Annotated in this window: 98 protein-coding genes (2 of these 98 only partly in view); 39 read left to right on the top strand and 59 right to left on the bottom strand. The window is 70.5% G+C overall.

Annotated features, from left to right (window positions below):
* Nucleotides 1-825, top strand: partial view of a nitronate monooxygenase family protein gene (locus tag QZ749_RS13710; RefSeq protein ID WP_296947808.1) — the 3' portion only. 252 nt of this gene lie to the left of the window's left edge; only the last 825 of its 1077 coding nucleotides appear in the window; the start codon falls outside the window, past its left edge; its stop codon occupies nucleotides 823-825.
* A gap of 90 nt (nucleotides 826-915) precedes the next feature.
* Here QZ749_RS13710 and QZ749_RS13705 read toward each other — a convergent pair whose 3' ends face one another.
* The gene (locus tag QZ749_RS13705; protein ID WP_296947803.1) at nucleotides 916-1476 is read right to left on the bottom strand and encodes a TetR/AcrR family transcriptional regulator; all 561 of its coding nucleotides are present in this window, start codon (nucleotides 1474-1476) and stop codon (nucleotides 916-918) included.
* A 354-nt stretch (nucleotides 1477-1830) separates the two neighbouring features.
* Between QZ749_RS13705 and QZ749_RS13700 the strand changes: the two genes are divergently transcribed.
* Both QZ749_RS13700 and QZ749_RS13695 read left to right on the top strand, forming a co-directional pair.
* Nucleotides 1831-3039, top strand: a complete 1209-nt coding sequence (locus QZ749_RS13700) for a cation:proton antiporter (RefSeq protein ID WP_296947800.1) — start codon at nucleotides 1831-1833, stop codon at nucleotides 3037-3039.
* A 34-nt stretch (nucleotides 3040-3073) separates the two neighbouring features.
* Nucleotides 3074-3649: a DNA-binding protein gene (locus QZ749_RS13695; RefSeq protein WP_296947798.1), complete on the top strand. Its 576-nt coding sequence runs from the start codon at nucleotides 3074-3076 to the stop codon at nucleotides 3647-3649.
* Here QZ749_RS13695 and QZ749_RS13690 read toward each other — a convergent pair.
* The 7 genes from QZ749_RS13690 to QZ749_RS13660 form a co-directional block, all read right to left on the bottom strand.
* Nucleotides 3638-4861: a hypothetical protein gene (locus tag QZ749_RS13690; RefSeq protein ID WP_296947796.1), complete on the bottom strand. Its 1224-nt coding sequence runs from the start codon at nucleotides 4859-4861 to the stop codon at nucleotides 3638-3640. The two genes, QZ749_RS13695 and QZ749_RS13690, sit on opposite strands and share 12 nt — an antisense overlap.
* A gap of 87 nt (nucleotides 4862-4948) precedes the next feature.
* Nucleotides 4949-6853 (bottom strand): bifunctional diguanylate cyclase/phosphodiesterase, encoded by a 1905-nt coding sequence (locus QZ749_RS13685; RefSeq protein WP_296947793.1) that lies wholly within the window; start codon nucleotides 6851-6853, stop codon nucleotides 4949-4951.
* Nucleotides 6854-7269: 416 nt separating this feature from the next.
* Nucleotides 7270-8013 (bottom strand): SDR family oxidoreductase, encoded by a 744-nt coding sequence (locus tag QZ749_RS13680; protein WP_296947792.1) that lies wholly within the window; start codon nucleotides 8011-8013, stop codon nucleotides 7270-7272.
* A gap of 117 nt (nucleotides 8014-8130) precedes the next feature.
* Nucleotides 8131-8514: a response regulator transcription factor gene (locus QZ749_RS13675; protein ID WP_296947790.1), complete on the bottom strand. Its 384-nt coding sequence runs from the start codon at nucleotides 8512-8514 to the stop codon at nucleotides 8131-8133.
* Between the two features lie 89 nt (nucleotides 8515-8603).
* Nucleotides 8604-9239 carry a response regulator transcription factor gene (locus QZ749_RS13670; protein ID WP_296947787.1) on the bottom strand — a complete coding sequence of 212 codons (636 nt, stop codon included), beginning with the start codon at nucleotides 9237-9239 and terminating at the stop codon, nucleotides 8604-8606.
* Nucleotides 9236-10690, bottom strand: coding sequence for a sensor histidine kinase (locus tag QZ749_RS13665; RefSeq protein ID WP_296947785.1), 1455 nt, complete (start codon nucleotides 10688-10690; stop codon nucleotides 9236-9238). Before QZ749_RS13665 ends, QZ749_RS13670 begins: the two co-directional genes overlap by 4 nt.
* Nucleotides 10691-10930: 240 nt before the next feature.
* Entirely contained in the window at nucleotides 10931-13666 is a 2736-nt protein-coding gene (locus QZ749_RS13660; RefSeq protein WP_296947782.1) for a bifunctional diguanylate cyclase/phosphodiesterase, read from the bottom strand.
* Between the two features lie 179 nt (nucleotides 13667-13845).
* On the opposite strand from QZ749_RS13660, the gene QZ749_RS13655 reads away from it, so the two are divergent.
* A complete protein-coding gene (locus QZ749_RS13655) occupies nucleotides 13846-14574 on the top strand; it encodes an SDR family oxidoreductase (protein WP_296947778.1) in 729 nt (242 codons plus the stop codon).
* 28 nt (nucleotides 14575-14602) lie between these two features.
* Here QZ749_RS13655 and QZ749_RS13650 read toward each other — a convergent pair whose 3' ends face one another.
* Nucleotides 14603-15304 (bottom strand): glutathione binding-like protein, encoded by a 702-nt coding sequence (locus tag QZ749_RS13650; protein WP_296947775.1) that lies wholly within the window; start codon nucleotides 15302-15304, stop codon nucleotides 14603-14605.
* Nucleotides 15305-15464: 160 nt separating this feature from the next.
* Between QZ749_RS13650 and tssF the strand changes: the two genes are divergently transcribed.
* The 3 genes from tssF (at nucleotide 15465) to QZ749_RS13635 (ending at nucleotide 20991) form a co-directional block, all read left to right on the top strand.
* A complete protein-coding gene (gene tssF / locus QZ749_RS13645; protein WP_296947772.1) occupies nucleotides 15465-17351 on the top strand; it encodes a type VI secretion system baseplate subunit TssF in 1887 nt (628 codons plus the stop codon).
* Nucleotides 17342-18388 carry a type VI secretion system baseplate subunit TssG gene (gene tssG, locus QZ749_RS13640; protein ID WP_296947771.1) on the top strand — a complete coding sequence of 349 codons (1047 nt, stop codon included), beginning with the start codon at nucleotides 17342-17344 and terminating at the stop codon, nucleotides 18386-18388. The genes tssF and tssG overlap by 10 nt, the downstream gene beginning before the upstream one ends.
* Nucleotides 18389-18462: 74 nt before the next feature.
* The gene (locus tag QZ749_RS13635; RefSeq protein ID WP_296947768.1) at nucleotides 18463-20991 is read left to right on the top strand and encodes a heavy metal translocating P-type ATPase; all 2529 of its coding nucleotides are present in this window, start codon (nucleotides 18463-18465) and stop codon (nucleotides 20989-20991) included.
* 56 nt (nucleotides 20992-21047) lie between these two features.
* Here QZ749_RS13635 and QZ749_RS13630 read toward each other — a convergent pair whose 3' ends face one another.
* The 15 genes from QZ749_RS13630 to QZ749_RS13560 form a co-directional block, all read right to left on the bottom strand.
* The gene (locus tag QZ749_RS13630; RefSeq protein ID WP_296947766.1) at nucleotides 21048-21575 is read right to left on the bottom strand and encodes a porin family protein; all 528 of its coding nucleotides are present in this window, start codon (nucleotides 21573-21575) and stop codon (nucleotides 21048-21050) included.
* A gap of 311 nt (nucleotides 21576-21886) precedes the next feature.
* Nucleotides 21887-23266 (bottom strand): multicopper oxidase family protein, encoded by a 1380-nt coding sequence (locus tag QZ749_RS13625; RefSeq protein WP_296947763.1) that lies wholly within the window; start codon nucleotides 23264-23266, stop codon nucleotides 21887-21889.
* The gene (locus tag QZ749_RS13620; RefSeq protein ID WP_296947760.1) at nucleotides 23263-24642 is read right to left on the bottom strand and encodes a TolC family protein; all 1380 of its coding nucleotides are present in this window, start codon (nucleotides 24640-24642) and stop codon (nucleotides 23263-23265) included. The genes QZ749_RS13625 and QZ749_RS13620 overlap by 4 nt, the downstream gene beginning before the upstream one ends.
* Nucleotides 24639-25016 (bottom strand): hypothetical protein, encoded by a 378-nt coding sequence (locus QZ749_RS13615; RefSeq protein ID WP_296947758.1) that lies wholly within the window; start codon nucleotides 25014-25016, stop codon nucleotides 24639-24641. The genes QZ749_RS13620 and QZ749_RS13615 overlap by 4 nt, the downstream gene beginning before the upstream one ends.
* A gap of 62 nt (nucleotides 25017-25078) precedes the next feature.
* Nucleotides 25079-25522, bottom strand: a complete 444-nt coding sequence (locus tag QZ749_RS13610) for a hypothetical protein (protein ID WP_296947756.1) — start codon at nucleotides 25520-25522, stop codon at nucleotides 25079-25081.
* A gap of 72 nt (nucleotides 25523-25594) precedes the next feature.
* Nucleotides 25595-26404, bottom strand: coding sequence for a phage tail protein (locus QZ749_RS13605; protein WP_296947752.1), 810 nt, complete (start codon nucleotides 26402-26404; stop codon nucleotides 25595-25597).
* Nucleotides 26405-26527: 123 nt separating this feature from the next.
* Complete coding sequence (locus QZ749_RS13600; protein WP_296947750.1) at nucleotides 26528-27433, bottom strand: phage tail protein; 906 nt, start codon at nucleotides 27431-27433, stop codon at nucleotides 26528-26530.
* Nucleotides 27430-28242 (bottom strand): phage tail protein, encoded by an 813-nt coding sequence (locus QZ749_RS13595; protein WP_296947747.1) that lies wholly within the window; start codon nucleotides 28240-28242, stop codon nucleotides 27430-27432. Before QZ749_RS13595 ends, QZ749_RS13600 begins: the two co-directional genes overlap by 4 nt.
* A gap of 213 nt (nucleotides 28243-28455) precedes the next feature.
* Nucleotides 28456-29304, bottom strand: a complete 849-nt coding sequence (locus QZ749_RS13590) for a phage tail protein (protein ID WP_296947743.1) — start codon at nucleotides 29302-29304, stop codon at nucleotides 28456-28458.
* A 71-nt stretch (nucleotides 29305-29375) separates the two neighbouring features.
* Nucleotides 29376-30188: a phage tail protein gene (locus tag QZ749_RS13585; protein WP_296947740.1), complete on the bottom strand. Its 813-nt coding sequence runs from the start codon at nucleotides 30186-30188 to the stop codon at nucleotides 29376-29378.
* A gap of 34 nt (nucleotides 30189-30222) precedes the next feature.
* On the bottom strand, nucleotides 30223-31068 hold the full coding sequence (locus QZ749_RS13580) for a phage tail protein (protein WP_296947735.1): 846 nt from the start codon (nucleotides 31066-31068) through the stop codon (nucleotides 30223-30225).
* A gap of 56 nt (nucleotides 31069-31124) precedes the next feature.
* Nucleotides 31125-31988, bottom strand: a complete 864-nt coding sequence (locus QZ749_RS13575; RefSeq protein WP_296947732.1) for a phage tail protein — start codon at nucleotides 31986-31988, stop codon at nucleotides 31125-31127.
* Nucleotides 31989-31991: 3 nt separating this feature from the next.
* Complete coding sequence (locus tag QZ749_RS13570; RefSeq protein ID WP_296947729.1) at nucleotides 31992-32846, bottom strand: phage tail protein; 855 nt, start codon at nucleotides 32844-32846, stop codon at nucleotides 31992-31994.
* Entirely contained in the window at nucleotides 32815-33660 is an 846-nt protein-coding gene (locus QZ749_RS13565; RefSeq protein ID WP_296947726.1) for a phage tail protein, read from the bottom strand. The genes QZ749_RS13570 and QZ749_RS13565 overlap by 32 nt, the downstream gene beginning before the upstream one ends.
* 98 nt (nucleotides 33661-33758) lie before the next feature.
* Nucleotides 33759-34715, bottom strand: coding sequence for a cation diffusion facilitator family transporter (locus QZ749_RS13560; protein ID WP_296947723.1), 957 nt, complete (start codon nucleotides 34713-34715; stop codon nucleotides 33759-33761).
* Between the two features lie 113 nt (nucleotides 34716-34828).
* Between QZ749_RS13560 and QZ749_RS13555 the strand changes: the two genes are divergently transcribed.
* Both QZ749_RS13555 and QZ749_RS13550 read left to right on the top strand, forming a co-directional pair.
* The gene (locus QZ749_RS13555; protein WP_296947720.1) at nucleotides 34829-37504 is read left to right on the top strand and encodes a GNAT family N-acetyltransferase; all 2676 of its coding nucleotides are present in this window, start codon (nucleotides 34829-34831) and stop codon (nucleotides 37502-37504) included.
* A gap of 137 nt (nucleotides 37505-37641) precedes the next feature.
* Nucleotides 37642-38430 (top strand): hypothetical protein, encoded by a 789-nt coding sequence (locus QZ749_RS13550; RefSeq protein ID WP_296947719.1) that lies wholly within the window; start codon nucleotides 37642-37644, stop codon nucleotides 38428-38430.
* Nucleotide 38431: 1 nt separating this feature from the next.
* On the opposite strand, the gene QZ749_RS13545 is transcribed toward QZ749_RS13550, so the two are convergent.
* The 3 genes from QZ749_RS13545 to QZ749_RS13535 form a co-directional block, all read right to left on the bottom strand.
* Complete coding sequence (locus QZ749_RS13545; protein ID WP_296947716.1) at nucleotides 38432-39463, bottom strand: hypothetical protein; 1032 nt, start codon at nucleotides 39461-39463, stop codon at nucleotides 38432-38434.
* A 167-nt stretch (nucleotides 39464-39630) separates the two neighbouring features.
* On the bottom strand, nucleotides 39631-40869 hold the full coding sequence (locus tag QZ749_RS13540; protein WP_296947714.1) for a cytochrome-c peroxidase: 1239 nt from the start codon (nucleotides 40867-40869) through the stop codon (nucleotides 39631-39633).
* Entirely contained in the window at nucleotides 40859-42286 is a 1428-nt protein-coding gene (locus tag QZ749_RS13535; protein ID WP_373896821.1) for a metallophosphoesterase, read from the bottom strand. The genes QZ749_RS13540 and QZ749_RS13535 overlap by 11 nt, the downstream gene beginning before the upstream one ends.
* Nucleotides 42287-42600: 314 nt before the next feature.
* On the opposite strand from QZ749_RS13535, the gene QZ749_RS13530 reads away from it, so the two are divergent.
* From QZ749_RS13530 to mnhG, 7 genes are read left to right on the top strand one after another with little or no spacing between them, the layout of a single operon-like run.
* Nucleotides 42601-43488 (top strand): universal stress protein, encoded by an 888-nt coding sequence (locus QZ749_RS13530; protein WP_296947712.1) that lies wholly within the window; start codon nucleotides 42601-42603, stop codon nucleotides 43486-43488.
* A 41-nt stretch (nucleotides 43489-43529) separates the two neighbouring features.
* Nucleotides 43530-46460: a monovalent cation/H+ antiporter subunit A gene (locus QZ749_RS13525; protein ID WP_296947710.1), complete on the top strand. Its 2931-nt coding sequence runs from the start codon at nucleotides 43530-43532 to the stop codon at nucleotides 46458-46460.
* Complete coding sequence (locus QZ749_RS13520) at nucleotides 46460-46804, top strand: Na+/H+ antiporter subunit C (RefSeq protein WP_296947707.1); 345 nt, start codon at nucleotides 46460-46462, stop codon at nucleotides 46802-46804. The genes QZ749_RS13525 and QZ749_RS13520 overlap by 1 nt, the downstream gene beginning before the upstream one ends.
* Nucleotides 46801-48423, top strand: a complete 1623-nt coding sequence (locus QZ749_RS13515; RefSeq protein ID WP_296947704.1) for a monovalent cation/H+ antiporter subunit D — start codon at nucleotides 46801-46803, stop codon at nucleotides 48421-48423. Before QZ749_RS13520 ends, QZ749_RS13515 begins: the two co-directional genes overlap by 4 nt.
* Entirely contained in the window at nucleotides 48420-48935 is a 516-nt protein-coding gene (locus QZ749_RS13510) for a Na+/H+ antiporter subunit E (protein WP_296947701.1), read from the top strand. Before QZ749_RS13515 ends, QZ749_RS13510 begins: the two co-directional genes overlap by 4 nt.
* On the top strand, nucleotides 48919-49197 hold the full coding sequence (locus QZ749_RS13505; protein ID WP_296947697.1) for a K+/H+ antiporter subunit F: 279 nt from the start codon (nucleotides 48919-48921) through the stop codon (nucleotides 49195-49197). The genes QZ749_RS13510 and QZ749_RS13505 overlap by 17 nt, the downstream gene beginning before the upstream one ends.
* Entirely contained in the window at nucleotides 49194-49568 is a 375-nt protein-coding gene (gene mnhG / locus QZ749_RS13500; RefSeq protein WP_296947695.1) for a monovalent cation/H(+) antiporter subunit G, read from the top strand. Before QZ749_RS13505 ends, mnhG begins: the two co-directional genes overlap by 4 nt.
* Before the next feature lie 4 nt (nucleotides 49569-49572).
* Here mnhG and QZ749_RS13495 read toward each other — a convergent pair whose 3' ends face one another.
* Complete coding sequence (locus tag QZ749_RS13495; protein ID WP_296947693.1) at nucleotides 49573-49770, bottom strand: YqaE/Pmp3 family membrane protein; 198 nt, start codon at nucleotides 49768-49770, stop codon at nucleotides 49573-49575.
* A 228-nt stretch (nucleotides 49771-49998) separates the two neighbouring features.
* Between QZ749_RS13495 and QZ749_RS13490 the strand changes: the two genes are divergently transcribed.
* Together QZ749_RS13490 and QZ749_RS13485 are read left to right on the top strand one after the other, a co-directional pair.
* On the top strand, nucleotides 49999-50745 hold the full coding sequence (locus tag QZ749_RS13490) for a helix-turn-helix domain-containing protein (RefSeq protein WP_296947690.1): 747 nt from the start codon (nucleotides 49999-50001) through the stop codon (nucleotides 50743-50745).
* 22 nt (nucleotides 50746-50767) lie between these two features.
* Nucleotides 50768-51502: a hypothetical protein gene (locus tag QZ749_RS13485; RefSeq protein ID WP_296947687.1), complete on the top strand. Its 735-nt coding sequence runs from the start codon at nucleotides 50768-50770 to the stop codon at nucleotides 51500-51502.
* Here QZ749_RS13485 and QZ749_RS13480 read toward each other — a convergent pair.
* The 3 genes from QZ749_RS13480 to QZ749_RS13470 form a co-directional block, all read right to left on the bottom strand.
* Nucleotides 51480-52661, bottom strand: coding sequence for an NAD(P)/FAD-dependent oxidoreductase (locus tag QZ749_RS13480; RefSeq protein ID WP_296947685.1), 1182 nt, complete (start codon nucleotides 52659-52661; stop codon nucleotides 51480-51482). The two genes, QZ749_RS13485 and QZ749_RS13480, sit on opposite strands and share 23 nt — an antisense overlap.
* Complete coding sequence (locus QZ749_RS13475) at nucleotides 52658-54532, bottom strand: LodA/GoxA family CTQ-dependent oxidase (protein WP_296947683.1); 1875 nt, start codon at nucleotides 54530-54532, stop codon at nucleotides 52658-52660. The genes QZ749_RS13480 and QZ749_RS13475 overlap by 4 nt, the downstream gene beginning before the upstream one ends.
* A gap of 150 nt (nucleotides 54533-54682) precedes the next feature.
* A complete protein-coding gene (locus tag QZ749_RS13470) occupies nucleotides 54683-55210 on the bottom strand; it encodes a PH domain-containing protein (RefSeq protein WP_296947681.1) in 528 nt (175 codons plus the stop codon).
* A 149-nt stretch (nucleotides 55211-55359) separates the two neighbouring features.
* Here QZ749_RS13470 and QZ749_RS13465 point away from each other — a divergent pair, with 149 nt between their 5' ends.
* On the top strand, nucleotides 55360-55593 hold the full coding sequence (locus tag QZ749_RS13465) for a hypothetical protein (protein WP_296947678.1): 234 nt from the start codon (nucleotides 55360-55362) through the stop codon (nucleotides 55591-55593).
* A gap of 201 nt (nucleotides 55594-55794) precedes the next feature.
* On the opposite strand, the gene QZ749_RS13460 is transcribed toward QZ749_RS13465, so the two are convergent.
* The 4 genes from QZ749_RS13460 to QZ749_RS13445 all read right to left on the bottom strand — a co-directional run bounded on the left by QZ749_RS13460 (nucleotide 55795) and on the right by QZ749_RS13445 (nucleotide 59220).
* Entirely contained in the window at nucleotides 55795-57057 is a 1263-nt protein-coding gene (locus tag QZ749_RS13460; protein ID WP_296947676.1) for a DEAD/DEAH box helicase, read from the bottom strand.
* 99 nt (nucleotides 57058-57156) lie between these two features.
* Nucleotides 57157-57285: a hypothetical protein gene (locus tag QZ749_RS13455; protein WP_296947674.1), complete on the bottom strand. Its 129-nt coding sequence runs from the start codon at nucleotides 57283-57285 to the stop codon at nucleotides 57157-57159.
* A gap of 71 nt (nucleotides 57286-57356) precedes the next feature.
* The gene (locus QZ749_RS13450; RefSeq protein WP_296947671.1) at nucleotides 57357-58037 is read right to left on the bottom strand and encodes a hypothetical protein; all 681 of its coding nucleotides are present in this window, start codon (nucleotides 58035-58037) and stop codon (nucleotides 57357-57359) included.
* Nucleotides 58038-58134: 97 nt separating this feature from the next.
* Nucleotides 58135-59220, bottom strand: coding sequence for an acyltransferase (locus QZ749_RS13445; RefSeq protein WP_296947668.1), 1086 nt, complete (start codon nucleotides 59218-59220; stop codon nucleotides 58135-58137).
* Between the two features lie 195 nt (nucleotides 59221-59415).
* Between QZ749_RS13445 and QZ749_RS13440 the strand changes: the two genes are divergently transcribed.
* Both QZ749_RS13440 and QZ749_RS13435 read left to right on the top strand, forming a co-directional pair.
* Nucleotides 59416-59973 carry a hypothetical protein gene (locus QZ749_RS13440; protein ID WP_296947665.1) on the top strand — a complete coding sequence of 186 codons (558 nt, stop codon included), beginning with the start codon at nucleotides 59416-59418 and terminating at the stop codon, nucleotides 59971-59973.
* Nucleotides 59974-60076: 103 nt separating this feature from the next.
* Nucleotides 60077-61387 (top strand): NAD(P)/FAD-dependent oxidoreductase, encoded by a 1311-nt coding sequence (locus QZ749_RS13435; RefSeq protein ID WP_296947663.1) that lies wholly within the window; start codon nucleotides 60077-60079, stop codon nucleotides 61385-61387.
* 151 nt (nucleotides 61388-61538) lie between these two features.
* Here QZ749_RS13435 and QZ749_RS13430 read toward each other — a convergent pair whose 3' ends face one another.
* Nucleotides 61539-62249: a sensor histidine kinase gene (locus QZ749_RS13430; protein ID WP_296947661.1), complete on the bottom strand. Its 711-nt coding sequence runs from the start codon at nucleotides 62247-62249 to the stop codon at nucleotides 61539-61541.
* A gap of 149 nt (nucleotides 62250-62398) precedes the next feature.
* Between QZ749_RS13430 and QZ749_RS13425 the strand changes: the two genes are divergently transcribed.
* Nucleotides 62399-62899: a hemerythrin domain-containing protein gene (locus QZ749_RS13425; protein WP_296947659.1), complete on the top strand. Its 501-nt coding sequence runs from the start codon at nucleotides 62399-62401 to the stop codon at nucleotides 62897-62899.
* A 6-nt stretch (nucleotides 62900-62905) separates the two neighbouring features.
* Here the strand turns inward: QZ749_RS13425 and QZ749_RS13420 are convergent, their stop codons facing one another.
* Nucleotides 62906-64549: a response regulator gene (locus QZ749_RS13420; protein WP_296947658.1), complete on the bottom strand. Its 1644-nt coding sequence runs from the start codon at nucleotides 64547-64549 to the stop codon at nucleotides 62906-62908.
* Nucleotides 64550-64827: 278 nt separating this feature from the next.
* Here QZ749_RS13420 and QZ749_RS13415 point away from each other — a divergent pair, with 278 nt between their 5' ends.
* Together QZ749_RS13415 and QZ749_RS13410 are read left to right on the top strand one after the other, a co-directional pair.
* Nucleotides 64828-65274, top strand: coding sequence for a hypothetical protein (locus QZ749_RS13415; RefSeq protein WP_296947656.1), 447 nt, complete (start codon nucleotides 64828-64830; stop codon nucleotides 65272-65274).
* A 263-nt stretch (nucleotides 65275-65537) separates the two neighbouring features.
* The gene (locus QZ749_RS13410; protein WP_307726664.1) at nucleotides 65538-66770 is read left to right on the top strand and encodes a glycosyltransferase family 9 protein; all 1233 of its coding nucleotides are present in this window, start codon (nucleotides 65538-65540) and stop codon (nucleotides 66768-66770) included.
* A gap of 33 nt (nucleotides 66771-66803) precedes the next feature.
* Here QZ749_RS13410 and QZ749_RS13405 read toward each other — a convergent pair whose 3' ends face one another.
* From QZ749_RS13405 to QZ749_RS13390, 4 genes are all read right to left on the bottom strand, one after another.
* Complete coding sequence (locus tag QZ749_RS13405; RefSeq protein ID WP_296947655.1) at nucleotides 66804-67853, bottom strand: oxidoreductase; 1050 nt, start codon at nucleotides 67851-67853, stop codon at nucleotides 66804-66806.
* 160 nt (nucleotides 67854-68013) lie between these two features.
* A complete protein-coding gene (locus tag QZ749_RS13400) occupies nucleotides 68014-69030 on the bottom strand; it encodes a diguanylate cyclase domain-containing protein (protein ID WP_296947653.1) in 1017 nt (338 codons plus the stop codon).
* 168 nt (nucleotides 69031-69198) lie between these two features.
* A complete protein-coding gene (locus QZ749_RS13395) occupies nucleotides 69199-72195 on the bottom strand; it encodes an ATP-binding protein (RefSeq protein ID WP_296947652.1) in 2997 nt (998 codons plus the stop codon).
* A 237-nt stretch (nucleotides 72196-72432) separates the two neighbouring features.
* Entirely contained in the window at nucleotides 72433-73260 is an 828-nt protein-coding gene (locus QZ749_RS13390) for a response regulator (protein WP_296947650.1), read from the bottom strand.
* A 371-nt stretch (nucleotides 73261-73631) separates the two neighbouring features.
* Here QZ749_RS13390 and QZ749_RS13385 point away from each other — a divergent pair, with 371 nt between their 5' ends.
* The 5 genes from QZ749_RS13385 (at nucleotide 73632) to QZ749_RS13365 (ending at nucleotide 79748) form a co-directional block, all read left to right on the top strand.
* Nucleotides 73632-73925 (top strand): hypothetical protein, encoded by a 294-nt coding sequence (locus QZ749_RS13385; RefSeq protein WP_296947648.1) that lies wholly within the window; start codon nucleotides 73632-73634, stop codon nucleotides 73923-73925.
* Entirely contained in the window at nucleotides 73915-74505 is a 591-nt protein-coding gene (locus tag QZ749_RS13380; RefSeq protein WP_296947646.1) for a YfiR family protein, read from the top strand. The genes QZ749_RS13385 and QZ749_RS13380 overlap by 11 nt, the downstream gene beginning before the upstream one ends.
* Nucleotides 74505-76400, top strand: a complete 1896-nt coding sequence (locus QZ749_RS13375; protein WP_296947642.1) for an ATP-binding protein — start codon at nucleotides 74505-74507, stop codon at nucleotides 76398-76400. The genes QZ749_RS13380 and QZ749_RS13375 overlap by 1 nt, the downstream gene beginning before the upstream one ends.
* 386 nt (nucleotides 76401-76786) lie before the next feature.
* The gene (locus QZ749_RS13370; RefSeq protein ID WP_296947640.1) at nucleotides 76787-78412 is read left to right on the top strand and encodes a Na+/H+ antiporter; all 1626 of its coding nucleotides are present in this window, start codon (nucleotides 76787-76789) and stop codon (nucleotides 78410-78412) included.
* Between the two features lie 208 nt (nucleotides 78413-78620).
* Nucleotides 78621-79748, top strand: a complete 1128-nt coding sequence (locus QZ749_RS13365; RefSeq protein WP_296947637.1) for a DNA topoisomerase IB — start codon at nucleotides 78621-78623, stop codon at nucleotides 79746-79748.
* A 121-nt stretch (nucleotides 79749-79869) separates the two neighbouring features.
* Here the strand turns inward: QZ749_RS13365 and QZ749_RS13360 are convergent, their stop codons facing one another.
* Complete coding sequence (locus QZ749_RS13360; protein WP_296947635.1) at nucleotides 79870-81255, bottom strand: FAD-binding oxidoreductase; 1386 nt, start codon at nucleotides 81253-81255, stop codon at nucleotides 79870-79872.
* A 107-nt stretch (nucleotides 81256-81362) separates the two neighbouring features.
* Nucleotides 81363-81899: a pyridoxamine 5'-phosphate oxidase family protein gene (locus QZ749_RS13355; protein WP_296947632.1), complete on the bottom strand. Its 537-nt coding sequence runs from the start codon at nucleotides 81897-81899 to the stop codon at nucleotides 81363-81365.
* A 174-nt stretch (nucleotides 81900-82073) separates the two neighbouring features.
* Here QZ749_RS13355 and QZ749_RS13350 point away from each other — a divergent pair, with 174 nt between their 5' ends.
* On the top strand, nucleotides 82074-84275 hold the full coding sequence (locus QZ749_RS13350; protein WP_296947631.1) for an ATP-binding protein: 2202 nt from the start codon (nucleotides 82074-82076) through the stop codon (nucleotides 84273-84275).
* Nucleotides 84276-84289: 14 nt separating this feature from the next.
* Here the strand turns inward: QZ749_RS13350 and cyoE are convergent, their stop codons facing one another.
* The 5 genes from cyoE to QZ749_RS13325 all read right to left on the bottom strand — a co-directional run bounded on the left by cyoE (nucleotide 84290) and on the right by QZ749_RS13325 (nucleotide 90168).
* Complete coding sequence (gene cyoE, locus QZ749_RS13345) at nucleotides 84290-85237, bottom strand: heme o synthase (RefSeq protein ID WP_296947629.1); 948 nt, start codon at nucleotides 85235-85237, stop codon at nucleotides 84290-84292.
* Between the two features lie 65 nt (nucleotides 85238-85302).
* Nucleotides 85303-86379, bottom strand: a complete 1077-nt coding sequence (locus QZ749_RS13340; protein ID WP_296947627.1) for an acyl-CoA dehydrogenase family protein — start codon at nucleotides 86377-86379, stop codon at nucleotides 85303-85305.
* 218 nt (nucleotides 86380-86597) lie between these two features.
* Nucleotides 86598-87785 carry a nicotinate phosphoribosyltransferase gene (pncB, locus tag QZ749_RS13335; protein WP_296947625.1) on the bottom strand — a complete coding sequence of 396 codons (1188 nt, stop codon included), beginning with the start codon at nucleotides 87783-87785 and terminating at the stop codon, nucleotides 86598-86600.
* A gap of 111 nt (nucleotides 87786-87896) precedes the next feature.
* On the bottom strand, nucleotides 87897-88415 hold the full coding sequence (locus QZ749_RS13330; protein ID WP_296947622.1) for an SET domain-containing protein: 519 nt from the start codon (nucleotides 88413-88415) through the stop codon (nucleotides 87897-87899).
* Nucleotides 88416-88479: 64 nt separating this feature from the next.
* Nucleotides 88480-90168, bottom strand: coding sequence for an AMP-binding protein (locus QZ749_RS13325; protein WP_296947619.1), 1689 nt, complete (start codon nucleotides 90166-90168; stop codon nucleotides 88480-88482).
* A 229-nt stretch (nucleotides 90169-90397) separates the two neighbouring features.
* Here QZ749_RS13325 and fnr point away from each other — a divergent pair, with 229 nt between their 5' ends.
* From fnr to QZ749_RS13290, 7 genes are all read left to right on the top strand, one after another.
* Entirely contained in the window at nucleotides 90398-91174 is a 777-nt protein-coding gene (gene fnr / locus QZ749_RS13320) for a fumarate/nitrate reduction transcriptional regulator Fnr (RefSeq protein WP_296947617.1), read from the top strand.
* A gap of 794 nt (nucleotides 91175-91968) precedes the next feature.
* Nucleotides 91969-93690, top strand: a complete 1722-nt coding sequence (locus QZ749_RS13315) for a methyl-accepting chemotaxis protein (protein ID WP_296947615.1) — start codon at nucleotides 91969-91971, stop codon at nucleotides 93688-93690.
* A 19-nt stretch (nucleotides 93691-93709) separates the two neighbouring features.
* Complete coding sequence (gene cysC / locus QZ749_RS13310; protein WP_296947613.1) at nucleotides 93710-94327, top strand: adenylyl-sulfate kinase; 618 nt, start codon at nucleotides 93710-93712, stop codon at nucleotides 94325-94327.
* A gap of 4 nt (nucleotides 94328-94331) precedes the next feature.
* Complete coding sequence (locus tag QZ749_RS13305; RefSeq protein ID WP_296947611.1) at nucleotides 94332-95315, top strand: hypothetical protein; 984 nt, start codon at nucleotides 94332-94334, stop codon at nucleotides 95313-95315.
* Complete coding sequence (chrA, locus tag QZ749_RS13300) at nucleotides 95305-96576, top strand: chromate efflux transporter (protein ID WP_296947609.1); 1272 nt, start codon at nucleotides 95305-95307, stop codon at nucleotides 96574-96576. Before QZ749_RS13305 ends, chrA begins: the two co-directional genes overlap by 11 nt.
* Before the next feature lie 9 nt (nucleotides 96577-96585).
* The gene (locus QZ749_RS13295) at nucleotides 96586-97692 is read left to right on the top strand and encodes a sulfotransferase (RefSeq protein ID WP_296947606.1); all 1107 of its coding nucleotides are present in this window, start codon (nucleotides 96586-96588) and stop codon (nucleotides 97690-97692) included.
* A gap of 240 nt (nucleotides 97693-97932) precedes the next feature.
* A complete protein-coding gene (locus tag QZ749_RS13290) occupies nucleotides 97933-99042 on the top strand; it encodes a porin (protein WP_296947603.1) in 1110 nt (369 codons plus the stop codon).
* A 30-nt stretch (nucleotides 99043-99072) separates the two neighbouring features.
* On the opposite strand, the gene QZ749_RS13285 is transcribed toward QZ749_RS13290, so the two are convergent.
* Genes QZ749_RS13285 through ccoN form a run of 6 tightly spaced genes read right to left on the bottom strand, consistent with a single transcriptional unit; the run spans nucleotide 99073 to nucleotide 104292 of the window.
* A complete protein-coding gene (locus QZ749_RS13285; RefSeq protein WP_296947602.1) occupies nucleotides 99073-99606 on the bottom strand; it encodes a FixH family protein in 534 nt (177 codons plus the stop codon).
* A gap of 34 nt (nucleotides 99607-99640) precedes the next feature.
* On the bottom strand, nucleotides 99641-101035 hold the full coding sequence (gene ccoG / locus QZ749_RS13280; RefSeq protein ID WP_296947600.1) for a cytochrome c oxidase accessory protein CcoG: 1395 nt from the start codon (nucleotides 101033-101035) through the stop codon (nucleotides 99641-99643).
* On the bottom strand, nucleotides 101032-101985 hold the full coding sequence (gene ccoP / locus QZ749_RS13275; RefSeq protein WP_296947599.1) for a cytochrome-c oxidase, cbb3-type subunit III: 954 nt from the start codon (nucleotides 101983-101985) through the stop codon (nucleotides 101032-101034). The genes ccoG and ccoP overlap by 4 nt, the downstream gene beginning before the upstream one ends.
* Nucleotides 101978-102166 carry a CcoQ/FixQ family Cbb3-type cytochrome c oxidase assembly chaperone gene (locus QZ749_RS13270; RefSeq protein ID WP_296947598.1) on the bottom strand — a complete coding sequence of 63 codons (189 nt, stop codon included), beginning with the start codon at nucleotides 102164-102166 and terminating at the stop codon, nucleotides 101978-101980. The genes ccoP and QZ749_RS13270 overlap by 8 nt, the downstream gene beginning before the upstream one ends.
* Before the next feature lies 1 nt (nucleotide 102167).
* A complete protein-coding gene (ccoO, locus tag QZ749_RS13265) occupies nucleotides 102168-102782 on the bottom strand; it encodes a cytochrome-c oxidase, cbb3-type subunit II (RefSeq protein WP_296947597.1) in 615 nt (204 codons plus the stop codon).
* A 31-nt stretch (nucleotides 102783-102813) separates the two neighbouring features.
* Nucleotides 102814-104292, bottom strand: coding sequence for a cytochrome-c oxidase, cbb3-type subunit I (gene ccoN / locus QZ749_RS13260; RefSeq protein ID WP_296947594.1), 1479 nt, complete (start codon nucleotides 104290-104292; stop codon nucleotides 102814-102816).
* A gap of 239 nt (nucleotides 104293-104531) precedes the next feature.
* On the opposite strand from ccoN, the gene QZ749_RS13255 reads away from it, so the two are divergent.
* The gene (locus QZ749_RS13255; protein ID WP_296947591.1) at nucleotides 104532-104930 is read left to right on the top strand and encodes a TraR/DksA family transcriptional regulator; all 399 of its coding nucleotides are present in this window, start codon (nucleotides 104532-104534) and stop codon (nucleotides 104928-104930) included.
* Between the two features lie 147 nt (nucleotides 104931-105077).
* Here the strand turns inward: QZ749_RS13255 and ccoS are convergent, their stop codons facing one another.
* The 5 genes from ccoS to QZ749_RS13230 form a co-directional block, all read right to left on the bottom strand.
* Nucleotides 105078-105356 carry a cbb3-type cytochrome oxidase assembly protein CcoS gene (gene ccoS / locus QZ749_RS25660; RefSeq protein WP_373896820.1) on the bottom strand — a complete coding sequence of 93 codons (279 nt, stop codon included), beginning with the start codon at nucleotides 105354-105356 and terminating at the stop codon, nucleotides 105078-105080.
* A 3-nt stretch (nucleotides 105357-105359) separates the two neighbouring features.
* Entirely contained in the window at nucleotides 105360-107831 is a 2472-nt protein-coding gene (locus tag QZ749_RS13245; protein WP_296947590.1) for a heavy metal translocating P-type ATPase, read from the bottom strand.
* On the bottom strand, nucleotides 107828-108607 hold the full coding sequence (locus QZ749_RS13240; RefSeq protein ID WP_296947588.1) for a sulfite exporter TauE/SafE family protein: 780 nt from the start codon (nucleotides 108605-108607) through the stop codon (nucleotides 107828-107830). Before QZ749_RS13240 ends, QZ749_RS13245 begins: the two co-directional genes overlap by 4 nt.
* Before the next feature lie 7 nt (nucleotides 108608-108614).
* Nucleotides 108615-110069 carry an oxygen-independent coproporphyrinogen III oxidase gene (hemN, locus tag QZ749_RS13235; RefSeq protein WP_296947586.1) on the bottom strand — a complete coding sequence of 485 codons (1455 nt, stop codon included), beginning with the start codon at nucleotides 110067-110069 and terminating at the stop codon, nucleotides 108615-108617.
* Between the two features lie 127 nt (nucleotides 110070-110196).
* On the bottom strand, nucleotides 110197-111759 hold the full coding sequence (locus QZ749_RS13230) for a methyl-accepting chemotaxis protein (protein WP_296947583.1): 1563 nt from the start codon (nucleotides 111757-111759) through the stop codon (nucleotides 110197-110199).
* Nucleotides 111760-112005: 246 nt separating this feature from the next.
* On the opposite strand from QZ749_RS13230, the gene QZ749_RS13225 reads away from it, so the two are divergent.
* A protein-coding gene (locus QZ749_RS13225; RefSeq protein WP_296947581.1) for a Pls/PosA family non-ribosomal peptide synthetase crosses the window boundary here: on the top strand, nucleotides 112006-113801 show its start. The gene runs 2227 nt beyond the window's last position; only the first 1796 of its 4023 coding nucleotides appear in the window; its start codon is at nucleotides 112006-112008; the stop codon falls past the right edge of the window.

Raw genomic sequence — 113801 nt, 5'->3', positions numbered from 1 at the left:
GAGGCGGCCTGGATCGCGCACCTGGCGCCGCTGTTCGCCGAGGCCGGCGCGCAGCCGCCGTCGGCGCTGGACGAGATCTACACGAGCTTCCTCGACGACGAGGACAGTCTCAAGGTGCTGCTGGAGACGCGTCCGGCCGTGGTCAGCTTCCACTTCGGGCTGCCGGACGCCGCGCGCATCGCGGCGCTGCGCGCGGCCGGCATCTACCTGATGGCGACGGCCACCAACCTGGACGAGGCGCGCCGCATCGAGCGGGCCGGCATCGACGCCATCGTGGCCCAGGGCATCGAGGCCGGCGGCCACCGCGGCATGTTCGACCCGGCGGCGCCGGACGAGCGCCTGAGCGCGGCGGTCTTGACGCGCCTGCTGGTGAAGCGGACGGGCATCCCGGTGGTCATGGCCGGCGGCATCATGGACGGGCAGGGCATCCGCGCGGCGCTGGACCTGGGCGCGGCGGCGGCGCAACTGGGGACGGCCTTCGTGGCGTGCCCGGAATCGGCGGCGAGCGCCGCCCATCGCGCGCTGCTGGGCGGCGAGCGCGCCGCCACGACGCGCCTGAGCGCCGCGATCTCGGGCCGTCCGGCACGCGGCATCGCCACGCGCCTGATGGCGCATGGCGACGCGCCCGGCAGCCCGGCGCCGGCCGACTATCCGGTCGCCTACGACGCCGCCAAGCAGCTGCACGCGGCCGCGACGAAGGCCGGCATCCACGAGTTCGGGGCCTACTGGGCAGGGCAGGGCGCGCCGCTGGCGCGGGCCTTGCCGGCGGCGGAGCTGGTGCGGGTGCTGGGGCGGGAAGCGGGCGCCGGCAGCCTGCCTGGCTGAAAGCGCGCGCGCGACGGGCGGTTCAGCCAGCTAGCCCAGGAGCCTGCGCCCGGGCGGGAACGGGCCCGGCGCGCGCGGCGCGGGCCGGCGTCAGCCTTCGTCGGCCGGCGGCTGGATGGCCGCGCGCACGGCGTCGAGGATGCCGTCCGACGTGGCGGGGTCGGACACCGCGCGCGCCAGCGCGATCGCGCCGACCATGGCGGCCAGCGCCACCATGCCCTGTTGCGGGGCGGCGGCGCGCACCTCGCTGCCTGCCAGGCGCTCGGCCATGCGCGCGACCATCGCATCGCTGGTGGAGCTGGGCGTGCCGCGCAGGCCCAGCTCCACGCCCAGGCTCGTCAGCGGACAGCCTTCGCCGGGATTGTCGCGATGCTGCGCCGACAGGTAGTCGTCCACGAAGGCGCGCAATTCCTCGCCGTTGCGGGGATCGGGCCAGCGCGCGAGCATGTCGCCGACGGCCGCTTCGAGCGACGCCTGGACCAGCGCGTCCTTGGAGGTGAAATGGGCGTAGAAGCCGCCATGGGTCAGGCCCAGCGCCTTCATCAGGGGCACCAGGCCCGTGCCTTCGATACCGTTCTTGCGGAACCGGCGCGACGCTTCGCCGATGATGCGCTTGCGCGTTTCGGCCTTATGGTTACTGGAGTAACGCATTCTGTTGTTGCAATTCCTGCTGTGGTTGGGGGCGTTCCGCCGAGCCGCGCGGCCGGACGGATGCGAGGACTGGGTGCGCGTTGCCAAATTTGGAAAGCTGCCTTGTCACGATTGTAATCAATTGTAATGGGTAGAGCACAATTGTACAAATGCGATTCGCATGCGCAACGTTAAATTCGTTGCGTAATGGCTTGACGATGTCGGCGCGACAATGGACCGTGGCCGGAAGGCATGCCAGCCGGCGTGGGAACGATGAAATTTCTTTGGAATTTGGCAATCATTGGTTATGATCAAGCGCATTACGTTATTACGTAATCCATGACGCGCAAGACATAACGATAAAAAAGGAGACCCATGAGCACCACCGAAATTTTCTTGTTGGCAATGCTGTTGATCTTCGTCGCGCCCTACCTCGTCTGGCGCCTGTTCAGGACCGACTACTTCGCGCCGCTGGCCATCGTCCAGATCATCATGGGCATCGTGCTCGGCCCCGGCGTCATGGGCGCAGCCTTTCCCGAGTACCACAAATTCGTCTTCAACCCGGACGTGGTGAAGACCCTCAACGGCATCGCGCAATGGGGCGTGATGCTGTTCGTGATGCTTGCCGGCATCGAGCTCGACCTGAAAAAAGTCTGGGAGTTCCGGCGCGAGAGCGTGACGACGGCGGGTCTTTCCCTGCTGACCCCGCTGCTGTTCGGCTGTGCCGCGGCGCTGGTGATCGCGTCCTATCCGGGCTGGATGGGACCGAAGGCGGCGACCTGGCAGTTCACGCTGGGCACGGGCATGGCCTGCGCCGTGACCGCGCTGCCGGTGCTGGTGCTGCTGATGGAAAAACTCGACATCCTGCGCCAGCCCTTGGGCCAGCGCATCCTGCGCTACGCCAGCCTGGACGACGTCGCCATCTGGGGCGTGCTGGCGCTGATCCTCCTCGACTGGGACCGCGTCGGCCGCCAGCTGGGCTTCCTGCTGGCCTTCGCCGCGCTCACCTTCGTGTTCCGCCGCCTGATGCCGCGCCTGCCGGCCGGCGACCGCTGGTTCGTGGCGATCATCTGGCTGATCGCCTGCGCCTTCGGCGCCGACTGGGCCGGTCTGCACTTCATGGTGGGCGCCTTCCTGGCCGGCGTGGTGATGGATGCCGGCTGGTTCGGGCAGGAGCAGCTGGAAGCGCTGTTCAAGAACGTGCTGCTGGTGCTGATGCCGGTGTTCTTCCTCAGCACGGGCCTGCGCACCAAGTGGGACATGGGCGGCACCTCGGTGTTCTTCGTCGCCGGCCTGCTGCTGTTCGCCTCGGTCGGCGGCAAGCTGGCCGGCGCCCACCTCGCCGGCCGCCTGCTGAAGTGGCGGCGCGGCGAGGCGTCGATCATCGGCTGGCTGCTGCAGACCAAGGCCCTGATCGAGATCATCTTCGCCAACATCCTGCTCGACAAGGGCATCATCACCAGCGAGACCTTCACGGCGCTGCTGCTGATGGCGGTGGGCAGCACCATGCTGACGATTCCGCTGGTGCACCCGAAACTGAACCGGGCGCAGCACAGCGGGCTGGTCGAGCAGGCCAGTTCCTGAGCGGCGACGCGCGACGACGGGAAGGAAACGCACTATGGCGCGCACCGGACTCACGAAATCCCAGGTCAGGACCATCCGCGACCGGCTGCTGGCGGAGGGACGCTACCCGTCCGTCGACGCGGTGCGCCACGCGCTCGGCGACACCGGCTCCAAGTCCACGATCCACAAGCACCTGAAGGCACTGGGCGACGAGGCGGCCGGCGGCGCGGGCGACGCGCGCCAGGAAACCGGACGCGCGCTGCATGCCATCGTCGAGCAGCTGGCCGACCGGCTGCACGCGGACGCCGACGAACGCCTGCGCGCGCTGCTGGCCGGCCACGAACGGGCGCTGCGCGAGAAGGATGCGGAGCTGGCGCGCCTGCGCGGCACCGTCGCCGCCCTGCATGCGCGGGTGCAGCGGCTGGAGGACGAGCTGGCCGCCGGCCAGCCGCCGGCCGCGTCCTGGGATGCCGGCCGCGTCGCCGACGGTTTCGGCCGCTTCGACAGCCTGGCGCTCAGCTCGCGCTGCGTCGGGCGCGACATTTCGCCGTTCGGCATGGTGCGCACGGCGTCGCGCGAGGCGGCGTTCGGCGGCGGCGGGTGGCCGGAAGCGCGCGGCCTATCTGACTGAGGCGTCCAGCAGGCGCAGCAGCGCGTCTCCCCGGCCGCCCTCGGGCCAGCCGCTGTCCTCGTCGGCGATCTTCCCGTCGCGCAGCAGATAGAAGTGCGGCACGCTCGCCATGTGCAGGCGCGGCCAGCCCCGGTCGTCGTAGGGCACGGCCAGCGGCAGCGCGGGATGGGCCGCGTTCCATTCGGCCAGCAGGTCCAGCGGGACGGGGTCGTCGGGCGTGACGACCAGCATGGCGTTGGCTGCCCGCAGGCGCGCCTGGAGGGCCGGATCGGCCCCGATGGCGGCCAGCGCATTGCGCGAGAAGTGGCAGCCCGCCCCGACCATCACCAGCAGTTGCGTGCCCGCCGGGGCCGGCGCCGGCGCGCGCACCAGCGTGCCCGCGCCGGCATCCGGGCGCAGCACGCTGCGCCCCCGGAAGTCCGGGCCGAGGTCGTCGCGCACGCGCGGCACCCGCACGTGCGCCAGCGCCGGGTGCGCCGCCCGGAAGGCCCTGGCGGCGTCGAAGCGCCGCGCCGCGACCAGCGCCTGCAGCGCCGTGGCGTCGAAGGTGCGGCCGGTGGCGATGCCGCGCCGGCCCAGTTCATCGTGCACCCGCAACAGGTCATCGACCGCGCGCGCGTTGGGGTTGCCCATGCTGGCGAGGGCGGCGGCGTCGAACAGCGGCGGCAGGTCGCCGTCCCCGGCGCGGCGCAGCGCCGCGGCGTCCATGCGGGCGCCGAACAGGCTGTCGTAGGCGCGCAGCAGCGTCGGTGCGCCGGTGGTGGTGATGGAGGTGGCGGTGCCGGCGGCCACGGCGACGTCCTCGAGGCTGTCGAGCGCGCGCTCGACGTCGATGGCGGGCGCCGGCAGGCGCAGCGGCGCGCCGGCCAGTTGCGCGCGCAGGCGCGGCAGGTAGGCGCCGGCATCCAGCAGGTCCAGCACGGCGGCGAGCTGGCCGGCGTCGAGTTCGCGAAGCGGCGCCGCCGTGCCGAAGCCGCCCACGCCGGCGCTGCCCCAGCGGATCGAGCGCGCGAAGCGCCGCCTGCCGTAGGGCGTGAAGGCGGCCAGGGCGCCGCCGCCTGGCGTGGCATCGGCGGCCTGGAGGGCGGCGCGCAGGTCGGTAGGAGTGGCGAGGACGGGGTGGCGAGGATGGGGCGCGGGCGCCGCGGGGAGCGGCTGGGCGGCGGCGTCGAGCGCGCCGCACAGGAGCAGGATGGCGATCGGAAAGCGCATGTGGCGAAGGCGCGCAAAGCACTCAGGGTAGCACTGTGGCGATTGTGACGGTGCGCGCATCCTGGTCCCGGGGCGCGGGCGCGGCGTTCAGGACACCGCCAGCGCCGCCACCGGCGCCGCGTGCAGGCGCAGGTAGTCGGCGCAGGCGTCCGGCGCCAGCGGCTTGCTGAAGTAGTAGCCCTGGATCTGGTCGCAGCCGGCCGCGCGCAGGGCGTCGAGCTGCCCGGCATGCTCCACGCCCTCGGCGATCACCTCCATGTGCAGGCTGTGCGCCATCGCGATGATCGCCTCGACCATCGCCAGCGACTCGCCGCTCTGGTGCATGTCGAGCACGAAGGAGCGGTCGATCTTGAGCTTGTCGACCGGCAGGCGCTTCAGGTAGCTCAGGCTCGAGTAGCCCGTGCCAAAGTCGTCGAGCGAGAGCGCGATGCCGAGCGCGCGCAGCTGGTGCATCAGGTCGGCGCTGCGCAGCGGGTCGCCGATCGACATGCTCTCGGTCAGCTCCAGTTCCAGCACGCCGGCGCCCAGGCCGGCGTCGCGCATCGCGGCGCCGACGGTGGCGACGATGTCGGTGTGCAGGAACTGGCGCGCCGACAGGTTCACCGCGATCGGCACCGCCGGCAGGCCGGCGTCGCGCCAGGCGCGGTGCTGGGCGATCGCGCTGCGCAGCACCCATTCGCCGATCGGCACGATCAGGCCCGATTCCTCGGCGACCGGGATGAATTCGGCCGGGGAAATCGCCCCGTGCTGCGGATGGCGCCAGCGCAGCAGCGCCTCGAGGCCGGCGACGGCGCCGCTGCGCAGGTCGATCTTCGGCTGGTAGGCCAGGTGCAGCTCGTCGGCGGCGAGGGCGCGCCGCAGCTGGGTCTCGAGCGTCAGCTTGCGCTCGACGGCCTGGTGCAGTTCGCCGGAAAAGCGCTGGATCTGGCCGCCGCCCAGTTCCTTGGCGCGGCGCGTGGCCATGGCCGCGTGGTTGAGCAGGACGTCGCCGTTGGCGCCGTCCTGCGGGAAGATCGCGTAGCCGATGCTGCAGGTGAGCGGGATCGCGCCGGCGGGCGTGCGGAACTCGCGATGCACGGCCTGCATCAGCTGGCGCAGGCGGTCGCGCGCCACGCTGTCGTCGCCCAGGCCGGGCAGCAGCAGCACGAACTCGTCGTTGCCGGCGCGCGCCAGCATGTCGCCGGGGCGCAGCAGTTTCTGCAGGCTCCAGGTGATCGCCACCAGGGCCTTGTCGCCGGCGTGGTGGCCCAGCACTTCGTTGAGGCGCTTGAAGCGGTCGACGTTGATCGTCGCGACCAGCGTCTGCAGCTCGTCCTTGCCCCAGTTGCCCAGGTTCTGCTGGATCGTGCGCACCAGCGCCTGGCGGTTGGCCAGGCCCGTCAGCACGTCGTGCGTCAGCAGGAATTCGACCTGGCCGGCGGCGGCCGACAGTTCGCCGTCGGCGCCGGCGGGATCGGCGGGATCGGCGTGGACGTGCGCGTGCAGCGACTGGGCGGCGCTGGCCAGCTGGCGGTGGTGGATCAGCTGCTCGACCATGCGCGCCAGGTCGCGCAGGATGTCGAGCTCCTCCTCGCCCAGCGTGCGCGGGACCCGGTCCAGCACGCACAGGGTGCCGAGCGGCAGGCGGTCGATCGAGTACAGCTGCACGCCGGCGTAGAAGCGCACGTGCGGCGCGCCGGTGACGAGCGGGTTGTCGGCGAAGCGCGGATCGAGGCGGGCGTCGTGCACGACCAGGGGTTCGTGGTCGAGGATGGCGTGGGCGCAGAACGAGATGTCGCGGCCCGTCTCGGGCACGTCGATGCCGCAGCGCGACTTGAACCACTGCACGTCCTTGTCGACCAGGGACACGGTCGCCATCGGCATGCGCAGCAGGCGCGTGGCCATGCGCGTGATGCGATCGAACGCGTCTTCCGGCTGGCTGCCGAGCAGGCGGGTGGCGTGCAACGCGGTCAGGCGCCGCGCCTCGTCGAGAGGGATGGGTGGAATCTGCATGCTTTGTTAACTGGGCTGATCCGCTCCGGCACATTCTGCCACGGGGCGCGGGAAGACGCACGAGCCTGGCATGCGGACACATCCGCCTGCCGTCGATGTTGGTTTGACACGGGGAAATTTTACTGCAAGAAATTACCGCTCTGCTACTACCAACGAGGCAAAAGGCCTCATACATGAGTATGAGGACCGGGGTCAGAGCCGGGGTCAGAGCCGGGGTCAGAGCCCGGTTTTTGGAAATGAACGGAAGGTTATTGCTTAGGAAAATGCCCCGGCCCTGCATCGACCGGCAACGCCAGGCGCGGCCGGCCGATGCGGGGTCGGCGCGATGCACTCGAGACAGCTTGAAAGTTGACTACAGGCTTTTGCCAAAAACCGGGCTCTGACCCCGGCTCTGACCCCGGTTTGATGTGGCGCAGTTAGACGATGCCGCCGTTGGCGCGCAGGACCTGGCCGTTGACCCAGGCACCGTCCGGGCCGGCGAGGAAGGCGACGACGCCGGCGATGTCGTCCGGCTGGCCCAGGCGTTCCAGCGGCGGCATCTTGGCCAGGTGCTCGATCTGCGCGTCGGTCTTGCCGTTGAAGAACAGCTCGGTCGCGACGGGGCCCGGGGCCACGGCGTTGCAGGTGATCGCGCGGCCGCGCAGTTCCTTCGCGAACACGCGCGTCATCGCTTCCACGGCGGCCTTGGTGCCGACGTACACGCCGTAGGTCGGCAGCGACAGGCCCAGCACGCTGGTCGAGAAGTTGACGATGCGTCCGCCCGCGTTCAGGCGGGTGGCCGCCTCGCGCATCGTGTTGAACGTGCCCTGCACGTTGATGGCGAAGGTGCGTTCGAAGGTGTCGTCGCTGGTCTCGGCGATGGTCACGTAGGGCAGCACGCCGGCATTGTTGACCAGCACGTCGACGCGCCCCAGCGTGCCTTCGATGGTATCGAACATGCGCTTGACGGCGGCGCTGTCGGCCACGTCGGCCTGCACGGCCAGCGCGCGGCCGCCGGCCTGCTCGATGGCGGCGACGACGGCGTCGGCTTCCGACTGCTTGCTGGCGTAGTTGACGGCGACGGCGAAGCCGTCCGCGGCCAGGCGGCGCGCGATGGCGGCGCCGATGCCGCGCGAGGCGCCGGTGACGAGGGCAATGCGGGGGGATGCGGTGTGGTTCATGACGGACTCCATCGTGGTTGGCAATGCAGTCATGATGATTGATGATCGAGAAAAGATAATCTGGGCTCGATTGATTTCAGAATTCAATCCGGATCAACAATCCAGGGACGATTGTCGTTAAAGCGCCGTCCCGGTCGCCGTCTCCACGCATTCGGCCAGCCGCTCGTCGTCGACCGGCTTGCTGAGGAAGCACACGGCGCCGCCGGCCATCGCGCGCCGGCGTACCTGCTCGTCGGGGAAGGCGGTCATCAGGATGCAGGGCGGGGTACTGCCGCCGGCGCGCAGGCGCGCGAGCAGCTCGAGGCCGCCCATGCCGGGCATCTGCACGTCGCTCAGGACGCAGTCGATGCCGGCCAGGCCGGCCGTCAGCAGTTGCTGGGCGCCGTCGTACAGGGTGACACGCCAGCCGAAGGAACGCAGCAGGGCGTGCATGGCGACGCGCACGTCGGCATCGTCGTCGACGACGGCGACGTGAAGGGGGGAACGGCGGTTGGTATCCATGACCCCAGCATACCCCGCCCATCCCCGCCCGCAAAATCATACGAAGGTATGAGTGCTTCCCTCGGTTTCGGACGTCGAGTGACCGCCGGTCAGCTGTCGCGCTCGGGCGCCAGGGCCTCGGCCATGCGCACCAGGTCGGCGAAGGTCTTCGCTTCCATCTTGCGCATCGCGTTGCCGCGGTGGATCTTGACGGTGATCTCGCTGGTGCCGACCTCGCCGGCGATCTGCTTGTTCATCAGGCCGCTGACCGCGAGGGCCATCACCTGGCGCTCGCGCGGGCTCAGCGTGCGGTAGCGCGCTTCCAGCTCGGCATGCGCCTGGCCGCGCTCGCGCCGTGCGCGGTCGCGCGCCAGCGCGGCCTGGATGGCGTCGAGCAGGTCCTGCTCGCGGAACGGCTTCGAGAGGAAGTCGACGGCGCCGCCCTTCATGGCGCGCACCGTCATCGGGATGTCGCCGAAGCCGGTCATGAAGATCACGGGCAGGGCCACGCCGTCGCGGTTGAGCTGGTCCTGCAGGTCCAGGCCGCTGGCGGCGCCCTGCAGGCGCACGTCGAGCAGCAGGCAGCTGCACACCTCGGGACGCGGGGCGCGCAGGAATTCGGCCACGCTGGGGTAGCAGGCCACCTGCATGCCGACCGAGCGCAACAGCCGCGACAGGCTGTCGCGCACGGTGTCGTCGTCGTCGACGACGTGGACGAGTTCTGGGGGCGCTGCGGTACTGCTCACGTGTGGATCTCCTGGAGGACGGGTAATTCGATGTGGAAGGTGCTGCCGGGCGGCGTGCTGCGCGCGCCGATCTGGCCGCCGTGCTTGGTGATGATCGAGCGGCAGATCGACAGGCCCAGGCCCATGCCGTCCGCCTTGGTCGAGAAGAACGGTTCGAACAGGCGGTGGCTGTCGGAGTCGGCGATGCCCGGGCCGCTGTCGCGCACCGCCAGGCGCACGGTGCCGCCGTCGAGCTGGGTGCGCACGTCGAGGCGCGCCGGGCCGCCGGCCGCGCCCATCGCCTGCAGCGCGTTCATGACCAGGTTGATCAGCACCTGCTGCAGCTCGACGCGGTCGCCGACCACCTCGGGCAGGCCGGGCGCCAGGTCGACGCGCAGGTCGAGCGGCAGGCGGGCGAGCTCGCGCTGCAGCAGGTCGAGGGTTTCCTGCACCAGCGCGTTGACGTCGAGCGGGCGGTGTTCGGGATCGGCGCGGCGCGCCAGCGCGCGGATGCGGCGGATCACCTGGCCGGCGCGCTCGCTGGCCTGGACGATGCCGTCCAGCGCCGCCAGCGCCTCGGGCAGGTCGGGCTCGGCGCGTCCGAGCCAGCGCCGCGCGGCCTTGGCGTTGGCGACGATGGCCGTCATCGGCTGGTTGACCTCGTGCGCCACCGAGGCCGCCAGTTCGCCCAGCATGGACACGCGCGCCGCGTGCGCCAGCTGGATCTGCGAGGCGTGCAGCTGCTGCTCGGCCTCGACGCGCTCGGTGATGTCGGTGATGGCGCCCAGGTATTCGCAGTCGCCGTCCTGGTCGGTCGAGGCCTCGGCCAGCACGTGCACGTGGCGCACGGCGCCGCCGGGCAGCATCAGGCGGTGGGCGAAGTCGATCGCGCCGTCGCAGGCCAGCGCGCGCGCGTACGCGGCGCGCACGGCGGCGCGGTCTTCCGGCAGCGTGCGCTCGATCACGCGGTCCATGCTGGCGGGGACGTCGGGACCGTAGCCGAAGATGCGCGCGGCTTCCTCCGACCACACCATGGCGCCGTCCGGCACCCCGACGCCGAAGCTGCCGGTGCGGGTCAGGCGCTGGGCGCCGGACAGGAAGGCTTCGCTGCGGCGCAGGGCGTCCTGGCGCTTGCGCAACCCGTCCATGGCTTCCTGGCGCTGCACCGCCAGCCAGGTGGCGATCGCGATCGCGGCGATGCTGACCAGCGCGCGCCCGGCCGGCGAGCCGACCATGTGCAGGCCGTGCGCGATCAGGTAGGCGCCCAGCGTCAGCAGGATGCAGCCGGCGCCCAGCAGGCGGGTGGCGCGGCCGGACCAGATCGGCGAGGCCAGCATCAGCACGACGATGTACATCACGGCGATGGCCGTGTCGAGGCGCGTGAAGGCGTCGATCGCGAAGATCGCGACGGTCAGCAGGATCAGGGCGGCGGATTGGGCGGTGCGGGCGGCTTGGTCTTGGCGTCTCGGCATGTCAGGAACTCCAGGTTGCCCGGAAGCTTACACTGGCAGGCTGCCGTAGCCAACTAGCAAAATGATGGGCCTGGCTATCGGGCCTGGGGAATGGACGTGACCCATGGGCCTGACCAGAGGGCCCGACGCGTGGTCCTGGCGGATGAAACCGACCGATCGACCCAACCGGTGGGGCAGGCTCGACGGACCCGACGGCGCGCCGGCCCGGGGCGCCCGGGCCGGCTGCCGCCGCAGGCCGCCTCAGGCCGCGATGGCGCGCGGTTCGTGGTGGCGGGCGTCCCCGCGCTCCTCGTGCAGCGCGGCCATGTCGGCCGGCGCCATCGGGCGCGCGAACAGGTAGCCCTGGAAGGCCAGGCAGCCGATCTCGCGCAGGCGTTCCCACTGCTCCTCGGTCTCGACGCCCTCGGCGACGACGTGCAGGCCCAGCGTGCCGGACAGGTTGACGATGGCCTGCACGATGCTGGCCGCGTGCGGGGTGCGCAGCATGTCGCGCACGAAGGACTGGTCGATCTTGAGCTGGTCCAGCGGCAGGCGCTGCAGGTAGCTCAGCGAGGAATAGCCGGTGCCGAAGTCGTCCAGCGAGAAGCCGATGCCGTGCTGCTTCAGGGCCTGCATGCGCACGATGGTGTCCTCGATGTCGGTCAGCAGCACGGTCTCGGTCAGCTCGATCTTCAGGCGGCGCGGGTCGGCGCCGCTGACGGCCAGGATCTCGAGCACGCGCGCCACGAAATCCTCCTGGCGGAACTGGCGCGCACTGACGTTGACGGACACCGTCAGGCCGGCCGTGGCCGGGTCGCGCGCCCACTGGCGCAGCTGGCGGCAGGCTTCCTGCAGGACCCAGTCGCCGATGCCGACGATCAGGCCCGACTTCTCGGCCTGGGCGATGAAGGCGCCGGGACCGGTCAGGCCGTTGCGCGGATGGCGCCAGCGGATCAGCGCCTCGGCGCCGGTCATCAGGCCCATCTGGTTGACCACCGGCTGGTACCACAGCTCGAACTCGCGCCGCGCCAGCGCGAAGCGCAGGTCGGTCTCCAGGCTGGTGGTGGCGTCCACCGCCGCCTGCATGCCGGGATCGAAGAAGCGGAACGCGCCGCCGCCGGCCGACTTGGCCTCGTACATCGCCATGTCGGCCTGGCGCAGCAGGTCGTGCGCCACGTGGTGGGCATTGCCGAACAGGGCGGCGCCGATGCTCGGCGTGCTGCGCAGGTCCTGGCCCTCGAGGGTGTAGGCCAGGCTCAGCGCATTGAGGATCTTGCGCGCCACCAGTTCGGCGTGCTCGGTGGCGTCGACGGCCGTGGTGCCCAGGTCTTCCAGCAGCAGCACGAATTCGTCGCCGCCCAGGCGCGCCACGGTGTCGATGTCGCGCGTGACCTGCTGCAGCCGGAACGCGACCATTTCCAGCAGGCGGTCGCCGACGTCGTGGCCGCGGGTATCGTTGAGCAGCTTGAAGTTGTCCAGGTCGATGAACAGCACGGCGCCGTAGCCGCCGTTGCGCTCGCACTTGGCCAGCGCATGGCCCAGGCGGTCCATCAGCAGGCGCCGGTTCGGCAGGTTGGTCAGGCCGTCGTAGAACGCCAGGTGGGCGATGTCGGCCTCGGCCTGCTTGCGCGCGCTGATGTCGCAGCGGGTGCCGACCATGCGCAGCGGGTTGCCGGCGGCGTCGCGCTCGACCACGCGGCCGCGCGACTGCACCCAGACCCAGTGGCCGTTGCGGTGGCGCATGCGGAATTCGGCCTCGAAGTCCGGCGTCGAGCCGTGCAGGTGGCGCTCGAAGGCCTGGTGCAGCGCGTCGCGGTCTTCCGGGTGCACCCGCGCCAGGCCGTCGCCGTCCTCGGCCTCCTGCTCGTCGCTGGTGTAGCCGAGGATGGCGCAGGCGCGCGCGTCGATGGTGCGCCTGCCGGACGGGATGTGCCAGTCCCACAGGCCCAGGCTGGCGCCGGTGAGGGCCAGCTCGACGCGCTCGGCCGCCTCCAGGCGCTCGGCCTCGGCCTCGCGCGCCAGCGCTTCCAGCGCGCGGCGGCGGCGCTGGGCCAGCAGCAGGGCGGCGGCGCAGACCAGCCAGAACAGCGCCCAGCCGGCCAGGCTGGCCAGCGCCAGGGTGCGCCAGCCGGTGCCGATCAGCGCCGCGTTGCGCGCCAGGCCGATGATCAGGGTGCGTTCCATGCCCAGGTCGCCCAGCTGCATGCTGCGCTGGACCACCAGGCGCTCGACGCCGGCGGCGTCCGAGGCGCGCTGGACGGTCACCAGGCGGCCGGCGGCGCGGTGGGCGGCCAGCAGCGGGTCGAGGCGCGCCGGCTCGGCGCGCATCTCGGCCGGATTGGGCGGCACGTACAGCAGGCGGCGCCCGCGCACGTCGGAAATCGAGATCGTCATGTCGGTCGCGTACAGGGCCGAACGCATCACGGCATCGAAGTATTCCGGGTTCAAAATCGCGACGATGGCGCCGTGGCCGCAGCCGTCGGTGGGCGAGAGCGACATCGCCACCTTGATGTCGAAGCGGTCGGGCTGGGATTCGAACGGGTCGGACAGGTACAGGGTGTCGCCGCTGCACATGTGGGCCAGGCGCGACAGGAAGCGGCGGTCGTCCAGGCGGCGCTCGCCGAGGTCGTCGTCGGACAGTTCGATGCGGCCGTCCGGGCCCAGCGCCAGCAGGGCGCGCACGCCGGGCATGGCGCGCTTGAGCGATTGCAGCAGGGTCAGGCGGCAGGTGCGGCCGCAGCTGCTTCCCGGCCCCAGCGCGGCGCGCGAGCCGTCCAGCGACCAGCGCACGGCCTCGAGCTGGCGGTGCAGCGCCTTGTCGATGACCTGGGCCTGCTCCTGCATGCGCTGCGCGTCGGCTTCCAGCGCGGTATGGCGTTCGTTCCAGACCATGCCGGCCAGGATCAGGCCGGACGACAGCAGGCCGGCCGCCAGCAGCAGCCATTCGGTGAAGCGGCGGCGCGGCGCGGTCAGGCGCAACAACAGGTGCAGGGGCATGATGGTCTCCATGACAATGGAAACATCGTAGGCCGGGCGCGCCGCATGCGCCATCAGACTTCGGTATGCGCCCTCATACCCGCGTATAGGGGAGGCGCGGCGCGCACGATTGGCCGGCGGGCCATCCCTGGGTTAGCATGGCGGAAGCCGCGCCGACCGGCGCGCACGGAGAAGACACCATGAAAGCGATCGTGACCGGCCACACCAAGGGACTGGGCGCAGCCCTCGCGGCCAACCTGCTGGCGCGCGGCGTGCCGGTACTCGGGCTGGCGCGCACGCGCGCCCCGCAAATGGCGGCGGCCTGGCCCGCGCTGCTCGAGGAGATCGAACTCGACCTGGCCGACGGCGCCGCGCTGGCCGCCTGGATCGCCGGCGGCGCCCTCGGCGACTGGCTGGACGGCAGCGGCGCGGTCCTGCTGCTCAACAATGCCGGCGTGGTCAGCCCGGTGGGCCCGCTCGACGCCCAGGACCCGCAGGCCGTGCTGCGCGCGGTGGCGCTGAACGTGGCCGCGCCGATCGCGCTGTCGGCCGCCGTGGTGCGCGCCAGCGCGGGCGCGCAGCGGCGCATCCTGCACATCTCCAGCGGCGCGGCGCGCAATGCCTATCCGGGCTGGAGCGTCTACTGCGCCACCAAGGCGGCGCTCGACCACCATGCGCGCGCGGTGGCGCTGGACGGCGAGCGCGGCGTGCGTATCTGCAGCCTGGCGCCGGGCGTCATCGACACCGGCATGCAGGCCGAGATCCGCGCGACGCCGGCGGAGCGCTTCCCGCTGCGCCAGCGTTTCGTCGACCTCAAGGAGACCGGGACGCTGGTCGATCCGGAGCAGTGCGCGGAGCAGTTGGTCGACTACCTGCTGGGGGCCGGGTTCGGGGCGGAGGTCATCGCGGATCTGCGGACCTTGTCCTGACGCGGGCGCTGCGCCCGGGGCGCGCACCCTACGACGGGACCGTCATGCCGCGGGCCACGGCCGGCCGCGCCAGGAACGCGTCCAGCACGCGCGCGACGTTGGCGAAGCCCGCCGTGCCGGCCAGTTCGTCCGCGCCCGGCAGCGTGAATACCGCATTGACCCACGGAAAGGTCGCGATGTCGGCGATGGTGTAGTCGTCGCCCATGATCCAGTCGCGCCCGGCCAGGTGGCCGTCCAGCACGCCCAGCACGCGCCGGACCTCGGCGGCGAAGCGGTCGCGCGGGCGCTTGTCCTCCCAGTCCTTGCCGGCGAATTTCACGAAGAAGCCCAGCTGCCCGGCCATCGGCGCCAGGCTGCCGGCCTGGAACAGCATCCATTGCAGCGTCTCGTGGCGCCGCGCCGGGTCGCGCGGGGCCAGCATGCCGGTCTTGTCGGCCAGGTAGACCAGGATCGCCACCGACTCCCACAGCGGCAGCGGGCGGCCGCCGGGGCCGTCCGGGTCGATGATCGCGGGGATCTTGTTGTTCGGGTTCAGCGCCAGGAAGGCGGGCGAATGCTGCTCGTCGCGCTCGAAGGCGACCCGGTGCGCCTCGTAGGGCAGGCCGGTCTCTTCCAGCATGATGGCGGGCTTGACGCCGTTCGGCGTGGGCATCGAATACAGCTGCAGGCGCTCGGGATGGCGTGCCGGCCACTTGCGCGCGGCCGGGAAGGCGTCGAGGGGATGGGGCATGGCGGGTCCTGTGCGGTGGTCGGAATGGCATCCTAGCCCGATGGCGCGGGAAGGGGCGCGCGCGGCAGGCCTCCGAGCGGTGTTGATTGCCGTCAACGTAATGCGATGGACGCGGTGCGAGCATGCGAATGGTCTCGAGCAAGCATCCGCGGGAGGGGCGATGGACGAGCTGCTGCGCTATTACGAGGAAGAGCTGGGACTGTTCGGCCAGTTCGCGCGCGAGTTCCGCGCGCGCTACCCCAAGCCGGCCAGCGAACTGCACGTGGCCGGCGAGACCTGGGAAGACCCGGGAGTGGCGCGGCTGATCCAGTCGGTGGCGCTGCTCAGCGCGCGCATCCAGAAGCGCCTGGACGACGACTACCCGAAGTTCACCGAGGCCCTGCTCGACAGCCTGTACCCGCACTACCTGCGCCCCTTGCCCTCGTACTCGATCGTGCGCATCGGCTGGCGCGGCGAGGACGAGGTCCCGGAACGGGTCGCGCTGCTGCCGCGCGGGACGATGCTGCGCGCCGGCTCCGAGCCGGCGCCCGGCGCCGGCCAGCCGTGCCGCTTCCGCACCGTCTACGACGTGCTGCTGGCGCCGCTGCGCGTGTGTGCGCTGCGCTTCGTGCCGCTGCCGGCGCCGCCGCGCGGGGTGCGCCTGCCGCGCGCGGTGACGAGCGCCATCGCGCTGGCGCTCGATGCGCCCGACGGGCGGCCGCTCGACGCCATCCTGCCGGCGCGCCTGCGCCTGTTCGCCGACGGCGACGCCTCGGTGCGGGCGGCGCTGGTCGACGCGCTGCTGCTGCGCTGTCGCGCGGCCTGGATCGAAGCCGACGGCGACGGCCGCTGGCTGCCGCTGGCACGCGTGCCGCTGCGGCTGGCCGGCTTCGACGACGAGGATGCGCTGCTGCCGCATCCGGCCCGCTCGCACCCGGCGCTGCGCCTGCTGACGGAGTACTTCAGCTATCCCGAGAAATTCAATTTCCTCGACCTCGACCTGGACGCCGTGCGCGCGCTGCTGCCGCCGCGCTGCCGGCGCGTCACGCTGCACCTGGGCCTGGCCGGGATCGACGCCGACGCCGATGGCGCCCGCCTGCTGGCGGGCGCCGGGGCGCGCAACCTGCTGGTGGGCTGCACGCCGGTGGTCAACCTGTTCCCCAAGGCGGCGGCGCCGGTGCAGCTGGCGCATACCAGCGCCGACGTCCCGCTGGTGGCGGACGGCGCCCACGCGGCCGCCTACGAGATCCACAGCGTCGACGCGGTACGGGTGGCGCGCGAGGACGGCGGCGTGACCGCCTTCCGGCCGCTGTACGTCGCCGGCCAGCAGGAGCCGCCGGCGCACGAGCACGGTCCGCAGGCGCAGCGCGCCCACTACTGGATCGCGCGGCGCGACCATGCGGTGGCCGCGGTCAGTCCCGGCCACGAACTGCGCATCGTGCTGCTGGACGCCGACTTCCGCACCACCGTCCCGGCCGGCGGCACGCTGTCGGCGGACCTCACCTGCAGCAACCGCGACGCGCCGGCGCAACTGCACTGGGGCCAGCCGCAGGGCGACCTGCGCACCGACGAGGCGGCCGGCCTGGCGCCGGTGCGCCTGCTGCGCAAGCCGACGCCGGCGCGCCGCTTCGACGGCACGCGCGGGGCGCACTGGCGGCTGGTCGCGCACCTGTCGCTGCACCATGCCGGCCTGAGCATGGCGGGGCTGGCCGAGTTCCGCAAGATGCTGGCGCTGTACGACCTGGCGCGCTCGCCGGTGGCGCAGCGCCAGATCGCCGGCATCGCCGGCCTGGAGCACGGCGCCGTGCGCGCCTGGATGCCGACCGCGCCCGTGTCGACGCTGATGCCGGGCATCGGCATCCGCCTGACCGTCGACGAGGACGCGTTCGCCGGCAGCGGCCTGGCGGCCTTCGTGCAGGTGCTGGACCATTACGTGGCGCTGAACGGCCAGCTGAACTGCTTCACCCGGCTGCAGGTGGTCTCGCAGCAGACCGGGCGCGAGATCGCCGCCTGCGCGCCGCGCACGAGCAGCGGCGACCCGCTCGGCGCCGGCGCCGGATGGACCTGATCGCGCGCCTGCTGGCCGAGCCCCAGCGCTTCGAATTCTTCCAGGCGGTGCGCCTGCTGCAGCTGTGGCTGGGCGAGCACGGGGTGCCGCCGCGCCAGGCCCTGGACGGCCACCTGCGCTTCGCCAACAGCGTGTCGCTGGCGTTCCCGGCCAGCGAGGTCGAGGCGCTGGCGCTGGAGCGCGCCAAGGGCGGCCTGCCGCGCTTTCGCATCACGCCCGCCTTCATGAGCCTGCTGGGCGCGCAGGGCGCGCTGCCGCGCGACGTCACCGAGCGCATCCTGGCATGGCAGGGCGCGCAATCCGATCCCGAACTGGCCGGCGCGCCGCGCGCCTTCCTCGACATCTTCGCCACGCGCATGCTGGCGCTGTTCTACGGCGCCTGGAACAAATACCGCGTCGAGCACGCCATCGCCGGCCCGGACGACACCTTCCTGCCGTTGCTGCTGGCGCTGGCCGGCCTGGCGCCCGCGACGCCGTTCGACGGCGTCGACCGCCGCGCGCTGGCCTCGTACGCCGGCGCGCTGCAGCGGCGTCCGGCCTCGGCCGCCGTGCTGGGCCGGATACTGTCGGCCCATTTCGGCGTGCCGGTGCGGATCGTCGAAGGCGTTGGCCACTGGGACCGCCTGCACGCGCGCGAGCGCACCCGCCTGGGCGGCGCCAATGCCGCGCTGGGGCGCGCCGCGCTGCTGGGCGCGCGGTGCTGGCGTCCGGACCTGCGCGTGCGGGTGCGTATCGGCCCGCTGGACCGCGCCGGCTTCGAACGCTTCCTGCCGCAGGGCGCGGCGGCGCGCGCGCTGCGCACGCTGCTGGGCCTGTTCGGCGCCCCCTTTCTTGGCTACGAGGTCGAACTGGTGCTGCGCCGCGCCGACGTGCATCCCCTGGCGCTGGGCGCGCACGGGCGCCGGCTGGGCGTGGACGGCTGGCTGCTGGGCGCCCCGGCGCCGGCCGACCGCGCCGACCTGCGCTACCTGCTGCGGCCGATGGCCCCGCTGCCGCCCCTGCCATCCCGTCCACCCTTTCCGGACGCCGGTACGTGATCCGCGCTTGACCTTCCCACGATGGGAAGGATTATGCTGTCGGCTATCGATCGCATCGACCATCCGGAGGACCCATGGCAACCCCATCCAACGATCCGGCGCAGGCCTTCGCCATCGGCGGCATGACCTGCGCATCCTGCGTGGCGCGCGTGGAAAAGGCGCTGCTGGCCGTGCCCGGCGTCGCCGACGCCAGCGTCAACCTCGCCACCGAGAAGGCGACGGTGCGCGGGAACGCCGCGCCCGGCGCCATCGTCGCCGCCATCGAGCGGGCCGGCTACGCGGCCAGTCCCGTCGACGGCGCGCGCCCGGCCGCGCCGGCGCCGGGGACGCCGCCGGCGGCGGGGCTGCCGGACTGGTGGCCGGTGGTGGCCGCCGCCGCGCTCAGCCTGCCGCTGGCGGCGCCGATGCTGCTGCAGCCCCTGGGCAGCGGCTGGATGCTGCCCGGCTGGGCGCAACTGCTGCTGGCCACGCCCGTCCAGTTCTGGCTGGGCGCGCGCTTCTACCGCGCCGGCTGGAAGGCGCTGCGCGCCGGCGCCGGCAACATGGACCTGCTGGTGGCGCTCGGCACCTCGGCCGCCTACGGGCTGTCGCTGTACCTGCTGCTGGCGCACGGCGGCACGGGGCACGGCGCCGGCCACCTCTATTTCGAATCCTCGGCCGTGGTGATCACCCTGGTCCTGCTGGGCAAGTGGCTGGAGGGGCGCGCGCGGCGCCGGACCGTCGACGCGATCCGCGCGCTCGAATCGCTGCGCGTCGCCGAGGCCCTGGTGCGGCGCGACGGCCGCGACGTGACGCTGCCGCTCGACGCGCTGCGCGTGGGCGACCTGATGGTGCTGCGTCCCGGCGAGCGCATCCCGGCCGACGGCCGCGTTATCGAAGGCGACAGCCACGTCGACGAATCGCTGCTGACGGGCGAGAGCCTGCCCGTGGCCAAGCGCGCCGGCGAGCGCGTGACCGGCGGCGCCGTCAACGGCGAGGGCCTGCTGCTGGCCGAGGCGACGGCGGTGGGCACGGCGACGATGCTGGCGCAGATCATCCGCATGGTCGAGGACGCGCAGGCCGTCAAGGCGCCGATCCAGCGCCTGGTCGACCGCGTCAGCGCGGTGTTCGTGCCGGTCGTGCTGCTGGTCTCGCTCGTCACGCTGCTGGGCTGGGGCCTGGCCACCGGCGACTGGCAGCAGGCCCTGTTGAACGCGGTGGCGGTGCAGGTGATCGCCTGCCCGTGCGCGTTGGGCCTGGCGACGCCGACCGGCATCATGGTCGGCACCGGCGCCGCCGCCCGCCACGGCATCCTGATCAAGGACGCGCAAGCGGTGGAGACGGCGCACGCCGTGCGCACCGTGGCCTTCGACAAGACGGGCACGCTGACCGAGGGGCGGCCGCGGCTGCTGGCGCTGGAGACGGCGGCGGGCGCGGATGCGCGCCGCGTGCTGGCCCTGGCCTGGGCGGCGCAGCAGTACAGCGCCCATCCGCTGGCGCGCGCCGTGGCGCAGGCGGCGCAGGACAACGCCATCGCCGCGCCGCCGGCGCACGCCGCGGCCGCGCTGCCGGGCCGTGGCGTGCGGGCGCGCGTCGGTACGGACACGGTCTGGCTGGGCAACCTGCGCATGCTGCAGGACGCCGGCGCGGGCGCCATCGCGCCCGCGCTGCAAGCGGCGGCGGCGCGGCACGAGGCCGACGGCCGCACCGTGTCCTGGCTGGCGCTGGCGCCGGCCGATGGCGCCGTGCCGCAAGTCCTCGGCCTGCTGGCCTTCGGCGACCGCGTCAGGCCCGGCAGCGCCGCCGCCATCGCGCGCCTGGCGGCGATGGGCGTGCAGGCGGTGATGCTGACGGGGGATAACCGCGGCAGCGCCACCGCGGTGGCGCGCGAACTCGGGCTGGCGCGCTTCGTGGCCGAGGTGCTGCCCGGCGACAAGGCGCGCGAAGTGCAGGCGCTGGCGGCGCGCGGGGCGGGCCGGGTCGCGATGGTCGGCGACGGCATCAACGACGCTCCGGCGCTGGCGGCGGCCGACGTCGGCATCGCCATGGCCGGCGGCACCGACGTGGCGATGCACACGGCCGGCATCACGCTGATGCGCGCCGAGCCGGGCCTGGTGGCCGACGCCATCGACATCTCGCACCGCACCTACCGCAAGATCCGCCAGAACCTGGCCTGGGCCTTCGTCTACAACGTGGTCGGCATTCCGGTGGCGGCCATGGGCCTGCTCGATCCGGTGCTGGCGGGCGCGGCGATGGCCCTGAGTTCCGTCAGCGTGGTCACCAACGCGCTATTGTTGCGCAACTGGACGCCGGCCGTGGCGGCGCCGGCGTCGGGCGCCGGCACGGCATGGGATACCCTGCGCCTGCCGCCCGCCCCGCAGGCGGCGCCATCAACCCTTTCGAAAGGAGAAACGACGATGTATCGATTGACTGTGGAAGACATGACCTGCAAGCACTGCGTGGCCCGGGTGACCAAGGCGGTGCAGGAGGTCGACAAGGATGCCGGCGTGGCCATCGACCTGCCGACGAAGACGGTGCGCGTGGACAGCGCGGCGGCGCTGGACAGGATCGCGGAGGCGATCGGCGAGGCGGGGTATCCGGTGACGGCGAAGGCGGTGGCGTAGGCCGCCGCGCTCGCCCGGCGCCGTTCCCGCGGGCGCGGGAACGGCGCAGCCTGGCGTCAGAAGCCGTACTGCAGGCCGACGGTGTACACGTCCGCCTTGGCGCCGTAGGCCTTGTCCTTGCCGTAGCGTTCGTATTCGCCGATCAGCGAGAGGTTCTGGTTCAGCTTGTACTGCACGCCCAGGGCGCCGTAGACGCCGGTGTCGGTGTCGTTGATGCGCACGCCCAGGTTGTCGTTGTACTTGCGCTCGCTGTACGCGACGCCCAGCTTGCCGTAGCCCGAGAAGCGCTCGTTGAACGGGACCGTGTACTTGCCGGCGATGTAGCTGCCCGACCCCTTCACGCTGCCGCGCGTGGCGCCGCGGTTGAAGTCCTGGCTGTCGAAGTCGGTGTAGCCGGCTTCCACGGCCCAGTTCTGGTCGAGCTGGTAGCCGCCGTAGACCTTGGCGCCGACGCGGTATTCGTCCTTGGTCTGGTTGTCGGCGGTGGCGGCGCCGATGCCGATGTAGGCTTGCGGAGTGGTCTGGGCCTGGGCGGCGCCGATGGCGCCGATGCCGGCGAGCAGTGCGAAGATGAGCTTGTTCATGGTCTCTTTCCTTTCCATTTTTTTGCTGTCTGGTTCGCAATTCCTCGTGAATTGCGTGTTGGAAAGATAGGACTGAATTGCCTGGAATCAAACCCGCAATTCGTAAGCATCTGTAACGCCGGCGTCCGTTGCTGACTCGAAAGTCATCTGCATGTCACGCATTGGAGTGGCGTTTCGCGGCGCGATGAGGGCACGATGCCGGACGTTGTCGCAACAACGGGAACCACGCGGCCTGTGACATCTTGCAACACATTGGCGCGGCAGGTCGCCCGCGCGCGGCGCGACCTGCCGGCACGCTGCCTGCCGTGCGCTCAATGCCCGCCGTGTCCGCCGCCGCGCTTGACGGTCGCCACCGGCTCGCCGGGCGCCGCCGTCGCGCCCGCCGCGCGCGCCGGGGCGTCCAGCGGGCCGTTCCACTCGGTGGCCACCGTGCCCTTCGGATGGCGGTACCAGCCCGGATCGCGGTAGTCGCCGCGCGCCAGGCCCTCGCGCACCTTGAGCACGGTGAACATGCCGCCCATCTCGATCTCGCCGAACGGACCCTTGCCGTCCATCATCGGCAGCGTGTTTTCCGGCAGCGGCATCTTCATGCCGCCCATCGAGCCGCCCCGGTCGCCCATCACCATGTAGCCCGGCACCAGGTCGTTGATCTTCTTCGCCACGCCGCGGTGGTCGACGCCGATCAGGTTCGGCACCTGGTGGCCCATCGCGTTCATCGTGTGGTGCGATTTGTGGCAGTGGAACGCCCAGTCGCCCGGCGCGTCGGCGACGAACTCGATGGCGCGCATCTGGCCCACGCCGATGTCGACCGTGACTTCCGGCCAGCGCGCCGCCGGCGGGATCCAGCCGCCGTCGGTGCCGGTGACCTCGAAGCGGTGGCCGTGGATGTGGAAGGGGTGGTTGGTCATCGACAGGTTGCCGATCCGGATGCGCACGCGGTCGTCCTTGCGCACGACCATCGGGTCAGTGCCGGGGAAGGCGCGGCTGTTGATGGTCCACAGGTTGAAGTCGAGCATCGTGTTGACGTTGGGCGTGTAGCTGCCCGGCTCGATGTCGTAGGCGTTCAGCAGGAACACGAAGTCGCGGTCGACGGCGTGCTGGCGCGGGTTCTTCGGATGCGTCACCCAGAAACCCATCATGCCCATGCCGATCTGCGCCATCTCGTCGGCGTGCGGATGGTACATGAAGGTGCCGGCGTGGCGCGCCGTGAACTCGTAGACGAAGGTCTTGCCCGGCGCGATCGGCGGCTGGGTCAGGCCGGACACGCCGTCCATCCCGGCCGGCAGGATCTGGCCGTGCCAGTGGATGCTGGTGATCTCCGGCAGCTTGTTGGTGACGAACAGGCGCACCCGGTCGCCCTCGACCACCTCGATCGTGGGACCCGGGCTCTGGCCGTTGTAGCCCCACAGGTTGGCCTTCATGCCGGGCGCGATCTCGCGCACCACGGGTTCGGCCACCAGGTGGAATTCCTTGACGCCGTCGTTCATGCGCCAGGGCAGGCTCCAGCCGTTCAGCGTGACGACCGGATTGTACGGACGGCCGTTGGGCGGCGGCGGCGGCGGCATGGTGGCGGACGAGTCCCGTACCGGGGCTTCCGGCACGGCGGCCTGGCCGGCCTTGCCGACCATGGCGGCGCCCATGAACGAGGTGAAGGCGGCGGCGCCGCCGATGAAGTGTCTGCGCGAAGTCATTCTGCGTGTTCCTTGTGCTGGTTCCGGGGGACTTGCTGGCCGAGGGCGGCTTCGAGCTCGGCGTGGGCGGTCCAGAAGTCTTGTTGCGCCGCGATGGCGGCATTCACGGCGGCGGCTTGTTCGCGCGCATCCGCCAGCAGTTCGTGGGTGCTGGCCAGCATGCCGTTGTAGCGCAGCAGGACTTCGCGCGAGATCCGCTTGCGCAGCGGGATCACCGTGTCGCGGTAGTGCGTCGCCACGTCGTAGGCGGTGCGGTAGGCGAGATAGCGGTCGCGCGCCTCGCTGCGCGCCGTCACGGCCGCCTCGGCCAGGCGCTGCACGGCCTGCATGTAGATGGCCTCGGCGCGGGCGACGCGCGCGTCGCCCCAGTCGAACAGCGGCACTTCCAGCGACAGGGCGTAGCCGCGCGCCGACGGCGCGCCGGTTTCCGACTTGCCCGCGTAGCCCAGTTCGAGCGCGTTGACGAAACGCGTCGTGCGCGTGAGGCCCAGGCTGCGCGCCGTGGCCTGCGCGTCCGCCCGCGCCGCCTGCACGTCCAGGCGTCGTTCGAGCGCGATGCGTTCGACGTCGCGCAGTTCGGCCGGCGCCGCCGGCAGGTCGGGCAGGCGCTGCGGCAGCGTGAACTGGGTGTCCGCGCCCCACAGCCCGAGCAGGCGCGCGAGCTTTTCGCGCGCGGCCATGGCCTGGCGGTCGGCGCGCGCCAGGGCGGCGGCGGACTCCGCGTGGAAGACCTGCTCGCGCGCGCGGTCCAGTTGCGCGAGATTGCCGGCGCGGGTCATGCGACCGGCCAGTTCGGCGCCGGCTTCGGCGGCGGCATTCACCTGGCGCGCGTAGTCCAGGTCCTGGCGCGCGGCCACCGCGGCGATCCAGGCCAGGCGCACGGCGAGGGCATGGCGCTCGATCGCCGCGCCGACCTCGCGCCGCACGGCGTCGTAGCGGCGCGCCTCCAGGCGCGCGGCCAGCGGCATGGTCAAGAGGCCGGCCAGGTCGAACGTCAGGCTGCGCTCGATCTCGACGTCGCCCTGGCCCGACATCCGCTGGAAGCCGATGGCCGGGTTGTGCAGGCGCGCCGCCTGGGCCATGTCGGCCTGGGCGATGCCGACGTTCCAGTACGTGGCCTGCAGGGCCGGGCTGTTGACGAGGGCGATGCGCACCGCGGCGTCCATGTCGAGCGGGCGTTCCAGCTCGGTACGCACGGTGTCCGAGATGGCGCGCGCGGCGGCATCGTCGCGCGCCAGTTGCGGCCTGGCGCCGATGCGCGCGGCGGCGGTGTCGGCGACCGGGCCGAAGCCGCCGTCGGGCGCGACGGCGGTGCAGCCGGCCAGCAGGGCGAGGGCGGCCAGGGCAGCCAGCGGCTTGGCGGGTCGGCGCGTCATCGCCGGTCTCCGTGCTGGTGGGCGGCGTGGCCGGCGGCGGTCGCCGGGGCCGGCGCTCCGGCATCCATGGCGTGCCCGGCATGCGGATCGGCGGCGCCGGTCTGTGGCATCGGATGGCCGGCGTGGCCGTCCATCGACTTCATGGTCAACGTCATCGGGTTGTAGCCGGCGACGGCGCCGTTGCTGGCGCGCCAGTTGCGGTCCGGGCTCGCGGCGGATTGCGCCTCGGCGCGGTAGTCCAGCGCCGGGCGGTAGACGGTGTCGGGCGCGGGCGCCCGCGGATCGGCGGCTGCCTGCGCCCGGGCGGGCGGCGCGGCGGATGCCGCCAGCAGCGCGCAGGCGAGCGCGCACGCCGGGATGGTGGTCGTGTTCATGGTGTCCTCGTTCGACGAAACGTGAAGATGCCGCCGCCATGGTGGCGGCGGACCGTGCGGTATCAGGCGAGGATGGCGCGCGGCGGCCGTTCCGGCAGGGACGGATCGACGCTCGGCAGGTAGCCGGGACGGAAGGGGATCGAGACGAATTCGGGCCGGGCCAGCGCCAGCCGCGGCGGGGTGCCCGGGGCCATGGCGGCGCCGATGCAGCAAGAGGCGCAGGAACCGTTGCCGTGGCGGCCGTCGTGCCCGTCATGGATGGCGTGGCCATCGCCGTGGTGGCTGCCCGCCTGCGCCGTGGACGCGTTGCGGTGCCCGTCGTGCCCGTCGTGCCGCGCCGCGGCCAGCGCGTGCAGCATGGCGGCGTGGTCGTGCGCGCCGGCTGCCGGCGCCGCGAGCGGCGCGGTGACGGGCATGCACGACAGCATGCCTGCCGCGGCGACGCCCTGGAAGGGCAGCGCCAGCACCATGAGCCAGACGAGCAGGGAACGGAGAACGGCTTTCACGGGCTCATTCTAGCATGCGCGGTCGGCCTCGTCGCCCGCGGCCGGTTGCCCGGTCGCGGGCGCGGGCGCGTGTCACGGCTGGACCGGATACACCCCGGCGGTGGCGATGCAGACATTCATGCCGAGGACCGGCGTCTGGGTCGAGACCGGCTGCATCGTGAGGGCCCCCGTATTGGCGAGGGTGACGGTGCCGCCCGTCATGACGTTGACGGTCGCCGTCACGGCGGGCGTGCTGCCGGAACCCGCCACCGAGATCGTCGCCGGCAGGCTGGAGGTCGATCCGGGCTTGGTGGCCGTGTAGGGACCCAGCACCGTGGCGTTGCTCGTGGTCTTGACCGTCACGTTCGTGAGGTAGGCACGGCCGGAGGGCGGCGTCCCGCTGCCGACCACGTTCGTATTCGCCGGAAGGTAAGCGCTGACGTTGAGCATGCCGGCGGTGGCGGGGATCGGGATCTGTTGCGTCGACATGACAGCGCCGACGCCGACGCCGTGCGTGTGCGCGCGCAGCGGCGCCTGGTTGGCGTTCAGGCTGACCTGGTTCTGGCCGATTTGCTGTGCGTTGGCGATATTCACGAGCGTCGGGTTGGCGCCGGTGCCCGTGCCGACCACCGAGCGGCCCGACAGGTTGGGAAGAACGAAGTTGGTCTTGGCGTCGCCGCCGAACGTGACGCCGATGAGGGAGTACAGCATCTGGTAGGTATTGATGGACACGGTCGCGCCGTTGGCCGGAAGGTAGCCGCGCGGACACCAGTCGAAGGCGAAGGTGCAGATATCGCCGACGTACGGCTGGTCGTTGCAGGCGTGCGCCACGGCGGGAAGCGCGCTCAGCAGCGCCAGGGCGCAGCCGGCGGCGAAGCGGGAAGCATTGTGTTGATGGTTCATATCGTTTTCCCTTCGGAAATCGGTCGGGTGGCGGCGCCCACGGGCGTCGTCCCCGTTCTTGTCTCGAAAAACCCGCACGCGTGGTGCCGGTCGGATGGATTCACTGGACGAGCGGCCGCCCGCTCAGGGACGATTCGGGTAAACGCCCACGACGGCGATGCACATGGTGCTGCCCATGCCGGCGGACTGCGTCGAGATGGCTTGCAGCGCATTGCCCGCGGCTTGCGCGATGACGACCTTGGCGTCGGTCATGACCTGGACGCTCGCCGACGTGGCGACGGTCGGGGCCGTGCCGTCGACCTTCACCGTCAGCGGCAGCTTGCTGTTGGGCGCGTCCGGCGCGACGCCGCCGGTGTACGGACCCACCAGGGAGATCGTCGCGGGGCCGGACTTGGCGCTCATCGCGGTCATGTAGGCGTTGACGCCGGTGCCGCTGGGTGGCGTGGCGACTGCGCCCGCGGTCGACGTGCCGGCCGGGAGCTTGATGGACACGTTCAGCTGGTTCGCGGTAGCCGGAACGACGAGCGGGCCGGCGACCGGGGTGAGCGTGGCCGTGTGGGTGTGCACCGGGAGCGGCACTTGCGTCGAGTTCAGCATCAGCGTCTGCTGGCCAAGTTGTTGCGCAAAATTAACGGCAGTAATGTAGGTGGCTTGTGCGCTGACGCCGGCGCCGACGACCGAACGGCCGCGCAGGTCGGGAATCCCGAAGGTGGTCTGGCCGTCGCCCCCGAATTTCGTCGCGAGGAGCGAGTACAGCCCATTGAACTCGCGGATATTCAGGAGGCGCCCGTCCGCTTTCACGTAGCCGCGCGGGCACCAGTCGAATGCGTAGGTGCAGACGTTGCCGAGATAGGGTTCGGTATCGCATGCCTGCGCCACGACCGGGACGACGCCCAGCAGCGCCAGTGCGGCGCCGGCGGCCAGGCGGGAGAAACGTTTTGGATGGCTCATCGTGTTCTTTCTGAAAATGTGCTCGGAATGGACAAGGCCGTGCGCGCGGGGCGCGTGGCGGTCGCGGACAGCCGTCATGGACGGTTGGGGTACAGGCCCGTGACGGCGAGGCACGTGGTCATGCCGAGGCCCGGCGACTGGGTCGGCATCATGGAGGTCGGCGTCACGGTCCCGGTCGACGCGACCACGACCGTGGCGCCGGTCGGGATCGTGTTGGTGGATGCCAGGATCGGCGTACCGGCCGTGCCCCCGACGACGACGTCCGCCGGCAGGCTGGCCTGCGCCGAGCCGGCCGGTTCGGTAGCGGTGTACGGTCCCTGGACGGTCGCCGCGGCATTGCCGAGCGTGCCGCTGAGCGGGGTGAGAAAGACGTTGCCGGCCGGCGGCACGGCCGTGCCCGCCGCGGTGGAGACGGGCAGGTCCGCCCCGATGATCGACTGGCCCGTCGTGGCCGGGAACGAGACCTGGACCTGGCTGGTGGTCGGGGCGACCGTGGCGTCGTGGGTGTGCGCGACGAGCGGAATCTGGGCGGACGTCAGCGTCTGGGCCTGCTGGCCGACCTTTTGCGCGATGGCGACATTCTGGAGGCCGGTGCCCTGGCCGGTCCCGACGGTCATGCGGCCGCGCAGGTCCGGCGTCCCGAACGTGGTCGCGCCGTCGCCGCCATAGGTAAAGCCGACGAGGCCGAACAGGGCCGTGTATTCCCGGATGCTGAGGATCCTGCCGTCGGCGACCACGTAGCCTTGGGGGCACCAGCTCGTGGAGCGGACGCAGATTTCACCGATATACGGTTCCGAGCTGCATGCGTGCGCCAGTGTCGGCAGCGTACCCAGCAATGCCAGGGCGCCGGTGGCGGCAAAGCGGGACAAACGTTTTGGATGGCTCATGTTGTTTTCCTGAGGAAATATTCGAAAAGGCCGCCAGAGCTGGACCGGCGCATCGTCCATGGGCAGTGATTGCAACGATAACCGGCGTCATGTGTTGATATCTGACAAACATTATCCTAGCAGAAATATCTTTGTGGAAATTAATTTTTTTATTAAGAGTCGGTGCGGCGCCACAACCGGCAATGGCGGAGCGCGCCCTTCCCGCCGCATGCGCTACTCGAATACGGGATAGCTGCCGCCGACGGCAATGCAGACGATCATCCCGAGTCCTGGTGACCGTGTCGGCACGGGTGCGGGCCCTGCTGCGGCTGCGGCTGCGGCTGCGGTCGCGGCGGGTGCGCCGACGGCGACGGTGCCGCCGGCCAGCGTGGTGACGGTCGTGGTGAAGGCTTCCGTGGGGCCGCCGCCGCTGATCGTGCCCCGTCCCGACAGCGAGGCTTTCGGGGCCGGCGCGGCGACGGCGTAGGGGCCCTTGATGGCGATGGGGTTCGAACCGACCTTGCCGCCGACTGGAGCGAGATAGGCCGCGCCGGCGGGCGGCTTGCCCGTGCCGCCGGCGTTCGTCCTGGCGATGGGCAGCGCCACGCTTAACGCCAGCGTGTCCTGGGCGGCGGGAATGTCGACGCGGGCCTGGCCGGTCGGGGTGAACGTGGCCTTGTGCGTGTGCGCCGTCAGCGGCACCTGTGCCGCGCTCAGCTGGACCTGCGCCTGGCCCACCTGCCGCGCGAGGCCGACGGGGTCGGGGACGTCCGGGTCCATGCTCTGGCCCACGCCGACCACGGACCGGCCGCGCAGGTCGGGAAGCGCGATGGTGCCCTCCGGGGACGAGGGGCTGAAGGTACCGCCGTACATGGTCCCGATGAGAGAGAAAATGGCTTGGTTCTGGTACACATTCAGCTGCCTGCCGTCGGCCGGCACGTAATACTCGGGACAAAAGCCGATGGCGGATATGCAGATCTCGCCGATGAGCGGCTCGATGCCGCAGGCTTGCGCCATGGTCGGGAAGGCGCTTGCCATGGCCAGGGCGCAGGCGAGACGATACGGGCGTCGTGAAGGATGCATGGAATGCCTTGTAGGATGGACGGAGCGCTGCCACTGCCGCCAGGCCGGTGGCGAGGGGCGGCGCCGTGCCGTCAGTCGGGGTAAGTCGGGAAACCCGCGTCGGTGACGGCGATACAGGTCGTCACGCCGAGCGACGGTGTCTGCGTCCGGACCGGTGCCGAGGGCGCCTTGCCGTCCGATGCGGCGACGGCGACGGTGCCGCCGGTGGCGATGCCGGTGGCCACGGTGGCGGCCGTCCTGGGGGCGCTGCCGCTCGCCGTGAGCTGGGCTTGCAGTGTGCTGGGCGCCGGCGTGGGCGGCGCGACGGTGGTGTACGGCCCGGTGAGGGTGGCGCCCGTCAGGCTCATGCCGGCCAGGTAGACCGTGTCGGACGCCGGCGAGGCATCGGCGTTGTCCGCCGTGCCGCCAACCGGCACTGCCAGCTCGACGGCGAGGTTGCCCGCGACGGCAGGCAGCGTGATGTCGCCCGGTCCGGTGGACGCCACGAATGTCGCGTCGTGCGTGTGCGCCGGTATCGGCAACTGCCCGGGATCGAGCGTCAGCGCCTGCTGGCCCAGTTGCTGGCCAATGGCGACGTTCTGGAGGCCGCCACCCTGGCCCTGGCCGATGACGGCGCGGCCGCGCAGGTCGGGAAGCGCGAACTGGGTACTGCCGTCGCCGCCGAAATTGAAGCCGATGCGGGCAAAGAGCGGCCTGTACTGCGCGACCGGCAGCAGCCGGCCGTCGGCCGGCATGTAGTTCGGCGGACAGAACCGCAACGCGACCATGCAAACGTCGCCGAGGTAGGGATCCGAACTGCAGGCTTGCGCGGCTGCCGGAAAGAGGGCCGCCAGCGCCAGGGCGCAGCAGGCTGCGGGGCGGGACAGGCGTTCTGGACGGATCATGTTGCTTGCTCCTGGAGCTTGGCCGGGATGCCGGTCATTGGGTATCGGTGACGATTTGCGAGGGGGCGTCGTGCGTCGGATAGATGCCCGTTTCGGCCACGCATATCACCATGCCCAGGCCCGGTGCCTGCGTCGACAATGGTTGCGCGGCGGCGGCGGTCGCGGAGGCGGCGAGGGTGACCGTGCCGCCCGTCACGGTATCGACCGTGGTGGAGACGGCCGGCGTACCGGACGTGCCGCTCGTCGTGATGTCCACCGGTACGCTGCTGGCGGCCGGCGTGCCCGGCTGGACGGCGGTGTACGGTCCCGACAGCGTGGCCTGGGTAGGCCCGACCTTGGCGGAGAATCCGCTGAGGTAGACGGGGCCGGTGGGCAGCGCCGTGGCCTTGGTGCTGTCCGGCGACACCGGCAATCCCCCGTCGAGCTTCAGGTCGCCCGCGGAAGCCGGGACCTTGACCTCTACCTGCTTGGTGGTCGGGGCGAAGGTGGCGGCATGCGTGTGCGCCTGCAGCGGCGCCTGGTTGCTGTCCAGTGCCAGCTTCTGGCGGCCGAACGCCTGTCCGGGGAGGACCGGCTGCAGCCCGGCGCCGGCGCCGGTGCCGACCATCGTGCGGGCGCGCAGGTCGGGAAGCGCGAAGGTGGTCTTGCCGTCGCCGCCGAAGATATTGCCGATGAGCGCGCCCAGCACCGGATGCTGCGCGATGGTAAGGACGGCACCGTTGGCTTCGAGGTAGCCGACCGGGCATTTGCGGAACGGAAAGGTGCAGATGCTGCCGCTGTACGGCGCGGATCCGCAGGCCTGCGCCGTGGCCGGCAGCAGGGCGCACAGCGTCGCCAGGCAGGCGGCGGCGAGGCGGGATGGGGATGGTGGAAGCGTCACGGTTGTGTGTCTTGTCGTGAAATGGAATGCGTCGACGCCGCGCGATCGCCGGAGGGTCAAGGAAATTGCGGCATCAGTCCGATCCTCGCGATGCACATCAACATCCCTAGCGCCGGCGCCTGCGTCGGCACGGCGTCCTGCAGCAGCGGGACAGGGCCGGAGACGGCGATGGCGCCGCCATCCATCAGCGTGATGGTCGCCCGCGTCGCGGCCGTCGGCGCGGCGCCGCTGACCGTGACCCGTCCCGGCAGGCTGCCGCGTGCCGGCTCGGCGGGCGGTGCGCCGGCGGGCGGCGCGGGCGGCTCCGGCGGCAGCGCGGCGACGTACGGTCCGGTCAGAGACATGTCCTTGCCGCCACCCGCCTTGCCGCTGAGCGGGGCAAGGTAGGCGTCGCCCGCCGGTGGCGTGGGGGTGCCGTCCGTCGCCGTGCCGAGGGGCAGCGCGGCGTCGATGCGCAGGTCGCCCGGGGTGGCGGCGACGACGAGCTGGCGCTGGCCGCTGATGGGGGCGAAGGCGGCGGCGTGCGTGTGGGCGGTCAGCGGCACTTGCGCCTCGGTGAGCTTGAGCTCCTGCTGGCCCAGCTTCTGCCCGATCGCGACGGGAGACGGGACGCCGGGACCTTTGCCCTGGCCGGCGCCCACCACGGAGCGCCCGCGCAGGTCGGGCAGGGCGAAGGTCGTCTTGCCGTCGCCGCCGTACACCGTGCCGATGAGCTCGTACAAGGCCTGGTTCTGCTTGATCGTCATGAGCCTGCCGTCGGCCGGCAGATAGCCGGCCGGGCAATAATGGGAATGCGCGATCGCACACACTTCGCCGATATACGGTTCGATGCTGCAGGCATGCGCCGACGCCGGGAGGATGGCCGACAGCGCCAGGAGGCAACCGGCGGCGACATGGGAAATGCGTTCCGGACGGTACATGTCCTACTCCTTGTCCAGCGACTGGTTCACCCTGGTCGGATCGCTGGGGAACTGGCCCTTGACGGCGATGCACATCAACATCGCGAGCGCCGGGCCTTGTGTCGCGACGGGCGCGGATGCCGCCTTGCCCTCCGTATAGCCGACGTCGATGGTGCCGCCGGTCACCGTATCGACATTGACCATGCTGGCGGTCCTGGCCGCCGCGCCGCTCACCGTGACGCGCGCCGGCAGGGTGCCGCGCGGTGCCGCGGGCGGTGCGACGGGCGTGTACAGCCCGGTGGCGCTGCCGCCCGAGACGCCGACGGCGGCCAGGTAGGCGTCGCCGGGGCGCGGCGCGGCGGTGGCGCCGGCCGTCGTCCTTGACACCGGAAGCGCCATGCCGACCTTCAGCCCGCCGCCGACCGCCGCCACGTTGACGTCGCGCTTGGCGCCGGTCATGGCGAAGACGGCGTCGTGCGTGTGCGCCGGCACCGGCAACTGCCTGGTGGACAGCGTCACGCCCGGCTGGCCCAGGCGCTGTCCCGCCTCGACGGGTGCGAAGCCGGCGTCCTGCGCCTGGCCGGCGCCGACGATCACGCGGCCGCGCAGGTCGGGCAGCGCGAAGGTGTCCGGCACGGTGCCGCCATATACGGTGCCGATGAGCGAGAAGAGGTCGGTGTGCTCGCTGATCTTGAGAAGCCGGCCGTCGGCCGGCAGGAAGCCCGGCGGGCAAAATATCGTCACGGTCATGCAGATGTCGCCGATCAGGGTCTGGGCACTGCAGGCATGCGCCGGGACGGGGCCGGCGCCCGCCAGCGCCAGGAGGAAGCCGGCGACCAGGCGCACGTTACTGCGCATCGGGAGTGATATATTGTTCATCGCTTTCCAAGGCAGGATAGAGACCGTAAGCCGCGATGCAGACGACCAGGCCCAGGCCAGGCGATTGCGTCGACACGGGTTGCGCGGGACGCGCGCCCGACGCGCGCACCGTGACCGTGCCGCCGGTTGGCACGTCGAGCTGCGCGGTGACGGCGGGCGTCGCGGCCGCGCCGTCCAGCGTGAGGTCCGCAGGCAGCTTGCTGGCGGCAGGCGTCGCCGGCGCGGCGGTGGTATACGGTCCCGAGAGACTGGCCGTGGACGGGCCGACCTTGGCGCCGATCTCGGTGAGGTAGGACTTGCCGGCGGGCGCCGCCGCGGCGGTCTTGGGCTTGTCCGCCGAGATCGGCAGCGCGGCGTCGATGCGCAGGTCGCCCGCGGCGGCCGGGATGTCGACCGTCACCTGCTTGTCGTGCGGACTGAAATCGGCCTTGTGCTTATGCGCGCGCAGCGGGGCCTGGGCGCTGTCCAGCACCAGTGTCTGCTGGCCCGGCGTTTGCCCGCGCGCCATCGGCGGCAGCCCGGCGCCCGTTCCCATGCCCACGACCATGCGGCCGCGCAGGTCCGGGACCCCGAACGTACTGATACCGTCGCCGCCGAACGTGTGGCTGGTGATTGCGTAGAGTGCTTGGTATTGTTTGATGGAAAGAATTGCACCGTCGGCCGGGACAAAATTCGCCGGGCAGCGCGAATACGGGAATGTGCAGATGCTGCCGATGTAGGCTTCGCTGTCGCAGGCCTGCGCCATGGCCGGGAGGGTACTCAGCAATGCCAGGGCGGCGCGGATGCCGCGCCGCAGGCGTGTCGGATTGCTCATGGGTATCCTGCCGGCTGGCGTCGGCAGCGTGTTGTCATGACATCTAGCTATGTTAGCAAATGTTGCAAGCTAGAACTATATATTTTTTCGAAGCCGGTTCAGCCGAGCGCCGACCTGAGCGCCCCCGACTCGAAGTACACGTGCCGGATCGACGGATACGCCGCCGCCACCGCCCGTTCCAGCCGGTCGATGGCCGCCTCCACCTCGCCGATGCGCATCTCGCGGCGGAAGCGCACGGCCGCCGTCAGCAGCACCTCGTCCGGCCCCAGCTGCATGGTCAGCACGCGCGCCACGTCGAGGATGTCGGGATCGTCCTCGAAGATCTTGCGCAGGCGCGCCGTGGCGTCGGTGCCGATGCTCTCGCCCACCAGCAGGCCGCCGGTCTCGCGCGCCAGCGTGAAGGCGGCGCCCACCAGCAGCAGGCCCACCAGCACCGAGGCGGCGGGGTCGAAGTAGGGGTTGTCGAACAGCTGGCCCAGGAAGATGCCCAGGCCGGCGATGGCCAGGCCGATCAGCGCCGCCGAGTCCTCGATGAACACGGTGAACACGGAGGCGTCCTTGCTGGCGCGCATGGTTTGCCACAGCGACGTGCCCGGCTTGCGCCGGCGGTTCAGCGCCTTGCGCGAGACGTTCCAGCTATAGCCCTCGAACAGCACCGAGACGGCCAGCACGACGTAGTTCCACAGCGGGTCCTGCAAGGGTTCGGGATGGCGCAGCGCGACGATGCCGTGGTGGATCGACAGGCCGCCGCCCAGCGCGAACACGGACATGGCGACGATCAGCGCCCAGAAGTACAGCGCCTTGCCGTAGCCGAAGGGATGGCGCTTGTCGGGCGGCCTGGCCGCCGCGCGCTCGCCGACCAGCAGCAGCAGCTCGTTGCCGGTGTCCACCGCCGAGTGGATGCCCTCGGCCAGCATGGCCGCGCTGCCGGTGATGGCGGCCACGACGAACTTGGCGGCGGCGATGCCGAGATTCGCGATGATGGCCGCGTAGATGACCTTTTTGGATCCTTCCGTCTTCGGTTGCGCGTCCCGATGCGCTATGCTGTCGCTCATGTATTGATTGGTCCTCGATGCCTTGGCCCCAGTGTAGCCAAAAGCGCAAGACTGCCGTGCACGGCTGGCGACGGCTGGCGACGGCGGGCAAGGGCGGGACCATCGGAGAGTCCATGAGCGTTCGTAACCTTCGACAACTGTTCGCCCCCAGGTCGGTGGCGCTGGTCGGCGCCTCGCAGCGTCCCGGTAGCGTCGGCGCCACGGTGCTGCACAACCTGCGCGCCGGCGGCTTCAAGGGCACGCTGTATCCGGTCAACCCCAAGTACGACGAGCTCGACGGCCTGCGGGTCTGGCACGACGTCGCCGACCTGCCGCAGGCGCCGGAACTGGCCGTCATCTGCACGCCGCCGGCGACCATTCCCGGCATCGTGCGCACGCTGGGCGAACTGGGCACGCGCGCGGCGATCGTCATGAGCAGCGGCCTGGCCACGGCGCGCGACCTGCGCGGGCGCAGCCTGAAGCAGGCGATGCTGGATGCCGCCAATCCCTACCTGCTGCGCATCCTGGGGCCGAACAGTTCCGGCCTGCTGGCGCCCGGCATCGGCCTGAACGCCAGCATCGCCGCCAGCACCCAGGCGGGAAGGATCGCCTTCGTGTCCGAGTCCGGGGCGCTGATGGGCGGGGTGCTCGACTGGGCGCGCATGCGCGGCATCGGCTTTTCCAGCTTCGTCTCGCTGGGCGAATCGTCCGACGTCGACTTCGGCGACGTGCTCGACTACCTGGCCAGCGACCCGGGCACCAGCGCGATCATGCTGCACGTGGAAACCATCCGCTACGCGCGCAAGTTCATGTCGGCGGCGCGCGCGGCCGCCCGCAGCAAGCCCACGCTGATCCTCAAGGCCGGCCGTTCGCTGGAGGGCGCCGCGGTCGGCGCCTGCCTGTCCGGCGTGCTGGCGAAACCGGACGACGTCTACGACGCGGCCATCCGCCGCGCGGGCATGCTGCGCGTGTACACCACCGAGCAGCTGTTCGCGGCGGTGGAAACGCTGGCGCGCGCCAAGCCCCTGTACGGCGAGCGGCTGGCGATCCTGTGCAACGGCGCCGGCCCGGTGGTGCTGGCGAACGACGCGCTGCAGTACGGCGGCGGCCAGGCCGCCGTGCCGGGCGACGAGACCGTGGCGACGTTGCGCGACCTGGTGCCCGAATGGCGCGGCAGCGGTCCGCTGAACCTGCGCGGCGATGCGCCGCCGGAACGCTACCGCGACGTGGTCGACGTGCTGCTGCGCGATGCGGGGGTCGATGCCGTGCTGGTGATCCACGCGCCGAACGCGGTGGTCGATCCGGCCGACGTGGCGCGCGCGGTGGCGCCGCTGGCGAAGGGCTCGTCGCGCAACGTGCTGGCCTGCTGGCTGGGGGGCCAGTCGGTGGTCGAGGCGAGGACGATCGCCTCGGAGGCCGGCATGCCCTCGTACCGCACGCCCGAGGACGCCGTCAACGGCTTCCTCCAGATCGTCAACTACCGCCATGCGCAGCAACTGCTGATGGAAGTGCCGGCCTCGGTCGGCGACGGCGAGCCGGACCGCGAACGCGCGCGCGCGCTGGTGCGCGCGGCGCTGGGCAAGGGCGACTACCTGCTGGCGGACCCCGACACCAAGGCGATCCTGGCCGCCTACGGCATCCCCGTGGTGCCCACGCGCGCCGCCGCCACGCCGCCGGACGCCGTGCGCGCGGCCGGCGACATCGGCTATCCGGTGGCGGTCAAGATCCTGTCGCCGGACGTGGCGCAAAAGAGCGACGTGGGCGGCGTCACGCTCGACCTGGACACGCCGGAAGCCGTGCAGTCGGCCGCCGAGCGCATGGCGCGGCGCCTGGCCGAGCTCAAGCCGGACGCGCGCCTGGACGGCTTCATCGTGCAGGCGATGGCGCGCAATCCCGGCGCCCACGAACTGATCGCAGGCGTCGCCACCAATCCGGTGTTCGGGCCGGTGATCCTGTTCGGCCAGGGCGGCCTGGCGGTGGAGGTGGCCGCCGACCACGCGGTGGCGCTGCCGCCGCTGAACACGGTGCTGGCGCGCGACCTGGTCGGGCGCACGCGGGTGGCGCGCCAGCTCAAGGGCTACCGCAACCATCCCGAGGCCGACCTCGACGCGGTGGCGGCGGTGCTGGTGCAGGTGGCGCAGCTGGTGGCGGACGTGCCGGAGATCGTCGAGCTGGACATCAACCCGCTGCTGGCCGACAGCCGCGGCGCCATCGTGCTCGACGCGCGCATGCGCATCGCCATGGCCGACCGTTCCGGCAGCACGCTCGACCGCCTGGCGATCCGCCCCTATCCGGCCGAGCTGGAAGAGCTGGTGCCGTGGCAGGGCGGGCAACTGCTGCTGCGCCCGATCCGGCCGGAGGACGGCCAGGCCCACGTCGCCTTCTTCAACGCGCTCACGCCGGACGACGTGCGCTATCGCATGTTCGTGCGCGTGCGCGAGCTGCAGCCGGCCCAGCTGGCGCGCTTCACGCAGATCGACTACGACCGCGAGATGGCCTTCATCGCCACCCGCGCCGGTCCCGACGGCCATCCGGAAACGCTGGGCGTGGGCCGCGTGGTCGCCGATCCGGACAATATGAGCGCCGAGTTCGCGGTGACGGTGCGCTCCGACCTGAAGGGCAAGGGCCTGGGCATCATGTTGATGAACAAGCTGATCGCCTACTGCCGCGCGCGCGGCACGCGCGAGATCGTGGGCGAGGCGCTGCCGCAGAATTCGCCGGTGCTCGGGCTGGTGCGCAAGCTCGGCTTCACCGTCGGGCCGCTCGACGAGGAAGAGGGCGTGCGCAAGTTCTGGTTGCCGCTGCGCTGAGCGCCAACCGGGCGCGCCGGGACCAATGACCGCCAAACCCGCATTCGTTCCCGGATCGGGGCCGTCGGTCGCAAGCCGCTGGGATTCGCCGGCGGCGCTTGCCATCATCCTCCCATCGACACACGGATGGGAGTCCAATGAAGCAAGCACATGACTCGACGATGGCCCGCCGCGCGGCGGCGTGGGGACTGGCCGCCGGCCTGCTGGCCGGTTGCGGCGGCGGCGCGGATGACGAGGCGCAGGCCGATCCGGCGCTGGCGGCGGCCTACGCCGACACGCTGTCCTACTGCGGCGCCACCGAACCGACCGGCGGCGCGGCCGAGGAAGGCGGCTATGCGCAGAGCTGGCCGTCCTACTATGGCAATCCGAGCTACGACACCAGCGTGGTGGTGTCGCCGCGCGGCGCCGAGCCGCTCGATCCGATCGCCCTCAGGATCCAGGCGCACGACTACCGCGGCGTGTCGGGACCGATCATCGGCCCCGGCGCGTTCGACCTGGCGTGGAAGATGGGCGTGGTGCTCGGCGCGCGGCTGCCGGCGCGGGCCGCCGCCTGCGTGGTCAGCCTCGGCAAGCTGGTGCCCGCCACCACGATCCTGCCCGGGATGACGCAGCCGGTCGGACAGATGCTGGACTGGCGCAGCAAGTGGGAAGCGCGCGTGGACATGCGGGGATTGCCGGGCGCGGTCATCGACGGCTTCGAGTTCGTCTCGACCTTCGGCCAGGCCGGCGGCCTGGTCGCCTTCATCGAACCGAAGGCGCGCCTGGCGGCCAGCCAGGGCGCCAGCATCTGCCGCCGCGCCGCGGCGGCGGGCGGCTGGGATTGCGTCGCCGCCAGCGCGGCCGGCAGCGCCGACGGCGCCTACTGGACCTTCACGCGCAGCGGCGTCCAGGCCGGCATCTACGTGCTGGTGGCGCCGGCTACCTGACTCAGTGGACCTGGCCGCGCAGGAAGTCGGCCAGTTCCGGCGTCGCCGCCACCTTCAGCGCGGTGACGCCCTGCTTGTCGGCGCCGGTCACGGTGACGCTGCCGGCGCGCAGGAACAGTTCGCAGGCGAGCCTGTCGCCGCGCCGCGCCGCCTCGACGAACTGGTCCTGGCTGTAGTAGGTCAGGCCCATCGCACTGAGGTCCTTGCGCGCCTGCAGCGCCGGGCTGGCCTGGCCGTCCACCGGCGCCGGCTGCGGGCGCTGCTGGCCCACCATGGCGGCGAGCCTGGCCTGGACCGCGGCCAGTTCCGGCGGCAGGCTGGCGCCGGCCGCGGGCGCTGCCGCCATCGGCGCCGCAATGGGCGGCGCGGCCGGCGCGGGCGCGGCGCGGTCGGCGGCGAGCGTGCGGCCCGCCCGCGCCGGCTGCAGTTCGACCAGCGCCACGTCCGGCGCCAGCGCCTTCAGGCGCGTCTCGACGTCGTCGACGGTCTCGCCGATGAAGCGGCTGGAGTCGCCGATGCCGACCGCGTTGGTGATGGCGCGGCCGAACATGGCGCCCAGCACGTTGACGTCGGCGCCGCCGGACTTCTGCACGAACAGAGCGTAGACGTTGACGCGGTAGCCATCGCGGTAGGGGAACACGCAGCCCTGCAGCACCGAGGCTTCGCCGTACCTGGCCAGCGTGCCGTCCGAGGACGTGACGATGGCGGCCGCCTGGGGGCAGTCCGGCGCGCTGACGATGCTGCCGCGCAGCGACTCCTGGTGGAAGCCCATGCGCGGCGCGTAGGCCGGCAGCGGATACGGCGCCATCTGCTGCATCACCTTGATGCCGTCGTAGTGCTTGCGGAACGCGGCGGCGACGGCTTCCTGGATGCCTTCCAGGCTGGTGCCGGCGGGACGCACGTCGAACACGGCGAACGTGGTCTTGGTATTCGTCGAGCTGCGGACGATGTCGTTGAGCGCATCCTGGGCGCACGCGGTGGAACTCACGGCGGACAGCAGGGCGGAGGCGAACAACGGGGCGATTGGTTTCATGCGTTTCCTCTTGGCGTTCTTGTGCGGATCGTCCGGCCGGGGGACGTGCCCCGGCCGGCGATGCGCCGATCATGCCAAGCGGCGCCGCCCGGCGAAAGCGGACTGCGACGAAGCCGGTCGCGCGGCCGACGAATGCCGGCTTCGGGGGAATGGAGGCCGGCGCGCCGTCAGGGCGCGCGCGTCTCCCAGGGCGCGTCGGTGAGCGTGCGCAGGAAGGCGACGATGGCGTCGATCTCGGCGTCGTCCAGCGCCGGCTGCATGCCCTTGCGGCGGTTGTAGGGCAGCGTTGCGGCGTTGACGTTGCCGCGGTAGGCCTTCGGGACGTCGTCGAACAGGACGCCGTCCTTGTACCAGCGTTCCGGCTCGATGCCGCGCGTGGCGTAGAAGGCGACGGCGTCGCGCAGCGTGGAGAACGCGCCGTTGTGCATGAATCGTTCGCGCACGGCGACGTTGCGCAGGCCGGGCGTGCGGAAGTAGCCGCACCACTGCGCGCGCTCCGGCCAGGTTGCCGCGGCGGCGGTGGCGCACAGTCCCGTGTCGAAATAGGCGGGGTCGCGCGTGGCGGGGATCGCGCGGTTGCGCGGCACGCCGATGGCGTCGTAGCCGAAGTCGGTGAACAGCGAGCGCGCCGGGTTGCTCGACGTCTCGTTGAACTTGTGGCAGCTGGCGCAGTTGCCCTTGTCCGGATTCTTGAACAGCTTCAGGCCGCGCAGTTCCAGCGCCGTCAGTGGCGCCTTGCCCTGCACCCAGGCGTCGTAGCGCGACGAGAACGGCGCCATCTCGCGGCTTTGCAAGAAGCTTTCCATGGCCTTGCCGAGGGCCGCGAGGGCGCCGGCCGTCGTGTCGAGCGCGCGCGCGCCGAACTCGCGCCGCAGGCCGTCCGCGTACGGCGCCGCGCGCAGCTTGCGCGCCACGTCGGCGAGGCTGCGGTTGTGCATCTCCAGCGGGTTCATGAGCGGATGGCGCACCAGGTCTGGCACGTCGTCGGCGCGGCCGTCGGCGAACAGGCCGCCGAACGGCGTGGCGGCCAGGGCGTCGTCGTCCTGGTAGAAGAACAGGCGCGGGACGTAGGCCACGTACAGCGCCGACGGCGTGTTGCGCAGTCCGACCAGGTCGGCCCTGGCGCCCAGCGGCACGCCCAGGCGCGAGCCGTGGTTGCCGGAGAAGGCCCGGCGCGGATCGTGGCAGCTGGCGCAGCTGGTGCCGGCCGGCTCGGACAGGCGCGGATCGAAGAACGCCTGGCGTCCCAGCGCGGCGCGCGCCGGGGATGGCGCGAACGGCCCCGCGACGGCCGGCATCGCCGCCAGTTGCGGGGTCGCGCCGATGCGCTGGACGTCCGCGGCGGCGCAGGCGGCCGCCACCGCCACCGATGCCAGCAAGCCGGCGCAGAAGCGCTTAGCCTGCAAGGAAACCCACCTTGTCGCAGGAGATCTTGTTGAGCGACTGGGTGCAGGTCGCCATCGGCTTGCCGGCCCTGGTGTAGGCCTTGAAGGTCCAGCTGGTGCCGCTGCGCTCCATCACCATGAAGCCGAAGGTCACGCTGTGGGTGATCCGGTCGAGGGTGACGCCGGGCGCCGGCGCCACGCCGGCCGGGAACGGGTCGGGCAGGGCGACGTCGAGGTTGTCGCCGCCGTTGCCGCTGACGAAGGTCGCCGGGTGGTTCGAGCTGAAATTGATGGCCTGGAAGTCGTGCACGTGGCCGTGCAGCGCCAGCGCGATGCCCGCCGGGTAGTAGGCGGTCGGGTTCACCTGCGCCGCCACCGACAGCAGCGCCGCATTGCCGCCCGCGGGCGCGCCGCCGGCGATCGGGGCATAGCCCAGGATCGGGTGGTGGTTGACGAACAGGCTCGTCGTCTTCGGCTTCGCGGCCAGCGTGGCCACGGTCCTGAAATCCTTCTGGTAGGCCAGGAATTGCGGATCGGTGGCCGCCAGCGCGGCCTTGCCGGTGCGCGCCGAATCGAACACGATCACCTGGGTGTCGCCGCCCAGCGGGACGGCATACGGCGTCGTGTAGTTGGCGGTGCCGTCGTTGGCCGGGTCGTCGCAGCTGCGCGCGGCACTGTAGGGCTGGGTGTCGAGCAGGCGGAACCAGCCCTGGCCGGCGCGCGCGCACTCCTCGTGGTTGCCGCGCACGACGATCCAGGGCGCGGCGGCCAGCAGCGGCGCGGCCGGCTTGAACAGGTCGGCCTCCCAGGTATCCCAGCCATAGCCCCACGGGCTGTCCTTGCAGCCGGCGATGTCGGCCGGGCACGCGTTCTCGCGGTAGTGGTAGTCGCCGATGTGCAGCACCAGGTCCGGCTTCATCGCGGCGGCGGTGGCGGCGATCTGCGCCAGCGGCCACATCTCGCCGTCGTTGCAGGACTGGAAGGCGTTGTCGGCCTTCTTCAGGCGGCAGCCGGTATCGGCCAGCACCAGCACGCGCTGCGGCTCGGCCTTCGGCAGCGGCAGCGCCTTGTCGCCGACGCGGGCGTCCTTGGCGCCGGCCGGCAGCGTCGCTTCGCAGGTGGCCAGCGGGAAGGCCGACGGCTTCGAGTCGGCCGGGCTGCTCGCGGTGGTGCGCAGGGCGGCGGTGCCGGCGGCGGCGCGCAGCGTCATGCGGGTGGCGTTGCCGTCGACGTTGACGTAGGGGCAGCTGTCGTAGTCGGTGGCCACGCGCGCGATCGGCTTGCCGCCGTCGCCGACGACGACCCAGGCGTACTTCAGGTGCTCGTTCCTGGACGCTTCGTCCATGGTGGAGCCGCAGCCGGCGAGCAGCGCGGCCATGGCGGCGACTGCCGGCGCGAGGGCGGGGACGCCGCGCAGGTGGGGGACTGGCTTGGTCATTGGTGCTCCTTGTTATTGTAAAAACGCAACAATATAGGGCGTCGATATGACCCTCGTGTGACACCCGCCCATCCCGGTACGGCAGCCGTCGGCGCGCGCGGCGATCCCGGACGCCGGAGACGACATGGACAGGTCGCGCCCGTCGCGGCGTATCGCGTTCTTCCAGTTCCCCCGGATGCACATGGCCTTGGAATACATCGTCCCGGATCCGGATGAGTTGTTTTCAATAAATAGTTGAAGTGCAGCGGTAACGCGTTGTCGTAATCGCCACAAAACCGTTACAGTGACACCTCGATATCACTGCGACGAACGGCATGCGCGACCCTCATCATTCATCCCGGCTGCCCGGCCTCCTGCTCGCGACCGACTTCGGCCCGCGCTGCGACCGCGCGCTCGAGCGCACCAGGCAGTTGGCCGCCGAATTCGGCGCGCCGGTCGAGGTGCTGACGGTGCACGAGCCGGCGCGCGCGCCGGACGACGTGCTGCCCTGGCTCGACGGCGACGATGCCGCCGGCGCGGCGCGCGCGGAAGGCGCCGCCCGCGCCGAGGTGGCGCGCGAGTTCGCCGATGCCGGCCTGCAGGCGCAGCCGCGCTTCGCCGGCGGCCCGGTCGACGCGGCGATCCTGCAGGCGGCCGCCGCGCTGCCCGGCTGGCTGGTGGTGACCGGCGCCCCGCGCGGCGAGACGCTGGTGGGCGCGCTGCTCGGCTCGACCGTCGAGCGGGTGGCGCACGGCCTGGCGCAGCCGCTGCTGGTGGTGCGCCGGCGCGTGCGCGCGCCGTACCGCGCCGTGCTGGTGGCCGTCGACGGGGGCACGGCCGCGCGCCGCGCGCTGCGCCTGGCGGCGCGCCTGTTCCCGGACCGGCGCCTGGTCGCCTTCCACGTGCGCGACGGCATGGAGCCGCTGGCTGACGAGGTGGCGATGGAGGCCGAGCTGGAGCGCTTCGTCGACGCCTGCGGGCTGTCCCCGCAGGCGCGCGCCGGCGTCGCGCTCGCGGTGGGCGAGGGCGGGCCGGAGGCGGCGCTGGCGCGCTACGTGCGCGCCAACGCCATCGACCTGGCCGTGCTCGGCGTGCGTGAGGAGCCGGCGCTGCGCCGCCTGCTGGTGGGCAGCCGCAGCGGCCACCTGCTGCAGGACGCCGCCTGCGATACCCTGCTGGTGCCGGCCGCGATGCCGGACGGAGCCGCCGGTGACGGCGCCTGAACCGCCGGGCCGCCGGCCCGGCCGAAGTCGGAGGTAGGCCGATGTTGCCGCTGCAGCCGCTGCCCCTGCTGGTCCTGATTCCCTTCGTCGCCGCGTTCGTCGCCGCCGCGATGCCGGCCGGATCGCGTACCCGCCCCGCGCTGGTCGCGGGCGTGGCCACGCTGGCGTCGCTGGTGCTGGCTGCCGTCCAGTTCGGCCGCATCGAGCGCGGCGAGGTGCTGCGCGCCTATTTCACCTGGGTGCCCGAGTTCGGCCTGGACCTGGCCTGGCGCATGGACGGCCTGGCCTGGCTGTTCTCGATCATGGTGCTGGGCATCGGCCTGCTGGTGACGGTCTATGCGCGCTACTACATGTCGCGGCGCGACCCGGTGGCGCGCTTCTTCGCCTACATGCTGGCCTTCATGGGCTCGATGCTGGGCGTGGTCCTGTCGGGCAACCTGATCCAGCTGGTGGTGTTCTGGGAGCTGACCAGCCTGACCTCGTTCCTGCTGATCGGCTACTGGTCCGAGCGCAACGACGCCCGCCGCGGCGCGCGCATGGCCTTCACCGTCACCACCATGGGCGGCCTGTGCCTGCTGGCCGGGATGCTGATCCTGGGGCACATCGCCGGCAGCTACAAACTCGACGCGGTGCTGGCGGCGGGCGAGCGCATCCGCGCCCACGCGCTATACCTGCCGGCGCTGGTGCTGATCGCGCTGGGGGCGCTGACCAAGAGCGCGCAATTCCCGTTCCACTTCTGGCTGCCGCACGCGATGGCGGCGCCCACGCCGGTCTCGGCCTACCTGCACTCGGCCACGATGGTCAAGGCCGGCGTGTTCCTGCTCATGCGCCTGTGGCCGGTGCTGTCCGGCAGCCACGAATGGACCTGGATCGTCGGCGGCGCCGGCGTCTGCACGCTGCTGCTGGCCTCGTTCTTCGCGATCTTCCAGAACGACATGAAGGGCCTGCTGGCGTATTCCACGATCAGCCACCTGGGCCTGATCACGGTGCTGCTGGGGATCGGCAATCCGCTGTCGGTGGTGGCGGCGATCTTCCACACGATGAACCACGCGGTGTTCAAGGCCTCGCTGTTCATGGCGGTCGGCATCGTCGATCACGAAACCAGCACGCGCGACATGCGCGTGCTGCGCGGCCTGCGCCACGCGATGCCGATCACGGCCGCGCTGGCCGTGGTCGCCAGCGCGGCGATGGCCGGGGTGCCGCTGCTGAACGGCTTCCTGTCCAAGGAAATGTTCTTCGCCGAGGCGGCGCTGGTGGGCGGCGACGACGACTGGTCGATGGCGGTGGCCGCCACGCTGATGGGCATCTTCAGCGTGGCCTATTCGCTGCGCTTCATCAGCGTGTTCTTCGGCCCCCTGGTACAGGACCTGCCGGACCCGCCCAACGAGCCGCCGCACTGGATGCGCTTCCCGATCGAATGCCTGGTGCTGCTGTGCGTGGCCGTGGGCGTGGTGCCGAACCTGGTGGTGGGCGCGGTGCTGGCCGTCGCCGCCCACGCCGTGCTGGGCGCGCGCATGCCGGCCTACGACCTGGCCATCTGGCACGGCTTCAACCTGCCGCTCGTGATGAGCTTCGTGGCGCTGGCCGGCGGCTGGCTGTTCTACCGCTTCCTCAAGCACCGCCACAACCTGCGCGAGCGCAGCGACGTGCCGGTCCTGCACCGCATCAAGGGGGCGCAGGCGTACGAGAACGCGATGCAGGCGATGGGCCTGGCGGCGATCCGCCTGATGCGCTGGACCTCGACCCGGCGCCTGCAGACGCAGCTGCTGGCCGTGATGCTGATGATGACAGGCGTACCGCTGCTGCTGGCCTGGCCGCTGCCCGACATGCCGGTGCTGGACTTCGACGTGGACGCGCTGCCGTTCGCCGTGCTGTGGCTGATCGGCGCTGCCTGCGCGCTGGGCGCCGCGTGGAAGGCCAAGTACCACCGCCTCGCGGCCCTGGTCATGGTGGGCGGCACCGGCATGGTCACCAGCATCACCTTCCTGTGGCTGTCGGCGCCCGACCTGGCGCTGACCCAGCTGATGGTGGAAACGGTGACGACGGTGCTGATCCTGCTCGGCCTGCGCTGGCTGCCGCCGCGCAGGCGCCCGCGCGGCTTCGCGGCGCGCATCCCGCCCAGCGCCTGGGTGCGGCGCGCGCGCGACGTGGCGGCGGCGCTGGGCGGCGGCCTGGGACTGGCCGCCGTCAGCTACGTCGTGCTGATGCGCGCGCCGGGCAGCACGATCAGCGACTTCTACGTGCTGCGCGCGCTGCGCGAGGGCGGCGGCGCCAACGTCGTGAACGTGCTGCTGGTCGACTTCCGCGGCTTCGACACGATGGGCGAGATCACCGTGCTGGGCGCGGTGGCGCTGACCGTGTACGCGCTGCTGCGGCGCTTCCGGCCGGCGCCGGAGAGCGTCGCGATTCCCGTGCAGCAGGCCAGCGACGTCGACCCGGCCGTGAGCCAGACCCCGGAGCGCCAGGCGCAGAACGGCGGCTACCTGGCCGTGCCGGCCGTCTACCTGCGCTTCCTGCTGCCGGTGATGGGGATCATCGCGCTGTACTTCTTCATGCGCGGCCACAACCTGCCGGGCGGCGGCTTCGTCGCCGGCCTGATCTTCGCCACCGCGCTGATCGTCCAGTACATGGTGGCCGGCACGGAATGGGTGGAGGATCATCTGCGCCTGCGCCCGCACAGGTGGATCGCGCTCGGGCTGGTCACCGCCGCCTGCACCGGCATGGGCGCGTGGCTGTTCGGCTATCCCTTCCTCACCAGCCACACGGCCCACGTCACGCTGCCGCTGCTGGGCGAACTGCACGTACCGAGCGCCTTCTTCTTCGACGTCGGCGTGTTCCTGGTGGTGGTGGGCGCGACGATGCTGATCCTGGTGGCGCTGGCGCACCAGTCGCTGCGCAGCCACCGCATGCCGCCCGGCGCCGGCCGCGCCGCCGTCACCCCGCCGCTGCCGCCCGCCAAGGAGATCCACTGATGGAACTCGTGATCGCCATCGCCATCGGCATCGTGTTCGGCTCCGGCATCTGGCTGGTGCTGCGCCCGCGCACCTTCCAGGTGCTGATCGGGCTGATGCTGATGTCCTACGCCGTCAACCTGTTCATCTTCGTCATGGGCCGGCTGTGGGTCGACCGCGTGCCGCTCACGCCCGCCGGCACGCCGCCCGACCCGGCGCTGCTGGCCGACCCGCTGCCGCAGGCGCTGGTGCTGACGGCCATCGTGATCGGCTTCGCCACGACGGCGCTGTACCTGGTGGTGATGATCGGCGCGCGCGGCCTGACCGGCACCGACCACGTCGACGGCAGGGAGCCCGAGGCATGACGGCGCTGCCCTGGATGCAGCACCTGCTGCTCGTCCCGATCCTGCTGCCGCTGCTGTGCGGCGCAGTGCTGGCGCCGCTGACCCAGGGCCGCCACGGCCTCAAGTTCGCGCTCGGCTATGCCTCGGTGCTGGGCATGCTGGCGACGTCGCTGGTGCTGATCGCCATGACCGACGGCGGCTACTGGCAGGATGGCATCGGCGTCTACGTGGCCGCCGACTGGGCGGCGCCGTTCGGCATCGCGCTGGTGGCGGACCGGCTGGCGGCGCTGCTGCTGCTGCTGACGGCCCTACTGGGCCTGGCCGCGCTGCACTTCGCGATGATGCGCTGGAGCCGCATCGGCGTGCACTTCCACACGTTGTTCCAGTTCCTGCTGATGGGCATCAACGGCGCCTTCCTCACGCACGACCTGTTCAACCTGTTCGTGTTCTTCGAGGTGATGCTGGCCGCCTCCTACGGCCTGGTCCTGCACGGCTACAACGCCGAGCGCCTGCGCGCGAGCCTGCAGTACATCGCCGTCAACCTGGCGGCCTCGCTGCTGTTCCTGCTCGGGACCGCGCTGATCTACGCGACCGCCGGCACCCTGAACATGGCCGACCTGGCCGCGCGCATCGCGACGCTGCCGGCGCACGACGCCGGCCTGCTGAAGATCGGCGCGGCGGTACTGGCGCTGGCGTTCCTGATCAAGAGCGCCATGTGGCCGCTGGGCTTCTGGCTGCCGACCACCTACGCCGCCGCCTCGCCGCCGGTGGCGGCGCTGCTGGTGCTGATGACCAAGGTCGGGACCTACGCGATCCTGCGCCTGTGGCTGCTGCTGTTCGCGCCCGGGAACGGGATACTGGGCGGCTTCGGCTACGACGCGCTGCTGTGGGGCGGCATGGTCACCATCGTGTTCGGCACGGCCGGCATGCTGGCCAGCGACGGCGCCGGACGCATGGCCGGCTACGCGGCGACGGTGTCGTCCGGCACGCTGCTGGCGGCGGTCGGCTACGGCCAGGCCTCGCTGGTGACGGCCGCGCTGTACTACCTGGTCGGCTCGACGCTGGCGATCGCCGCGTTCCTGCTGCTGATCGAACTGATCGACCGCATCCGCACCCCGGGCAGCGCCGTGCTGGCCGTGACCATGGAGGCGTGGGCCGTCGAGGACGCGCCGGTGGAGCCGGTCGGGCGCGGCATCCCGGCCGCCATGGCCTTCCTGTCGCTGTCCTTCCTGGCCTGCGCGCTGACGATCGCCGGCCTGCCGCCGCTGTCGGGCTTCGTGGCCAAGTTCGGCCTGTTCCACGCGCTGCTCAACCCCGGCGGCGGCGCGCCGGTGCGCACGGCCGGCTGGGTGCTGATGGCGCTGGTGATCGCATCCGGCCTGGTGGCCGTGCTGTCGATGATGCGCTTCGGCGTGCGCACCTTCTGGGCCAGCGGCGGCGGCGCGCCGCGGCTGCACCGCTCGGAGGTGGTGCCGGTGGCCTTCCTGGTCGGGCTGAGCGTGTTCATGACGGTGCAGGCCAGCCCGATCTTCGCCTTCCTGGGCCGGGCCAGCGCCGGCATCCACCGGCCGGGCGACTACGTGGCGCGGGTGCTGCACGCGCCGGTCGTGGCAGCGCCGGCGCGGGAGGACGCCCGATGAGCTGGCTGCCGTATCCATTCGTGTCGCTCGGTTTGTGCGTGCTGTGGCTGCTGCTCAACCAGACGCTCGCGCCGGCCCACGTGCTGCTGGGCGCCGCCGTCGGCATCGCCGCGCCGCTGCTGGCGCGCGGCCTGCAGCCGCAGGGCTATCCGCGCCTGCGCCGGGCGCGCGTGCTGGCGCGCCTGCTGGCGATGGCCGCGTTCGAGATCGTGCGTTCCTGCTTCGACGTCTGCCGCGTGATCCTGTTCGCCGACTACGCCAAGGTCGATTCGCAGTTCATCCGGGTCCCGCTGACGCTGCGCGACCCCTACGGGCTGGCCGTGCTGTCCTGCCTGATCAACCTGACGCCGGGCACGGTGTGGGTCGAGATCCTGGCGGACGACCACGAACTGGTGCTGCACGTGTTCGACCTGCACGACGCCGACGCCTGGGTCGGGATCATCCAGACCCGCTACGAGCGGCCCCTGATCGAGATCTTTGAAGCGGAGGGAAATCGTGTCGACCTTGCTTGAACTGGCGGCCGTGTACGCGCTCGGGTGCGTGCTCGTGGCCATGCTGCTGTGCACCGCGCGCCTGCTGATGGGACCCTCGGCCCACGACCGCGTGCTGGCGCTGGACACGCTGTGGATGTCCGGCATGGTGCTGGCCCTGGTGCTGGGCATCTGCTCCAGCAGCCAGGTGTACTTCGAGGCGGCGATGCTGATCGCGCTGCTGGGTTTCGTGTCGACGGTCGCGCTGGCGAAGTTCCTGATGCGCGGGGAGATCATCGAATGAGCACGCTGGACACCATCCCCGACTGGGCCGCCGCCATCGTCGCGCTGCTGCTGGTGCTGGGCGCGAGCGTCGTGCTGCTGGGCGCGCTGGGCCTGCTGCGCCTGCGCACCTTCTACCAGCGCATCCACGGTCCGGCGATCACGATCACGCTGGGCACCGGCAGCATCCTGCTGGCCTCGATGGTGTACTTCACGGCCTCGCAATCGCGCCTGGTCGTGCACGAGCTGATCATCGCTGCCTTCATCATGCTGACGGCGCCGGTGGTGTCGATGCTGATCATGCGCGCGGCGGTGTACCGCGACCTGCGCGCTGGCCGGCGCGAATCGGGCGTGACGGCCGGGAAGGTCTACCGCCTGCCCGGCGACGAGTAGCGGGTCAGACCCCGCGCCCGCGCATCGCCCGTTCGATCTTCTGGTCGGTCTTGAACTGGCTGAGGGAGTAGACCGCCCAGATCGTGGCGGGCAGCCAGCCGATCAGGGTGACCTGGAGGATCAGGCAAATGATGCCGGCCAGCGGACGGCCGATCGTGAAGAAGGTCAGCCAGGGCAGGATCAGGGCAATGATGAGTCGCATCGAGGGTCGGCTTCCGGTTGCGCGGGCCGGGAGGGCACCGCATTGTTTGCGTTGTGGAAAGTATAATACGAAGGATTCCGTGTTGGCGAGCGATGATTGCCATGTGCTGCGGCAATAGGCGATAACAGATTTCTCTAAAATTCATCGATATTCGCGCATATTCATCTTTCAAGTCTTGCATGAATCGCCAAGAATACGACTTTTCCATGACATCCAGGAAAGGTTGCGATGACTTTTGGCGAACGACTCAAGCAGGCCAGGACCGATAAAGGACTCACCCAGCCGCAGCTCGCGCAACTGGCGGGCATCGAACAGTCCTACCTGTCCAAGCTGGAAAACGACAAATCGGTGCCGTCGGCGGAGATGTTCTCGACCATCCTGGCGGGGCTCGGGATGGACGAGGCGACCTTCCTGAAGGACGTCGGCGACGACGCGCTGGCCACGACCTTGCGCCACATCCCGGCGGTTGCCCGATTCAGCAACGACGTGGCGGCGGCGCAGGCCGGCGATACCCGGCGCTGGCTGTACGGTTCGGCGCTGGCCTGGATCGTCGGCTTCGCGCTGATGCTGGCGGCGAACGACGGTATCTTCTTTTCCAACAGGCTGTACCGCTACCAGTCGCCCGGCGTCGTGCGCCCCGGCGAGGCGGAAAACATCTTCGGCAAGTACCGCGAAATCCTGGCCAACCGGATGATGGCCAAGACCATCACGCCGGAAGAGATGGCGAAGGAAGTCGAGGCGTTCCAGACGAACCGCGACCGGCCGGCGGTCGTGGAATGGCCGGCGAGCCGCGGCACGACCTATGTCGAAGCCGTGGAGGGCGGGCACCGGCGCTACGACCTGGTGCACACGGAAATCCAGCAGGCGTCCGGCAACCGCATCCTGCAATACGTCGGCGCGATCGTGCTGTTTTCCGGGTTCGTCGGCCTGTTCATCGAATGGCGGCTGCGCCGCATGAAAACCAGGCGCCGTTGATCCATCACCCGAAAGGAAGACCATGTCCCAGTTCCGCACCTTCTGCGCCGGCGCCACCACCATGGCCGCCGCGCTCGCCGCCGTTCTCGTCCTGACGGGCGCCAAGAGTCCCGCGCGCCACGAGACCTTCGACGAGATCACCGTCGGCCGCATCAACATCGTCGAGCCGGACGGCACCAAACGCATCATCCTGTCCAGCAAGGCCCGCTTCCCCGGCGATTTCCAGCAGGGCAAGGAACGGGCGCGTCCCGACCGCGATTCCTTCGCCGGCATGTTGTTCATCAACGAGGAGGGCACGGAAAACGGCGGCCTGATCCAGAAAGGCAGCATCGGCGCGGACGGCAGGATCGAATCCGGCCTGTCGCTGACTTTCGACCGCTTCCGCCAGGACCAGGCGCTCCAGCTGATCAACAACGACGGCGCCGGCCACCAGATGACTGGCATCCGCATCAACGACGTGCCGAGCTTCGCGGTGACGTCGATGGACGACATCCGCCGCTTCGGCGAAGAAAGCGGCGCGCTGCCGCAGGACGGGCAGCAGGCCTACTGGAACAAGCTGGCCGAGGCGGGGCGCCTGAGCCAGAACCGCATCTGGCTCGGCAATACCGGCGACAAGGGCTCGGCCCTGCAATTGAAGGATGCGCGCGGACGCACCCGCATGATGCTGCTGGTGTCGGCCGACGGCAAGGCGGAGATCCGCATGCTGGACGAGCAGGGCAAGGTCAGCAAGTCGATCACGCCGGCGTCGAGGGACTGAGTACCGGGGCGGCGGCGTCGGCGCCGCGGCGCCGCCAGAACGGTTCGTGCGCATGGTGTTGCACGGCCGCGTAGGTCGCGTCGAGATGCCGCCGATAGCGGGCCTGCACCGCGCGCATCTCGTCGAGATACCGCGCCCTCGCATCCGCGCTGCCGCCGAGGGTCGCGGCGATCGCCCGGGCGGCGCTCTCGGCCGTCGCCAGCGCATTGAACATCCCTTGCGACGCCACCGGGTCGAAGGCCAGCATGGCGTCGCCGACCGCGAAGAAGCCCGCGGGCAGGGCGGCAATGGCAGAGGGATCCAGTCCGCCGCCGCCGGCCGGTTGCGCGTGGACGGCAAAATCCGTCGTCGCGGGCCGGATGCCGGCCAGCAGCGCGTGGCGCTGCGCCCTGGCGAGCAGGCGCGCCGGGTCGCGCAGCGTCTTCAGGTCGGGATCGTCGCTGTCGAGGTGGAAGGCCAGCACCCGCTGCCCGGACGGCACGCGCACGCTGTACCACCAGCCGTTGGTATCGGCGCAGATGCGGGTCAGCTGGTCTTGGTCGCCTGCATCCGCCGGCAGGTGCGCGTACAGGCAGACCAGCCGGTCCTGGCCGTGCCGGGCCAGGCCGAGCTGGCGGGCCACGCTCATGCTGCGCCCGCTGGCATCGACCAGTATTGGCGCGCGGTGGGTGTGCAGCGAGGGGGCCGCGCCATCGGGGCCGGGACGCTCGACGTCGACGCGCCAGCGCCCGCCGTCGTGCGCCACGGTCGATTGCCGCACGTCGCCCGCCAGCACCGCGCCCGCCGCGACAGCGGCCTCGCGCAGGAAGGCATCGAAGCGCGCACGGTCCAGGTGCCAGCCCGGGCCGTGGGGATCGCGCACGCCGTCGAACCACGCCGGCGTGTCCTGCTCCCACTGCGAGACGGCCGCGCCGCGCTGTGCATGACCCTGCGCGAGGAAGCCGTCGTGGATGCCCAGGCGCTGCAGCAGCACGCGGGCCGCCCCGGGGAGCGACTCGCCGATGCGCGGCGCCGCGGCGGCCCGCGCCGGCGCACGGTCCAGCAGCAGCACGCGATGGCGGGGGCGCAGGCGCCGCGCCAGCGCCGCGCCGGCCGGCCCGGCGCCCACGACGATCGCATCCCACTCCTGCGCCGCGTCCGGTGGCGGACGGACGTTCACTCCGGACGATGCGGCGTGCCGCGCCGCGCGACCTGGCGCATCTGGCTGTCGGTGGCCGCGCGCTCGTCGTCGGTGAACGCCTGGCCGCCGCAATCCTCGACCTGCATCACGGGCGGGAAGTCCGGGTCGTCGGCGATGCCCTCGCGGACCACGACGATGCCCTGGCGGTCGAAGTGGTTGACCATCGCCTGCAGCTGCTGCATGTAGCCGGGGCCGAGCGTGCGGTCCCAGTCGGCGCGGTCGTTGAACGCGGCCAGCCGTTCGGCGCGCGGCAGCTCCTCGTCCATCACCTTGGCGTAGTTCTCGGCGCTGAGCACCTGGTTCGGCACCCGCGCCGGCCAGAAGGTCGGCAGGTAGGGATCGTACTGTGTGTCGTAGCCGGAGCGGCAGCTGGCGGTGTCGGTCTGCCAGGGGATCGCCATCCAGCGCGTGATCGAACCCGCGAACTGGCCGTACAGCGGCCCGTCGAACGAACAGGCTTCCGCCGGCGTCAGCGTCTTGCCGTAGTCCGGCTCCGGATTGTCGGCGGCGCGGTGGCGCCAGCGATAGGGCTCGCTGTACATCGAGGCGTGGCGCACCGGCCAGGTCATCTCGCAGCCGGGGTGGAAGGCATCGGCCAGGCAGAATTCCAGCGCGGCGCGGTCCAGCATGGCCGGTTGTTCTTCCAGCGGCACGGCGGCGATGTCGCGGGGTGCGTCGTCGCCGGCGTCGGGATCGTAGTCGGCGATGAACTCGCCCAGCGCCCAGCGCTCGAGCATGGCCAGCTGCGTGGTGGTCAGCGCATTCATGGCGCGCGGGATCGGCGGCATCGGCACGTCCATCGCATCGCCGTACACCCACGGCCAGGGCTTCATCGACGCATCCTGGTACTGGGGATTGCGGAACGCATTGGCGACGGTGCGGCGCAACTGCGCGTACGTGTCGCCCTTCTGCGCGAGCTTGCGCAGGTAGTCCGGCGCCAGGAAATCCTGGGGCATGCCGTGGCCGAACGCGGCCGCGAAGCCGGCGTTCATCCACTGCAGGTCGCACAGGGCCTTGAAGATGGGCAGCAGGTCGTTCCTGAAGGACGGCCGCGTCGGCACCGGCAGTTGTCCGGACTGGATCGCGACGTCGGTCATCAGGGCGTACATGGTGCGCACCGATTTCTGCTGCGGTCCGTAGTTGGGCGGCGCCACCACCACCCATGCCGGCGCGACGCGCAGTTCGCGTCCGCCCACGCGCACGCGGGCGGTCACCGGGCCGTCGCTGGTATCGTCGTACCAGCCGTCGTTGTTGGCGAACGTGGTCGGGGCGCTGGCGTCGACCGACGCCGACTTGCCGTAGCCGCCGAATACCCGCAGGCGGCCCTGCGCATCGGTGCGCAATTCGCCCAGCGGCACGGGAATGCCCATGAAGCTGCCGCCGTCGAAATGGTATTCCGGGCCGGACTCGCCCGGTTCGCCGATGCTGCGCGGGCCGGGCACGATCGACAGCGTGCCGCGTTCCGGCAGCAGCACTTTCGCATTGCGCCGGGTGGACGGCGTCGTGGTGGTCGCTTCGGGAATGTCGAGCGCCAGCTCGAAGTTGTACCAGGCCGCCTTGTGGTTGGCCAGCTCGACCGTCCATTCGATGTCGACGCCATGCTCCATGCCCAGTTCGCAGACCACGCGTCCCTGGGCGTCGTAGCCGTAGATGCGGAATTCCGCCACTTCGCGCTTGAGTGCGCCTTCCTTGTCCCGGTAGAAATCGGCAGCCTTCGGTGCCGGCTCGGTTACCTGGGGACCGACGTAGAATCCGTCTTCCTTCTTCGAATTGCCGACCCGCGCGATGCCGATCGACGGGTGGATTTTCGCGTAGGCGATTTGTTCGACAAGTTTGCTTTCGCTGCTCACGACGGCCCTTTCAGGTAAAGGAGTGATGCCGGAATGTGTCGCGCATCCTATGATGCGCGACATATTTATACAGTCCGGAAACTTCTCGGTGTCCTGTCAGAGTGAAGAGGTGTTGCCTGTTAGTACATTCTGTTACCAGGAGTATTGGTGCTAGGGCCGGGTGCGCAGCAGGTCGGCGATTTCGCCCAGCTTCGACTCGATCGAACGCAGCACGGCGAGCTGGGCGTCGTCTTCGCGCCGTTGCGGCGCGTCGCGCAGGGCGTCGCGCGCCCGCAGGATGCGCGCGCGGAACGCCTGGGCGTCGACGATGCCGGTCAGGTGCATGTCGGCGGCCTGTCCGGCGCTGTGCCCGGCCGTCTCGAACTTCAGGGTGCTCAGGTGGAAGTGGCGCAGGATCGGGCCTTCGATGAAGGTGACGTCCTGGATGTTCTCGAGCGGGATCGTTTTCTCGGTCGTGACCAGGATGCCCTTGCGAAAGCGCAGGTGGCGCTCGCCCAGCTGGCATTCGAGTCGCTCGAAATAATGCTGCGCCCACCAGCGGCCGACGCCCAGGAACCAGGCCAGCGCCAGCGGAATGCCGACGATCGTGCAGGCCATCGTGAGGCCGATCTTCAGCACCAGGAAGGGCTTGATCAGCGGGTTGAAGCGGGCGCGCAGGGGGATGGGATCGGGCGACATGGCATCGAGGGGAGTCGGGACGTGCACCAGTGTATGCCAGTTTCTGCAAGTAAATCCAGTACGGGTGCCGCGGTGATTTTGTGCGCGTTTTGCGGGGGGGCGGATGCGGTAGACTTGGTTCCCCCCAACGGCATGGAACAAGGCAAGGCATGGCATCGAGACTGGAGCGGCAATGGTGGTTCATCGCCCCGACGAGCGCGCTGGCGGCAGTGGTCACCACCGTCGTGATGGACCAGGCGACCATCGCGCATCCCTACAACGCGGCGCAATGGCTGCTGTACGTCCTGTGCTTTACCGGCGTGCAGCGCGCCGCCTCGCTCGCCGGGTGGCTGCTCGTGCTGGCGCTGGCGCCGTCGAACAAGCTGCTGGAGCGGACCAGGTAGGCGGTCGCGACCGGTACCGGCGTTCTGCCGGCGGCACCGTCTTGTCCTGCATGACGTCGTACCGGCCCGTCACCCGATGCGGGCCGCCGGTCGCTGGCCTGGACGAACGCTGGCGCGATGCGTGCGCACGGGCGCCAACCTGCGCTGACGTCAAGGTGATGACAGGAAATTTCAATATATACATTGAAATGAAAGGTTCTTTCAACGGCGGAAACGCACGTCTTCCTGCACGACGGGGGCGTCGGCGCGGGCCTTTTCCTGTTTGCTCTTTTTCGGTTTCTTGGGCTTCTTGACGACCTGGCCGCCGGCGTTCGTCTGCGGCACGCGGTGCTCGGCCTCGAAGCCGGCTTCTTCCTGGCGCGGCAGGACCTGGCCGGTCAGCGCCTCGATCGCGGCCAGCAGCTGGACCTCGTCGGCGCACACCAGCGACACCGCCTCGCCCGAGGCGCCGGCGCGGCCGGTGCGGCCGGTGCGGTGGACGTAGTCCTCGGCCACGATCGGCAGGTCGACGTTGACGACCACGGGCAGCTCGTCGATGTCCAGGCCGCGCGCGGCGACGTCGGTCGCCACCAGGATGCGGACCTCGCCCGCCTTGAAGCGCTCAAGCGCGCGCAGGCGCGCCGGCTGCGGCTTGTCGCCGTGGATCGCGTCGCTGGCCAGGCCCTTCGCGTCGAGCAGGCCGACCAGCTCGTCGACGCCCTTGCGGGTCTTGACGAAGGCCAGTACCTGGCCCCAGCCGTGGCGCGCGAGCAGGTGCAGGAACAGTTCCGGCTTGCGCTTCTTGTCGACCGGGACGATCCATTGGCGGATCGCCCTTACCGTCGTGTTGCGCGGCGTCGCCTCGATGTTCACCGGGTCGTGCAGCAGCTTGCCGGCCAGCGCGCGGATCGGATCCGAGAACGTCGCCGAGAACAGCAGCGTCTGGCGCTTGTCCGGCAGCAGCGCCATCAGCTTGTCGATGTCGCGCGAAAAGCCCAGGTCGAGCATGCGGTCGGCCTCGTCCAGCACCAGCGCCTGCACCCGGTCGAAGCGCACGGCGTTCTGGCGCTGCAGGTCGAGCAGACGGCCCGGCGTGGCCACCATCAGGTCGACGCCCTTGCGCAGGCGCATCATCTGCGGATTGATGCTGACCCCGCCATAGGCAACCATCGTGCGCAGCGGCAGGCCGGCGCCATAAGCGCGCACGCTTTCATGGACCTGTTCGGCCAGTTCGCGCGTCGGCACCAGCACGAGGGCGCGCACGCTGTTGCTGGCGACCTGGCCGCCGTCCATGACGAGGCGTTGCAGCAGCGGCAGGGTGAAGCCGGCGGTCTTGCCGGTGCCGGTCTGGGCGGCGGCCATCACGTCGCGTCCCGCGAGGACGGCCGGGATCGCCTGGGCCTGGACGGCGGTGGGCGTGTGGTAGTGCAGTGCGGCGAGTGTGCGCGTGATCTGGTCGATCAGGCCGAGCGAGGCAAACGACATGGGAGAAGGGTACCGTGCAAAAGGCGACAGTGTACCGTGCCGCGCGCCGGGCGTGCCAGGCGCGTGTGGAAGAGGGCGGCCTGGCTCGGGTCGCCTGGATCAGGCCGCCTGAGCGACCACGGCGCCCGGATCGACGGTGGGCTTGACCGGCTCGCGCCGGTCCTGGCACGCCACCAGCAGCAGGCAGGCTGCCGCCAGTACGCTCCAGCGCAACGGATGCTTGTTCATGATCGATGCCTCCTGGAGGGACATCGTAGTCGAACGGCGCGGACGGCGGCGCGCCGCAGCGCGCCGCGGGTTCAGAACGCGTAGCTGACGCTGGCGCGCAGGACCGGATACACCTTCAGGTCGTCGAAGTCTTCCTGCAGCTTGACGCGCTCGACCTCGATGTTCTTGGCCAGCGTGGCGCAGCCGGTGGTGCCGAGCGTGCAGCTCCAGTTGACCAGCTTGACGTTCGGGTTGCCCATGTAGAACACGCCGATGTCGCTGTTGAAGCTCCAGCCGCGGCCGTTCTTCGCGCCGGCCAGCGGGTTGCCCCAGCCGATGCCGATGTAGGGCGCCGCCTTGCGGTAGTCGACCGTGCCGTTCAGGCCGCCGATGTTCGCCGTCGTGTAGCCGGTGCCGTTCAGCGCGAAGGTGCCGTTGGCGTTCGGCTTGGCATGGGCGTCCAGGCGGTTGCCGTTGTACAGCACGCCGCCGGTGACGTGGAAGCTGCTGCCTTCGCGCAGGTACCAGTCGAACAGGATGTCGACCGACTGCAGCTTGCCGTCGACGTCGTAGGCGACGCTGCCCGAGGTCTTGCTGAAGTCGTGCTTGAAATAGTTGATGCCGAAACGGCCGTTCAGGTAGGTCTCCATCGGCACCACGAGGTGGGCGCCCACGCCGGTCGTGCCGAGGTCCGCGGTAATGCCGACCTGGGCGCTGGCGCCGGCCGACAACAGGAGCGCGGCACCCGCCAGCGCGATTTGTTTTGCAAACATTGTTGTTTCCGAAGGTGAAAGCGGCGATTGTAGCCGTCGCCGTTCGCCCCCGCCCAGCATGGGATGATGATCTGTTGCTTTCTTGCACGCGCCACGTTCAGCCGGCGCGCGACAGCGCCTTCGCCCCGGCGTCGTCCGCGTGCGCCTCGCCCGGCCGCGCCTTGCCGGCGCGCGCGCCGATGACGGCGTTGAAGGCGCGCGGCGCCACCCGCATCGCGCCGTGGTAGACGGCGACCAGGATGCCGATCGTCAGCACCGGCCCGAGGAACCAGAACGCCTCGTAGGGAATCGGCACCGTGCGGCGCAGGTGGACGTAGCCCCAGTACAGCAGTTCCTGCAGCGGCGCGTGGGCCACGAACACGAAGAAGCTGTACTTGCTCATGCGTAGCGCCAGCGGCCACAGGGCGGTGCCGCGCAGCAGCGCGACGGCCGGCCAGATCAGGAAGGGCGCCGTGTAGACGAGGAAGGTGTTGTCGTCGATGCGCAGCGCGGGCAACGCGGCGCACAGCAGGACCAGCAGCACCGCCGCGGGCACGGCCAGGCGGTCGGCCGCCAGCAGGTCGCGGTCCGCCAGCGCCAGCCAGCCGCCGATGGCGAACATGACGGCGCTGCTGTCGCGCCGGATCAGCCAGCCGTCGAAGCCGCAGCCGAACACCAGCGCCACCAGCAGCACGCCGACCAACGGCCGCCGGCGCAGGAACCAGCCGAGCAGCGGGGCCAGGGCGATCAGCACCATCAGGTCGCGCAGGAAGTAAAGCGGGTAGTTGAAGGGCACCGCCTTGACGCCGAACAGCGCATTGATCCAGTCGCGCGGCGCCACCCCGACCAGGTCGCGCATGAAGACGAGGTCGAAGCGCGCCTGGATCGCCGCCGCCATCAGCGCCAGGGCCACGTTGAAGACCAGGAAGGGGATGCCGATCGTGCGCGCCTTCTTGCGGTAGAGCTTGCCCGGCACGAGGTCGAGGCCGGCGCGATACAGCAGGAAGCCGGCGATCAGCGTCAGCGTCGGGACGGTGCCGCGGAACAGGCCGAGCTGGAAGAAGCCGGACAGGTAGTCGAACCAGCCGTGGCCCAGCAGGCTGGCCTGGTCCACCTGGCCCGGCACGTGCAGGAACACCACGCCGAAGATCAGCAGCGGGCGCAGCACGGCGATGCGGTTTGCGGTTTCCCTGTCGATAGTCATCCTGCGGATGGTAGCCGCGACGTGGGCCGGGCGCGCGCACGCTACGTGGCGGATACACCCGATAAAGCGGAGCAACGGGCGCGCCGCATTGGTAACAGCGTGCCCGACAATGTAAGGATGTGTTGCAACGAACGGAACTGTAATATTCCATGCGATAAACTCGACACACTTCCAGCTTTCCTACCAGAGGCAACCATGAAATCCATCGTCCTCGGTCTCGCGCTGTGCGCGTCCGCCCTCCCGGCCCAGGCCCAGACCAACGTCAGCGTCAGCATCGGCCAGCCCGGCTTCTACGGCCGCATCGACGTCGGCGACTTCGCGCCGCAGCCGGTGCTGTACGCGCCGCGCCCGGTCATCATCGCGCCGGCCCCGAACTACGTCGCCGAACCGATCTACCTGCGCGTGCCGGTCGACCATCGGCGCCACTGGTCGCGCTACTGCGGCCGCTACGGCGCCTGCGGCCGTCCGGTGCTGTTCGTGCGCGACGACTGGTACCGCAACACCTACGTGCCGCGCTGGCGCGAGCACTACCACGGCCGCCCGGTGCGCGTGGTCGAGCGCGTCGAGTACCGCGACTACGGTCCGCGTCCGCACCACGGCCCGCACGGCGGCTGGGACCGCGGGCCGCACCACGGCGGTCCGCGCCACGACGGGCCGCCCCATGGCGGTCCCGGCCATGGTGGTCCCGGCCACGGCGGCCCGGGTCATGGCGGCCCCGGCCACGGTGGACCCGGCCGCGGCCACGACCGCTGACGGCACGGCGGTACCAGCCGTTTCGCGCGCCCCGTAGTACACTGCCCCGGTCGGTCCGGCGGGCGCACCCGCGCCCGGGACACGCCAGGTGCGGGAGGAAGCGTTGCAGAGCGAGATCGTGATCGTGGGGGGCGGGGCGGGCGGCCTGGAACTGGCCTGCAAGCTGGGACGCAGGCTCGGGCCCGGCAAGGTCATGCTGGTGGACAGCCGCCAGTATCACGTGTGGAAGCCGTCGCTGCACGAGGTGGCGGCCGGCACGCTGGACATCCACCAGGAAGGCCTGTCGTACCAGATGCTGGCCCACGATCGCGGTTTCACCTTCGTCTACGGCGCCATGACGGGGCTCGACGCCGCCGCCAGGACGCTGACGGTCGGCGCCGTGACGGCCGCCGCCGACGGCGAGGAAGTCCTGCCCGAGCGGCGCATCGGCTACCGCGCGCTGGTGATCGCGGTGGGCAGCACGTCGAACTACTTCGGCGTGCCGGGCGCGCGCGAGCACACCATTTCCCTGAACGCCACCGAGGACGCCGAGCGCTTCCGCCTGCGCCTGCTGCGCCTGCTCGCCCAGGCCGAACGCAACAAGGAAGACGGCCAGGGTGGCGGGCCGGGCGGCCTGGACATCGTCATCATCGGCGGCGGCGCCACCGGCGTCGAGCTGGCGGCGGAATTGCGCGAAGCCTCCGGCGCCTACGCCGCCTACGGTTTCAACCGCCTGCAGGTGCAGCGCGACGTGCGCATCACGCTGCTGGAGGGCGCGCCGCGCATCCTGGCGCCGCTGCCCGAACGCGTTTCCGCCGCCGCGGCGCGCCTGCTCGAACAGCGCGCGATCCGCGTGGTGGCCGACTGCCGCGTCGACGGCATCGCGCGCGACCACGTCAGCGACAACAAGGGCAACGTCTATCCGGCCGACCTGTGCGTGTGGGCGGCCGGCATCCGCGCCCCGGAATTCCTCGCCACGCTGGGCCTGCCCACGGCCAAGGGCGGCCAGGTCGAGGTCGACGCGCACCTGCGCGTGCCCGGCGTCGCCGACGTGTACGCGCTGGGCGACTGCGCCGCCTGCACCGACGGCGCGGGCAAGCCGGTCCCGCCGCGCGCCCAGGCCGCGCACCAGCAGGCCGACTACCTGTTGAAGATGTTCATGAACATGGCGGCGGGCCAACCGCCGCCGAAGCAGCCCTACGTCTACCGCGACTACGGCTCGCTGGTGTCGATCGGCCACCAGACGACGGTCGGCAGCCTGATGGGGTCGCTGCGCGGCGCCAGCTGGTTCGTCGAGGGGATGATGGCGCGCATGTTCTACCTGAGCCTGCACCTGCTGCACCACAAGGCGGTGCTGGGCACGATGCGCACCGGGTTGATGGCGCTGGGGCGGTTCCTGATCCGGCGCACGACGCCGCTCGTCAAGCTGCACTGACGTGGCGTGCCGCTGCGGTGACGCCCGGTCGTGCCGGCCGTCTTCGGGGCCGGCCGCGGGCATGCACGCGGCACGCGGCACGCGGCACGCGCGGGCATTGCCATGGAGGGTGGCGCTGCCGACCCGACGGTCGGCCGCGGTGCGGGTGACGTCAACCCTGCTGTTTCGGGAAGACCAGCGTCAACGCCGCGCCCTTGCCGTCCGGCGCCGGGCCCAGCGTGAGCGTGCCGCCCAGCATGCGCGCCCGTTCGCGCAGCAGGCGCAGGCCGTGGCGGCCGGCGGGCAGCGGCGCGTCCGGGGCCGCGCCCGCGCCGTCGTCGCGCACCGTCAGCATGGCCTGTTCGCCGTCGTCGTCGAGGATCACGTCGACCGCCGTCGCCTGCGCGTGCGCCAGCACGTTGCGCAAGCCTTCCTCGGCGCAGCGCAGCAGGGCCACGCCCTGGGCGCGCGAATAGGCGGGATCCTCGTCGGGCAGGCTGATGCGCGCCTTGATGCCGTGTTCGCGGCCCCAGTCGCTCACCAGTTCCGCGATCGCCGCCTTCGGGCCGAGGAATTCGAGCTTGTCGTTCCACAGCGCCAGCTGCATCTTGCGGTTGGTTTCGATGATGGTGTTCAGCAACTGCTTCATCTGGCCCGCGCGGTCGCGCTGCGGCTGCTCGTGCAGGTGCTGGGTCAGCAGCCCCAGGTGCATCGTCAACGCCGTCATCGACGAGCCCAGGCTGTCGTGCAGGCGCCGCGCCAGCAGGCGCCGCTCCTCGTCCCAGCACGTGGTCAGGTGAGCCAGCAGTTCGGTCAGCTCGGCGGCGCGGGCCGCCGGGTCGTCCTGCTCGGGGGCGGATTGTTGGGATGCCGGAACTTTCATGAAAGCAACCAAATTATGTTTCCTTGGATGATACAACAGCTGGCCGGGAGGCGGCGCGCAGGAATCGACTGTGTGTTGCCGAACCGTCAGCGCCGGCGTTTTGGTGGATGCTGGGGACTCCATCAGCCCCACACTGAAAGGGAACTACCATGCCAAGCAAGCAAACCAACGCCGGCCGTACCCGCGCCGCCGCCATGCCCGGCGTCCAGGACGCCGTCTCCATGCTGATCGAGGACCACCGCGAGGTGTCCGACATGTTCGAGCAGTTCGACCAGCTCGGCGACCGCGCCAAGGTGGCCAAGGAAAAACTCAAGGACAAGATCTGCAAGGCCCTGATCGCCCACACGACGATCGAGGAGGAAATCTTCTACCCGGCCGTGCGCGAGGCGATCAAGGATGCCGAGGACATGGTCGACGAAGCCGTCGTCGAGCACGCCTCGGCCAAGGACCTGATCCGCCAGCTGCAGGAAATGAAGCCGGAAGACGACCTGTACGATGCCAAGGTCAAGGTGCTGGGCGAGCAGATCGACCACCACGTCGAGGAAGAAGAGGAAGAGATGTTCCCGAAGGCCCGCAAGAGCGGCCTCGACCTGGTGGCGCTGGGCCAGGAAATGGCCATGCGCAAGCAGGAACTGCTGGCCACGCTGTAAGGCCGCTCAGGCCGCCGGCGCGGGCAGGCCCTGCGCCGCGGCCGGCGTTGCGGCGGCATCGAGCTGCGCCAGCAGGCCGTCCAGGTCCACCGGCTTGACCAGGTGCAGGTCGAAGCCGGCTTCCAGCACGCGTCGCTGGTCCTCGGCCAGGCCGTAGCCGGTGAGGGCGATCAGCCGGATGTGCCGGGTCGCCTCGTCGCGGCGCAGGCGCCGCGCCACTTCGTAGCCGTCGATGCCGGGCAGGCCGATGTCGACCAGGGCCACCGTCGGCCGCTCGGCCAGCGCCACCCGCACTCCCTCGATGCCGTCGGCGGCCTGCAGCACCGGATAGCCGAAGGAGCCGAGCATGGTCGCCATCATCTCGCGGCCGTCGTCGTTGTCCTCGATCAGCAGCACGGTCGGCTTGCCGTCCGGCGCCGCATCGTGGTGCGCCGGCGCGTGCGTGCCGTCCTGCGCCTCGGCGCGCGGCAGGCGGATCTCGAACGTGCTGCCGCCGCTGGTGCCGGGGCTGCTGGCGCTGACGCTGCCGCCATGCAGCTCCACCAGGCGGCGCACCAGCGACAGGCCGATTCCCAGGCCCCCCTGCGAGCGGTCGATCGAGATGGTGCCCTGCACGAACACGTCGAACACGTGCGGCAGCAGGTCGGGCGCGATGCCCACGCCCGAGTCGCGCACGCGCAGCACGACGTCGTCGCCGTCGTGCACGATGCCGATCTCGATGCGGCCGCCGGCCGGCGTGTACTTCAGGGCATTGTCGATCAGGTTGCTGGCGATCTGTTCCAGCCGGGTGGCGTCGCCGTCGACCCAGCCGGCCTGCAACTGCGTCTCGATGCCGTAGCCGGACGTGCGCCCGGTGGCGCGGAAGGTGTCGAGGCAACTCGAAACGAGCGCGGCCATGTCCAGGCGCTTGCGCGACAGCAGGATCTTGCCCGACATCGCGCGCGACAGGTCGAGCAGGTCGTCGACGATGCGCGACAGGTGCTGGCTCTGGCGCTGGATGATCAGGCGCGCGCGCGCCAGCGACTCGGCGTTGGCGCCCGCCATGCCGAGCAGCGCGGCGGCGCTGCTGATCGCCGACAGCGGATTGCGCAACTCGTGGCCCAGCATGGCCAGGAACTCGTCCTTGGCGCTGCTCTTGCGCTCGGCGGCGCGGCGTTCTTCCATCTCGCGCACCAGGCGCTTGTTGGTGGCGGTCAGCTCGGTGGTGCGCTGCGACAGCTTTTCGGCCTGGCGCTTGAGCTGCTCGTTCTTGGTGGCCAGCGTCACGAACACCTGCACCTTGGCGCGCAGCACCTGCGGGATCACGGGCGTGAACATGAAGTCGGCGGCGCCGCGCTGGTAGGCCTTCAGGCGGTCGATCTCGTCGGCCAGGAAGGCCGTCACGAAGATGATCGGGATGTCGGCCGAGCGCGGCCGCTGGTGGATCGCCTCGGCGGTCTCGAAGCCGTCCATGCCGGGCATGTTGACGTCGAGCAGGATCACGGCGAAGTCGTGGCGCAGGACCTCGCGCAGCGCGTCCTGGCCCGAGCGCGCCGACAAGACCTCGTAGTTGCTGTCGTCGGCCCATTGTTCCAGCAGGCTGGTCAGGGCCAGCAGGCTGGCGGCATCGTCGTTGACGACGAGGATCTTTGGCTTATGAAAATCGGACACGGCGTTCGACCAAGGGTGTCAGTTCACGCATTCGCAATCTTCCCAGCATAGCGGAAGACACGGCTTTGCAAATTATTTGTTAAGTATTGTTGCAATTAGTCATGATACCACGGCCTGATCAATACAAAAGAATCAATCGTGCGGGGGACGTGCCCGGGCGGCGTGGAACGGCATGGTACGGTGCCGCACATACATTCCGCAATCCCGCATGCGATAGTGGCAACGTGTCTGGTTCAACCGTGTCAATGGAAGACAGGCGCCAACTTGAAAGGACAGACATGAATATTCAAATCATCGTAAACGACCAATACCACGACAAATGCTTCCGCGAACTGGCCAAGGAGCCGGTCACGGCGCTGCGCGGGGTCACCCAGCAGCAGGCCGACGCGCTGCAGCAGGCGTTCGGCATCACCAGCATCAGCGACCTGGCCGACCTCGAACTCGTGCGCTGGGCGCGGGCGATCCGCACCATGGCGACCGCCGAATCGGAGCCGCGCGACGCGGCGGCCAAGGAAAGCCTGATCGACGACGCCGTCGAGATGACGTTCCCGGCCAGCGATCCGGTGGCCATCGAATCCAGCATCACCCGCATCGAAGTGGCGCCGGACAAGGTGGACGCCAGCGGCGACCACCAGGCGGCATCGTCCATCGAAGCCAGCAACGAGCAGGCCATGGGCGAGCGCGCCCTCGGTCCGGGCGGAGAAAGGAAGGCCGGCACCGCCTGATTTCCCTGCGATCGCCTCACGCCCGCCGCCGGCAGTTCCGGGCGCGGCGGGTTTCTCCTGATGTATCACCCCCACCCTTGCGGTCCATGTCCCGGCCTGCGCCGGGGCGACGCTCTTGCCGCCAACCGCGCTGTCCTCCTGCGACAGCGCAATACGTTAGCCTGCATCGGCTTTCCCGGCGCCGCGCGGCCACGCCATGCGGGAACTTCGGCCGTCTTGCGCAATCCTAACGGGACCACAGGCATTCGACGAGCGAGCAGACCGTGCGATTCGGCCCCTGGCAGGACGATGTCATTGCGCGCCATCCCGGCATCGCGCCGGGCGACGGCGGCCGCGCCGCGGACCATGGCGCAGGTGTGGGCGATGTGGCGGCGCCGCTCGTCGATCCGCGCCTGCTGGAGCGCGCCGGCAAGATCCTGTTCGTCGCCCACCTGGCGCTCGGCGACTTCACCTACCTGAAAGCCTGCTTCGAGGCCTTCGCGCGGGCCTGGCCGCACCTGAAGATCCACCTGTGGGTCGACGAACGCCGCCGCACCCGCCGCGCCGCGGCGTGGGAGCACCTGCGCAAGTACGCGCTGTACGACTGGCTGGCGGCCTGCCCGTATTTCGACAGGGTGTACCGGGAGACCTACAGCCCGGCGCTGCTGGCGCGCTCGATCGCGCAGGCGCGCGCCGAATCCTACCCCGTCGTGGTGTCGCTGGCGGAACTGGAACGGCACCGCTATGCGCGACTGGCGCGCAAGCTGAGCCCGGACGGCTTCGTGGTCGGCCAGAAGAAGCGGGTGCGCCCCTACGACCTGTACAAGCGCCTGTGCTACCGCCACCTCGATGCCTGGATTGCGGCCCGCCCGCGCGCGCAGCAGCCCGTGCAGCACATCAGCGACATCTATGCCGGCTGGTTCGCGCAGTTGTTCGGCCTGCAGATCGCGCCGGCGGCGCGCTACCCGGTGCTCGCCATTCCCGCCACCTGGACGCGCTGGGCGCGCGACCAGTGCGCCGCCTGGGGGATGGGGGGCGCGGACCGCGCGGACGGGGCGGTGGCCAGGCTGGTGTTCCTGAACGCGTTCGCGAAATCGGTCGAGCGCAGCTGGCCGCTGGAACGCACCATCGAACTGATCCACGCCATGCGCGAGCGCGACGGATGGCGCGACGCCGGCGTCATCGTCAACGTCGTGCCGGAAGCCATGGCGCGGGCGCGCGCGCTGTTCGCCGGCCGCGCGCTCGGCCCGACGCAACTCTTCAGCGCCCAGGACAACTTCTTCCAGCTGCCGGCCATCCTCGCCCGGTGCGACCTGGCGATATCGGTCGAAACGGCGGTGATGCACCTGGCGAACGCCGTGCACGTGCCGGTGATCGCCCTGATGCGCCGGAAGACGCCGGAATGGGCGCCGATCGACCGCGCCCGCAGCACCGTCATCACGGTCCCCGGGCGCAACGACTGGGTCGAGCGCATCGGCGTGGCCGACGTGCTGGCGGCGCTGCCGCCGGGGCGCTGACCTGGCCGGCCGGCGCGCACCGGCCGGCGCCCGTCAATCCAGCGCGACCTCGCGCCGTTCCTGCGCGCTCAGGCGGCCCGCGTCGAGCAGGCGCATGACGGCCAGCGCCTGCTCCGGCGGGACCGGATTCGGTCCCTTGCCGAGGATCGCATCGCGCACGCGGCGGTAGTATTCCGGGTAGGCGCCGTCGGGGCACGGAACGGCGGTGGCGCGCAGCGCGCCGTCCTGCTCGATCGTGGCCACGCCGTCGTCGGCGTCGACGCCCCAGCGCGCGCCCTCCTGCGGCAGGCGCCCGGCCTTCAGCGCATCCTCCTGCGGATCCAGCCCCTGCTTGACGTAGCTGCCGCGCAGGCCGTGCAGGACCACGCGCGGACGCGGCGCGGCCGCCAGCATGCTGGCGCCGAGGTCCACGCGCAGCCCGTCGGCGTAGCGCAGGCGCGCGCTGAAGCCGTCGTCGGCGCGCGCGCCCGGACGCAGCGTCTCGATATCGGCCTGGATCGCCAGCGGCATGCCGAAGTACAGCAGCGCCTCGTCGATCAGGTGCGGACCGAGGTCCAGCCAGATCCCGCCACCGGCGCTGCCGTCCTCGCGCCAGCGCGCGCGCGGCTGCGGGCGGAAGCGGTCGAAGTGCAGGGCGGCGCGGCGCACCGCGCCCAGCCGGCCGGACGCCAGCATCGCCTGCGCGGCCAGCGTGCTGCTGTCCCAGCGCCGGTTGTGGAACACGCTCAGCACCTGTCCGGGGCGGACCAGGCGCGCCAGGTCCCGCGCGGCGGCGGCGTCCAGCGCGAACGGCTTGTCGACGACGACGTGCTTGCGGGCCGCCAGCGCGGTGCGGGCCAGGTCGGCGTGGGTGGCGTTGGGGCTGGCGATGACGAGCAGGTCGACGCCGTCGTGCGCGGCGAGCGCGCGGGCATCGTCCAGCACTGTCACGTCCCCGCCCAGCGCGGCGTGCACGCGCGCCGGGTCGCGGCTGGACACGGCGGCGATCCGCAGGCCGGGCGTGGTGCGGAGCAGGGGAGCGTGGAAGGTCTGGCCGGCATAGCCGAAGCCGGCCAGGCCGACGCGGATCGTGGTGGTTTCCATCGGAGTTTCCGTGATGTGACAGCCGCTATTGTTGCAGGTTTTTGCGCGGTTTGTCGTGGATGATCCGGTTTTGTCGTGATCGCACGCGAATACGTGCGCATCGGCGCCGTCCCGGGGTGCAGCCGGCGCGGTATCGGCGATACGGGCCAGGTCGGCGGGATCAGCGGTGCTGCGCCAGTTCCGGCTTGGCCTGGGGCGCGGCGGGGGCCGGCATCGGCGGCTTGACGGCCAGCGCGGCCTGGCGCGCGGCGCTGCCGTTGGCGCAGAAGCGGTTCTTGCCGGCGCGCTTGGCTTCGTACAGCGCGTAGTCGGCGATGCTGATCAGGTCGACGACGTTCTCGGCATCGTCCGGATACAGGCTGATGCCGATGCTGGTCGACAGCTGCAGGGTCAGGTCGTTGACGAAGAAGGGCTCGGACAATGCCTCGACCAGCTTGGCCGCCGGCCCCTGGGCGTCGCCGAGGCTGTGCACGTCGGCCAGCAGCACGATGAATTCGTCGCCGCCCAGGCGCGCCACCGTGTCTTCCTTGCGCGAGTTCGACAGCAGGCGCTGCGACACCATCTTGAGGATCTCGTCGCCGTAGGCGTGGCCGTAGGTGTCGTTGATCGCCTTGAAGCCGTCCAGGTCGAGGTACATGACCGCGGCCTTGTGGTGGTTGCGGTTGGCGTGCTGCAGCGCGTTCTCGATGCGGTCCTCGAGCAGGCGGCGGTTCGGCAGGCCGGTGAGGGCGTCGTGCAGTGCCAGTTCCTGCTGGGCGCGGCTGTACTGGGCCAGTTCCTTGTACAGCAGGCGCACTTCCAGCATGTTGTGGATGCGCTTGTGCACCTCGAGCAGGTCGAAGGGCTTGCTGATGAAGTCGCGGGCGCCCGCTTCGAGCGCGGCGATCTTGAAGCTCGGCTGCGCCGTCAGCGCCAGCACGGGCAGGTAACCGCCTTGCTCGATTTCCTTCAGTCCCTTCATGACCTGGAAGCCGTTCAGGCCCGGCATCTGCAGGTCGAGCAGGATCAGGTCGTAGTTGTGCTCCCGGTGCAGCGGACACACTTGTTCCGGCAGCATCGTGGAGCTGACGTCGCTGTAGCCCTCCTCGCGCAATATCTCTTCCATCAGTTCGATATTGTCGGGCGAGTCGTCTACGACCAGGATCTTTGCGTTCAGGATGTCTTGTCGGCTGGGCATGCGTAATCTCGTCAAATCAGGGCCGATGATGTTCAATTACCTAACTGAAAATGTTTCTTCTAGTCAGTTTTGTAATTACACATCGTCGCTATTACACCATACCAAAGTCTAACAAATCACTCGGAATTTCTTGTAGGACAGCGCCGCGTGTGTGGGTAGGAGCAGTTTTCAGCCCTGCCGTACACCGCCGCGACCGCCCGTGCCCGCCGCGTCGCGCTGGAACAGCGGCGCCGCCGGACCCACGACGGCGGCCACCGCGGCGATCAGTTCGCTGGGTTCGACCGGCTTCGAGATGTGCGCGGAAAAGCCCGCTTCCAGCGCGCGCAGCCGGTCCTCGGACCGGGCGAACGCGGTCAGCGCGATCGCCGGCACCTGGCCGCCGGCGTCGCGCGGCAGCTGGCGCACCCGGTCGAGCAATTCGAAGCCGTCCACTTCCGGCATGCCCAGGTCGCTGATCAGGAGCTGGGGCGGCGCCGCGCGGAACATCTCGAGCGCCTCGCGCGCGCTGGCGGCGATGCGCACCTGGGCGTTGCAGTCGCCCAGGATGCGCTTGATCAGCTCGCGCGCGTCACGGTCGTCGTCGACCACCAGCACGCTGGCGCCGGACAGGTCGAGCACCGTCATTTCCGGCGTCGGCGGGGCCGGGCGGATCATCGCGGCGCGCGCCGAGCGCGCGGCGGGCGCCGCCTGCTTGGCCAGCGGCAGTTCGATGGTGAAGCTGGCGCCGCAGCCTTCGCCGGCGCTCTCGGCGCGCACGGTGCCGCCATGCTGCTCGATCAACTGCTTGACGATGGCCAGGCCCAGGCCCAGGCCGCCGTGGCGGCGCGTCATCGACGCATCGGCCTGGCGGAAGCGTTCGAACACGTGGGTGATGAATTCGGGGCGGATCCCGGCGCCGTCGTCGCGCACGGTGATGACCACGTTGCCCTCGGTGCGGCCCAGTTCGATCTCGACGCGGCCGTCGCGCGGCGTGAACTTGATCGCGTTCGACAGCAGGTTCCACACCACCTGCTGCAGGCGCGCCGGGTCGCCGGCCACCATGCCGGCATCGGCGGCGTAGCGCTTCTCGATGCGGATGTTCTTGGCGTCGGCGGCCGGGCGCACGGTCTCGATGGCGGCGTCGACGAAGCCGGCCGGGGCGATCGTCTGCATGTCGAGCAGGACCTTGCCCGAGGTGATGCGGCTCATGTCGAGCAGGTCCTCGATGAGCTGGGCCTGGGAGCGCGCGTTGCGCTCGATCGTCTGCAACCCTTTTTGCAGGTCGTTCTGGTCGCGGCTGCCGCGCCGCAGCACCTGGGCCCAGCCGAGGATGGCGGACAGCGGGGTGCGCAGCTCGTGCGACAGCGTGGCCAGGAACTCGTCCTTCATCTGGCTGGTGCGCTCGGCCTCGGCGCGCGCCAGGCGCTCGTTTTCCAGCAGGACCTTGCGTTCCTCGGCGGCGCGCTGGGCTTCCTCGTACAGCCGCACGTTGTCGATCGCCACCGCGGCCTGGGCCGCGATGCCGCGCACGATGCGCTCGGTGCGTTCGCTGAACGCGTTCGGCTGCGGGTGGCCGAAGAACATCGTGCCCAGCAGCTCGCCGGAATGCGCGACCACCGGCACCGCCAGGTAGCTGCGCACCGCCGGGTGACCGGCGGGCAGGCCGAACGGGCCGGCGGCGCTGAAGCGCGGGTCGTGGGTGACGTCGTCCGAGCGCAGCAGCGCCTGGGCGGGGCCGAACAGGCCGGTGGCGCCGTCCTCGCCGAACGCCTCGGTGCCGGCCGGGCTGGCGCCGGATACCGTGTACAGCGAGAACATCTTGCCGTCCGCGCCGGCCCGGCCCGGATAGAAGAAGGCGCCGTGGCGCGCGCCGGCGATGCCGGTGGCGGCGTCGGTGGCGGCCTGCAGCAGCGACGGCAGGTCGCGCGTGGACGCCAGGGTGCTGCCGGTGCTGTTGAGCAGTTCGAGCACGTGCGACTCGTCGCGCAGCGCCTGCTCGGCGCGCTTGACTTCGTCGACGTCGGTATTGGTGCCGAACCAGCGCAGCACGTGGCCGTCGCGGTCGCGCACCGGGTTGACGCGGGTCAGGAACCAGCGGTACTTGCCGTCGGCGCCGCGGATCGGGTATTCCATCTCGAACGGCTTGCCGCTGCGCATGCTGGCTTCCCAGCGGTCGCGCACCAGTGGCAGCACGCTCGGTTCGCAGGTCGATTGCCAGCCCCGGCCGACCACCTGGTCGGGCGTGGTGCCCGTGTACTCGAACCAGCGTTCGTTGAACCAGACGATGGCGCCGTCGGGCTGGGCCATCCACGCCAGCTGCGGGATCGTGTTGGCCAGCGCGCGCAGCACTTCTTCGCTCTGGCGCAGGGTGTCGGCGGCGCTGCGGCGCGCGGTGATGTCCTGAACCACGCCGGTCATCCCCAGCACGCCTTCGCGCCGGCCGGGGTCGGCGTAGTCGGTGCGCCCGACCAGCGTGACCCAGCGGTACTCGCCGCCGGCGGCGGGCACGCGGCATTCCAGTTCGAGGTCGGCGCGGCTGGCGAAGGCCTGCAGCACGGCGCGGCGCACGCCTTCGCGGTCGACCGGTTCGAGCCGGGCGCGCAGCTCGCTCCAGGCCAGCGGCGTCTCGGCCGGCAGGCCGAACATGGCGGCGGCGCGTTCGCCCAGCAGCACCCGGTCGGACGACGCCTCCCAGCGCCAGTCGCCCAGGCCGCCGGCGTCGAGCGCGACCTGCAGGCGCCGGCTGCCCTGGCTCAGCGCCAGCTGGTCGGCCTTGCGCTGGTCGATGTCCTGGAAGTACAGCGTCAGGCCGTCCGGGGACGGATGCGCGCGCACCTCGAACCAGCGCTTGAGCGCCCGATAGAAGAATTCCTGGACGACGGTCGTGGCGCTGCCCATGGCGCGCCGGTAGGCGGCTTCGAGCTGCCCGCCGCGCAGTTCCGGCAGCGCGTCCCAGAGGTCGCGGCCGAGCACGTCCGAGCGCGTCTTGTGCAGCGGCGTGAGCATGTCGAGCGCACGCGCGTTGACGTAGGTGACGCGCCAGTCGTGGTCGATGGCGCAGACGCCGTCGCTCAGGCTGTCGAGCATGTTTTCCATGCGCGCCTGGGCCTGGCGCAGCGCATCGCGCGCCGCCTGCAGTTCGCGCTCGGCGGCGGCGTTCGGCAAGGATGCGTGGTCGAGGCTCACCGGACCCCCGGCGCGTGGACGGATGGGAAGCGCGGCGCGCGCCACGGGAACGCCCGGCCGGCGGCCGGATGGAGGAGTCTGCCGTAAGGCGGGTTCTGGTTCATGGGTCTGGGCTCTGCGCGCGCTCGCCGCGGCGCGGGCGGGAACGCAAGCGCCTTCCCACCCGCGCCGCATGGCGAGGCGTAGGTCGATTCTAGCCCAGCCCGGGCCGTTTGCTGCACACCGTTGACCACGGGATCAGGCCCGGCCTGGCACCTGGCGCGCCACCTTGTCCAACGCATCCTGCAGCTGGTCGAGCTCATAGGGCTTCTGCAGCGACAGGTAGGGGAATTCGACGTGGCGCAGCAGCGTGTCGCCATAGCCCGACGCGAAGATGACCTGGATGGTCGGCGCGTCGGCGACCGCCTTGCGCGCCAGGTCGACGCCGGACATGCCGGGCAGGCTGACGTCGGTGAACAGCACGTCGTAGCGCTGCGCCGCCAGGCGTGCCAGCGCATCGTTCGGATGGCCCACGCCGTCCGCCTCGTGGCCGAAGGCGCGCAGCATCTCGCAGACCAGGTACTGGGAATCGAGGTTGTCCTCGACCACCAGGATGCGCATCGGGCCGGCGCCGGCCTCCGGCAGGCCGCTCGCCATGGCGGCGGCCGGCGCCAGCGCGCACAGCACGCCGGCCACGGCGCCGTCGGCGTCGCGCAGCGGCGTGAAATGCAGGTCGTAGGCCTGGGCGTCGCCGCCGAAGCCCGGCGTGCAGCCCGGCGCGAGCACGGCGTCGCCGCTCCAGGCGCGTTGCAGCGCGTCCGGCGCGGCGGCCAGCGGCGGCGGCATCACGGCGGGCACGCCCCCGCCTGGCACGCGGCCGTACACGGGACCGGCCAGCGCCGCATACGCCTCGTTGAACAGGACCGTCATGTCCCGGCCCCACACCAGCAGTTGCGGACCGGGATTGTTGAACATCAGGTCGGCGGCGAGCCGCAGGGTCGGCGACCACTGGCCGGGAGTGCCGAGCCGGGAAGCGGACCAGTCGTAGGCGCTGGAAGAAGGAGCGGGCTTGCCGGAATCGTGCATATCAATCTGTAAATGGTGTTATCGAAACGAAAAGAGGGGCAATCGTACACCAAAACCGGCAGGGAAGGCGGCACGACTGGCACGACCACGGACGCGACGACGGACGGGAACGCGGCAGTGAGGTGGCGGAATCGGAGTTGCGAGGCTGCAACAGAGGGAGGCGGGGATTTTGCGACGCAACATGGCGCGCCATCGCGGATGGGCCACGCGCGGCGCGGGCAAAAAAAAGCCCGCTACGGGAGCGGGCTGAATCTATCCTTGGAGGAGAATAGAGGAGACAGGTGCATCATGCTGCATCGCAAAAACGAAATCCAATTTAGTTTTGTGATGTCTGTTATCGTTCTTATCAATATGTAGGCGATAACATTGGAATGTCGCGCACGCTTGGTGCAAAAAAGAAAATGTTCTACGATAGCAAAATGTTCCATGACGTTTTGTTGTCGTTCACCATTCGCGACCGTGCGCACCGCGCGCGCCATCTTCCGCGCCCGGCGTTCGCGCACGATAGGCGGGCGTTGGCGTTGCCGGCGGCGCGCGGCTATCATGAACTCGGCGGCCATGGCCGCCACCGCGACCGATCCATTCCGACGGCCGGCGCGCCGCGCGGCGCACCGCCGCTGCCGTCCCGACCAGCCTCCCACTTCACCCCGGCCGATGCATCCTGAACCGAATTTTTCCGTCAACCGTGCGTTGCGCCGGCGTTTCGCCGGCGGCGTGCTGGCGTGCATGGCCGGACTGTGCCTGCCGGCCGGGGCCGGGAGCCTGTCGACCCAGCCGCTGCTCGAGCGCAAGGTCAAGGCCGCCTTCCTGTACAAATTCCTCGGCTATGCCGATTTCCCGCCGCAGGCCTTCGCCGACGACCGCGCGCCGCTGACGATCGGCGTGGTCGGCGCGGACGACCTGGCGGCGGAACTGGCGCGCGTGACGGCGGGGCGCATCATCGGCAACCGCGGGATCGTGGTGCGCCAGTTGCGCGAGGACGACGGCACGGTGCCCGTGCACCTGCTGTTCGTCGGCGCGCGCGATCCCGAACAGGCGGGGCGCATCGTGCGCCAGGCCAGCGGCGCCATGCTGGTGGTCACGGACTGCGAGGACGGCCTGCGCCAGGGCAGTGCGATCAATTTCCGCGTGGTAGGCGAGCGCGTGCGCTTCGACGTCGCGCCGGAAGCCGCGGAACGCAACGGCATCAAGCTCAGTTCGCGCCTGCTGACGGTGGCGAACCGGGTGCACAGGGGAGGGCAGTGATGGGCGTGCGCAGCGGCGGCGGCGGGAGTGTCCGCGGCAAACTGATGCTGATGGCGCTGGCCACGACCTTCGTGGCGTTGCTGGCGGCGGCCAGCGCCATGCTGGCGGTGGACCTGCGCGCGTTCCAGCAGTACTGGAGCGACGACCTGGCCGGCCAGGCCGACATCATGGCGCGCGTGACGGCGCCGGCGCTGGCCTTCGGCGACGCCGACAGCGCGCGCCGCGATCTCGAACTCCTGCGGGCCCGCCCGCAGGTGCAGGCCGCGGCCGTCTATACGAATACCGGCGCGCGCTTCGCCAGTTACACCGCGACGGCCGGGCAGGCGCTGCCCGCGCGCCCCGAACGGGCCGGCGAACGGACCGAGGGCGGCGAAGTGGTGGTGTTCCGCGACGTGGTCGAGAACGGCGAATACCTGGGCACGGTCTACCTGCGCTCGCGCTACGGCCTGTTCGAGCGCCTTGCCAGCTACGGCGCGATCCTGGGCGGGGTGATGCTGGGCGCGCTGCTGATCGCGGGCCTGGTGGCGTCGCGCCTGCAGGCCGCCATCACGCGGCCGCTGGAGGCGGTGACCAACGTCGCGCGCCAGGTGATGCAGCGGCGCGACTTCACCCTGCGCGTGCCGGGCAACGACAGCGGCGAGATCGGCGTGCTGGTGGAAGCCTTCAACGACATGCTGGCCGAGATCGGACGCCGTTCGCAGGCGCTGCAGGAGGCCAACGCCACGCTCGAGCACGAGATGCAGGTGCGCCAGCAGGCCGAGGATGCGTTGATCGTCGCCGACCGCCGCAAGGACGAATTCCTGGCGACGCTGGCGCACGAGCTGCGCAATCCGCTGGCGCCGATCCGCACCGGCCTGGACATCCTGCGCCTGCGCAGCGGCGACGCCCAGGCCACCCAGCGCGCCACCGACATCATGGAACGCCAGCTGCGCCAAATGGTGCGCCTGGTGGACGACCTGCTCGACGTCTCGCGCATCAATACCGGCAAGTTCACGATCAAGACCGGGCGCGTCGAGCTCAAGGCCGTCGTCAACGACGCGCTCGAGGTGGTGCGCCCCTACGTCGAACTGCACGGCCACGAGCTGGTCATCGACCTGCCGGACCGCCCGGTGTTCCTGCACGGCGACGCCACGCGCCTGGCGCAGATCCTGTCCAACCTGCTCAACAACGCCGCCAAGTACACCAACCGCGGCGGGCGCGTGAGCCTGAAGGCGACCGTCGAGGAGCGCACGCTGGTGATGGTGGTGGCCGATACCGGCATCGGCATCGCGCCGGACATGCTCGACACGGTGTTCGAGATGTTCGTCCAGGTCGATTCGACGCTGGAACGGTCGAACGCCGGCCTGGGCGTCGGCCTGTCGCTGGCGCGCAAGCTGGTCGAGCTGCATGGCGGCGCCATCGAGGCGCACAGCGCGGGGCTGGGTCACGGCAGCCAGTTCGTCGTGCGCCTGCCGATCGTCGTCGACCCGGAACTGCCGGCCAAGCCGACCCCGGCGTCGTTCATCACGGCCGAGACCTACCGCATCCTGCTGGCCGACGACAACGTGGACTTCGTCAACAGCATCGGCGCGCTGCTGACCGCGATGGGCCACAGCGTGGTGATCACGCATAACGGTCCGGACGCGCTGGCCGCGGCCAAGCGCTTCTGCCCGGACTACGCCTTCCTCGACATCGGCCTGCCGCAGATGTCCGGCTACGACCTGGCGCGCCATATCCGCGAGCTGTCGTGCTGCACGATGACGGTGATGATCGCGGTGACCGGCTGGGGCCAGGAAAAGGACCGCCAGCTGGCGTTCGAGGCGGGGTTCGACCACCACATGGTCAAGCCGGTGCGCTTCGAGCAGATCGAGGAAATCCTGAACAACCGCAGCCTGATCAAGAAGCTGCGGACCTGAACCGGGTAGGCGTGGGCCCGCGTAGGCGTTGGCGCTTCGCGTCCGGCAGACGCGTGGTCGGCGGCCTTGGGGACGGCGTCGCCGTCTGCTCCTGCGCCAGCTCGACGATGGGGTGGCCGGCCGGCGGCCTGTTCGATGAGGGCGATGCATTCGCCGGGATCCGCGATGGAGGCCAGCCAGCTGCGCAGGCGCACGAGATCCTGCGTACACAGCGGTAACGCTTCGAGCGCGGCAAGCACGTCGTCAAACGCCAGAGCCTGCATTGCTGCCTCCCCATCAGTTACCTCGACAATGGGTGAGACTGCCAGCGCAGCGGATGGTTCGCACAATTAACGCGAACAGCGCCTTCATTTATCATTCGGGCATATCGAATGACAGGAGAATGAATGGAGTCGATCGAAGTCGTCCTGGCGATGCTGCTCGCCGTGGTGGCCAGCGGGTGGATCGGGCGCATGCTGCCCATCGCGGTGCCGCTGCCGCTGATCCAGATCGCGTTCGGCGCGATCATCGAAGGCGTGTTCCGGCACGGCGTCGCGCTCGATCCCGACATCTTCTTCCTGCTGTTCCTGCCGCCGCTGCTGTTCCTGGACGGCTGGCGCATCCCCAAGGTGGGCCTGTTCCACGACAAGGGCACGATCCTCGAGCTGGCCCTGGGCCTGGTCGTGTTCACGGTGCTGGGCGCCGGCTTCCTGCTGCACTGGCTGATCCCGGAGATGCCGCTGGCGGTGGCGTTCGCGCTGGCGGCGATCGTCGCGCCCACCGATCCGGTGGCGGTGTCCTCGATCACCAGCCGCATCCCGGTGCCGCCGCGCCTGATGCACATCATCGAAGGCGAATCGCTGCTCAACGACGCCAGCGGCCTGGTGTGCTTCCGCTTCGCCGTGGCCGCGGCGATGACCGGGCACTTCTCGCTGGCGCAGGCCGGCACCACGTTCCTGTGGGTGGCGCTGGGCGGCGTCGCCGCCGGCGTCGCCGTCACCTGGGCCATCGCGCGCGCGCACGCCCTGCTGCTGCGCCGCTTCGGCGAGGACGACGGCATGCCGATCCTGATCAACCTGCTGACGCCATTCGGCGCCTACCTGGCCGCCGAACACCTGCAGGCGTCGGGCATCCTGGCCGCGGTCGCCGCCGGCATCACGATGAGCTACGTGGAACTGGGCGGCTCGGCCACGCCGACCACGCGCATCCGCCGCAACGTGGTGTGGGACACGCTGCAATTCACGCTGAACGGCGTGATGTTCGTGCTGCTGGGCGAGCAGTTGCCGGACGTCGCGCGCGGCGCCCTGCACCCGGCCGGCGGCACGCCGTACGGCGGCTGGTGGCTGGCCGGCGTGGCGCTGGCGTTCAGCCTGGGCCTGGTGCTGCTGCGCTTCGTCTGGGTCTGGGTCTCGCTGCGCCTGACGCTGCTGAACCGGCGCCGCCTGGGCCACCAGGTCTACCGGCCGCGCATGCGCCTGGTCATGGCCACCTCGTTCGCCGGCGTGCGCGGGGCGCTGACGATGGCCGGCGTGCTGACCCTGCCGCTGACCCTGCCGGACGGCGCGCCGTTCCCGACGCGCCACCTGGCGATCTTCCTGGCCGGCGCCGTGATCCTGGTTTCCCTGGTGCTGGCCAGCGTCATGCTGCCGCGCCTGCTGCGCGGCCTGGTCCTGCCGGACGCCCCGCACGCGATGGACGAGGAAGACCGCGCGCGCCATGCGGCCACGCTGGCCGCGCTGGCCGCCGTCGAACAGGAGGCCCAGCGCCGCACGGCGGGCGCCGAGGGCACGCTGCACGCGGAAGCCGCCGCCCACGTGACCGGCCTGTACCGCCACCGCCTGCGCGAACCCAGGCCGGACGGCTCGCTGCAGGACGCGCACGCGGCCGAGCGGGCCGAGCGCGACTACCGCCTGGCGGGCCTGCGCGCCGAACGCGACACCATCCTGCGCCTGGCCCGGCGCAACGAGATCTCGGACGAGACGGCGCGGCACCTGGTTCGCGAGATCGACCTGGTGGAGGCGCGCTACCGTTGACGTGTCGGCACGCAATGGTGGGCTCGGAGAGCCCACCCTACGACTCCGTCGATTGGACGTAGGGTGGGCACCCCGTGCCCGCCCCCCACCATTTCCACGATCAATGTCGCCGCTCCAACGTTAGTTCCCGTACAGTGCCCCAATGCCATCCGGGTAGACTCGGCACGAGCCAGCCCCGCTCGCCCAAGCACGAGAAACGGATGCCCCCATGACCAGCCAAGCCCGCGCGCCGGCCGACCCGGCCCCTTCCAGCGATGCCCCCGCCGCCGCCAAGGCCGCCGGCCTGCGCTACGTCCACGACGACCGCCCCGGCATCCGCCGCGAGGCCGTCAAGGATGGATTCCGCTACCGCGACGCGCACGGCGCCCTCGTCGAGGACGATGCCACGCTCGGGCGCATCAAGTCGCTCGCGATCCCGCCGGCCTGGACCGACGTCTGGATCTGCCCCCAGGCCAACGGCCACCTGCAGGCAACCGGGCGCGACGCGCGCGGCCGCAAGCAGTACCGCTACCACCCGAAATGGCGCACGGTGCGCGACGAGGTCAAGTACGAACGCATGATCAATTTCGGCCAGGCCCTGCCGCAGATCCGCAAGGAGGTCGAGCGCGCGCTGGCCCTGCCCGGCCTGCCGCGCGAAAAAGTGGTGGCGACCATTGTCTACCTGCTGGAAGCGACCATGATGCGCATCGGCAATGACGAATACGCGCGCGAGAACAAGTCCTATGGCCTGACCACGCTGCGCAACCGCCATGTGAAGATCGACGGCAGCGACGTCGAATTCCGCTTCCGCGGCAAGAGCGGCGTCTACCACGACGTCAAGGTGCACGACCGGCGCCTCGCGCGGATCGTGCGCAGCACGCGCGACCTGCCGGGCCAGGAACTGTTCCAGTACCTGGACGAGGACGGCGAGCGCCACTCGGTCGGCTCGGCCGACGTCAACGACTGGCTGCGCACGGTCACCGGCGAGGAATACACGGCCAAGGACTTCCGCACCTGGTCCGGCACCGTGCTGGCCGCGCTGGCGCTGCGCGAGTTCGAGCAGTTCGATTCCGAGGCCCAGGCCAAGAAGAACGTCGTGCGCGCGATCGAATCGGTGGCCGAGAAGCTCGGCAATACGCCGTCGGTCTGCCGCAAGTGCTACGTGCACCCGGCCGTGCTGGACGCCTACCTGGACGGCACCATGCTCGAGGGCCTGCGCGCCCGCGCCGAGCAGAGCCTGGCGCAGGAGCTGCACGACCTGCAGCCCGAGGAGGCGGCGGTGCTGGGCATGCTGCAGCACAGGCTGGCGCAGGAATCCGCGGCCGTCGCCCGGAAGACGAAGCGGCGCGCCGCCTGACGACCGCGCCGCGGGACGACGCGATCGCGCCGCGCGGCCCGCTTCGAGCCGGAGACGCCGCCGGCCCTGCCGACGCGGTCGGCGCGGCTGGACATGGCTGAGCGCGGCTGGCCGCGGCGATTCACGCCGGCGCGATGTTGTGGTTGAAGCGGAACAGGTTGTCCGGATCGTAGCGCCGCTTCACCTGCGCCAGCCGCGCATGGTTCGCGCCGTAGGCCGCGCCGGTGCGCGCCTGCTCGTCCTGCGTCAGGAAGTTGACGTAGACGCTGCCCGCCGCATGGGGCGCCGCGGCCGCGAAGAACTCGCGCGCCCAGGCCATGCAGCGCGCGTCGTCGGCCGCCTCGGTCCAGCGTCCGTGCACGTTCATCGCGAACAGGATGTCGCGATGCGGATAGGCGGTGGCGTCCGGGGCCGGCGCGTTGGCGCGGCCGCCGATCAGCCCCAGGAAGATCTCGCACTGCGCCGTCGGCGCGGCGGCGGCGTAGCGCAGCACCACGTCGATCGCCGCGTCCGACAAGCGCGTGAAATTGTGCGACTTCCAGTAGTTGCGCGCCCCCGGCGCCAGTAACGGATCGAAAATCTTTTGCCAGGCCACGTAGGGCATCGCGCCGACGTGCTCGCCCAGCAGCCGTCCGACGCCGCACGCCCTGGCGACGACGGGTTCGACGGCCGCCGGCGCCAGCGGGGAGAACACGGCCAGCGCGACGACGTCGGTGCCGTGCACTTCCGGCGCCAGGAACGGCAGTGGCGGCGCCTTGCGCAGCACGGCCCAGATCGCCACCTCGTCGGGCAGCGTGTCGACCAGGTCGCGGTAGCGGCGCAGCACGGCGTTGCCTTCGGCCTGCGGGAACACCAGCAGGCCGGCGGTCACGTCCGGACCGACCGGGTGCAGCGCGAACTCGAAGCCGGTGACGACGCCGAAATTGCCGCCGCCGCCGCGCAGCGCCCAGAACAGGTCCGCTTCCTCGTCCGGCCCGGCGCGGCGGCGCCGGCCGTCGGCCGTGACGACCTCGGCCCCGACGAGGTTGTCGACGGTGAGCCCGTGCATCCGGCTCAGCCAGCCGAAGCCGCCGCCCAGCGCCAGGCCGGCGACGCCGGTGGTGGAATTGATGCCGAGCGGGACGGCCAGGCCGAACGCCTGCGTCTCGTGGTCGACGTCGGCCAGCAGCGCGCCGCCGTCGACCCAGGCCAGGCGCGCGTCCGGATCGACCCGCACCCCGCGCATGCCGGACAGGTCGATCACCAGGCCGTCGTCGCAGACGGCGCTGCCGGCGATGTTGTGGCCGCCGCCGCGCACCGCCAGCGGCAGGCCGTGGCGCCTGGCGAACACCAGCGCGGCCAGCACGTCGGCGGTGCCGGCGCAGCGCGCGATCAGGGCCGGGCGGCGGTCGATCATCGCATTCCATACCCTCCGCGCGTCATCGTAGTCGGCGTCGCCCGGCTGCAGCACCGGCCCGCGCAGCGAGGCCCGCAGGCCGGCGACGACGTCGCTGTTCATCGTGGTCATGAAGCACTCCCCATGGGCTCGCGGCGCACGGGTGGCGATGCGGCGCAGCGCCACCGGCTGCCGTCATTGCAGCATAGGAGGCGGCGCGCGCAGTTCAAGCACGCCCGTCAGAACGCCAGGCGCCCCTCGATCGAATCGTCCAGCGTCTTGCCGATCAGCGCGCCGACGGCGACCTTGGCGCCGGCCACCACGCTGCCGTGCTTGTTGTCCCAGTAGTAGCCGGCCTGCGGCGCGAAGCGGATCACGGTGATGCGCGGGTCGTCCTCCCCTTCGGTGAACCAGGTCTTGAGCAGCGGGTTCCACAATGCCTTGATCATCGTGCGGTCCTGCATGACTTCGGCGCGGCCTTCAAGTTCCAGAAAGCCGGCGTGGGCGCCGACCTGGAAGTACAGCTTCACCGACGGGTTGGCGGCCAGTTCCTGGTTCTTGTGGCTGTCGCTGGCGCTCAGGAACCACAGGTTGCCGGCATCGTCGGCCTGGCGCACGCTCATCGGGCGCACGCCATTGGCGGCGCCGGTGGCGCCTGTGGTGCAAAAGAAACAGGTCTCGGCGTCGTCGACCATGTCCTTGACGCGCTTGACGGCGTCCAGGCCGGACAGGTCGCGGCGGTTCTGCTCGGGTTGGTTGCGGTTGATGGAATCCATGGGTCGTCTCCAGAAAAGGGGCCGGATGGCCGATGCGCCGACTGTAAGCAAACCGGTGCCCGGCTTCTGTGCGCGGCTGAACCCAGCGCCATCATTCCTTGCGGATACCTGCAACGCCGCGGCCTGCACCGCGATGCTCAACCGTATAATGTAAGTTTTGATTCAGAGAAAACCATGCGCGCTCACCGCGGGCCGACCCTGTCGCTGCGCCACCTGTTGATCCTGCTGACGGCGATCGGCCTGCTGCCGCTGGCCGCGCTGGGGGTATGGAACCTGCACGCCGCCAGCGAATACCGCCAGCGCAGCCAGGAACGGGCGATGCTGGACCTGGCGCGCGCGCTGTCGAGCGCCGTCGACGCGGAACTGGACGGCACCGTCGCCACGCTCAGCAGCATGGCGCGCAACCCGGCCCTGGCCGCCGGCGACATCGGCGCGTTCTACGACATCGCCCACGAACAGGCCGAGGCGCAAGCCGAGTGGCTGGCCGTGATCCTGTCGGATGCCGACGGCCGCCCGCTGTTTCGCACCACCGCCCCGTACGGCGCCGCGCCGGCGCCCGTCGCCGACGCGGCCAGCCTGCAGCAGGCGCTGGCGCTGCGCCGTCCGGCGGTCGGACGGATCGCGCGCGGCCAGGGCGGCCGCCTGGCGGTGCCGGTGCGGGTGCCGGTCACCGACGGCGCCGGGCGGCTGTACGCGCTGACGGCCGTGGTGCGCCCCGACCGCATCGTGCGCGTGATCGAGCGCCAGCGCGTGCCGGCCGGATCGGTGATCGCGGTGCTGGACGGCAGCGGTACCGTCGTGGCGCGCTCGCGCCGCCACGCCGAGACCGTCGCGCGCCCGGCCAGCGCCTCGCTGGTACGGCTGATGCAGCGGGGCGGGCCGGAAAACGTCGGCACCACCGTCACGATGGAAGGCGACCACGTCGTCGGCGCCTATACCCGGCTGTCGCACTACGGCTGGACGGTGGCGATCGGCGCCCCGCCGGCGCCGCTGAGCGCGGGCTTCGGCAACGGCTTCACGCTGTACGGGGCCGGCATCCTGCTGTCGCTGGCCGTGTGCATCGCCCTGGCCTCCTGGCTGGCGGCGCGCATCGTGCGCGGCATCGATCGCCTGCAGCGCGGCGCGGCGGCGCTCGGCGCCGGCGCCCCCGTGGCGATCGCGCCCTCGCGCATCCGCGAGATGCACCGCATCGGCCAGGCGCTGGAAGCCACCGCGCGCCAGAGGAACGCCCACGAGGAGGAGCGCTCGCGCCTGCTGGTCTCGCTGCGCCAGGCGCTGGAGCGCCAGGAGGACGCGCTGGCCCAGGCCCGGAGCGCCGGCCGCGCCAAGGACGAATTCCTGGCCGTGCTGGGCCACGAACTGCGCAATCCGCTCAGCCCCATCGTCGCCTCGCTCGACCTGATGGACCTGCGCGACGACGCCGCCAGCCGGCGCGAGCGCGCCATCATGCGGCGCCAGGTGAGCCACCTGAAGCGCCTGGTCGACGACCTGCTGGACGTCTCGCGCATCGCCTCCGGCAAGCTGCAGGTGGAGCTGCGTCCGCTCGACCTGGCCGAGCTGGCGCGCCAGACCGTGGCCGCCCTGTCCGGACAGCCCGTGGTGCTGGACGCCCCGGACGCGCTGTGGATCGACGGCGACGAGAACCGCCTGGCCCAGGTGCTGGGCAACCTGCTGTCGAACGCGGCGCGTTTCGGCAGCAGCGCGACCCGGGTCGTGCTGCGCGCCGAGGGCGCCCAGGCCTGGCTGAGCGTGCACGACAACGGCGCCGGCATGGCGCCGGCGCTGCTGGCACGCGTGTTCGAACCCTTCTACCAGGCGCCGCAGCCGCTGGCGCGCCACACGGGCGGCCTGGGACTGGGACTGGCGATCGTGCGCCGCATCGTCGAGTTGCACGGCGGCCGCGTGACGGCGCACAGCGACGGCCTGGGCCACGGCAGCCGCTTCGACGTCGTGCTGCCGCTGGGCAGCGCGGCCGCGGCGCCGGCACCGGCGCCGGCGGCGCAGGACGGCAGCCTGCTGCGCGTGCTGCTGGTCGACGACAACGAGGACGCCGTCGCGACGACGGCCGCGCTGCTGGCCCGCCTGGGCCACGCGGTGCGCGTGGCGCACACGGCCGGCCACGCGCTGGCGGCCGCGCGCGAGTTCGTGCCGGACGTGGCGATCCTGGACATCGGCCTGCCGGACATGGATGGCTATGGACTGGCGACGATCCTGCGCCGCAAGGAAGGCGCGCGCCTGCGCCTGGTGGCGCTGACGGGCTACGGCCAACAGTCGGACGTGGAGCGCGCCCGCGCGGCGGGGTTCGACCTGCATCTCACCAAGCCGGCGACGCTGGACGACCTGCGGCGGGCGTTGCGGGTGGGGGCGGCGGCGTAAGCGCCCGACGTCGCCTACCCCAGCACCGCCATCAGATAATGATCGACCAGCAGCGCCGCGAACAGCAGCCCCAGGTACATGATCGACCAGGCGAACGCCTTGCGCGCCACCGCGTCGCTGTAGCGGCGGTGCACCAGCCAGGCGTGGCGCAGGAACAGGGCGTTGAGCGCGGCCGCGGCCGCCAGGTAGATCCAGCCGCTCATCCCCACCATCCACGGCAGCGCGCACGACGCCGCCAGCGCGATGCTGTAGTACCAGACCATGCGGCCCGTGTAGTCCATGCCGTGCGTGACCGGCAGCATCGGCAGGCCGGAACGCTCGTAGTCCGCGCGCCGGTACATGGCCAGCGCCCAGAAGTGCGGCGGCGTCCACAGGAAGATGATCAGGACCAGCAGCCAGGCCGGCAGCGGCACCGCCCCGGTGGCGGCGGCCCAGCCGAGCGCCGGCGGCATCGCGCCGGCGAAGCCGCCGATCACGATGTTCTGCGAGGTGTTCGGCTTGAGCAGCATGGTGTAGATGAAGGCATAGCCGACGAAGGTGCCGAGCGTCAGCCACATCGTCAGCGGATTGACCCGGAAGTACAGCAGCGCCATGCCGCCCGCGCCAAACAGCACCGACAGCAGCACGGTGCGGCCGGGCGTGATCTCGCCGCGCGCCGTGGGCCGCCGGGCCGTGCGCGCCATGCGCGCGTCGACCTCGGCCTCGATCAGGCAGTTGACGGCGAACGCGGCGCTGGCCAGCAGCCAGATGCCGGCGCCGCTCCACAGCAGCACGCCCCAGCCGGGAAAGCCGCCGGTCGCCAGCAGGCTGCCGATCAGGGCGCAGAACACCGCCATCTGGGTGATGCGCGGCTTGGTCAGCCGGTAGTACTGCGCCAGCGTATCGACGAGCGGCGCCAGCACGGCGCCGGGGAGCGCGACCGGTTCAGCCGGCGCGCGGTATTTTGCTTCGACATTCGACATCGTGAATCCAACCATAAAAGAACGGCGCCGCACGGGCGACCAGGGTGACGCCCTGGAAGGCATCGTCAGGCGCGCGCGCGCGCCAGTTCCGTCTTCAACTGCAGCAGCGTGGGCGTGACCAGCGGCAGGAAGTCCGCCTCGCGCCGGCGCCGCGCGGCGCCGCCGTCGCGGCCACGCAGCCAGGCCCGTCCGCCCAGCGCCTGCAATTCGATCCGGGCGGCGGCGGCCGCCATCTCGACCATCGCGATGCGCGCTTCCAGCAGCGCCAGCGGTTGCGCGCTCAGTCCGCCGTCGTCCAGGCCGTCGGCGAGCCGCCGCAGCGTGCCGTCGATCCGCATGCGCAGCGCCGCGCTGTCCCGCGCCAGCAGCGGCTGTTCGCCGCCCGGCGCGCGCGCCGCCGCATCCAGGCAGGCGCGCGCCAGGCCCAGGCCCAGGCCGCACTGCATGCCGACGAAGACCGGGCGCACGGCCGGCAGCAGCGTCTGCGCCTGCGGGTGCAGCAGCCACTGAGGACCGAGCACGACGCCGTCCAGTTGCAGCGCCGCCGTGTTCGTCGCGCGCAGCCCGAGCAGGTCCAGGTCGGGCGCGCGCGCCACGCCGGGCGCGTCGTGCGGCACCGCGTACAGCGCCGCCCCGCCCTCCTCGTCGCCGGCCACCACCAGCGCGACGAAGCCGCCGCCGGCCGCGTTCAGGTTGGTGGCCCAGGCCACTGCGCCATCCAGGCGCGCGGCGCCGCCCGCCGCGGTGACGCGCACGTGCAGGCGGTCGAGGCCGCCCAAGAACTTCATCGCATTCGACAGGCCCGGCGCGCCGGCCAGGCGCCCGTCGAGCAAGGGCGGTACCAGCCGCGCCGCAAGGTCGCGGTTCGGCGCGGCCAGCAGGCATGCGACGACGGCGCGCTGTGCCCAGTACACGAACGCGGCGGCCAGCGAGCGGCTGGCCAGCGCGGCGACGGCGGCCAGCGCCGCGCCGGTGCCGGCACCGTCGCCGCCGCTGGCAAGCGGCACGCCGATGCGGAACAGGCCGGCCGCGGCCAGCCGCGCGTGCAGCGCGCCGGCCAGCGCGGCATCGGCGTCGGCGTCGAGGGCGTCCGCGTGCTCGTCGAGCCAGCGGAGCAGGGATTCGTCCAGGGTCGTCATCATGGGGGCACCGTCTCCTGCGGCCGCCCCGTTCCGGCGCCGCCCCGCGGGCGCAGCCGGCACCGGATGGCGCAAGGATGGCATGCTAACGGAAAACGCGATCCGGACATGCGGGCAAATTGTCCCAGTTGAACAGACGGCAAGGCGTCATCCCGTGCGCACGCCCCGACATTTGTTGTTAATTACCAACAAATGTCGGGGCCAGATGGCGGGGCCGCGCGTCAGATATGCTGGTCGAACACCTGGCGCAGGTAGGCGATGAAGGTTTCGTCGGTGGAGAAGCCCTTGCCGGGACTGTCGGACAGCTTGGCCACCGGCTGGCCGTTGCAGCGGGTGAGCTTCATGACGATGTTCAGCGGCGCGAACTGGGTGTCGTTGGTCAGCTTGGTGCCGATGCCGAAGCCGGTCTGCACGCGGTCGGCGAAGTGGCGGTACAGGTCCAGCGCCTTGGGCACGGTCAGCGCGTCGGAGAACACCAGGCGCTTGGTGCGCGCATCGATGCGCAGCCTGGCGTAGTGCGCCAGCGCCTTTTCGCCCCACTCCACCGGGTCGCCGGAATCGTGGCGCAGGCCGTCGAACAGCTTGGCGAAGTACAGGTCGAAGTCGCGCAGGAACGCGTCCATGCCGACCACGTCGGTCAGCGCCGTGCCGAGGTCGCCGCGGTATTCCTGCACCCAGTCTTCCAGCGCCTTCTTCTGGAAGTCGCGCAGGCGCACGTCGAAGGACTGGAAGGCCTGCATGTATTCGTGGGCCATCGTGCCGATGGGGACGATGTTGAACTTCTTGGCCAGGTAGACGTTCGACGTGCCCTTGAAGAATTGCGGGATCTCGCGCACAAGGGTGGCCACGACCTCCTCGTGCCAGTCGCCGGAGAAGCGCCGGCGCACGCCGAAGTCGGAGAACTCGAAGGGGTGCATGCGCTTGGGCTCCGCCTCGAAGGCGCGCAGTTCGTCGATCTTCTGCTGCAGGCGCAGGCGCGCCTCGCGCAGCGCGGCGTCCTGGTCGAAGCGGCGGAAGTACAGCTCGTTGACGATGTAGAGGACGAAGATCTCGAAGCCCATCACGTGCACGATCGGGCCGCTGGCATGGATGCGCAGGTGCGGGCCGTCGGTCTCGACCTGGATGAACTTGCGCTGGAAGCGGAACAGCGTCAGGAAGTCGGCGAAGTCGCTCTTGATGTAACGCAGCGTGCGCAGGTAGTTCACCTCGTCCTCGGTGAACGTCATCGTGCACAGGTGGTCCAGCTCGCGCTCGATTTCCGCTTTCAGCTCGGCCAGCGGATAGGCCGGCGTGTTGCGGCACCTGAACTCGTATTCGCCGACGGCGTTCGGGTGCATGTGCAGCAGGGCCTGCCACATGGTGAATTTGTAGAGATCGGTTTCGAGCAGGCTGCGGACGACGGGTTTCATGGGTGCGCGGTGGTGCGGTTGATGGTGCGTGGTGGTTGGTCGGGAACGCGCCCGGTCACGGAACGATGCCGGGCGCATCCCCCATCTTACGCGAGCGGCAACATCCGTGCTTTACGCTAAGGCACCGGCGGGGGCATCGTCGGGCCCGCCGGCCTTCTTGCGCTTGCGCCGCTTGGGTGCCAGCATCGTGCCGTTGCAGGCCGGCGTGCCGCAGCGGCAGGCGAACAGGCGCTTGAGCGCCGGCGTGTGGCGCTCGTCGTAGATCAGCGCGTAGTCGTAGTTCAGCTCCTCGCCGGCGTCGATGTCGCGCAACGCGTGGATGTAGACGCGGCCGTCGTCCTCGTAGGCTTCGCAGTTGGGTTCGCAGGCATGGTTGATCCAGCGCGCGTCGTTGCCGCGCCGGCCGCCGTCGATCACGCGCCCGTCGGCCAGGCTGAAATAGAAGGTGTGGTTGACGGGGCCGCCGCGCTCGGCCGCGCGCTGCGTGGCCTGGTCCCAGCCGATGCGCTCGCCCTTGTATTCGATGATCCGTTCCCCGGCCCCGATGGGACGCAGGGCGAACACGCCCCGGCCGTGGACCGGGGACTGGCGGACTTCGTAGAGCGGCGACGATGGCGCGGACGGTGTCATTGCGGGCGATGGACGAGTGGGAACGCCCCTATTATTGTCCGTTTCGCACCGTTCGTGCCGCACCTTATGCGGAAAAATCTTCCTCGCGGTATTCCGCCGGCCGTCCCTGCCCGGCCGCCTGCTCCGCCGCCTCCAGGCGCCGCAGCTCGACCCGCCGGATCTTGCCCGAGATGGTCTTGGGCAGCTCGGCGAACGCGATGCGGCGGATCCGCTTGTAGGGCGACAGCCGCGCGCGCGCGAACGCGAACAGCGCCCCGGCCAGCTCGCGCGACGCCGCGACGCCGGGGCGCAGCGCGACGAAGGCCTTCGGCACGGCCAGGCGCAGCGGGTCGGGACTCGGCACGATCGCCGCTTCCAGCACGTCCGGATGCTCGATCAGCACGCTCTCCAGCTCGAAGGGGCTGATGCGGTAGTCGGACGACTTGAACACGTCGTCGTTGCGGCCCACGTAGAAATAATAGCCGTCGGCGTCGACCCGGGCCGTGTCGCCCGTGTGGTAGTACCCGGCGCGCATCACGTCCGCGGTCTTGGCCGCGTCGCCCTCGTAGCACAGCATCAGGCCCAGCGGCGCCGGATCGAGCGCGATGGCGATCTCGCCCTCCTGCGCCGGAAGGTCGTCGAGGTCCAGCAAGGCGATCCGGAAGCCCGGCAGCGGCCGCCCCATCGAGCCCGGCTTGACCGGCTGGCCGGGGGAATTGCCGATCTGGCAGGAGGTCTCGGACTGGCCGAAGCCGTCGCGGATGCGGATGCCCCAGGCGCGTTCGACCTGGTCGATGACTTCGGGATTGAGCGGCTCGCCCGCGCCCACCAGCTCGCGCAGCGGCGGGCGCCATTGCGCCAGGTCTTCCTTGATCATCATGCGCCACACGGTCGGCGGCGCGCACAGCGAGGTCACGCCGCAGCGCACGATGGTGTCCAGGCAGGCGCGCGCCGAGAAGCGCTCGTAGTTGTAGACGAACACCGTGGCGCCCGCGTTCCAGGGCGCGAAGAAGCAGCTCCACGCATGCTTGGCCCAGCCGGGCGAGCTGATGTTCCAGTGCACGTCGCCCGGCTGCAGGCCGATCCAGTACATCGTCGACAGGTGGCCGACCGGATAGCTCTGGTGGCTGTGCAGCACCAGCTTCGGTTGCGCCGTGGTGCCCGACGTGAAGTACAGCAGCAGCGGATCGGTGGCGCGCGTGACGCCGTCGGGGACGAAGTCGCGCGCCGCAGCGCCGCTGGCGGCGAAGTCGCGCCAGCCGGGGACCGCGCCGCCCACGGCGATGCGGCCGTAGTCGCCCGGCAGATCCGCGAACTTGGCCGTCTCGGACGCCTGCGCGATCACGTGGCGGATGGCGCCGCGCCGCATGCGGTCGTCGAGGTCGGCGCTGGATACCAGCATCGTCGTCGGCACCAGCACGGCGCCCAGCTTGATCGCGGCCAGCATGGCTTCCCACAGCTCGACGCGGTTGGGCAGCATCAGCAGCACGCGCTCGCCGCGCCGCACGCCGCAGTCGCGCAGCCAGTTCGCGACCTGGTTCGAGCGCGCGGCCATCTCCTCGAAGGAGAGCTTGCGTTCGCTGCCATCCTCTTCCACCACCCACAGGGCCGGCGTGGCGTTGGCGCGCGCCTGGACGTCGAAGAAGTCGAGCGCCCAGTTGAAGTCGTCGAGCTCGGGGGCCCGGTAGCCGGCGCAGGCGGCGGCGTAGTCGGTGCGGTGGCGATGCAGGAAGTCGCGCGCGGCGAGGAAACGCGCGTGGGGCGATGCGGTCATGATGGTCTCCTGTGCAAAAGCGGCGCGTGCGGAACGCCGCGCTGCCCTGCCTTGTTGTGTTTCCCGCATTCTGCCACGGCTTGTCATTCCCGCCAGTTTGTTCCGTATGTCCAACGGATCGTCCCCGAAATCGCCCCGTGCGGGCCCCGAACGGGCCTGGATGGGTTCCCTTTGTGCGCTGGCGGCATATAATCGGAATACCGATGTTTACGCTCCCGATACCGACTCCATGAACAATGCCGTCTCCCCCATCGACCTGCAACCGCCCCAGCCCGTGACCCTGAACGCCATCAAGGTCAGCTGCCAGGCCTGCAGCATGGGCCAGCTGTGCCTGCCGATGGGCCTGGCGGACGCCGACATCGACCGCCTGGACCAGATCATCGGCCGCCGCCGCCGCATCGAGCGCGACGAGCGCCTGTACCAGATGGGCGAACCGTTCCGCAACCTGTACGCGGTGCGCTTCGGCCACTTCAAGACCTACCAGGTGAACGCCGCCGGCGAATCGCAGATCACCGGCTTCCAGATGGCCGGCGAACTGCTGGGCATGGACGCGATCAGCGGCGACCGCCACCACTGCGACGCGGTGGCGCTGGAAGACAGCGAGGTCTGCGAGATCCCGTTCTCCAACCTGGAAGAGCTGTTCGGCCACGTGCCGGCCCTGCTGCGCCACTTCCACCGCATCATGAGCCAGGAAATCACGCGCGAGCAGAACGTCATGCTCCTGCTGGGGAACATGCGCGCCGAGCAGCGCTTCGCCGTCTTCCTCGTGAACCTGTCGGCCCGCTACGCCGCGCGTGGCTATTCCTCGACCAGCTTCCAGCTGCGCATGTCGCGCGAGGACATCGGCAACTACCTGGGCCTGACCATCGAGAGCATCAGCCGCCTGTTGTCGCGCTTCAAGAAGATGGGGCTGGTGCAGGTGGACAAGCGCGAAGTCATCCTGCTTGAGCCCGCGCGCCTGAAGGCGATGGCGGCGGGGACGGAGCAATGTAGTCCGATGGCGTGATCGACCCGCGGCAGACATCGCACGACAAGGCTGCCGCGGCTTCGGAAGCCACGCCCCCTTCAACGAGGTGGCAAGTCGGTCGCTCATCGGCGCTTTCTCGTCCGTGAGTCGCCATGTCCCGGTCCTGGCCGAATCCGGCCGTCGTACGCACCCTGAACATCACCGTGGCGGCGTCGAGAAGGACCAGCCATCGGGGAACCGTTCAGCCAGGGCTTTCAACGCTACCAGATGCCTGTCGCGCATGGCGTTGGCATGCACGCGATCGTCACGCCGCGGGTCGGGTTCGTCGTGCATCGGTTCGTCGCAGAGTGCGCGGTCCGGCCAGCCGGCACGTGCAGGCTTTACATCGCCACCGCCGCCTGGTGAGGAAGTAGAACAGGCACGCCCTCGATCGCCAGGTTCCGTCCAAGTGACGGCTCGCTGTCCGTTGGTCCATGTCCCCCTTTTGCGCTGGCGCTGCCTTGCCAGGACCTGTTCCTCGCCGTCACTGTGACCACTAGAAGCCATGGGATTGGCGTCATGCCTGCACGCCCCGTACTCTCTGTGTTGCTTCCACACAACTTCCCGTCGCCATTTTTGTCCCGTCCCTGCGTGCGGCTTTCACCAGCGTTTTTCCCTATGGCAAGTAGGCGGAACGCCTGCCATGTGCCGATACCGAACCGCTTGCGGGACTGTTGCAACGATGCCGATAGTGACTATTGGCGACAATTCAGCGTCTTCCTGTCTTTAAGATCGGCGATATGAGAATGCTGAAGAAATTTATGCATTCGTCTCATTACGATTTGAGGAAAAACATGACGTTGCGAAATATGACTGTTGCCCAACGACTCGGCATTGGCTTCGGCCTCGTGTCCGTCCTGCTGTTGGTAGTAATTGCACTGGGGCTGGCCAGCATGCGCCAGATCCAGGCACGCATGATCGAGATCACCAAGGTCAACAATGTGGAAACGCGGCTTGCCCAAGTGATGGACCTGACCGTGACAGAACGCGCGCTGGCGCTGCGCAACCTGATCCTGCTGAAGGAAGAAAAGGAAATCCGGATCGAGGTCAAGCGCATCGGCGACCAGGAAGCCAAGTATGCCGACGCACTGAACAAGATGGCCGCGATGTTCCGCGAGGTGGCCAACACCGCCCCCGAGGAAAAGGCCCTGCTCGACGACATCCGGAAGCAGGGCGAACTTGCGGCGCCGTTCATCAAGCGCGCGCAGGACCTGGCGCTGGGCCAGCAGCAGGACCAGGCGTACCAGCTGCTGCGCTACGAATTCCGCCCCGTGCAAAAGAAATGGTGGGAGTTGATTCGCCAGCTGATCGCGGTGGAGGAAAAGCAGAACGTCGACGCGGTCGCCGCTGCCGAAGCCGCCTACGACAGCGCGCGCCGGCAGATGCTGGTCGTCGGCGGGCTGGCGCTGCTGTGCAGCGTGGCGGCGGCCTGGATGATCACGCGCCGCGTGGTGCGCCAGCTCGGCTGCGAACCCGACGAGGCGGCGGCCATCGCGTCGGAAATCGCGGCCGGCAACCTGAGCGTGCCCATCCATGCGCGCAGCGGCGACACCAGCAGCCTCCTGTTCGCCATGCAGTCCATGCGCGACGGCCTGACGCACATCGTCGGCCAGGTGCAGACCAGCAGCGAAGCCATCGCCAGCGCGGCGAGCCAGATCGCCACCGGCAACCTGGACCTGTCCTCGCGCACCGAGCAGCAGGCCAGCACGCTGGAGGAAACGGCCTCGTCGATGGAGGAACTGACCAGCACGGTACGCCTCAATTCCGATCGCGCGCGCCAGGCCAACAACCTGGCGGAGTCGGCTTCCAGCGTGGCCGTCAAGGGCGGCGCGGTGGTGGCGAAAGTGGTGGATACCATGGCTGCCATCGATAGCTCGGCGCACAAGATCGTGGACATCATTGCGGTGATCGACGGGATTGCGTTCCAGACCAACATCCTGGCGCTGAACGCCGCCGTGGAAGCGGCCCGCGCCGGCGAACAGGGGCGCGGCTTTGCCGTGGTGGCCGGCGAAGTGCGCACCCTGGCGCAGCGCAGCGCCGCGGCGGCCAAGGAAATCAAGGAACTGATCGGTGATTCGGTGGACAAGGTGCAGAACGGCAACCGGCTGGTCGAACAGGCCGGCGCCACCATGGAGGAAGTCGTTGCAAGCGTCCGGAGCGTGACCGAGATCATGTCGGAAATCATGATGGCCAGCCAGGAACAGTCGGCCGGCATCGAGCAGATCAACCACGCCGTCACGCAGATGGACGACGTCACCCAGCAGAACGCCGCACTGGTCGAAGAGGCCGCCGCGGCGGCGCAGGCCATGCAGGAACAGGTCGACAGCCTGAACGACGTGGTCGCCACCTTCCGCCTGGCGGGCGGCCCGACGCAGACGTCGCCGGCCAAGGAGGCGCCGATCGCGCGCGCCAGACCGGTGCCGGAACTGTCCGCGCCAGGAGGCCCGCAAGCCGGGCGTGGCGTCAAGTACGCGGCGACGAAGGCTCCGGCGGCGGCCGGCCGGCAAAAATTCTGAGCGTTATCGGGAGAACCACATGGACAGTGCAGGAAGACTGGAAGCGGCCACGCCGCGGGTATTCTGGCATGCCAGCGGCGTCCGCGCCGAGCAGCGCCAGCGGCAGTTGCGCCAGCAGGCGGCGACGGTCTGGTTGACCGGGCTGAGCGGCGCAGGCAAGTCCACGCTGGCGTGCGCGCTGGAGCAGCGCCTGTTCCGCGAAGGGCGCACCGCGTTCATCCTCGACGGCGACAACCTGCGCCACCACCTCAACAGCGATCTCGGGTTTACCGCCCACGACCGCCGCGAAAACATTCGCCGCAGCGCGGAGGTGGCTCGGCTGATGAACGACGCCGGGCTGATCGTGATTTGCGCATTCATTTCGCCGCTGCGCAGCGACCGCGACCTGGCGCGCGAGATCATCGGCGCGGACAACTTCATCGAGACCTACGTCAGCACGCCATGCGCGGTGTGCGAGGAACGCGATCCCAAGGGCCTGTACCAGAAGGCGCGCGCCGGCCTGATACCGCAGTTCACCGGCGTGTCGGCCCCGTACGAAGTGCCGCCGGCGCCGGCGCTGACGCTGGACACCGACGCGCTGACGCTGGCCCAGGCCTGCGAGCAACTGTTCCGCCACCTGACGCCGCGCTTCCTCTGACCCCATGGCCTACGACGTGTTCAACGGCGACGCCGACGGCATCTGCGCGCTACACATGCTGCGCCTGCATGCGCCGGCCCGGCGCACGCTGGTCACCGGCGTCAAGCGCGACATCGAACTGCTGCGCCGCGTGCCGGCCGGGCCGGACCTGGACGTGCTGGTGCTGGACATCTCGTTGGACGCCAATGCCGGCGAACTGCGCCGCCTGCTGGACGGCGGCGCGCGGCTGACCTGGTTCGACCACCACATGGCCGCATGCGCGCAGGCGCAGCGCCATCCGCATCTGTCGCTGCATTGCGACACGGCGCCGGATGTCTGCACCAGCATCCTGGTGGACCGCCACCTGGGCGGTCGCTACCGGCCCTGGGCCGTGACGGCCGCCTTCGGCGACAACCTCGACCGGCCGGCCTGCGCGCTGGCGCGCAGCCTGGGGCTGGACGAGGCCGGCACCAACGCCCTGCGGCAACTGGGCCAGGCCCTGAACTACAACGCCTACGGCGAGTGCGAGGCCGACCTGCACATCGCGCCGGCCAATCTGTACCGCGCCATCAGCGGCCACGAAACACCGGACGGTTTCCTCCGCACCGCGCTGTACCGCGACCTGCTGGATGGCTATCGCAGCGACTGCGCGCGACTGCAAGGCTTGCTGCCGCACTGGCAGCGCGACGGCAATGCGGTGTACGTGCTGCCGTCCGCACCGTGGGCGCGGCGCGTCAACGGCGTGCTGGCCAACCGCCTGGCCGCGCGCCAGGACGGCGCCGCGTTCGCCGTGGTGCTGGCCAGCAGCGATGGCACGTACCTGATCAGCGTGCGCTCGGGGCAACCTGAGGCGCGCAGCGCCTGCGGGCTGTGCGGCGAGTTCCCCGGCGGCGGGGGACGCAAGGCCGCTGCCGGCATCAACCGCCTGCCGGCGGACCAGCTGGAACGCTTTATCGATCGCTTCGGCACCTACTTCGCGCCGGACGCGCCCCGCAGCCATGCTTCCTGACGGCGCCGCCCAGTCGTCCCGGCCGCAGCCCGCGCCGGCGGCCATGCCCATGGGCGCGGCCATGCCGTGCGCTGTGCCGACCATCGGCCTGTTCGCGCTGGCCCTGCTGTTCCTGCGCATCGGCTGCACCAGCTTCGGCGGCTTCATGGCCATGGTGTCGGTGACGCAGCAGGTGCTGTGCGAGCGCCGGCGCCTGCTGCCCGCCGCCGACCTGCTGGACGGCCTGGCCCTCGCCTCCGTGCTGCCCGGACCGGTGGCGGTGAATGTGGCCGCCTATGCCGGCTACCGGCTGCGCGGTGCTGCGGGCGCGGCGGTCGCCATCGCCTGCGCCGTCCTGCCGGCCTTCCTGTGCATGGTCGGACTGGGCACGCTGTACCTGCGCTACGGCCACATGGAAGCATTGCAGCCGCTCTTCCACGGCATCGCGCCGGCCATCATCGCCATCGTGCTGGCGGCCGGCCTGCGGCTGTGGCGCGGCGCGGTGCAGGGCCGCCGCCAGATGGCATTGGGCGTTTGCGCCGCGCTGGCGCTGGCCGCGCTGCCCGGCCTGGCGACCACCTTGAGCGTGATGGCCATCGCCGCCGCCCTCGGCTACCGTTGGCGCGACCGGTCCGCAAGCGGCGCCACCGCCAGGCAAACCATTCCCGCCAGCGGCGCCACGAACGCCGCGCCGCGCGCCGCGGCCGGACGGCGTTTCGCCGCGCTGGCCGCCGCGCTCGGCGGCCTGGCCGCGCTGGCCGCCCCGCCCATCCTGCTGCAACTGGCCAGCGTGTTCGCCGGCATGAGCCTGCTCGCATTCGGTGGCGGCTATGTATTCATTCCGCTGCTGCAGCACACCGTGGTCGACGCCTACCGCTGGCTGAGCGCGCGCGAGTTCGTCGACGCCCTGGCCATCACCCAGCTCAGCCCCGGTCCGGCCATGATCAGTTCCGCGCTGGTCGGCCTCAAGGTCGCCGGCCTGCCCGGCGCCGCGGCGGCCACCCTCGGCATGTTCGTGCCCAGCGCCGTGCTGATCATCGCCGCGAGCGGCGCGCTGCAGCGCGTGCGCCACTGCGTACCGGTGCAGGCCGCACTGGGCGGCATGCGCGCCTCCCTGGCCGGCATGGTGTTCGCCGCCGCCTGGACCATCGCACGGGCCGGCGCGCTGGAACCGCTGGCCGTCCTGCCCTGCGCGCTGGCCCTCCTGGCCCTGCTTCGCTTTCGTATCGACGCCGCCCTGGTCGTGACTGGTTCCGCCCTGGCCGGCTACCTGCTTTTTTAGGAGAATGGCATGACCGCATCCCTCGCCCGCCCCCGTCCGGTGATGATGATCCCGCTGCGCCGCTGCGGCAGCCACGCGCTGCGCCTGCGCCTCAACATGGCGCCGCAATTTTATTCGCCGTATCCGCTGCACATCGTCGACTTCATGCCGCTGCTGCCGCACTACGGCGACCTGCGGGACGACCGCAACTATTTCCGCCTGGTGACCGACCTGTGCGGCCTGCAGGCCGTCAGCATGGTCAAGTGGCCGCACATGACCTTCGATCCGGTGGAGATGTTCGAAGCCCTGCGCCACCAGCCGCGCAGCGTGCACCGCGTCCACTGGGAATTGCTGCTGCGCGCCGCCGAGTACCAGGGCGCCAGCGTCGTCATGGACAAGTCGCTGGACAACGTCCACTACGCCGACGAACTGATGGCGCTGTTCCCCGACATGCTGTTCGTAAACGTGGTGCGCGATCCGCGCGCCCAGGTGGCGTCGATGAACCGCGCCATCATCCACGACTTCGACACGCGCCTGAACGCGGAAACCTGGCTGGCCGCCCACCGCGCCGCCGACCGGGTGACGGCACGCCACCCCGAGCGGGTGCTGACCATCCGTTACGAGGATTTCCTGTCGAGCCAGCAGGCCACGCTGGAAACGGTCTGCCGCTTCCTCGGCATCGACTTCCAGCCGCGGATGTTGGACGTGGGCGGCTCGCAGGAAGCCAAGCAGATTTCGCAGCTGTCGGCGCTGTGGTCGTCCAACTGCTTCCCGCCCATCGTCGCCAACATCGACAAGTTCAAGCAGCAGCTCGGCATGGACGAGATCAATGTGATCGAAACCGTGACCGGCGACTACATGGACCGCTACAACTACACCCGCCTGGCACGCGGCGACGCCGACCTGTCGCCCGATGCGCGCGCCCTGGCCGTGACGCGCTCGGACGCCGCCCGCGAGCGCGCCTGGCGCGGCCTGGAGCAGGACAACTTCCGCGACTACGTGCTGCGCCGCGTGCGCGCCGACTACCTGGCCCAGTTGCGCGCGCGCCTGGGTCAGCACGTCCCGCAGCCGGCGCGCGAGACGGCCTTCGCCACGCTCAGCGAACTCGACCCGGCCGCGTTCGAAGTCGCCGACTAGCGCTCGCTGCGCATGGCGGCACGGCCGCCGCCGCCGGGTCGGCCGATTGCGTGGCCGGTGCCGAAGCGACGGACCTGGCCCGGCCGCGGCGGGCCGCCCGGGCCGCTGGACCGGACCGCAGCGCCATGCGCGGGGAAATCCCGCGGCCTGTCGGGCACGGCACGACATGACGACACATATACCATCGGATAGCTGGCAACCCTTCGCATGCACCGCACAATCGCGGCAAAGGAGAATGCCATGCCCACCCGTATCCGCCAAGGCGCGACGTGCGTCGCCAACGTCGCCGCGCTCGCCGCGCTCTGCGCCGCCTCCGCCCATGCCCAGCAATCCGTCACGATCTACGGCCGCCTGAACGTCTCGATGGAGCACGTCGACAACGGCAGCGGCTTCACCCAGACCCGCATGGTCAACAACCGCTCGGTCCTCGGCTTTCGCGGCAGCGAAGACCTGGGCGGCGGCGTCACGGCCATCTTCCAGCTGGAAGGCACGCTGTCGCCCGACACCGGCGCGGGCGAGCCGTTCCGGCGCGATACCCGCGTCGGCCTCGACGGCCCCTGGGGCACGCTGTTCGCCGGCCACTGGGTCACCGCGTACGCCGGCGCCACGTCGGGCCTGGACCCGTTCTACCCCACCACGGCCGGCTACATGAGCATCCTGGCCAACGGTTCCGGCCCGTCGGTCGACAACGTCGGCAACGTCTACTCGTTCGACCGGCGCCAGGCCAACTCGGTCCACTACTGGACGCCGGCCTGGCACGGCCTGTCGCTGCGCCTGACGCATGGGATGAACGAGGAAAAGCCGGCCAGCGGCGCCCGGCCGTCGCTGGACTCGGCCGCCGCCGTCTATGAACGCGGACCGTGGTATGCCGTACTGGCGCACGAGCGCCACCACGAATACCAGGGACCGGGGCTGGACGACCGCGGCAGCAAGATCGCCCTGGCCTACCAGTTCGGTCCCGCCGCATGGGGGCAGACGCGTGTCGCGGCGATCGTCGAGCGCCTGGAATACGGCACCGCCTCGGGCGAACTGGCGCGCGACGCGGCCTGGGTCGCCGTGTCGCACCAGATGGGCGCGCACGGCCTGCGCCTGTCCGTCGGCCGCGCGCGCGCCGGCAGCGGCCCATCCACCGCGCGGATAGGCTACGTGCGCAGCGGACCCGGCACCGGCGCCACGCACGTCACGCTGGGCTACGACTACACGCTGTCCAAACGTTCCAGCCTGTACGCCTACGTCTCGCGCCTGGACAACGGCGGCAATGCCGCGTACGACTTCCCGATCAACGGGATCGGGCCGGCGGCGGGGGCGACGCTCAAGGGCATGGCGCTGGGGATGCGCCACAACTTCTGAGCGTCCGGCGCGATCGCCGGCGCCGCCGTGCTACTCGCGGTCGGCGTCGATCGTCAGCGCCTGCACCCCGTTCCAGGTCCTGGCCAGGCGCCAGTCGCGCAGCGCGCCCTCGGCCACCACGCTCCAGTGGGTGGGCTCGAGCGTCGGCAGGTCGACCGCGAAGGCGCCGGCCGTGTCCGGGCGCACCAGCAGCGCGATGTCCTTGCCCGGCAGCGTCGGGTGCACGAGGTAGATCGTGAACGGCACCGTCAGCGGCTTGCCGGCGCTGGCGATGCTGCCCTTCAGCCGGCCCTCGGCCGGCACGTAGCTGGCGCGCAGCGACAGGCGCAGGCTGGTCGCCACGCGGTCGCGGCGCAGGTCCTGGTTGATCGCCTTGCCCTGCTTGTAGTAGTCGTCGACCACCACGGCGTCCGGGTAGTCGAACGACATCAGCACGGCGATGCCGGTGAAGGCCATCGCCGAGACCGGTCCCAGCATCAGGAACCAGGGCCAGCGGTGCTTGTACCAGGGATCGGCGTCGCCGCGCGCGCTGGCCGGCGTGGCGGGGTTGGGAATCGCATGCATGATCGGTCCTTCCAGGTCGTTGATGTCGTATGGGTCATTTCGGGACGATGAACACGGCCTTCTCGGTCACGCTGATGCCGGCGTCGTCCTGCGCCGTCACGGTGAACGCGATGTGGTTCGAGCCGGTCTTCGCGTGGCCGGGGTCGGCGCGCACGCGCACCGGCACGGCGCGCGCGCTGGCGCCCTTCAGTTCGACCGTGTCGTCGCCGGCCACCGCGGCGCCGGGGATGCCCGCGACCGCGATGCGGAACACGTGCGCTTCCTCGCCGGTGTTCATCACCTGCAGCCGGTACACGTTCTCGATCAGGCCGTCCTCGACCTCGCGTCCCATCGCGCCGCGGTCGCGGATCACGTCGAGCTTGAGCGGGGTTCGCAGGACCAGCGAGGTCGTCATGGCGCCGGCGATGAGCAGGAAGAACACGCCGTAGCCGATCACGCGCGGCCGCAGGATGCGGCGGCGGATCTGCGCGCCGCTCCAGCCCTGGGCCAGCGCGTTGCCGGTCGAGTAGCGGATCAGGCCGTGCGGCTTGTGCACCTTGTCCATCACGGTGTCGCAGGCGTCGACGCAGGCGGCGCAGCCGATGCATTCGTACTGCAGGCCGTTGCGGATGTCGATGCCGGTCGGGCAGACCTGCACGCACATGCTGCAGTCGATGCAGTCGCCCTTGGCCGTCGCCCTGGCGCCGCTCTTGTCCACGCCGCGCGGCTCGCCGCGCTTCACGTCGTAGCTGACGATCAGCGTGTCGCGGTCGAACATCGCGCTCTGGAAGCGGGCGTAGGGGCACATGTACTTGCACACCTGCTCGCGCAGCCAGCCGGCGTTCTCGTAGGTGGCGCAGGCGTAGAACAGCACCCAGAAGGATTCCCACGGCCCGAGGCCGAAGCGCAGGGCCTCGTGGCCCAGCGTGCGGATCGGCGTGAAGTAGCCGACGAAGGTGAAGCCGGTCCACAGCGCCACCAGCGCCCACGCCAGGTGCTTGCTGCCGCGCTTGGCGATCTTCTCGCCATTCCAGCGCTGGCGGTCCAGGCGGATGCGGGCGCTGCGGTTGCCCTCGATGCGGCGCTCGATCCACAGGAAGATCTCGGTGTAGACCGTCTGCGGGCAGGCGTAGCCGCACCAGATGCGCCCCGCCACCGCGGTGACGAGGAACAGCCCGTAGGCGCAGATGATCAGGAGCGCCGCCAGGTAGATGAAGTCCTGCGGCCACAGCGTTAGGCCGAACAGGTGGAACTTGCGCGTCTCGAGGTCGAACAGCACGGCCTGGCGGCCGTGCACTTGCAACCACGGCACGCCGTAGAACAACAGTTGGGTCAACCAGACGAACGCCCAGCGCAGCGAAGCGAAGCGGCCCTTCACCTCGCGCGGATGGATGTCCGCGCGCGACTCGTACATCTTGATGACCGCTTCCTTCGGCGCCGGGGCGTTCATTTTGCGGCCACCTCGGTTGCGGCGGCTTGCGGCTGGCGCGGCACGTTGGACAGGCTCCAGACATACGCGGCCAGCACGTGCGCCTTCGGCTCGCCCAGGAATTCACCCCAGGCCGGCATGGTGTTGTCACGGCCCTTGCGGATCGTTTCCATGACGGTTTCCACGCTGCCGCCGTACAGCCAGACCTTGTCGGTCAGGTTGGGGGAACCCAGCATCGGGTTGCCGTGCGCATCGGCGCCGTGGCAGGCGGCGCAGGCGCCGAACTTCTCCTTGCCGAAGCTGACCTTGATCGGGTCGGCCGACAGGCCCGACAGGCTGCGCACGTAATGGGCCACGTTCTCGATGTCCTTGTCGGAACCGAGCGCCGCGCCCATCGGCGGCATCTGGCCGTGGCGGCCCTTCATGATCGTTTCCTTGATCACCGAGGGTTCGCCGCCGTACAGCCAGTCCTTGTCGGTCAGGTTCGGATAGCCCTTGTTGCCGCGCGCGTCGGAACCGTGGCACTGCGCGCAGTAGGTCAGGAACAGGCGCTCGCCGATGGCATGGGCCTGCGGGTCGGCGGCGACCTGCTGCAGGTCCTGGTGCAGGTACTTGTCGAACAGCGGGCCGTACTCGGCATTCGCCTGCTTGACCTCGGCCTCGTACTGGCCGGTCGATTTCCAGTCGTACTTGCCGGTGTAGCTGCCCACGCCTGGGTACAGCACCAGGTAGACGATGCCGAACACGATGGTCAGCCAGAACATCGCCATCCACCAGCGCGGCATCGGCGTGTTCAGCTCGGTCAGGTCCTCGTCCCAGACATGGCCCGTGGTCTTTTGCGGCTGGCCGTCCTCGTCGAGCTTGACCTTGAAGCGCGACTGCGACCACAGCAGGATCGCGCAGCCGGCGATCGAGCAGATCACGATGATCGTGACGTACCAGTTCCAGAAACCGCTGGTGAAGTCAGACATGGCGGTCCTCCCTGCCGGTAGTGAACTCGTCGGCGGCGTCGTCGGCGAACGGCAGCGTGGCGGCGGCAGCGAAATCGCGTTCCTTGCGCACGTAGGTCCAGGCGAAGATGCCCATGAAGGTGGCGAAGCTGATCAGGGTCATGATGCTGCTTGCGCTGTCGAACAGATGTGTAATGGCCATGTCAGTTCCTCGTCTTGATCTGGGTGCCCAGGCCTTGCAGGTAGGCGATCAGGGCGTCCTGCTCGGTCTTGCCGTCCAGTTCGGCGGGACCGTCCTGCACGTCCTGCTCGCTGTAGGGCACGCCGATGCGCTGCATCGCGCGCATCTTCGGCACGATCGATTGCGGATCGAGCTTGGTCTTCGCCAGCCACGGGTAGCCGGGCATGTTCGATTCCGGCACCACGTCGCGCGGGTTGTCCAGGTGGGTGCGGTGCCACTCGTCCGAGTAGCGCGCGCCGACGCGGGCCAGGTCCGGGCCGGTGCGCTTCGATCCCCACTGGAACGGGTGGTCGTAGACGAATTCGCCGGCCACCGAGTAGTGGCCGTAGCGCTCGGTCTCGGCGCGCAGCGGGCGGATCATCTGCGAGTGGCAGTTGTAGCAGCCCTCGCGGATGTAGACGTCGCGCCCGGCCAGGCGCAGCGCCGAATACGGCTTGAGGCCGGCGACCGGCTCGGTCGTCGATTTCTGGAAGAACAGCGGCACGATCTCGACCAGGCCGCCGAAGGAAATCACGAGCAGCACCAGGCCGATCAGCAGCCAGGGATTCTTCTCGATCCGTTCATGATTGAAACTCATTGCTTGCTCCTGCTTGTAGCGTGAAGGGTGGTCATGCGTGCTCGGGGACGCGGTCGCCGGCGCCGGCCGGGACGTCCTTGACCGGTTTGCCGTGCGGCAGCAGCGGCGGGATGCGCGCATCCACCCACGGGGCGCCGCGCATGGTCAGCCAGGTGTTGTAGCCCATCAGGATCATGCCGGTCAGGTACATCAGGCCGCCGCCGAAGCGGATCACGTAGTACGGGTACGTGGCCTTGACGCTTTCCACGAAGGTGTAGGTCAGGGTGCCGTCCGGGTTCACGGCGCGCCACATCAGGCCCTGCATGACGCCGGCGATCCACATGGCGGCGATGTACAGCACGATGCCGATGGTGCCCAGCCAGAAGTGGGTCTCGACCAGGGCCATGCTGGCCATCTGCTTCTTGCCGGCCAGGCGCGGGATCAGGTAGTACAGCGAACCCATGGTGATGAAGCCGACCCAGCCGAGGGCGCCGCCGTGCACGTGGGCGATGGTCCAGTCGGTGTAGTGCGACAGCGAGTTGATGGTCTTGATCGACATCATCGGACCTTCGAAGGTCGAGATGCCGTAGAACGACAGCGAGACGATCATGAACTTCAGCAGCGGGTCGGTGCGCAGCTTGTGCCAGGCGCCCGACAGGGTCATGATGCCGTTGATCATGCCGCCCCAGGACGGCGCCAGCAGGATCAGCGAGAACACCATGCCGACCGACTGGGTCCAGTCCGGCAGCGCGGTGTAGTGCAGGTGGTGCGGGCCGGCCCACATGTAGGTGAAGATCAGCGCCCAGAAGTGCACGATCGACAGGCGGTAGGAATACACCGGACGCTCGGCCTGCTTGGGGATGAAGTAGTAGACCATGCCCAGGTAGCCGGCCGTCAGGATGAAGCCGACGGCGTTGTGGCCGTACCACCACTGGATCATGGCGTCCTGCACGCCGGCGTACATCGAGTACGACTTGGTCAGCGTGGCCGGCATCGACATGCCGTTGACGATGTGCAGGATGGCGACGGCCAGCACGAAGGCGCCGAAGAACCAGTTGGCGACGTAGATGTGCTTGACGCGGCGCTTCAGGATGGTGCCGAAGAACACCACGGCGTAGGCGACCCAGACCACCGCGATGGCGATCGAGATCGGCCACTCCAGCTCGGCGTACTCCTTGCCGCGCGTCAGGCCCATCGGCAGCGTGACGACGGCCGACAGCAGCACGGCCTGCCAGCCCCAGAACGTGAACGCGGCCAGCTTGTCCGAGAACAGGCGGACCTGGCAGGTGCGCTGGACCACGTAGTAGGACGTGGCGAACAGGCCGCAGATGCCGAACGCGAAGATCACCCCGTTGGTGTGCAGGGGGCGCAGGCGCCCGTAGGTGAGCCACGGGATGTCGAAGTTGAGTGAAGGCCAGGCCAGCTGCGCGGCGATGAAGACACCGACCAGCATGCCGATCACGCCCCAGGCCACCGTCGCGATGGCAAACTGGCGCACGACCTTGTAGTTATAGTTTAGACTGCTATCCAAGATGCACTCCCTAGTTTTATGAGTCGATACGACAACTGGAGGGTAGCTTTCCCGGGTATGCAAAATCTTTGATGTGAATCAAATAGTCCAGACTGGCTAAAGGCAGGAGACAAACTGTCCTACCCTGCGTTGCTGAAAGAAGACTTGGTAGTGGCGAAACGCCCCGGCGTGCGCCACCTGGACGAGGCAGGCCCGCGGCAGCGTGGCGGCCCCATCGATCATCAGACAGGACGACATCCATGCCACCCATCTCGCAGCAACTCCACGCCGAACTCGGCAAGCGCCTGCGCGCCAGCCGCGCGGCCCTGCTTTCCACGGTCCGCGCGCGCACCGACGGCGACACCGACGACCGCCCGTCGATCTCGCCGAACGCCCACATGGGCCAGAACGACGACGCCCCGGCCGCCGAAATGATCAGCCACAACGAAGAGCACTTCGCCGAGCACGAGGCCAACCTGCTGCAGGCCATCGACCAGGCGCTGGGCCGCCTCGAAACGGGCGCGGCCGGCATCTGCGTCGTGTGCGGCCGCGACATCCCCGAAGACCGCCTGCTGGCCACCCCCACGGTGCAGACCTGCATCGCCTGCCAGGAGCGGCTGGAAAAGGAAAGCGGGACCGGGCGCGGCCCGTCCATGTGACGCAGGCGGCGGCGCAGACGTCAGCGCAGACGTCAGCGCAGGGGTCAGAGCCCGGTGTTGCTTCTCAAGGGGCTCTGACCCCGGTGTTCCGCCGCGGCGCCCGACGAAGCCGCAGCGCAGACGTCAGCCCAGACGCCAGCGCAGGGGTCAGAGCCCGGTGTTGCTTTTCAAGGGGCTCTGACCCCGGTGTTCCGCCGCGGTGCCCGACGAAGCCGGATACAGCCGCACCACCGCACCACCCGGCTGCTCGTCCGCCGGCAACGCCGGAGACGACACCTGCGCCCCCCCATCATCGTCGCCCAGTATCCGCCACCCCGGACTCTCGAGGTCATCGAACTGCCCGCTATCCGCGGCGCCAAAGAAGATCCACACGGCGAAGGCGACGACCATGATGCTCAGCGGGATCAGGAGGTAGAGGGATTCCATGGCTTATCGCTTGCGCAAGGCGTTCAGCACCACGAGCGCCGAACTGGCGGCCATCCCGATGCCGGACAGCCAGGGGTTGAGCAGGCCGCAGGCGGCGGCCGGGATCGCGGCCAGGTTGTAGACCATGGCCCAGGCCAGGTTCTGGCGGATCGTGCGCAGCGTGGCGCCGGCGGCGTCCACCGCTTCGGCCAGCGGGTGCAGGCCGTCGCCCAGCAGCACGCAGTCGGCGTGCAGCTGGGCCAGCTGGGCGCCCTGGCCCATCGCGAACGAGACGTCGGCGCCGCTCAGCACGGCCGCGTCGTTGACGCCGTCGCCGACCATCGCCACCACCGCGCCCTCGGCCTGCAGCGCGCGCACCACGTCCAGCTTGTCCTGCGGCAGCTGGCCGCCCAGCGCGTGGGCGATGCCCAGCTGGGCCGCCACCGCGCGCGCGGCCGCGTCCTCGTCGCCCGACAGCAGCATCACGGTCTTGCCGCGCGCGCGCAGGCGCTGCACGATGTCCTGCGCTTCCGGCCGCACCTCGTCGACCAGGTCGAAGCGCGCCATCCAGCCGTTCGCGCTGCCCAGCCAGACCGACGTGGCGCCGGGCGGCGCCGCCACGTCCGACGGCGGCGGCGCCGCGCCGGCCACCGCGCCGACGAAGGCGGCGTTGCCGAGGCGGTAGCGGCGGCCGTGCAGCTCGCCCTCGACGCCCTGCCCCACCACGTAACGGATCACGTCCGCCACCGGCGCCACCGGCCCGGCCGCCTCGCGCAGCGCGACGGCGAGCGGGTGCGCGCTGCCCGCCTCCAGCGCCGCCGCCACCTGCACGCAGGTACGCGTGGTCTGCGGGCCGCCGCCGGCGAACACCAGCGTGTGGCGCAGCGTCGGACGGCCGTAGGTCAATGTGCCGGTCTTGTCGAACACCACGTGGGTGGCGCGCTCCAGGGTCTCCAGCACGTGCGGCTTGACCGCCAGCACGCCGTGGCGCAGCAGGCGCTCGAGCGCGGCGGCCAGCGCGGTCGGCGTGGCCAGCGACAGCGCGCACGGGCACGACACCACCAGCACGGCGATCGCCGCCGGCCAGGCGCGCGCCGGGTCGAGCACGCGCCAGACGCAGAAGGTCACGACGGTCAGCGCCAGCAGCGCCGCCACGAACCAGGCGCCGACGCTGTCGGCCCACAGGGCCAGCCTGGGCTTGTTCTGGCCGGCGCGCTCGACCAGGCGCGCCAGCAGCGCCGCCGTGCTGTCGCGCGCGCTGCTGGTCACGCGCAGCACCACGGCCTGGGCCACGTTGACGGCGCCGCCCGGCAGCGATTCGCCCGGACCGGCCGGACGCGTGCGGCTTTCCCCGGTCAGCAGCGCCAGGTCGACCTCGGTCTCGCCGTCGGCGATCGTGCCGTCGGCCGGCAACGCCTGGCCGGGCGCCACCAGCACCATGTCGCCCGGGCGCAGCAGCGCGGCGTCGACGGTGGCGGCGCGGCGCGAGGCCGGCCAGCCGTCCAGGCGCTGCGCCGTCGCCGGCGCGCTGCGCTGCAGGCCCTCGAGCGCGCGCGCCGCCTTGCGCCGCGCGTTCAGTTCCAGGTAGCGGCTGCCCAGCAGCAGGAACACGAACATCGTGATCGAGTCGAACCAGATGTCGCCCCGGCCCTGCACGAGGGTCACGGCGCTGCCGGCGAAGGCGGCGACGATGCCCAGCGCCACCGGCACGTCCATGCCGGGCAGGCCGCGGCGCAGGTCGAGCCAGGCGCCGCGCAGGAAGGGCCAGGCGGAATAGGTCACGGCGGGCAGCGTCAGCAGCAGCGACGCCCAGCCCATCAGCGCGCGCATCGACGCGTCCATGCCGTCGCCGCCGTGGTCGGCCATGTACACGGGCACCGTGTACATCATCACCTGCATCATCGACAGGCCGGCCACGAACAGGCGCCGGAACAGGGTCTTGCGCGCCCGTTCCAGCTGGGCGCCGTGGCGCGTGGCGTCGAACGGATACGCGACGTAGCCGATCGCGTGCAGCGCCTTCAGGATGTCGCTGGCGCGGCTGGCGGCCGGGTCCCAGCGCACGCGCAGGCGCTCGGTCGCGACGTTCAGCAGCACTTCCTGCACGCCCGGCAGCGCCGCCACGCGGCGCTCGATCAGCCAGACGCAGGCGGCGCAGCGGATGCCCTCGACGGTGAACACGGCGTCGCCGCCCTCCACCACGCTGTCGTAGGCCTCGAGCGCGGCGTCCGCCCGGGCGGCGTCCTCGGAACGCGGCGCCCAGGCCGTGCGGCTGTCGTAATAGTCGTCCAGGCCGGCCGCGGCAATGGCCTCGGCGGCGGCGGCGCAGCCGGGGCAGCACATGGCGCGCGCCCGCCCGCCCACCTGCGCCCGCCACGGGCTGCCGGCGGGCACCGGCTCGCCGCAGTGGAAGCAGGCGGCGTCCGCCGCCGGTGCGGGCTCGGTCGCGGGGGCTGCTACTGCGGCGGCCTCGAGGACCGCGTCGACGGGCGCGTTCATGGCGCCCTCCCGCCGACGCAGATGGCGTCGATCCAGCCCGCCGCATGGCCGTCGTGCAGGCCGCCGGCGGCGCGCGCCAGCCCTAGCAACCCGAAGCCCAGCACCAGCGCGCCGCAGGCGACGCGCACGCCGCGCCGGCGCAGCAGCGCGCGCAGGCGCGCGCCCAGCAGGCCCAGCGACAGCAGCATCGGCAGGGTGCCCAGCCCGAAGGCCAGCATCACCAGCGCGCCGGACGCGGCCGAACCGCTCAGCATGGCCGTCACCAGTACGCTGTAGACCATCCCGCACGGCAGCCAGCCCCACAGCGCGCCGGCCGCCAGCATGCGGCCCGGCCCGTCCAGCGGGCCGACCCGGCGCAGCAGCGGCTGCACGCGCTTCCAGACGAATTGCCCGCCCTGCTCCAGGCGCGCCAGGCCGCGCCACGCATCCATCAGGTACAGCCCGAGGGCGGCCAGCATCAGGTTGGCCAGCCAGTAGGCCCCGGCCTGCAGCGCCGGCAGCTGGGCCAGCGTGCGCGCGCCCTGGGCGAGCCCGCCGGCCAGCGCGCCGGCCGCCATGTAGCTGCCGATGCGGCCGGCGTTGTAGGCCAGGACGTTGGCCAGCGGCGTGCGCAGCGGCGTGCGCGCCGGGAGCGCGCTCACCCGCACCGCCTGCGCGCGCGCGCCGACGGCCGGCGCCACCGACAGCGCGCCGACGATGCCGCCGCACATGCCGGCGCAATGCACGCTGCCGAGCAGGCCGACCAGGAATACCGGCACGAGGGCGACGCCGAGCATGCCGGCCTCACACCGTGCGCGAATGGCGCGGCTCGGTCCCGCGCATGGCGAGGTAGCGGTCGAACACCATGCACACGTTGCGGATCAGGAGGCGGCCCTTCATGGTCACGCTGATCCAGTCCGGGCCGAGGTTGACCAGGCCGTCGCGCTCGAGCCGGGCCAGCTCGCCCAGCTCGCGCTCGAAGTATTTCGAGAACACGATCGGGAAGGCCTGCTCGATGGCGGCGATCGACAGCTCGAACTGGCACATCAGCTTCTGGATCAGGCTGCGGCGCAGCGCATCGTCCATCGACAGGCGGATGCCGCGCGCCACCGGCAGCTCGTTGCGGTCGAGCGCGTCGTAGTAGGCGTCCAGCGTCTTGACGTTCTGGCTGTAGGTGGCGCCGACGGCGCTGATGGCCGACACGCCGCACGACACCAGGTCGGTGTCGGCATGGGTCGAATAGCCCTGGAAGTTGCGGTGCAGGCGGCCCTGCAGCTGGGCCACGGCCAGGTCGTCGGTGGGCTTGGCGAAATGGTCCATGCCGATGTAGACGTAGCCGGCGCCGGTCAGCTTCTCGATGCAGATCTGCAGCATCCTGAGCTTGGTGTCGCTGTCCGGCATGTCGCCGTCGAGGATGCGACGCTGCGGCTTGAACAGGTGCGGCATGTGCGCGTAGTGGTAGACGGCGATGCGGTCCGGGTCGGCGGCGATCACCTTGTCCAGCGTGGCGCGCATCGTGTCCGGGGTCTGCTTCGGCAGGCCGTAGATCAGGTCGATGCTGACCGAGCGGAAGCCCGCCGCGCGCGCGGCGTCGATGATGGCGACCGTCTCGGCCTCCGGCTGGATGCGGTTGACCGCCTTCTGCACGTCGGCGTCGAAGTCCTGCACGCCCAGGCTGAGGCGGTTGAAGCCCTGCCGGCGCAGGCTGTGCACGCGCTCCACCGACACGGTGCGCGGGTCGATCTCGATCGAGTATTCGCCGGCCTCGTCGGGCGCGAAGCGGAAGCACCGGCGCAGGTGGTCCATCAGCTCGCCCATCTGCTCGTCCGACAGGTAGGTCGGCGTGCCGCCGCCGAAGTGCAGCTGCTCGACGTCGTTCATGCCGGCGAACAGGCGGCCCTGCATCTCGATCTCGCGCTTCAGGTAGGCGAGGTAGGTGGCGGCCTTCTCGCGGTTCTTGGTGACGATCTTGTTGCAGGCGCAGTAGTAGCAGACCGTGTCGCAGAACGGGATGTGCAGGTACAGCGACAGCGGCTTGGCGCTGGCGCGCGTGCGCAGGTCGGCCACGGCATGCAGGAAGTCGCGGTAGCCGAACGATTCGGTGAACCGGTCGGCGGTCGGGTACGAGGTGTAGCGCGGGCCCGAGCGGCTCAGGCGCGTGATCAGGTCGGCGTCGAACTCGACGGCGGGCAGCACGGGCTGGAACGCCCGGACGGCGCCGGTGTTATTGCTGGCAGAAACCACATCGAACAGCTTCATCAAAAACTCCTGGCCTACCGCGTCACAAATGTCACGCGGAAATCGTATAGGCTGAGTTTATGGATCGGGATTAGCCAAATCTTTGACATGCATCAAAAATGACCGAGCCAAAGCTGTTCTACGTCGATTATGCGACGGGCGTATGGCGGTCGAGTTTAAAAACCGACAACGCTTGCGACAGGTGCCTTGCCTGTTCGGCAACACTGGACGACGCGGCCGCCGATTCCTCGACCATCGCGGCGTTCTGGCGCGTGATGCCGTCCAGCTGCGCCACCGCCGCATTCACCTGGGCGATGCCGTGGCCCTGCTCGCGCGAGGAGGCGGTGATGCCGTGCATGATCGCGGCGGCGTCCTGCACGGAGGCGACCACCTCGCGCATCGTGTCGCCGGCGCTGCCGACCAGCGCGTTGCCCTGGCCGACCTTCTCGACCGAATCCTCGATCAGCGCCTTGATTTCCTTCGCCGCCCCGGCCGAGCGCTGGGCCAGCGAGCGCACTTCGCCCGCCACCACGGCGAAGCCACGGCCCTGCTCGCCGGCGCGCGCCGCTTCCACCGCCGCATTCAGCGCCAGGATATTGGTCTGGAAGGCGATGCCGTCGATCAGCCCGATGATGTCGACGATGCGCGCGGCCGAATGGCTGATCTGGCCCATGGTCGCTCCGACCGCCTGCACGGCGTCGCCGCCGCGGCCCGCCACGCCGGACGCGGCATCGACCAGGCCGTCGGCGCGCACCGCGCTGTCGGTGTTGTGGCCGGCCGCCGCGGCGATCTGGGCCAGGCTGGCGGCGGTCTGCTCCAGGCTCGCGGCCTGGGCTTCGGTGCGGTGCGCCAGTTCGAGGTTGCCGCTGGCGATGTCGCGCGTGGCCGATTCGATCGAGGCGACGTTGGCGCGCACGTCGCCGACGATCGCCGTCAGGTTGATGTTCAGCTGGCGCAGCGCCAGCATCAGGCGGCCCATCTCGTCGTCGCGGCCGCGCTCCGGCAGCTGCGACAGGTCGCCGCCGGCCAGCGCGAACACGGCCGCGCGGGCGTCGTGCAGCGGCGTCACGATGGCGCGCTGCAGCTCGGCCCAGGCCAGCAGGGTCAGGCCGGCGCCCAGCAGCGACAATGCGCGCCAGGCCAGGCCGTCGACCGCCGCGGCCAGCAGCACCAGCAGCAGCGCCTGCCCGCCCAGCATCAGGCCCAGGCGCCGGCCCAGCGGCAGGTTGCGCAGGCCCGCCAGGCGCGCCCACCAGCCGGTGCGCACGATCGCGCCGCGCCGGATCGCCAGGCCGGCGGCGTCGTGCGCGGCGAAGCGGCGGTAGGCTTCCTCGGCGGCGGCCACGTCGGCGCGCGCGGGTTTGGTCCGCACCGACATGTAGCCGACCGTGCGCCCCAGCTCCTTGATCGGCACCACGTTCGCCACCACCCAGTAGAAATCGCCGTTCTTGCGGCGATTTTTCACGAGCCCGGTCCACGGTTCGCCGGCCTCGAGCGTTTTCCACATGTCCGCGAATGCCTCGGGAGGCATGTCCGGATGGCGCACGACGTTGTGCGCCTTGCCGAGCAGTTCGTCCTGCGCAAAGCCGCTGACTTCCATGAAGGCCGGGTTGACGTAGGTGATGCGTCCCTTCGTATCGGTCTTCGACACGAGCGACTGGCCGTCCTTCAGTTGATGTTCGATACCGGTCACCGGCAGGTTCTTGCGCACGACTGCTCCTTTTTATTTCCCTATGGCAACCACAAGTGTAAAGAAATGTACCTCCAAGCAGCAATAGTTTTATGGAATTCGTGTCGAAAATGCCCCAAAATAGTGCATGAAGGACATCCCGGCAGCAGGTCCCGGCCGATTCGGGTACGCTGCAGGGATGTCACCGCTGTTCCCGTCGTTGCCGCTGGACCTGCCCACGGGCGCACGCTTGCATTCTCGCCCACCCGACCTCACCATTAGCCGTCGATGAACGATCTTTCTCCCCTGACACGGCATTCCGATGTCCTCTACGGTCCGCACCAGCCCGCGCTGCTGCGGCATGAAATCCTGGCCGACCTGCTCGAGGCGAGCGCGCGCCGCGCGCCCGACCATCCGGCCCTGGTCAGCGCCGACCGCACGCTCAGCTACGGCGAACTGGACGCGCTGGCCGACGTGGCCGCCTCGCGCCTGATCGAGGCCGGCATCCGGCCCGGCCACATCGTCGGCCTGTGGATGCCGCGCGGCGTCGACCTGCTGGTGATGCAGGCCGCCATCGCCAAGGCCGGCGCGGCCTGGCTGCCGGTGGACGAGGACACGCCCGTCGAGCGCCTGCTGGTGTGCATGGACGACGCCGGCTCGCCCGCGCTGGTGACGAGCGAGCGCATGCGCGAGCGCCTGGGCGCCATCGCCCGGCCGGTGCACATGGCGGAGCAGTTGCTGGCGCCCGTGCCGGACGGCCACGTCCTGCAGCGGCGCGGCGCGGTGCCCGGCGACGCGCCCGCCTACGTCATCTATACCTCCGGCTCGACCGGCAAGCCCAAGGGCATCCTGATCGACCAGCGCAGCATCTGCCACTTCCTGCGCAGCGAGAACGCGATGCTGGGCGTGGTTGCCGCCGACCGCGTCTACCAGGGCTTCTCGGTCGCCTTCGACATGTCGTTCGAAGAGATCTGGATCTCCTACCTCGTCGGCGCGACGCTGTGGCTGGGGCCGAAGGAAGCGGCCGGCGACCCGGAAGCGCTGCCGCGCCTGCTGGCCGAGAACGGCGTGACGGTGCTGCACGCGGTGCCCACGCTGCTCGCGCTGTTCGCCGAGGACGTGCCTGGCCTGCGCATCATCAACCTGGGCGGCGAGATGTGCCCGGAAGCCGTGGTCGAGCGCTTTTCGCGCCCCGGCCGCCAGATGTTCAACACCTACGGGCCGACCGAGGCGACGGTCTCGGCCAGCCTGGCGCGCCTGGAGCCGGGCAAGCCGATCACCATCGGCACGCCGCTGCCGAACTACGGCCTGCTGGTGATTTCCACCGAGACCGACAAGGGCCTGCGGATCCTGCCGCGCGGCGACACGGGCGAGCTGTGCATCGTCGGCCCGGGCCTGTCGGCCGGCTACCTGGGTCGCCCCGACCTGACGGCCGAGAAATTCCTGCCCAATCCCTGGAGCGCGGGTCCGGACGACCCGCGCCTGTACCGCACCGGCGACCTGGCGCGCATCGAGCCGGACGGCCAGGTGGTGTGCCTGGGCCGCACCGACGACCAGGTCAAGATCCGCGGTTTCCGCGTCGAGCTGGGCGAGATCGAGGCGGTGCTGGCCCAGCAGGACGGCATCGGCACCACCGCCGTCCTGCTGCGCCGCGACGACGGCATCGACCGCCTGGTCGCCTACCTGGTGCCGGCCGCCGGCGCCACCGGCGCGCAGTCGAACCCCGCCACGCTGCGGCGCGCGCTGGCCGCCCGCCTGCCGCCCTACATGGTGCCGAGCCGCTTCGAGACGCTGGCGGTGATGCCGCGCCTGACCTCGGGCAAGATCGACCGCAAGGCCCTCAAGGCCATGGCGCTGTCGGCGCCGCCGCCGGGCGACGCGGCCGAATCCGACCTGGCCGAGACGCCGGGCGAGGAAGCGCTGTTCGCCGCGCTGGCCACGCTGTTCCCGGGCCAGCCGGTGCGGCGCGAGCTGGACTTCTTCGCCGACCTGGGCGGCCACTCCTTCTTCGCCGCGCGCCTGGCCAGCGCCCTGCGCGCCGACCCGCGCTTCGCCCACGTGACGGTGCGCGACATCTACCAGCA

The organism is uncultured Massilia sp., from assembly GCF_913773735.1.
Classification (GTDB): domain Bacteria; phylum Pseudomonadota; class Gammaproteobacteria; order Burkholderiales; family Burkholderiaceae_D; genus Telluria.
This window is presented reverse-complemented; position numbering and strand designations above follow the sequence as displayed.

Excerpts from the sequence above, each read along its gene's own strand:
- ccoS (WP_373896820.1), bottom strand. The coding sequence starts at position 105,356 with ATGGAATCCCTCTACCTCCTGATCCCGCTGAGCATCATGGTCGTCGCC.
- QZ749_RS13485 (WP_296947687.1), top strand. The coding sequence starts at position 50,768 with ATGTCCCAGTTCCGCACCTTCTGCGCCGGCGCCACCACCATGGCCGCC.
- QZ749_RS13350 (WP_296947631.1), top strand. The coding sequence starts at position 82,074 with ATGCGCGCTCACCGCGGGCCGACCCTGTCGCTGCGCCACCTGTTGATC.
- cysC (WP_296947613.1), top strand. The coding sequence starts at position 93,710 with ATGGACAGTGCAGGAAGACTGGAAGCGGCCACGCCGCGGGTATTCTGG.
- QZ749_RS13240 (WP_296947588.1), bottom strand. The coding sequence starts at position 108,607 with ATGCTCGGCGTCGCCCTCGTGCCGGTATTCCTGGTCGGCCTGCTCGGC.
- chrA (WP_296947609.1), top strand. The coding sequence starts at position 95,305 with ATGCTTCCTGACGGCGCCGCCCAGTCGTCCCGGCCGCAGCCCGCGCCG.
- QZ749_RS13330 (WP_296947622.1), bottom strand. The coding sequence starts at position 88,415 with ATGACACCGTCCGCGCCATCGTCGCCGCTCTACGAAGTCCGCCAGTCC.
- QZ749_RS13365 (WP_296947637.1), top strand. The coding sequence starts at position 78,621 with ATGACCAGCCAAGCCCGCGCGCCGGCCGACCCGGCCCCTTCCAGCGAT.
- ccoP (WP_296947599.1), bottom strand. The coding sequence starts at position 101,985 with ATGTCTGACTTCACCAGCGGTTTCTGGAACTGGTACGTCACGATCATC.
- QZ749_RS13570 (WP_296947729.1), bottom strand. The coding sequence starts at position 32,846 with ATGAACAATATATCACTCCCGATGCGCAGTAACGTGCGCCTGGTCGCC.
- QZ749_RS13285 (WP_296947602.1), bottom strand. The coding sequence starts at position 99,606 with ATGCATGCGATTCCCAACCCCGCCACGCCGGCCAGCGCGCGCGGCGAC.
- QZ749_RS13400 (WP_296947653.1), bottom strand. The coding sequence starts at position 69,030 with ATGCCCAGCCGACAAGACATCCTGAACGCAAAGATCCTGGTCGTAGAC.
- QZ749_RS13555 (WP_296947720.1), top strand. The coding sequence starts at position 34,829 with ATGAGCGTTCGTAACCTTCGACAACTGTTCGCCCCCAGGTCGGTGGCG.
- QZ749_RS13530 (WP_296947712.1), top strand. The coding sequence starts at position 42,601 with ATGCGCGACCCTCATCATTCATCCCGGCTGCCCGGCCTCCTGCTCGCG.
- fnr (WP_296947617.1), top strand. The coding sequence starts at position 90,398 with ATGAACAATGCCGTCTCCCCCATCGACCTGCAACCGCCCCAGCCCGTG.
- QZ749_RS13705 (WP_296947803.1), bottom strand. The coding sequence starts at position 1,476 with ATGCGTTACTCCAGTAACCATAAGGCCGAAACGCGCAAGCGCATCATC.
- cyoE (WP_296947629.1), bottom strand. The coding sequence starts at position 85,237 with ATGTCGAATGTCGAAGCAAAATACCGCGCGCCGGCTGAACCGGTCGCG.
- QZ749_RS13340 (WP_296947627.1), bottom strand. The coding sequence starts at position 86,379 with ATGATGACGACCCTGGACGAATCCCTGCTCCGCTGGCTCGACGAGCAC.
- QZ749_RS13355 (WP_296947632.1), bottom strand. The coding sequence starts at position 81,899 with ATGGATTCCATCAACCGCAACCAACCCGAGCAGAACCGCCGCGACCTG.
- QZ749_RS13385 (WP_296947648.1), top strand. The coding sequence starts at position 73,632 with ATGTCGCGCACGCTTGGTGCAAAAAAGAAAATGTTCTACGATAGCAAA.
- QZ749_RS13380 (WP_296947646.1), top strand. The coding sequence starts at position 73,915 with ATGCATCCTGAACCGAATTTTTCCGTCAACCGTGCGTTGCGCCGGCGT.
- ccoO (WP_296947597.1), bottom strand. The coding sequence starts at position 102,782 with ATGAGTTTCAATCATGAACGGATCGAGAAGAATCCCTGGCTGCTGATC.
- QZ749_RS13390 (WP_296947650.1), bottom strand. The coding sequence starts at position 73,260 with ATGCACGATTCCGGCAAGCCCGCTCCTTCTTCCAGCGCCTACGACTGG.
- QZ749_RS13675 (WP_296947790.1), bottom strand. The coding sequence starts at position 8,514 with ATGGATACCAACCGCCGTTCCCCCCTTCACGTCGCCGTCGTCGACGAC.
- QZ749_RS13510 (WP_296947701.1), top strand. The coding sequence starts at position 48,420 with ATGAGCTGGCTGCCGTATCCATTCGTGTCGCTCGGTTTGTGCGTGCTG.
- QZ749_RS13630 (WP_296947766.1), bottom strand. The coding sequence starts at position 21,575 with ATGAACAAGCTCATCTTCGCACTGCTCGCCGGCATCGGCGCCATCGGC.
- QZ749_RS13620 (WP_296947760.1), bottom strand. The coding sequence starts at position 24,642 with ATGACGCGCCGACCCGCCAAGCCGCTGGCTGCCCTGGCCGCCCTCGCC.
- QZ749_RS13255 (WP_296947591.1), top strand. The coding sequence starts at position 104,532 with ATGCCACCCATCTCGCAGCAACTCCACGCCGAACTCGGCAAGCGCCTG.
- QZ749_RS13685 (WP_296947793.1), bottom strand. The coding sequence starts at position 6,853 with ATGCAGATTCCACCCATCCCTCTCGACGAGGCGCGGCGCCTGACCGCG.
- QZ749_RS13585 (WP_296947740.1), bottom strand. The coding sequence starts at position 30,188 with ATGATCCGTCCAGAACGCCTGTCCCGCCCCGCAGCCTGCTGCGCCCTG.
- QZ749_RS13535 (WP_373896821.1), bottom strand. The coding sequence starts at position 42,286 with ATGACCAAGCCAGTCCCCCACCTGCGCGGCGTCCCCGCCCTCGCGCCG.
- QZ749_RS13445 (WP_296947668.1), bottom strand. The coding sequence starts at position 59,220 with ATGACTATCGACAGGGAAACCGCAAACCGCATCGCCGTGCTGCGCCCG.
- QZ749_RS13415 (WP_296947656.1), top strand. The coding sequence starts at position 64,828 with ATGAATATTCAAATCATCGTAAACGACCAATACCACGACAAATGCTTC.
- QZ749_RS13465 (WP_296947678.1), top strand. The coding sequence starts at position 55,360 with ATGGCATCGAGACTGGAGCGGCAATGGTGGTTCATCGCCCCGACGAGC.
- QZ749_RS13605 (WP_296947752.1), bottom strand. The coding sequence starts at position 26,404 with ATGAACCATCAACACAATGCTTCCCGCTTCGCCGCCGGCTGCGCCCTG.
- QZ749_RS13375 (WP_296947642.1), top strand. The coding sequence starts at position 74,505 with ATGGGCGTGCGCAGCGGCGGCGGCGGGAGTGTCCGCGGCAAACTGATG.
- QZ749_RS13650 (WP_296947775.1), bottom strand. The coding sequence starts at position 15,304 with ATGCCCCATCCCCTCGACGCCTTCCCGGCCGCGCGCAAGTGGCCGGCA.
- QZ749_RS13450 (WP_296947671.1), bottom strand. The coding sequence starts at position 58,037 with ATGTTTGCAAAACAAATCGCGCTGGCGGGTGCCGCGCTCCTGTTGTCG.
- QZ749_RS13575 (WP_296947732.1), bottom strand. The coding sequence starts at position 31,988 with ATGTACCGTCCGGAACGCATTTCCCATGTCGCCGCCGGTTGCCTCCTG.
- QZ749_RS13440 (WP_296947665.1), top strand. The coding sequence starts at position 59,416 with ATGAAATCCATCGTCCTCGGTCTCGCGCTGTGCGCGTCCGCCCTCCCG.
- QZ749_RS13680 (WP_296947792.1), bottom strand. The coding sequence starts at position 8,013 with ATGAACCACACCGCATCCCCCCGCATTGCCCTCGTCACCGGCGCCTCG.
- tssF (WP_296947772.1), top strand. The coding sequence starts at position 15,465 with ATGGACGAGCTGCTGCGCTATTACGAGGAAGAGCTGGGACTGTTCGGC.
- QZ749_RS13625 (WP_296947763.1), bottom strand. The coding sequence starts at position 23,266 with ATGACTTCGCGCAGACACTTCATCGGCGGCGCCGCCGCCTTCACCTCG.
- QZ749_RS13430 (WP_296947661.1), bottom strand. The coding sequence starts at position 62,249 with ATGAAAGTTCCGGCATCCCAACAATCCGCCCCCGAGCAGGACGACCCG.
- QZ749_RS13325 (WP_296947619.1), bottom strand. The coding sequence starts at position 90,168 with ATGACCGCATCGCCCCACGCGCGTTTCCTCGCCGCGCGCGACTTCCTG.
- ccoG (WP_296947600.1), bottom strand. The coding sequence starts at position 101,035 with ATGAACGCCCCGGCGCCGAAGGAAGCGGTCATCAAGATGTACGAGTCG.
- QZ749_RS13515 (WP_296947704.1), top strand. The coding sequence starts at position 46,801 with ATGACGGCGCTGCCCTGGATGCAGCACCTGCTGCTCGTCCCGATCCTG.
- QZ749_RS13700 (WP_296947800.1), top strand. The coding sequence starts at position 1,831 with ATGAGCACCACCGAAATTTTCTTGTTGGCAATGCTGTTGATCTTCGTC.
- QZ749_RS13315 (WP_296947615.1), top strand. The coding sequence starts at position 91,969 with ATGACGTTGCGAAATATGACTGTTGCCCAACGACTCGGCATTGGCTTC.
- QZ749_RS13455 (WP_296947674.1), bottom strand. The coding sequence starts at position 57,285 with ATGAACAAGCATCCGTTGCGCTGGAGCGTACTGGCGGCAGCCTGCCTG.
- mnhG (WP_296947695.1), top strand. The coding sequence starts at position 49,194 with ATGAGCACGCTGGACACCATCCCCGACTGGGCCGCCGCCATCGTCGCG.
- QZ749_RS13305 (WP_296947611.1), top strand. The coding sequence starts at position 94,332 with ATGGCCTACGACGTGTTCAACGGCGACGCCGACGGCATCTGCGCGCTA.
- QZ749_RS13595 (WP_296947747.1), bottom strand. The coding sequence starts at position 28,242 with ATGAGCCATCCAAAACGTTTGTCCCGCTTTGCCGCCACCGGCGCCCTG.
- QZ749_RS13290 (WP_296947603.1), top strand. The coding sequence starts at position 97,933 with ATGCCCACCCGTATCCGCCAAGGCGCGACGTGCGTCGCCAACGTCGCC.
- QZ749_RS13635 (WP_296947768.1), top strand. The coding sequence starts at position 18,463 with ATGGCAACCCCATCCAACGATCCGGCGCAGGCCTTCGCCATCGGCGGC.
- QZ749_RS13495 (WP_296947693.1), bottom strand. The coding sequence starts at position 49,770 with ATGCGACTCATCATTGCCCTGATCCTGCCCTGGCTGACCTTCTTCACG.
- hemN (WP_296947586.1), bottom strand. The coding sequence starts at position 110,069 with ATGAAGCTGTTCGATGTGGTTTCTGCCAGCAATAACACCGGCGCCGTC.
- QZ749_RS13525 (WP_296947710.1), top strand. The coding sequence starts at position 43,530 with ATGTTGCCGCTGCAGCCGCTGCCCCTGCTGGTCCTGATTCCCTTCGTC.
- QZ749_RS13690 (WP_296947796.1), bottom strand. The coding sequence starts at position 4,861 with ATGCGCTTTCCGATCGCCATCCTGCTCCTGTGCGGCGCGCTCGACGCC.
- QZ749_RS13560 (WP_296947723.1), bottom strand. The coding sequence starts at position 34,715 with ATGAGCGACAGCATAGCGCATCGGGACGCGCAACCGAAGACGGAAGGA.
- QZ749_RS13550 (WP_296947719.1), top strand. The coding sequence starts at position 37,642 with ATGAAGCAAGCACATGACTCGACGATGGCCCGCCGCGCGGCGGCGTGG.
- QZ749_RS13545 (WP_296947716.1), bottom strand. The coding sequence starts at position 39,463 with ATGAAACCAATCGCCCCGTTGTTCGCCTCCGCCCTGCTGTCCGCCGTG.
- QZ749_RS13295 (WP_296947606.1), top strand. The coding sequence starts at position 96,586 with ATGACCGCATCCCTCGCCCGCCCCCGTCCGGTGATGATGATCCCGCTG.
- QZ749_RS13695 (WP_296947798.1), top strand. The coding sequence starts at position 3,074 with ATGGCGCGCACCGGACTCACGAAATCCCAGGTCAGGACCATCCGCGAC.
- QZ749_RS13405 (WP_296947655.1), bottom strand. The coding sequence starts at position 67,853 with ATGGAAACCACCACGATCCGCGTCGGCCTGGCCGGCTTCGGCTATGCC.
- QZ749_RS13470 (WP_296947681.1), bottom strand. The coding sequence starts at position 55,210 with ATGTCGCCCGATCCCATCCCCCTGCGCGCCCGCTTCAACCCGCTGATC.
- QZ749_RS13660 (WP_296947782.1), bottom strand. The coding sequence starts at position 13,666 with ATGCCCCTGCACCTGTTGTTGCGCCTGACCGCGCCGCGCCGCCGCTTC.
- QZ749_RS13370 (WP_296947640.1), top strand. The coding sequence starts at position 76,787 with ATGGAGTCGATCGAAGTCGTCCTGGCGATGCTGCTCGCCGTGGTGGCC.
- QZ749_RS13590 (WP_296947743.1), bottom strand. The coding sequence starts at position 29,304 with ATGCATCCTTCACGACGCCCGTATCGTCTCGCCTGCGCCCTGGCCATG.
- QZ749_RS13565 (WP_296947726.1), bottom strand. The coding sequence starts at position 33,660 with ATGAGCAATCCGACACGCCTGCGGCGCGGCATCCGCGCCGCCCTGGCA.
- QZ749_RS13520 (WP_296947707.1), top strand. The coding sequence starts at position 46,460 with ATGGAACTCGTGATCGCCATCGCCATCGGCATCGTGTTCGGCTCCGGC.
- pncB (WP_296947625.1), bottom strand. The coding sequence starts at position 87,785 with ATGAAACCCGTCGTCCGCAGCCTGCTCGAAACCGATCTCTACAAATTC.
- QZ749_RS13665 (WP_296947785.1), bottom strand. The coding sequence starts at position 10,690 with ATGCCGAGACGCCAAGACCAAGCCGCCCGCACCGCCCAATCCGCCGCC.
- QZ749_RS13270 (WP_296947598.1), bottom strand. The coding sequence starts at position 102,166 with ATGGCCATTACACATCTGTTCGACAGCGCAAGCAGCATCATGACCCTG.
- QZ749_RS13245 (WP_296947590.1), bottom strand. The coding sequence starts at position 107,831 with ATGAACGCGCCCGTCGACGCGGTCCTCGAGGCCGCCGCAGTAGCAGCC.
- tssG (WP_296947771.1), top strand. The coding sequence starts at position 17,342 with ATGGACCTGATCGCGCGCCTGCTGGCCGAGCCCCAGCGCTTCGAATTC.
- QZ749_RS13600 (WP_296947750.1), bottom strand. The coding sequence starts at position 27,433 with ATGACGGCTGTCCGCGACCGCCACGCGCCCCGCGCGCACGGCCTTGTC.
- QZ749_RS13425 (WP_296947659.1), top strand. The coding sequence starts at position 62,399 with ATGCCAAGCAAGCAAACCAACGCCGGCCGTACCCGCGCCGCCGCCATG.
- QZ749_RS13655 (WP_296947778.1), top strand. The coding sequence starts at position 13,846 with ATGAAAGCGATCGTGACCGGCCACACCAAGGGACTGGGCGCAGCCCTC.
- QZ749_RS13360 (WP_296947635.1), bottom strand. The coding sequence starts at position 81,255 with ATGACCACGATGAACAGCGACGTCGTCGCCGGCCTGCGGGCCTCGCTG.
- QZ749_RS13490 (WP_296947690.1), top strand. The coding sequence starts at position 49,999 with ATGACTTTTGGCGAACGACTCAAGCAGGCCAGGACCGATAAAGGACTC.
- QZ749_RS13460 (WP_296947676.1), bottom strand. The coding sequence starts at position 57,057 with ATGTCGTTTGCCTCGCTCGGCCTGATCGACCAGATCACGCGCACACTC.
- QZ749_RS13615 (WP_296947758.1), bottom strand. The coding sequence starts at position 25,016 with ATGAACACGACCACCATCCCGGCGTGCGCGCTCGCCTGCGCGCTGCTG.